Source organism: Pseudomonas sp. IPO3778, from assembly GCF_013386825.1.
In the GTDB taxonomy this organism is placed as follows: Bacteria; Pseudomonadota; Gammaproteobacteria; order Pseudomonadales; family Pseudomonadaceae; genus Aquipseudomonas.
Genome location: NZ_JACARC010000010.1, coordinates 1 through 115,343, shown reverse-complemented (window position 1 = coordinate 115,343; position 115,343 = coordinate 1). Strand labels below are relative to the sequence as shown.

The window sequence follows — 115,343 nt, the reverse complement described above, 5'->3', positions numbered from 1 at the left end:
GTCGAGGCCAGCAGGCCGAAACCAGTGTTGATGCCGTACGCGGTGCGGTTCTCGGCGAGAATCTGCTCCACGCAGGCGACACTGGCGTCGATCTGGCTTGATGCGCTGGCATCCAGGCTGAGGGTTACCGGCTGCTGGTAGATGGCCCGCAGTTGGGCAAGGCTCAGTTGGCCTGGAATCAGATTTAGCGCAGTCACATTCATGCTCCTTTTGAGAGTGTTGTTAACTACCAGTCGCTCCGGATGCTTCCGTTATCCGCCGCTGCGCTCTTTTAGAGGATCAGCCGGCTTGGCACGCTGGTTATTGTTGGAAAAAGGTCAGTGCAAATTCGGTAACGTGTGTTGCAGCAAGTCGGTGTCTTTGAGCAGCGCCGCAGTGGCCGCAATGTCCGGCGCCAGCCAGCGGTCCTGGTCGTAGGCCGGGACATGTTCGCGCAGCAACCGCCAGGCGGTGTCGGTGCCGGCACCGAAGCGCTGTTCCTGCAGGAACTCGAACGCCTGGGCCGCCAGCAGGTACTCGATGGCGAGGATCTGGGTGACGTTTTCCAGCACCGAATGCAGCTTCAGCGCCGCGTTGGTGCCCATGCTCAGGTGATCTTCCTGCAGGCCGGAGGTGACGAAGTTATCCAGCACGGCCGGTTGCGCCAGCTGGCGGTTTTGCCCGCACAACGAGGCGGCGACGTACTGCACGATCATCATCCCGGAATTAACCCCGGGGTTGCTCACCAGGAACGCCGGCAGGCCACTGACGTGGGGGTTGATCAGGCGGTCCAGGCGGCGCTCGGCGATGGAGCCGATTTCAGCCATGGCAATCGCCAGCATGTCTGCCGCCAGCGCCACGGACTGCCCGTGCGGGTTGGCCTGGGAGACCACGCGGTAGTTGTCCGGCGTACCGAGCACCAGCGGGTTATCGGTGGCGCCGTTGAGTTCGGTTTCGATCTGCCGGGTGGCGTGCTCCAGTTGATCGCGAGCGGCGCCGTGCACCTGGGGAATCGAACGGATGCTCAGGGCGTCCTGGGTGCGAATGCCTTTGCTGCTGGCGATCACTTCACTGCCATCGAGCAACGCCCGCAGGTTGATGCCCACTTGCTGCATGCCCGGGTGCGGCTTGAGGGCGATGATCTCTTCGTCGAAGGCATCGATCTGCCCGCGCTGGCCTTCGAAGCTCATGGCGCCAATCACGTCGGCCCATTGCAGCAAACGGTGTGCATCGTCCAGCGCCAGGCAGCTGAGGCCGGTCATGCACGGCGTGCCGTTGACCAGGCACAGGCCATCTTTTGCTCCCAGCACCACCACCTGCAAACCTTCTTCGGCCAGGGCCTGGTGCGCCGGGACGATGCGGCCCCGGTAGCTGACATTGCCGACACCGAGCAAGGCGATGCTGATGTGGGCCATGTGGGTCAAATAGCCCACCGAGCCCTGGGATGGTACTTGCGGGGTGATGCCGTGGTTGAGCAGCGCCAGCAGCGAGTGCACCACCTGCGGGTGCAGCCCGGATTTGCCGTGGCTGTAGTTGATGATCGCTGCGCAAATGATCGCGCGGGTTTGCTCATCGCTCAGCGCCGGGCCGACGCCGCAGGCGTGGCTAAGCAGGGTGTTGCGCGACAGCCGGCTCAGTTGCTCGCCCTTGAGCGACACGTTGCACAGGGCACCCAGGCCGGTGTTGACGCCATAGGCGCGCTCGCCACTGGTGACGATGCGCTGGACGATGGCCTGGGCATTGTCGATACGCGCCCAGGCGTGGCCCGAGAGCTCGAGGACCGCGCCGTGGCGGGCCACGGCGACCACGTCCTGCCAACGCATCGGGGCGTCGGCGATGATGATTTTTTCAGCCTGGGACATCTTTGTACCTTCTCCAATTCTTGTGCAGCTTCACCGGCCGCATCGCAGGCAAGCCAGCTCCCACAGGGGGAATGCATTTCAACTGTGGGAGCTGGCTTGCCTGCGATAGCGCCAGCCAACTCACCACAAATCGCAGGTCAGACCACGGCAGCCCGCCGCTGAACAAACCGGTCCACGTATTCATCCGCCGGCGAATGCAGGATTTCCCGGGGGGTGCCGACCTGGATCAGCTTGCCGTCCTTGAGAATCGCAATGCGGTTGCCGATGCGCACGGCCTCGTCGAGGTCGTGGGTGATGAAGACGATGGTCTTGTGCAGGGTCTTTTGCAGTTCCAGCAACTGGTCTTGCATCTCGGCGCGAATCAGCGGGTCGAGGGCGCTGAACGCTTCGTCCATCAGGATGATGTCGGTGTCGGCCGCCAGGGCGCGGGCCAGGCCCACCCGTTGGCGCATGCCGCCGGACAGCTGGTGCGGGTATTTGTTTTCGTAGCCTTTGAGGCCTACGGTTTCGATCCAGTGCAGCGCACGCTCGGTGCACACTAGCTTGGTCTCGCCACGCACTTTCAGGCCGTAGGCGACGTTGTCCACCACGCTCTTGTGGGGCAGCAGGCCGAAGCTCTGGAACACCATGCTGATCTTGTGCCGACGGAATTGGCGCAGGGCTTCCATGTCCAGTTGCAGGATGTCTTCGCCGTCCACCAGGATCGCGCCGCTGGTGGGGTCGATCAGGCGGTTGAAGTGGCGCACCAGGGTCGACTTGCCGGAACCCGACAGGCCCATGATCACGAAGATCTCGCCGGTGCCGATGCTCAGGGACAGGTCGTTAACACCCACCACGCAACCGGTGTCGGCCAGTACCTGGTCCTTGGTCTTGCCCTGGCCGATCAGCGCCAGTGCTTCCTTGGAACGGTTGCCGAAAATCTTGAATACGTTTTTGACTTCAATCTTGCTGACGGTAGTCATTTGCTCGCCTCATGCCGTGGACGACCATAGGCCTGGGTAATGCGGTCGATGACCACTGCGAGAATCACAATCGCCAGGCCGGCTTCAAGGCCGCGCCCGACGTTAAGCGTCTGGATACCAACCAACACGTCTTCACCCAAGCCACGGGCGCCGATCATCGAGGCGATCACCACCATCGACAGGGCCATCATGGTGGTCTGGTTGATCCCGGCCATGATGCTCGGCAGGGCCAGCGGCAGTTGCACGCCGAACAGTTGCTGCCAGCGGTTGGCACCGAAGGCGTTGATCGCTTCCATGACCTCACCGTCTACCTGGCGAATGCCCAGGTCGGTCAGGCGAATCAGGGGCGGCGCGGCGTAGATCACCGTGGCGAAAATCGCCGGGACCTTGCCCAGGCCAAACAGCATCAACACCGGGATCAGGTACACGAAGCTGGGCATGGTTTGCATGATGTCCAGCAGCGGCATCAATACCGAGCGCAGGCGATTGCTGCGGGCCGACAGAATCCCCAGGGGAATGCCGATCAGCACCGAGATCACCGTGGCCACCATCATCAGCGCCAGGGTTTGCATCAGCTTGTCCCACAGGCCAACGGCGCCCACCAGGAACAGCAAACCGACAATCACCGCCGTGGTGACCACCTTGCGTGTGGCGTGCCAGGCGATGCCGCCGACAATCGCCAGCATCAACCACCAGGGCGCCGCGCGCAGCACGCCTTCCAGGTTGACGATGGCCCACAACAGGGTGTCGGAGATGTGCCGGAACACATCGCCGTAGTTGGTCACCAGTGAATCAACCCAACCATTGACCCAGTCGGCGATGGAAAACGTAAAACTCTCAGGAAACATAATGTGCTCTCGATCCAGTGGGTTGTGGCCGGGCGTCCGGTTGCCGGTGAGGGCAACCGGAAACGCTCAACCTACAAGGCCGCGTCGATTTTCTTGGCTGCGTCGTCGCTCACCCAGGCGTGCCAGACTTCAGGATGTTCCTTGAGGAAAATTTTCGCCAGTTTTGAAGAATCAATTCGCTCTTTCGCCATGCGGCCCAGGTTCTGGTTAAGCAGGTCAATTGGCAAGTTGACCTTCTCCAGCACGGCCACCAGCTCCGGTGCTTGTTCGTCGAATACCTTGGACACGCCGACCTTGATGGTCACGCTTTTATCCACGCCGGGTTTTTCTTCCAGCTTCACCAGGTCGACCTGGCCCATCAACGGCGTTGGCGACCAGTAGTAGAACAGGATCGGCTCGCCGCGCTTGTAGCTCGACAGCACCGCCGCATCCAGCGCCGGGCCGGTGCCTGGGCGGAAGTTGGTGTAGGTGCTTTCCAGGCCATAGCTTTTCAGCATCTCGCTGTTATCCAGCTCGCAGGTCCAGCCGGCCGGGCAGTTATAGAAACGGCCTTTGGAGGGTTCTTCCTGGTCTTTGAACACCGCGGAATACTTGGCCAGGTCGGCGATGGTTTTCAGGTCCGGCGCCTTGGGTTCCAGCTTGCGCTTGGCGTCGCCTTCGATCACATAACGCGGCACGTACCAGCCTTCGACGGCGCCCACCACCGGCGCGCCGACACCGATGACTTTGCCGGCCTTCTCGGCCTTGTTCCAGACTTCGCTGCGGCCTACCCACTCCTCGGCGAACACCTGGATGTCATTGCTGCTCAGGGCGTTTTCCATGGTGATGGAGTTGCCCGGCAGGCTGTCGGTTTTGCAGTCGTAGCCTTTTTCCAGCACGGTTTGCAGGATGTCGGTGAGCAACATGCCGCTTTCCCAGTTCAGGCCGGCGAACTTCACCGGCTTGCCGGATTCGCACCAACCCGCCGCCTGAGCGCCAGCAGAAGCCAGCAAGCCTGCAGAGAACAAAGTGCCCAGCAGGGTCTTATTCATTTTCATTGTTGTGACGCTCCCAATCTTGAAATGGATTACGGCAGTCAGTAGGCATCCTGCCCTGTCCACGTCCCATCAGGCTTGTGCAGCCAGCCCGTTTGTCGTTGGTGCAGCGCCCTGCTCTACCGGCAGGATCAGTCGTTCAGGTATTGCGCTGTGCCATTTTTTGGCGGCCCAGTAGTAAAGCGCAGCCGGCACCACCAGGCCGATGATCCAGGAAATATCGGTGTCGCCGAGGCTGGCAACCAGTGGCCCGGTGTAGAAGTGCGTGGAGATGAACGGCATCTGGATCAACACGCCAAACACGTAGATGCTGATGCCCATCAGGTTCCAGCGGCCGTAACGACCTTCGGGATTGGACAGTGCCGGGATGTCGTAGCGTTCTTTGGTGATGCAGTAGAAGTCCACCAGGTTAATCGCGCTCCAGGGCGTGAAAAACGCCAGCAGGAACAGGATGAACGCGGAGAAATCCTTGAGGAACGAATCCTTGCCCAGCAACGCCAGCCCGGCGGCAATCGACACCATCACGAAGATGTACAGCAGCCGCGTGCCACTGCCGATATGGCGGCTGCCACGGAAGCCACTGATGATCGTCGCGATCGACATGAAGCTGCCGTAGGCATTCAGGGTGGTCACGGTGACCTTGCCGAAGGCGATGCTGAAATACAGCAGCGCCGCGACGATCCCGGTGCCGCCCAGGCCAACGATAAACGACACTTCGTGGTGAGCGAATTGGGAACCGGCCAGGGCCGCAGCAAACACCCCGAACACCATCGAAGCCTGTGCGCCGATCACCGAACCGAGGCCCACGGCCCAGAAGGTTTTCGACGCCGGCGTGCTGCGCGGCAAGTACCGCGAGTAGTCCGCGACATATGGACCGAACGCAATCTGCCAGGACGCCGACAGGGAAATCGCCAGCAGGAAACTGCTGAGGGAAAAATGCTTGTTACCCAGCAACGCACCGACGTCGTTACCCGCCAGCAGCTTGTAGAACAGGTAGATGAAAGCCACCACCCCCAGCACGCTGGCCACCCGGCCAATGCCGTGGATGACGCGGTAGCCGAATATTGTGAAGACCATGATCAGCGCCGCGAACAGCACGATGCCGACCCAGTCTTCAACGTGGAGCAACTGCGCCACCGCCTGCCCTGCCAGCAATGAACCGCTGGCGGAAAACCCGATGTACATCAGGCACACCAGCACCAGCGGGATCACCGCGCCATACACGCCAAACTGCACACGGCTGGAGATCATTTGCGGCAAGCCAAGCTGCGGGCCCTGGGCGGCGTGCAGCGCCATGACGCCGCCGCCCAGCAGTTGACCGATCAACAGACCGATCAACGACCAGAACACATCACCGCCCAGCACCACGGCCAGGGCCCCGGTGACAATCGCAGTGATTTGCAGGTTGGCACCCAGCCACAGGGTGAACTGACTTAATAGACGGCCGTGTCTTTCCGCTTCCGGGATGTAGTCGATCGAACGCCTTTCGATCAACGGGGTGGTGCTTGCACGAGCGTCTTTGACAGCCATTTATGTTCAACCTCTGATGGATTGTTCTGTATGTGGATTGCTCTTCTGTGGGAGCTGGCTTGCCTGCGATGGCATCACCTCGGTCTTACTGACAAACCGAGTCGCCTGCATCGCGGGCAAGCCCGGCTCCCACAACAACCGAGCCGGTCTTTATTTGATCATCGGGAGATTGAGGCCCTGCTCTTTGGCACAGTCGATCGCGATCTGGTAACCCGCATCGGCATGACGCATCACGCCGGTGGCCGGGTCGTTGTGCAGCACGCGAGCGATGCGCTCAGCCGCTTCGTCGGTGCCGTCGCAGACAATCACCATGCCGGAGTGCTGGGAGAACCCCATGCCGACGCCGCCGCCGTGGTGCAACGAGACCCAGGTCGCGCCGCTGGCGGTGTTGAGCAAAGCGTTGAGCAGTGGCCAGTCGGACACGGCATCGGAACCGTCCTGCATCGATTCGGTTTCACGGTTGGGGCTGGCCACCGAGCCGGAGTCCAGGTGGTCGCGGCCGATCACAACCGGTGCCGACAGCTCGCCGCTGCGCACCATTTCGTTGAACGCCAGGCCGAGCTTGGCGCGCTGACCCAGGCCCACCCAGCAGATACGGGCCGGCAGCCCCTGGAAGCTGATGCGCTCGCGGGCCATGTCCAGCCAGTTGTGCAGGTGGGCGTCGTCCGGGATCAGCTCTTTGACTTTGGCGTCGGTCTTGTAGATGTCCTGCGGGTCGCCCGACAGTGCAGCCCAACGGAACGGGCCGATGCCGCGGCAGAACAACGGACGGATATAAGCCGGTACGAAACCCGGGAAGTCGAAGGCGTTTTCCACGCCTTCTTCCTGGGCCATCTGGCGGATGTTGTTGCCGTAGTCGAAGGTCGGGATGCCTTGCTTCTGGAACTCAAGCATGGCTTTGACGTGCACGGCCATGGACTGTTTGGCGGCCTTGATCACGGCGGCCGGTTCGGTCTTGGCGCGGGCGCGGTATTCGTCCCAGGTCCAGCCGGCGGGCAGGTAGCCGTTGAGCGGGTCGTGGGCGCTGGTCTGGTCGGTGACCATGTCCGGGCGCACGCCACGCTTGACCAGTTCCGGCAGGATTTCAGCCGCGTTGCCCAGCAGGGCGATGGAGATCGCGCGGCCTTCCTTGGTGTACTTGTCGATGCGGGCCAGGGCGTCGTCGAGGTCGGTGGCTTGCTCGTCGACGTAGCGGCTGCTCAAGCGGAAGTCGATGCTGACCTGCTGGCATTCGATGTTCAGCGAGCAAGCGCCGGCCAGGGTGGCGGCCAGCGGTTGGGCGCCGCCCATGCCGCCGAGCCCGGCGGTCAGGACCCAACGGCCCTTGAGGTCATCGTTGTAGTGCTGGCGGCCGGCTTCGACGAAGGTTTCGTAGGTGCCCTGGACGATGCCCTGGCTGCCGATGTAGATCCAGCTACCGGCGGTCATCTGGCCGTACATGGCCAGGCCCTTGGCATCCAGTTCGTTGAAGTGTTCCCAGCTCGCCCAGTGCGGCACCAGGTTGGAGTTGGCGATCAACACGCGCGGGGCGTTGCTGTGGGTCTTGAACACGCCCACGGGTTTGCCGGATTGCACCAGCAAGGTTTCGTCGTCATTGAGGTGGGTCAGGCTTTCGACGATCTGGTCGTAGCATTCCCAGTTACGCGCTGCACGGCCGATACCGCCGTACACCACCAACTCTTTCGGGTTTTCGGCAACCTGCGGATCGAGGTTGTTCATCAGCATGCGCAGCGGCGCTTCAGTCAGCCAGCTTTTGGCGGTCAGCGTGTTGCCGCGTGCGGCACGGATTTCAACGTCACGGTACTTGGTAGGCTTGGTCACAAAAAATTCCTCAACGATCAATGCGCGAACATGATTGGTGCGAAGAGGATGTCCATGGACTCTTACGCACACATCTTTACTTGTACATACAAGCATATGCAATCAAGCGGCCAACTTTGTTGAGGAGGGTTGAAGATTTTTTGCGCAGGGGTGTGGAAGCCTTGGAAAATAAGGCTTCACGCTCTGATGAAATTTCTTACAGCGATGTTTTACTTCGAGGGAGGCTCGTTACCAAGGCAGGGTTTTGCGCCATGCTGGGGCGTTCGGTAACAAGTTGGTGCGGGAAGTGGAAACAGTTTCTGTAGGAGCGAGCTTGCTCGCGAAAAACGTACATTCAATGCAGCAATGCGCCTGGAATACCTTCGCGAGCAAGCTCGCTCCTACAGGGATTTAGTGTGCAGTCAGCTCGATGACGCAGCAGCGGCCGGTGATGGATACGTCCAGCAAGCCGGTATTACCGTCCACTTGCAGGCAATCATGACGGTTCAGCCTTTCACCCAACACCTTCACTTCATCGGCCACGCTGAACACCAGTACGGTGTGCGCCGCACTGAAGAAACGCTGCGTACCATCCATCCACTGCAACCGCGCCTGATAGCGCTGCGGCGAATAGATCAGGTTGAAATCGCGAATCGGCCCGCCGATCAACCGACAGGACACCTGGCTGTCACCCTTGAACGGGAATGGCTGCAGCGGTAACAACCCGCGCTGCTCTTCGCCATCCACCGTCAGCACCATGCCCGAGCCTTGCAGCACCGTGATGATGCGCTGGTACCCGGCAAAGCTTGAGAACCCGCCCGACTCGGCGATATCGGCAATCGACAGGCGCCAGCCGAAACCGTCCAGGCCCTCGCCTGCATCACGGGTGATTTCTTCAGTGCTGCCGCCGCCGTTTTTCCACGGCATGCGGATGTAATCGGTGGCACGCCAGACTTTCATCGAACTCATTTACTGAAACGTCCTTCCAGGCTATGACGGGAACCGGGGTGGATCAATCGTGCGGCCGTGACCGGCTGGCGGCCAGACCAGGTGCGGCGGCGAATCAGCAGGCAGGGCTCGCTGGTTTCGATTTGCAGCAGCTTGCATTCATCGGCGTCGGCCAGGATCGCCTCCACCACGTGCTCGCCTTCGGTCAGCGGTGCCACCTGGTTGAGGTAGGCATAAGGGGTTTGCTGGGTGAAATCCTGCTGCAGGTATTCCGGCGCCACCAGGGCGTTGACGAAACGGTCTTCGATTTGCACCGGAATGTCGTTTTCGTAGTGCACGATCAGCGAGTGGAACACCCGCCCGCCTTCGCGCATTTCCAGGGCAACGGCGCGCTCGGAACCGGCGGCTTCTTCACCGAGGGTGATGACCTTGCAGGTGTGGCGATGGCCGCGGGAGGCGATCTCATCGGCAATGTTGTGCACTTCAAACAGGGCCGACTGGCTCTTGGGCTCGGCGACAAACGTGCCCACGCCCTGCATGCGCACCAGCAGGCCTTCGGCGGTCAACTCACGCAGGGCGCGGTTGATGGTCATGCGGCTGAAGCCCAGTTGGTTGACCAGCTCACTTTCCGACGGCACGCGATAATGGGGCGGCCAGTTGCCGTTGAGAATCTGCTGGCTGATCATCTGTTTGACGCGGGCGTACAAGGGCGCCGGACTTTCGTCCATGTGGGCAGCCAGTGAAGACTTGGCGGGCGGAGTCGGCACAGGAAATCCTTGTAGGTGAAAAAGAAGCATAGCTTGCCGGAGTTTACCGAGCAGGCAAACGTCTGTATATGTATATACAAATAAACACACGACCGGGGTGCCTTAATCATGTCCGCTTTCTTTGCCGAACGCGCGCTGCTGCCTAATGGATGGGCCAATGATGTACGTCTTGAAGTCAGCGCCGATGGCCTGCTGACCCAGGTTGAGCCCAACGCCAGTGCAGACGGTGCCGAGCGGCTCAGGGGCCCGGTGTTGGCGGGCATGCCGAACCTGCATTCCCATGCGTTCCAGCGGGCGATGGCCGGGTTGGCGGAAGTGGCCGGCAACCCGAATGACAGCTTCTGGACCTGGCGCGACTTGATGTATCGCATGGTAGGCAAGATCAGCCCCAACCAGCTGCAGGTCATCGCGCGCCAGCTGTATATCGAGATGCTCAAGGCCGGCTACACCTCGGTGGCCGAATTTCACTACGTGCACCACGACGTCAGCGGCCAGCCCTATGCCGACCCGGCGGAGTTGTCGCGACAAATCAGCCAGGCGGCCGCCAGCAGCGGTATCGGCCTGACGTTGTTGCCGGTGCTGTACAGCCATTCCGGTTTCGGCGGCCAGGCTCCCAATGAAGGCCAGCGCCGCTTTATCAACAGCACCGAAAATTACCTGAACCTGCAGTCACGCCTGCAACCGATTCTGGCCGCACAACCGGCGCAACAACTGGGCCTGTGCTTCCACTCGCTGCGCGCCGTCACCCCGCAGCAGATCAGCGAGGTGCTGGCCGCCAGCGACAAGGCGTGCCCGGTGCATATCCACATCGCCGAGCAGCAAAAAGAAGTCGACGACTGCCTGGCCTGGAGCGGCCAGCGTCCGCTGCAATGGCTGTATGACCATGTTGAAGTGGACCGGCGCTGGTGCCTGGTGCACGCCACCCACGCCAACCCGGAAGAAGTGACGCTGATGGCCAAGAGTCGGGCGATTGCCGGGCTGTGCCTGACCACCGAAGCCAACCTGGGCGACGGGATTTTCCCGGCGGTGGATTTCCTGGCCCAGGGCGGGCGCATGGGGATTGGTTCCGACAGCCACGTATCACTGAGCGTGGTGGAAGAATTGCGCTGGCTGGAATATGGGCAGCGGCTGCGGGACCAGCGGCGCAACCGGTTGTATCGCAATGATCAGCCGATGGTCGGTCGTACACTGTTTGATGCCGCGCTGGACGGCGGTGCCGAGGCATTGGGGCAGCCGGTTGGGCGCCTGGAAGTCGGCAAACGGGCTGACTGGCTGGTACTGGACGGCAACGATCCGTACCTGGCGACCGCGAACGAAGACGGGATTCTCAATCGCTGGCTGTTTGCCGGCGGTGATCGCCAGGTGCGGGACGTGCTGGTCAACGGCCAATGGGTGATTCGCGACGGGCATCACGCGGCTGAAGAACAAAGCAGCCGGGCGTTTACCCAGGTCTTGCGGGATTTGCTGGGCTAACAGACGACACATAACAAAATGTGGGAGCTGGCTTGCCTGCGATAGCCGTTGTGAATCCAACACCGCTATCGCAGGCAAGCCAGCTCCCACATTGGAAGGGTAGCGCTCTTCAGTTACTGCGAAGTCTTTGCCATCTGCTTGTCCGATGTCCGCCAGATCAAGCGGGTGGTGTCATACCCCTGTTGCCGCGCCCTGCTCAGCAGGTCTTCGCGGGTATCGGCGCTGACAGTCGGCGTGCGGGACAACAGCCACATGTAGCGGCGGCTCGGGCTGCCGACAATGGCGGTCTTGTAGTCATCGCTGATGTACAACACCCAGTAATCGCCCTTCGCAACGCCCGGCAACAGCGCAGTGAACCAGTTATTGAATTCGACCCAGAGCTTGTCGGTCTTGCCGGCGACCTGCGGCGTGGCCGTGCCCTTGGCTTCTTCCCACTTCCACTCAGGCGTCAGGCAGCGGTTGAACACCGACATGTTGCCATCGGGCAACAGCGTGTAGCGGGCTTCGGACTGCGCGCAATTGCGCTGGAAGTACATCGGCAAACGGGCCAACTCATACCAGGTGCCCTGGTAACGCTTGAGGTTGACGCTGCCAACGGTCTTGGGTTGCAGATCATCGCCAGAATGGCTGGCGCAGCCCGCCAAAAACAGGCTGGCGCAGAGATATAAAACGAAACGCATCATGTTGTTTTTCTCCCGCAGGCTTTCGCCCCGGTTTACTTCAGGCCTTGCCCGGAAAAAATCAGTACTTTGTCACCGGCGTATTGCACGCTGATAAAGCTGTTTTTATCGCCCCAGGTGCAACTGGACATACCCAGCGCGCCCGAACAATCAGTCGGCTTACCCAGCAACGACTCCACCTCGGGCTTGGCCATGCCGGCCGACAGTTTTGCGTAATTTTCTTGAGTGACCTTGCTGCAAGCGGCCAGAAGCACGCAAAACGACAACAGGGCGAGACGGCGTAACGACATGGAAAAACTCCTGGAGAGACGAAGCAGCTTGGGGGTCTGCCAGAAGCTTAGAAGGGAAAAGGGGTGTCTGGTTCCCGATGGGGGGTGGTATTTCTTTTTTCTGCCAGGGCGGTGTTTTTCCAAAGATTCATAGGGTTTCTGGATGGACGTGCCTTTCGTCGCACCCGTTGAATGATCAACTATTCCCTCGATACAAAGGACCGAATAAAGACTAAAATCAGTCCTGCCTTTGAGATAGGACCCCCCAATGAAACTCTCATCCCAGATCAAACCTATCAGCTACTTGAAAAGCCACACCGCCGAGATTGTGAAAAACCTCACTGAAAGCCGCGAACCGTTAGTCATCACCCAAAATGGTGAGGCCAAGCTGGTTGTGATGGATGTGAAGAGTTTTGAAGAGCAAGAAGAGACCATGGCGCTGTTAAAGCTACTCGCTTTGGGAAACCGCCAGATTGAACTGGGTCAGTTTCAAGAAATGGAGGACGTGTTCGCAGAGCTGGACAGGGACGAAGCACAATGAGTTTCAGGGTTGAGATTCTTCATTCTGCTAAATCTGATCTCAAAGAAATCAAGCCCTATCTGACCCGTCAGTTTTCCGCAGCCTCCTGGCAACAAACCTATGATTCATTGAAGCAAGCTCTGCGCCGCATCGAAACCCAGCCTTACGCGGGCTCAATGCCAGAAGAGATTGAGAGGCTCAACCTCAGTCAGTACCGGCAGGTCGTGTGTGGAATGAATCGGATTATTTATGAAGTCAGAGATAAAACCATCTACGTCCATATCATCGCGGAGACACGGAAAAACCTGCAGTCGCTGCTGCTGAAAAGCCTTATTCAATAAACAAAAAAGCCCCGAAACGCTGAAACGTTTCGGGGCTTTTGCTTACCGCAAAGACTTACGCCTTGTGGTAACCGGTCACACGCTCAACTTCTTCCTTCGAACCCAGGAACACCGCCACGCGCTGGTGCAGGCCTTCAGGCTGGATGTCGAGGATGCGCTGGTGGCCGTCGGTGGACGCACCGCCCGCCTGCTCAACCAGGAACGACATCGGGTTGGCTTCGTACATCAGGCGCAGCTTGCCCGGCTTGGACGGCTCGCGGCTGTCACGTGGGTACATGAACAGGCCACCACGGGTCAGGATGCGGTGCACATCGGCAACCATCGCTGCCACCCAGCGCATGTTGAAGTTCTTCTTCAACGGGCCTTCTTCGCCGGCCATCAACTCGCCCACATAGCGGGTGACCGGCTCTTCCCAGTGGCGCTGGTTGGACATGTTGATCGCAAATTCCTGGGTGGACGCAGGAATGGTGATGTCTTCGTGGGTCAGCACGAAGCTGCCCATTTCACGGTCCAGGGTGAAGCCTTTGACGCCGTCGCCCAGGGTCAGTACCAGCATGGTCTGTGGGCCGTAGATCGCATAACCGGCCGCCACCTGCTCGGTACCTGGCTGCAGGAAGGCCTTTTCGTTCAAGGCTTCGTTCTGGCTCAGGTATTCGTTCGGGCAACGCAGTACCGAGAAGATGGTGCCAACCGGCGCGTTGATGTCGATGTTCGACGAACCGTCCAACGGGTCGAATACCAGCAGGTATGCGCCTTTCGGGTATTTGCCCGGGATCTGGTAGGCATTGTCCATTTCTTCGGACGCCATGCCGGCCAGGTGGCCGCCCCATTCGTTGGCTTCGAGCAGGATTTCGTTGGAAATCACGTCGAGCTTCTTCTGCACTTCGCCTTGTACGTTTTCGGTGCCCATGCTGCCCAGGACACCACCCAGCGCGCCTTTGGAGACGGCGTGGCTGATTTCCTTGCAAGCACGCGCCACCACTTCGATAAGGAAGCGCAGATCGGCAGGCGTGTTGTTGCTGCGGGTCTGCTCGATCAAATAGCGACTCAGGGTAACGCGGGACATGGAAGGCTCCGGAAATGGGGGGCTAAAAACCCGCGCAGTTTAACGCGAGTCGGGGCGTATTTCCTCCTATCAGAGGATTTAAACCCAATAGAGTTCATGGACATTATTTAACGTGCCACCGGCGGCTTGCGCAGCAAACTGTAGGCCATGGCGCCCAGCGCCGCCACACCGAGCAGCAGCACGGCCCAAAGGCCGAGTTTTTTCCAGTTCGGCCCGGCCTCAACAGGGGCCGCAGCGGCCGGCGATGTGACCACCACCTGCCCCGCCGTCTTGGCCTGCCCAAGCCCCGCGAGGCGTTCGACGCTGTAGTCCGGAATCAACGTCGACAGCGGCAAGTTCGCGCCTTTCACCGACGGGTTGCCCAAGGCCAGGGTGAACGGTGGCTCGCCCCGCGCCAGGAACACCAACTGCGTGGCCCGCACCGCAAAGCTCAAGGTCGGCGCCTCCACACCCAGGCCACCGCCGCGCTCGTCCACGTCGAGCTTGAGCTGCGCAACGGCCTGGCCCGGCAACTGCAATTCGTTCTGTACAACGTCCTGGCCATTTTGCGTCAGGCGGTAGAGCAAACCGCTGCTCAAGGGCTGCCAGGCCTGATTGCTTTCCCGGCGGCCCGACAGGGTGACCGGCGCCAGGCTATTGGGTTGGTTCAAGTCGATACGCAAACGTTCGACATTCAGCGCGGTGGGCAACTGCCAGCTGTATTCGCCCGCCTTGAGACGGCTGCCCGCCAACGGCTGCGACCACACCAGCGGCAACGGCAAGCTATGGGCGCTGACACTCGCCAACTGCGCCGACGTCAGCGCCGGTGCGGCCTGGCCTTTCCAGAGCAGGCGCAGATAACGCGCCGATTGCCCCGGCAAACTCACTTCATGCTGCTCGACGCGCTCATCGGCAAACGACAGCCGCGCGACCTGCCCTTCGCCCCACGAGCGCCAGTGCTGCAAGTCGTCGCTGGCTTCGATGCTGAAACGCTGGAAGCCCTCGCGTTCGCTGGTCCAGTCGAGGATCAGTTGCTGCAACGGCGCCTTGATCGCGCTGGCATCGAGCAGCCAACCGCGCAGCACTTCTTCGCCCGCTTCCAGCTGGCTCGGCGGCTGCACCTGCACCAGCGTGCCGGTGGACGTGGATTGCACACGCACGCTGGGCACGGTTTCAGTGGCGTCGGCAGCGGCGTACAGCGGGAACCACTTCACGTTGGCCAGGCTGCGGCTTTCGGTGCTTTGCGCCGACTGCCGCGCCAGCGCGTAGGCCTGGGGCTCACCGGCGGCGTTGAACACCCGCACATCACTCAAATCGGCCTGACGGGCGCTCAATTGCACCGCCAACGGCAGCTCCAGGCGGTACCACGGGCCTTCGCCGCTGACCGTCAGCGGCACCCGCGTGGTGAAATCGGCCGGGGTTTCCTGGGCCCAGGCCGAACACGTTGTGCACAACCCCAACAGCACCACACTCAGCTTGCCCATCAAGAGGCCACTCCTTCAGTTTCAACCACCGGCTCGGCGCGTTTGGGCGGCAGCGGGGCGAAATAGCCCACCACCAGCAACAGCCCGCCCACGCCGATAAACGATACGATCCGCGCCAGCCCGCCGCGGTTGCTCAATTCAACGAAGAACAATTTGGCGACCACCACCGCAATCAGCGCCGCACCGATCAGCCATACCTCACGCCGGTGGCGAAGATGGCCGCCGATCATCAGGCCGAGGGCAATCAAGGTCCAGACGATCGACAGCCCGGCTTGCACCAGCATCGACTCCAGTAGCGCATCCAGGTGGAACGGCACGCCGCCCCAATGGTGAGCCGTACGCATCACCAGGGCGGTGAAGAAAGCGAACAGCGAAACACCTGCGACTGCCTGGGCGATCAGCTCGGCGCGAGGCCCCCGTTGCGGTGCGGCGCTGCGAGACCAAAGGTACACACCCAGCAGCGCGAACAACAATCCCAGGTCCAACGGATTAAGCAGCGGCACATACGGCAGCGGCTCGGCGGTGCCGTCGCTGAAAATATTCGCCAGCCAGAACCAGCCAAGCATCAACACCGCCAGCGGTAACGCGGCATACAACCGGTACTCCCGCGGGTACGCCGACACCGGCCATGGCCAACTGCGTGGCGCCGCGGCCAGCACGAGGTACAGGCTTGGCAGAATCGCCCAGCCCAGCCAGCGCCAGGCGTTGTATGCCTCGGACAGCAACAACAGGCCGTAGCGTAACTCCAGCGCCAGCACGCCGATCAGCAGCCAGCAGCCGAGCACATGGGCGACGCTCAAGGATTTTTCCGGGACGACCAGGGCCAGCCGACGCAGGGACACAAAGTGCACCGCAAACACCGCCAACCACGCCAGCCAGGCAAAATTCGCCGCCGGGTGATAACGCGAGCCCCACGCGCCCAGCAACACCACGCCCGCTGCCGGCATCAACAGCGTACACAGCACGCCCAGCGACGCCCATTGCAGGCGCAGGGCCAACGCCGCCCAGATCGCCACACTCACCGCCGCCACCGCCAGCAACCAGGTGCCTTGCAGCATCGGTGGCGCAAAACGCAGCACTTCGCTGACCAACGCCAACGTCCACCAGGCCGCGCCCCACACCAGCAGCACGTCAGACAACCGCTGCAAACTCAACGCCTCGAACACCGGCGCATGGGGCCGACGCTGCAAGCGCCAGGCGCCGACCAGCGCCGCCAGCCCGAGCACCATCGGCGTCCAGAAACCGCTATGCCCCAAAGGACGCAAGCCTTCGCTGGTCAGTGGCCCGAGCAAGTCCGGCACCGCGATCAGGAACGAAGCGCCGCCGATCACTTGCAGCAGCAACCCGAAGACAAAACTGACGCGCTGTTGCAGGTAGAGGCTCAGCCAGATAATCAACAAGCCACTGGCCGCCCACACGCCGCTGGCGGTGGCCCATGGCAGCACAAACAGCACCGCGAGGTTGATCAGCACCAGCCCGGCCAACAACACCACCGACAAGCCCCGCAGCAGTCGCACATCGCTGCGCACCATGCTGTCCCTCGCCGCCAGCAGCATGCCGCCGATCAAGGCCAGGCCAATCAGCGAGGCGGTGAGCAAGCCGCTCCAGCCGGCACTGAACACGGCGCCTGAATCAGCGCCCGCCTGCAGCCGCAGCAGAAACAACGCCCCACCCAACAGTTGCACGGCAAACGCAGTGAAGAGGAACGTGCGCGAGCCGATGCGCAAGCCGACCAGCAAGGTCACAAGGCCCGCAATCGCCCAACTGATGGCGGTGCCTTGGGTCAACAGCAGCAGCGGTGCGAGCAGGTACAGGAAGCCCAGGCCGACACTGGCCAATACCGGCAAACCACGACGCTCCCACTGCGCCGACTGCTCAGCCGGTGCCAGGCGCAGTTGGTGAAAACTGAACAGCAACGCCGCGCCCAGCAACAGAGCGCCCAGCGGCGCGCCGCTCAACAGACTCGTTTCGCCTACCCGCAACTCGCTGAGGAATGCCAAGGCCGAACCGACCTGCAACAGCAAGCCAAACGCACGCGCCAACGGTCGCTGCTGGCGCAAGCCGAGCCAGAAAATCCCCGCGCCTTCTACGGCCCAGGCCGCCGCCGTCCAGCGCGCATCGAGGCCCAGAGGAATCGCCAGGCTGGCGAAGATCACACCCAGCGCCAGGCAGGTTTCCGCCAGCAACAAGGCTCGCCCGCCACTCAACAATCGGGCCAAGCCCATATAGATAATGCCCAGCGCCAGCGCACTGAACGCCGCGGCAAATTCCAGATGCTGCACCAACGCAAACTGCAACCCGAAGCCCACCACCGGCGGACCAAACAGCATGCTGCCGTCGACGTAATCGCCCTTGGCCGCCGACCAGCGCAGCAATGCGCCACGGCTGTCATCGTCCGGCGCGTCGTTCATCTCCAACAGCTTGCGCCGGGCGAACAACAGGCCAATGCCGAGGTACATCAGGAAAAACATAATCAGGAACGGCTCGGTGCTCCACAGCAGTTCCGGCGTATAGGAACGCATGCCCCAGGCGAAGCCGATGCCGAAAGTGCCGACGAAACCGATCAGGTTGAGCAGGCGCCAGGCCTTGAACCAGGCGATGGCGAGGATGCCCGCGTTAAGCAGGGCAAAGTAACTGAACAGCGCCACATGGTTGCCGGCGCCGGTGGACGTGAGGATCGGCGCGGCAAAACCGCCAAGGGCTGCAGCGCAGGCCAGGCCGAGGGCGTCCTGGGTAATCGCCAGGATCGCCGAGAACACCGTGACCGCCACCAGCAAGCCAAGGGCTGCGCCGGGATCAAGCAGCGGATGCAGGCGCATGGCCGCGAACACCGTCAGGTACAACACAGCGATGCCGGTGCCTTGCAGCATCAACCCGTAATTGCTGTTGCGCAGCCGCAGCCACCAACCCAGGCCCAGCAAGGCCAACGCACAGCCGGCAACGCCCGCATAACGCAGTTCGATCGGCACCACCATGCCTTCAGTGGCATAACGCAGCAGGAAGGCCAGGCCGAGGAACAACAGCACCACACCGACCCGCAGCACAGTGTTGCCACCGAACAGCCAGTTGCGGGCGCCGCTGATGGCGCGTTCGATGAAGTTGGGGCCACGAGGTACCGCAGGCGCGGCAGGTTGCTGAGGGATGCTGTCGCTCGGTGCAGCCCGCCAGACGTCAGCCGGCAATGGCTGGCTGGGTTCGGCAGCGACCGTTGCGTAGGCAGGTTCCAGTTCGGCGGGTAATTCCCAGACGAGTTCGGGCGCAACCGGTACCGGCGACGGCTCTTCGACAAAGATGGGTTCGGGGGTTTCAGCGGCGGCCGGCCTTTCCAGCAGGGCCAGGCGTTGCTCGACGACTTTCAGGGCGTTGCGGGCAGATTCCAACTGACGGCCTTGCTCCTCCGTACGCGAGGCGAGCATCGACAGGCGGATCGCCTGGCCAATGCCCAAGCCGAGCAGCGCACCCATGCCCGCATCACTGAACGACTCGTCGAGTGTCCAGCCGAGCACCAGGCCAATCAGCATGAAAATCCATTGCATGGTCGATATCCCTAAGCAAACCGGAGCCTAGTATATCGACACGGGACCAATGTGGGAGAGGACTTGCTATGGCGAGCGGGCTTGCCCCGCGCCCCAACAATCGGTGGTGAACCCGACGGGGGACAAGCCCCCTCACCACAGCAAACCCGCTCCCACATTTTGTATCGCGGTGTCTAATCCAACGCTTTCCAGATTTCCGTCGCGTATTCGCGAATAGTCCGGTCCGACGAGAACCAGCCCATGCGCGCGGTATTGAGCACCGCCGAGCGCCACCATTCCTTGGAATCGTGCCAGTGCGCCTCGACCCGCGCCTGGGCATCCCAGTAGGAATCGAAGTCGGCACAGACCAGGAAGCGGTCGTAGTCGATCAACGAATCCACCAGGCCGGCGTAGCGACCCGGATCATCCGGCGAGAACACCCCGCCGCGAATCGCTTGCAGTACATCATTCAAGCGATGGGACGCGGCAACGTCCGGCCCGGCATTGAACTCACCGGCATGTTTGCGCGCTTCCACCTGTTCGGCACTCAGACCGAAGATGAACATGTGGTCGGCGCCCACGCGCTCGTGCATCTCGACGTTGGCGCCGTCCATGGTGCCGATGGTCAGCGCGCCGTTGAGGCCGAACTTCATGTTGCTGGTACCCGACGCTTCAAACCCAGCGGTGGAAATCTGCTCCGACAGGTCGGCCGCCGGAATGATGCTTTCCGCCAGGCTGACGTTGTAGTTGGGCAGGAACACCACCTTGAGCAAGCCGCGCACGGTAGGGTCGTTGTTGACGGTACGGGCGATGTCATTGGTCAGCTTGATGATCAACTTCGCCTGGTGATAGCTCGCCGCAGCCTTGCCGGCGAAGATCTTCACCCGCGGCACCCAGTCGGTGCCCGGCTCGGCACGGATCGCCTGGTACAGCGCGACGGTGTGCAGCAGGTTCAACAGCTGGCGTTTGTACTCGTGGATCCGCTTGACCTGCACATCGAACATCGCCGCCGGGTTGACCGAAATCCCCAGGCGCTCGTGAATGATGTCAGCCAGTGCCCGCTTACTGTGCAGGCGCTGTTCGGCGAAGGCTTTGCGGAAGGCTTGCTTCTCGGCAAAGGTTTCCAGCTCTACCAAACGGGTTTCGGTGTTGTCGAGAATGTCCGGGCCCAACGCTTCCACCAGCATCGCCGTGAGCTTGGGGTTGGCCTGGAACAGCCAGCGGCGGAAGGTAATGCCGTTGGTTTTGTTATTGATGCGGTCCGGGTAGAGCTTGTGCAGTTCAGAGAACACCGTGCTGCGCATCAGTTGGGTGTGCAGGCCGGACACGCCGTTCACGCTGTGGGAACCAAGGAACGCCAGGTTGCCCATGCGCACGCGGCGGCCGTTGTCTTCTTCGATCAACGACACTGCACGCAGTACGTCGAAATCGTGAATGCCCTTGGCCCGCAGCGAGTCGATGTGTTGAGCGTTGATCAGATAGATGATCTGCATGTGCCGCGGCAGCATGCGTTCCATCAAGCCTACCGGCCACGTTTCCAATGCCTCGGGAAGCAAGGTGTGGTTGGTGTAGGACAGGGTTTCGACGGTCACGTCCCAGGCGGCATCCCACGGGATGTCGTGCAGGTCGACCAACTGACGCATCAACTCGGCCACCGCAATCGAGGGGTGCGTGTCGTTGAGCTGGATGGCCGCGTGTTCGCCCAGGCTCAGCACCGAGCCGTGCATGTTCTTGTGGCGGCGCAGCAAATCCTGCAGCGAGGCGGAAACGAAGAAGTATTCCTGGCGCAGGCGCAGTTCCTGCCCTGCTTCGGTGCTGTCGGCCGGGTAAAGCACTCGGGAGATGCTTTCGGCACGGGCTACCTCGGCCACAGCGCCCAGGTGGTCACCGGCGTTGAAGCGTTCCAGGTGCAGGTCTTCCACGGCCCGGGCGCGCCACAGCCGCAAGGTGTTGACGCTGGCGCCACGCCAGCCGACTACCGGGGTGTCGTAGGCCACTGCGCGGACGGTTTCGTTGGGCGTCCAGACCTGGATCGACTTGCCGGCGGCGTCCAACAGGGTTTCCACGCCGCCGCCAAAGCCGATCGGGTAGATCACCTCAGCGCGCTCGAACTCCCACGGGTTGCCGAAATCCAGCCAGCGTTCGGTTTGCTCCTGCTGCCAGCCATCGACAATTGCCTGGCGGAACAGGCCGTGTTCATAACGGATGCCATAACCGTGGCCGGCAATGCCCAGGGTCGACATGCTTTCCATAAAGCACGCCGCCAGGCGGCCAAGGCCACCGTTGCCCAGTGCCGCGTCGGGCTCCAGCAGGCGAATGCGCTCCATGTCCACGCCCAGCTCGCTCATGGCCTCACGGGCCACGTCCAGCAGGCCGAGGTTGCTCAGGCTGTCGTACAGCAGACGGCCGATCAGGAATTCCAGCGAGAGGTAATAGACCCGCTTCTGACCTTTGCGGTAGATGTGCCGCGTGTGGTTCATCCAGTGGTCGACCATGTGGTCGCGGGCGGCCAGTGCGATGGCTTCAAACCAGTCGTGGTCGAAGGCGTGATCGGGGTCCTTGCCCACCGCATAGGTAAGTTTGGTCAAGACGGCATCGCGAAATGCGGCTACCTCTGCTTCTCGTACAAGCGGTTCCTGAGACATCGATGCGACCTCGGGCGAGATAGAAGGAGTTGCTAGAGCCTAGACGGTCTGACAGACGGTAGACGCTCTGGTTCGGCAGTTTTTTAACTCATTCACCTTTGCGGGAATTTGATGCAGGGGCCGTGCCCGTTTGTGGCTCAACACCGCCTTCGAGCTGAAACCTGGAAGATATTGTTCAAAAAAACACCAATTCCGGTATGATCCCGCGCCGGATAACACCCCTCTTGGAAACCTGATGAAGCCTCAACTGATCGCCGCCGCGGAACTCGACCGTCTCGAGACCTGGCAGAAATACTCAAGCCATATGTGTGGCGGCTGCGTGTCGAGCTGTTGCACCCTGCCGGTTGAGGTGAAGATCAAGGACCTGATCCGCATCGGTATCGTCGATGAGTTCGAGCGCGGCGACCCGCCGAAGAACATCGCCAAGCGCTTGCAGAAAGAAGGCATCGTGGAGCGCTTCAACGCCAAATCCGAGATCTTCACCCTGCAGCGCATGAGCAACAACGATTGCCTGTACCTGGATCGTAAGAGCCGCTTCTGCACTATTTATGACAAGCGCCCGGATACTTGCCGCAACCACCCGAAAATCGGGCCTCGGCCGGGGTATTGCGCCTATAAGCCGAAGGAAGTGGTGCGCGAGACCAAGCTGCGCACGCTCGATAAGTTCTGATCCGGATTTTTTATTGCTTGAACTAGCGCTTTCGCGAGCAAGCCCGCTCCCACATTTAACCGCATTCACCCTGAAGAAACGCAGTTAAATGTGGAAGCGGGCTTGCTCGCAAAGGGGCCCGAACAGTTGCCGCACAAACCCCGAACAAACAAAAACGCCCCCGACCGTAAGGTCGGGGGCGTTTTTTTTGCCGCTAACTAAGAGACTTAGTTACCGGATTTTTTCGCAGCGCGGGTACGCTCGCTTTCGCCCAGGATCTTCTTGCGAAGACGGATGGACTTAGGAGTGACTTCGCACAATTCGTCTTCTTGAACGAATTCCAGAGCCTGCTCCAGGGTGAAGCGGATAGGCGGAACCAGAGCGATGGTTTCGTCTTTACCCGAAGCACGCATGTTGTCGAGCTTCTTGCCTTTGGTTGGGTTGACGCCCAGGTCGTTGTCGCGGCTGTTGATGCCGACGATTTGACCTTCGTACACGTCTTCACCGTGACCCAGGAACAGTTTGCCGCGAGCTTGCAGGGTTTCCAGCGAGTAAGTCAGCGCCTTACCGGTAGCTACCGACACCAGCACGCCGTTCTGACGGCCGGACATGTCGCCGGACTTCATCACGTCGTAACGGTCGAAGATCGAGGTCAGGATGCCTGCACCGGAGGTCAGGGTCAGGAACTCGTTACGGAAACCGATCAAGCCACGAGCCGGGATGTTGTACTCAAGGCGCACACGGCCCTTGCCATCCGGAACCATGTTGGTCAGGTCGCCTTTACGGATACCGATCTGTTCCATGATCGAACCCTGGGATTCTTCCGGCAGGTCGATGGTCACGTTTTCGTACGGTTCGTGCTTGACGCCATCAACCATGCGGATGATCACTTCCGGACGACCAACACCCATTTCGAAGCCTTCGCGACGCATGGTTTCGATCAGTACCGAGAGGTGCAGCTCACCACGGCCGGAGACTTTGAACTTGTCGGCGGTGTCGCCTTCTTCAACGCGCAGGGCAACGTTGTAGAGCAGTTCTTTGTCCAGACGCTCTTTGATGTTCCGGCTGGTCACGAACTTGCCTTCACGGCCGCAGAACGGCGAGTCGTTAACCTGGAAGGTCATCGAAACGGTAGGTTCGTCAACGGTCAGTGGCTTCATCGCTTCAACGTTCTGTGGGTCGCACAGGGTGTCGGAGATGAACAGCTGGTCGAAGCCGCTGATGCAGACGATGTCGCCGGCAGCTGCTTCTTCAACGTCGATACGGTGCAGACCGTGGTGACCCATCAGCTTCAGGATACGGCCGTTACGGCGCTTGCCGTCAGCATCGATCGCCACAACCGGGGTGTTCGGCTTGACGCGACCACGAGCGATACGGCCAACGCCGATGATGCCCAGGAAGCTGTTGTAGTCCAGTGCGGAGATTTGCATCTGGAACGGACCATCGCGGTCGACTTTCGGCGCAGGTACGTTGTCGACGATCGACTGGTACAGCGGGGTCATGTCTTCAGCCATGTCGGTGTGTTCCAGACCGGCAATGCCGTTCAGGGCCGAGGCGTAGACGACTTTGAAGTCCAGCTGTTCTTCGGTGGCACCCAGGTTGTCGAACAGGTCGAAGATCTGGTCCAGAACCCAATCCGGACGCGCGCCTGGACGGTCAACCTTGTTGATGACCACGATTGGACGCAGGCCGGCTTCGAACGCCTTCTTGGTCACAAAACGGGTTTGCGGCATAGGGCCGTCTTGGGCATCAACCAGCAGCAGAACGGAGTCAACCATCGACATTACACGTTCAACTTCGCCGCCGAAGTCGGCGTGGCCCGGGGTGTCCACGATGTTGATGTGGTAGCCGTTCCAGTTGATGGCGGTGTTTTTCGCCAGAATGGTAATACCGCGCTCTTTCTCCTGGTCGTTGGAGTCCATCACGCGCTCGTCGTTGAGCTCGTTGCGCTCCAGGGTGCCGGATTGACGCAAGAGTTTGTCTACCAGGGTGGTCTTACCATGGTCAACGTGAGCAATGATGGCGATGTTGCGTAGATTTTCGATCACTTGTGTATCTCGATCAGAGGATTCGGTGTGCTGACAGGTCGTGGCAGCGATTAACAGTAGAGTCAGGCCTTGCCGTTACAGCTTGACGGCAGAGTCGGGGGGCCGGTGACGCAGGCCACAGGCAAACAGCCCCGGGCTCTTAGCTCGGTCGATAAACGCGCACATTGGCATGCCCCTCACTGAGCAAATGGTGGGCATGCAGGCGACTCATCACGCCTTTGTCGCAATACAACAGGTACTGACGGCTGTCATCCAGTTCCTTGAAACGCGCATTCAATGCATAGAACGGCAGCGTTTGTACGTCGATGCCAGCAATTTCCAGCGGCTCGTCTTCAGCGGCATCCGGGTGACGGATGTCGATGATGATCTGACCAGCCAGAGCCTCGCTGACTTCTTCGATCTGCAAATCCTGGCCCAATTCGTCGATAACCCGATCGATCGGCACCAGTTTGGCGTTCTCCAGCGCACGCTCGAGAACCGCCATGTCGAACTGTTGTTCTTCGTACTCCACGCGGTTGCGCTTGGCGTGGGTCTTGGGGTTCACCGAGATGACCCCGCAATATTCCGGCATGTGCTTGGCGAAATCCGCCGTGCCGATCTGGGTCGCCAGGTCGATGATGTCTTGCTTGTGACTGGCGATCAGCGGGCGCAATACCAGCTTCTCGGTCACAGAGTCGATCAACGACAGGTTCGGCAGGGTCTGGCTGGACACCTGGGAAATCGCTTCACCGGTGACCAGTGCGTCGATTTCCAGCCGATCCGCGATTCGGGACGCAGCGCGCAACATCATACGCTTCAATACTACGCCCATATGACTGTTATCGACTTTCCCGAGAATTTCTCCCAGGACTTCCTCGAACGGAACGCTGACAAACAACACCCGTTGCGAGCTGCCGTATTTCTTCCAGAGGTAATGCGCGACTTCCATCACGCCCAATTCGTGTGCACGCCCGCCCAGGTTAAAGAAGCAGAAGTGGCTCATCAGCCCGCGGCGCATGATCTGGTAGGCCGCCACGGTGGAATCGAAACCGCCGGACATCAAGACCAGGGTCTGTTCCAGGGCACCGAGCGGGTAGCCGCCGATGCTGTCGTGCTGGCTGTGGATCACAAACAACCGTTGGTCGCGAATTTCCATCCGCACTTCAATTTGCGGCTCTTTCAGGGAAATTCCGGCGGCGCCGCACTCGCGACGCAGCTTGCTGCCCACGTATTTCTCGACATCCATGGAGCTGAAGGGGTGCTTGCCGGCGCGCTTGCACCGTACCGAAAACACCTTGCCTGCCAGTACATCGCCGTAGTGCTGTTTGCACTTTTCGGTGATGTCGTCGAAGTCCCCCAACGGGTACTCGTCAACCTGCAGGAAATGCGCGATGCCCGGCACGCAGCTCAGGCGCTCGGTCATGTCCTTCAAGGCTTTGGGGTCTGTGAGGCGGGTTTCCAGCTCGAGATTGTCCCACACACCGTTCACCACCACAGCCGGGTCCAGATCGCGGAGCACGGCACGGATGTTCTTGGCCAATTGACGGATGAAACGCATCCGTACCGGTCGGCTCTTGATGGTGATCTCGGGGAAGACTTTAACGATTAATTTCATGAAAACAGCGCGCGCAGGCCCAGCCGAAAAAGGGGGGCGCGGATTATAGCGGAAATCGCTCAAGGTTTAACCAGTTAATATGCAACGGACCTTTCGCGCACCAAAACGGGTCACATCCGAGAATTAACGCTACATTGCGGTGCGCAATTTCTTCCGCTTTAGCGGATTGCACCTTTATAGGGGCGTTTTTGTGGCAAAAAACCCATGTCGGGGCACTGGCATGCAATTTGCTCTCTTGTGAGGCAGGTTGCCTTGGTCGAGTATTCGCGCCGGCATCACCCACATTCTAAGGGCTAACTCCACTACCCCAGCCCGAAGCCACCCGGAGGACACTATGTCGAAGTCGGTTCAACTCATCAAAGATCATGACGTCAAATGGATTGATCTGCGCTTCACGGACACAAAAGGCACTCAGCACCACGTGACCATGCCGGCTCGCGACGCGCTGGATGACGCCTTCTTCGAAGAAGGCAAAATGTTCGACGGCTCCTCCATTGCCGGTTGGAAAGGCATCGAAGCTTCCGACATGATCCTGATGCCGGACGACAGCACCGCCGTACTCGACCCGTTCACCGAAGACCCAACGCTGATCATCGTCTGCGACGTGATCGAGCCTTCGACCATGCAAGGCTACGACCGTGACCCACGTGCGATCGCCAAGCGTGCCGAGGAATACCTGAAGTCGACCGGTATCGGCGACACCGTATTTGTTGGTCCGGAACCAGAATTCTTCATCTTTGATTCGGTCAAGTTCAAGTCCGACATCTCTGGCTCCATGTTCAAGATCTTCTCCGAACAAGGTTCGTGGATGTCCGACCAGGACGTGGAAGGCGGCAACAAAGGCCACCGTCCAGGCGTCAAAGGTGGTTACTTCCCGGTTCCGCCATTCGACCACGACCACGAAATCCGTACCTCCATGTGCAACGCCATGGAAGAGATGGGCCTGGTCATCGAAGTTCACCACCACGAAGTGGCGACTGCCGGCCAGAACGAAATCGGTGTGAAGTTCAACACCCTGGTGGCCAAGGCTGACGAAGTTCAGACCCTGAAGTACTGCGTACACAACGTGGCTGATGCCTACGGCCGTACCGCTACCTTCATGCCTAAGCCTCTGTACGGCGATAACGGTTCGGGTATGCACGTTCACCTGTCCATCGCCAAAGATGGCAAGAACACCTTCGCTGGCGAAGGTTATGCCGGCCTGTCCGACACTGCCCTGTACTTCATCGGCGGTATCATCAAGCACGGTAAGGCCCTGAACGGCTTCACCAACCCGTCGACCAACTCCTACAAGCGTCTGGTCCCAGGTTTCGAAGCACCCGTCATGCTGGCCTACTCGGCTCGCAACCGTTCCGCTTCGATCCGTATTCCTTACGTGTCCAGCCCTCGCGCTCGCCGTATCGAAGCCCGCTTCCCGGATCCGGCAGCCAACCCGTACCTGGCCTTCGCTGCCCTGGTAATGGCCGGCCTGGACGGTATCCAGAACAAGATTCACCCAGGCGATGCCGCCGACAAAAACTTGTACGACCTGCCGCCTGAAGAGGCCAAAGAGATCCCACAAGTGTGCGGCAGCCTGAAAGAAGCCCTGGAAGAGCTGGACAAGGGCCGTGCGTTCCTGACCAAAGGCGGCGTGTTCAGCGACGACTTTATCGATGCCTACATCGCCCTGAAAAGCGAAGAAGAAATCAAGGTCCGCACCTTCGTACACCCACTGGAATACGAGCTGTACTACAGCTGCTGATCCGGTAGCGCTGCTTAACGTGGCGTGACGAAAAAGGCCTCCTTCGGGAGGTCTTTTTTTTTGCCCGCAAAACCCTGTGGGAGCGGGCTTGCCCGCGAAAAACTCAAGGACGCCGCATTTCTTCAATATTTACGGGTTATCGTTAACGACCATCGCGAGCAAGCTCGCTCCTACAGAAGAGGGATCTGCCTTGAAACTCAAACTTGGGTTCATCTTGCTGGCTATCAGCGCCAATGTATTGGCCGCACCACCCACCCTCGCCCCACTGCTCGACAGCATCGCCGAACGCCTGGCGATTGCCGACCAGGTGGCCCTGAGCAAATGGGACAGCCACAAGCCGGTTGAGGACCGTGCACGGGAACAGGACGTGATCACCAGCGTCGTGTCCCAGGCGCCGAGCTACAAACTGGCCCCGGCGCAGGCGGAGCAGTTTTTCTCGGCACAGATCGAGGCGAACAAACTGGTGCAATACGCCCACCTGTCCGATTGGCAGCTGCAAGGCAAAGCGCCCAATGACCCACGCCCGGACCTGGTCGGCCAGATCCGCCCTAAACTGGACCAACTGCAAAAACGCCTGCTGCAACAGCTGGCGGACTTCACCCCCGAGCGCAGCAACCCGCAATGCCCGCAATGGCTGGCGCGGGCCAATCACGCGCCTGCCAACGACCCGCTGCACCAACTGGCGATGATCCGCGCCACCGCCGAGCTGTGCCTCTACAAAATGTGAAACGGCGAACCCAATCAAAATGTGGGAGCGGGCTTGCTCGCGAAGGCGGCGTGTCAGTTGATATATGCATGACTGACACGCCGCCTTCGCGAGCAAGCCAGCTCCCACAATTCAGATCCGGCCCATTCAGCCAATCAGTCGTTGCCGCCAGCTTCCTGAACAGCTTTTTATATTTGCACTATATTGGTGCGATACGCTGCACCCTTCCCACTTACGCAACCCATTTTGGTTCGAAACTTCCCGCTGAAGCTGGCAGAACGCCACAGTTTCGCACCTTAAGCCCCCATTTCAGGGCTTTAACGCTTCTTTTCGGAGCTTTGGTTTGGTTTTTGCATTTTCCTTGTATCAGCGCATGCCTCAAGGCCGCGCCCTGCTCCAAAAGAGGTCCTAATGACCATCAGCGACGCACTGCACCGCCTGCTACTCGACAACCTGACCACCGCGACCATTCTGCTCAATGACGAACTTCGCCTTGAGTACATGAACCCGGCGGCGGAGATGCTGCTGGCCATCAGCGGACAGCGCAGCCATGGGCAATTCATCAGCGAACTGTTCACCGAGTCGGCGGAGGCCTTGAGCTCGTTGCGCCAGGCGGTGGAGCAGGCGCACCCGTTCACCAAGCGCGAAGCAATGCTCACGGCGCTCACCGGCCAGACCCTGACCGTCGATTACGCGGTCACACCGATCCTGAGCCACGGCGCCACCTTGCTGCTGCTGGAGGTGCATCCCCGGGATCGCCTGCTGCGCATCACCAAGGAAGAGGCTCAACTGTCCAAGCAGGAAACCAGCAAGATGCTGGTGCGTGGCCTGGCCCATGAGATCAAGAACCCGTTGGGCGGGATTCGTGGCGCCGCACAGTTGTTGGCCCGCGAGCTGCCGGACGAGAACCTCAAGGACTACACCAACGTCATCATCGAGGAAGCCGACCGCCTGCGTAATCTGGTGGACCGCATGCTCGGTTCCAACAAGCTGCCGTCGCTGGCGATGACCAACGTGCACGAAGTGTTGGAGCGTGTCTGCCAACTGGTAGAGGCCGAAAGCCAGGGCTGCATCACCTTGGTGCGCGACTACGACCCAAGCATTCCCGACGTCTTGATCGACCGCGAGCAGATGATCCAGGCGGTGCTCAATATTGTGCGCAACGCCATGCAGGCCATCAGCAGCCAGAACGAACTGCGCCTGGGCCGCATCAGCCTGCGCACCCGCGCCCTGCGCCAGTTCACCATCGGCCACGTACGCCATCGCCTGGTGACCAAGGTCGAGATCATCGACAACGGCCCGGGCATTCCTGCCGAGCTGCAGGAAACCATCTTTTTCCCAATGGTCAGCGGCCGCCCGGACGGTACCGGGCTCGGCTTGGCCATTACCCAGAACATCATCAGCCAGCACCAGGGTTTGATCGAGTGTGAGAGCCATCCCGGCCACACCACGTTCTCGATCTTTCTGCCACTGGAACAAGGAGCCCCATCGACATGAGCCGTAGTGAAACTGTCTGGATCGTCGATGACGACCGTTCTATCCGCTGGGTCCTGGAGAAAGCCTTGCAACAGGAAGGCATGACCACCCAGAGCTTCGACAGCGCCGACGGGGTGATGAGTCGCCTGGCTCGCCAGCAGCCCGACGTGATCATCTCCGACATCCGCATGCCCGGCGCCAGTGGCCTGGACTTGCTGGCGCGGATCCGCGAGCAGCACCCGCGCTTGCCGGTGATCATCATGACCGCGCACTCGGACCTGGACAGCGCTGTCGCGTCCTATCAGGGCGGCGCCTTTGAATACCTGCCGAAACCGTTCGACGTAGACGAAGCAGTGGCCCTGGTAAAACGCGCCAACCAGCACGCCCAGGAACAGCAGAACCAGGAAGCCCCGCCGGCCCTGACCCGTACCCCGGAAATCATCGGTGAAGCACCGGCGATGCAGGAAGTGTTTCGCGCCATCGGGCGCTTGAGCCATTCCAACATCACCGTGCTGATCAACGGCGAGTCGGGTACCGGTAAAGAGCTGGTGGCCCACGCCCTGCACCGTCACAGCCCACGGGCGGCGTCGCCATTCATTGCGTTGAACATGGCGGCGATTCCGAAGGACCTGATGGAATCGGAACTGTTCGGCCACGAAAAAGGCGCGTTCACCGGCGCGGCCAACCTTCGCCGGGGCCGTTTTGAACAGGCCGATGGCGGCACGCTGTTCCTCGATGAAATCGGCGACATGCCGGCCGACACCCAGACGCGCTTGTTGCGGGTCCTGGCAGACGGCGAGTTTTATCGGGTCGGCGGGCACACGCCGGTCAAGGTCGACGTACGCATCATCGCGGCGACTCACCAGAACCTCGAAACCCTGGTGCACGCCGGAAAATTCCGTGAAGACTTGTTCCACCGCCTGAACGTGATCCGTATCCACATCCCACGGATGTCGGACCGCCGCGAAGACATCCCGACCCTGGCCCGTCACTTCCTCAGCCGCGCCGCCCAGGAGCTGGCCGTCGAGCCGAAGCTGCTGAAAAGCGAGACCGAGGAATACCTGAAGAACCTGCCATGGCCGGGCAACGTGCGTCAGTTGGAGAACACCTGCCGCTGGATCACGGTGATGGCTTCGGGTCGTGAAGTGCACATCAGTGACCTGCCGCCCGAGCTGCTGAGCCTGCCGCAGGATTCGGCACCGGTGACCAACTGGGAGCAGGCGCTGCGCCAATGGGCCGACCAGGCGCTGGCACGTGGCCAATCGAACCTGCTGGACAGCGCTGTGCCGGCCTTTGAGCGGATCATGATCGAAACCGCCCTCAAGCATACCGCCGGTCGTCGTCGCGACGCCGCCGTGCTGCTGGGCTGGGGCCGCAACACCCTGACGCGCAAGATCAAGGAGTTGGGGATGAAGGTCGATGGTGGGGATGATGATGAGGGGGATGAGGGCTGATTGCCTTCTCACAACCACCGAAAAACCCATGTGGGAGCGGGCTTGCTCGCGAAGGCGGTGTATCAGTCACTGGATAGGTTGACTGGCACACCGCCTTCGCGAGCAAGCCCGCTCCCACATTTGCATCTGCACAAAGCTTGAAACCGTGCACCGCTTCAATGCACCACGAACCGGCATCGCGCACTTATCCAACGCCTGAAACCCCAACCTTGTTAAGAAAATATTAAAAGCCAAAAACACCAAAGCCCCGTATTCCGGGGCTTTGCGCTTTCTGAAGAAATTTTTTGGCACAACTTCACAATTCTGGCACGCGCCCTGCAATAACCCTGTTACTACCCAGTTTCGGGGACCTTGGTACAGGCAGGCCGAGAATCCCCTCTTTACACCCGGGGTGCTTGATGCGGATCGCGTCGCGCCCCACACCCGTTTCGGGAACCTCGGTACAGGCAGGCCGAGAATCCCCTCTTTACACCTAGGGTGCTTGATGCGAATCGCGTCGCGCCCCACACCCGTTTCGGGAACCTCGGTACAGGCAGGCCGGGGATTCCCTCTTTAACACCGAAGCCATTGGCTTCACCCCGTTTTGGGAGCCCTGGTACAGGCAGGCCGGGAACTCCCTTCTTTACACCCGGGGCTTATGAGGCAACTCGCCCATAGCCCCAGCCCGTTTAGGGAACCTTGGTACAGGCAGGCCGGGGATTCCCTCTTTTATTGCTCCTGGAGATGGATCTCCAACCGCCAGCGCCCCTCGACCTTCTCCCCCGACCACTCCCCGCGCAACGGCCGAGCCGCCACCAGGTTCAGCAGCAAGCCGCCATCGGTCTTGCGGATGCGCCAGTTCACAGCCTTGTCATTGACCTTCAGTTGCCCGCCCTGGGCCTTTCCCAACGCATCAAACAGCAGCGCCACGGTGCCGTCGATATGCTCGCCGTGCAGCTTGGGCTCGCTGTTGAACCACACCACCACGCCATCGGCGGCAGGCTCCACCTGCTGCAGCTCAACCGGGTCGGGGGTGGTCAGGCGGCCGATCATCAAGCCCACCATCAGGCCGACAATCGCCAACGAGCCCAAGACCCGTGGCAGAAGCTTCGGTCGCGGGTCGTCTTCAGGGGTAGAATGCAGCGCATCTTTGCCTTCGGAGCCGTGCATGTTTCACGTCATCCTTTTTCAACCAGAAATTCCGCCGAATACCGGCAACGTTATCAGGCTGTGCGCCAACAGTGGCTGCCACCTGCATTTGATCGAGCCGCTGGGCTTCGACATGGACGACAAGCGCCTGCGCCGCGCCGGGCTGGACTACCACGAGTACGCCACCCTGCAACGCCATGCCGACCTCGCCAGTTGCCTGGAAAGCCTCAACCACCCACGGTTGTTCGCGTTTACCACCAAGGGCTCGCGGCCGTTTCATGATGCCAGCTTCGCCGAAGGCGACGCCTTTCTGTTCGGCCCGGAGAGCCGGGGCCTGCCGGCGGACGTCCTCGACGCCCTGCCCGACGGCCACCGCCTGCGTTTGCCGATGCGCGAAGGCTGCCGCAGCCTGAACCTGTCCAACACCGTGGCCGTCGCGGTCTACGAAGGTTGGCGGCAACTCGGTTTCAAGTAGCCCCCTATCCCTCTGTAGGAGCGAGCTTGCTCGCGAAAAACGCTAAGGATGACGCGTGCATCCTGAATGGGCACGGCGCTCTCCGGTTTTTCGCGAGCAAGCTCGCTCCTACAGGAGCTCACCCAATAAAAAAGCGCCTGTTACGGCGCTTTTTTTCGGGCTGCAAACGGCTTATTGAACCGTTGGCGAACCTTCCTGTTGCATGCGCTGCAGCTCTTGCGCATACAGGGCATCGAAGTTCACTGGAGCCAGCATCAGCGCCGGGAACGAGCCACGGGTGACCAGGCTGTCCAGGGTCTCACGGGCATACGGGAACAGGATGTTCGGGCAGAACGCGCCCAGGGTGTGGCTCATGGACGCTTCGTCCAGGCCCTGGATCAGGAAGATACCGGCCTGTTGCACTTCAGCGATGAAAGCCACTTCTTCGCCGTTCTTGACGGTCACCGACAAGGTCAGCACGACTTCGTGGAAGTCGCCTTCCAGCGCCTTTTGACGGGTGTTCAGGTCCAGCGCAACGCTCGGGGTCCATTCCTGACGGAAGATGGCCGGGCTTTTTGGCGCTTCGAACGACAAGTCACGTACGTAAATACGCTGCAGGGAAAATTGTGGGCCTTGAGCCTCTTCTGCTGCCGCTTCGGTGTTCTGTTGGTCAGTCATCGCAGATCCTTCGTGATCTTGGGGTCTTTTAGGGGTTGTGAGTCAGACGTGAAGCAGCGCATCCAGTTTACCGGCGCGCTCGAGTGCGAACAGGTCATCGCATCCACCGACATGCTTGTCACCGATCCAGATCTGCGGCACGGACGTGCGTCCCGCTTTCTTGGTCATTTCGGCGCGCACCTGGGGCTTGCCATCAACCTTGATCTCTTCGAAAGCAATGCCCTTTTTCTCAAGCAGGGCCTTGGCCCGCATGCAATAAGGGCAATAATCGCTGGAGTAAACGACAACCTCGCTCATATCACTTCACCAGCGGCAGGTTATCGCCACGCCAGCTGGAAATACCACCCGACAGTTTGGCGGCGTTGAAACCGGTTTTCAGCATCTCGCGGGCGTGGGTGCCGGAGTGCTGGCCTTGGGCGTCGACCAGGATGATGGTCTTGGCCTTGTGCTTTTCCAGCTCGGCCAGGCGCGAAATCAGCTTGTCCTGGGGAATGTTCAGCGCGCCAACAATGTGACCGGCGGCGAAATCCTTGGCGGGACGAATGTCCACCACCACGGCCTCATCCTTGTTGACCAGGGCGGTCAGCTCCGACGTGCTGAGGCTGCGTCCACCGCGGCTCATCTCGTGAGCGATCAGCAGCGCCAGCAGTACGACGAACGCACCAGCGAGCAAATAGTGGGTAGTGGCAAATGCAATCAGGTGATCAACCATCAAGGAGGTTCCAGGGCGTTAAAATGGCGGTAAGTATACACAGCCGCCATGGTCGGCCAACCCCCGTAAAGCGGTGACGTGGTCGGAACTTCGCTTTAAACTGCCACTCCCTTTTCTATTCCCTTCATTCATTACCGCCGCGAGAGGATCTATGACTACTACGCCTAAACCTTTGGTCCTGATAATTCTCGATGGCTTCGGACACAGTGAAAGCCACCACGACAACGCCGTGTACTCGGCCAGGAAGCCAGTACTGGACCGTCTGAGCGCTACCGTACCGAACGGCCTGATCTCCGGATCGGGCATGGATGTTGGCCTGCCGGACGGCCAAATGGGCAACTCGGAAGTCGGCCACATGAATCTCGGTGCCGGACGAGTGGTCTATCAAGACTTCACCCGCGTGACCAAAGCGATCCGCGATGGCGAGTTTTTCGAGAACCCGACCATCTGCGCGGCAGTGGATAAAGCGGTCAAGGCCGGCAAGGCCGTGCACTTTATGGGTCTGCTGTCGGACGGCGGCGTCCACAGCCACCAGGACCACCTGATCGCCATGGCTGAACTGGCCTTCAAGCGCGGCGCCGAGAAAATCTACCTGCACGCCTTCCTCGACGGCCGCGACACCCCGCCAAAAAGCGCCCAGTCCTCCATCGAACTGCTGGATGAAACCTTCAAGACCCTCGGCAAGGGCCGCATCGCCAGCCTGGTAGGCCGTTACTTCGCCATGGACCGCGACAACCGCTGGGACCGCGTGGCACAGGCCTACAACCTGATCGCCGACGGCCAGTCCGAATTCAACGCCGCCACCGCCCAGGAAGGCCTGGAAGCCGCCTACGCCCGTGGCGAGAGCGACGAATTCGTCAAGGCCACCACCATCGGTGAGCCGGTCAGGATCGAAGACGGCGACGCCATGGTGTTCATGAACTTCCGCGCCGACCGTGCCCGCGAGCTGAGCCATGTGTTTGTCGATGACGGCTTCAAGGACTTCCAGCGCGCCCGCCAGCCGAAAGTCGAATTTGTGATGCTGACCCAATACGCCGCCAACATCCCGGCTCCGTCGGCGTTTGCCCCGGGCAGCCTGGAAAACGTGCTGGGCGACTACCTGGCAAAAAACGGCAAGACCCAGCTGCGCATTGCCGAAACCGAGAAATACGCCCACGTGACCTTCTTCTTCTCCGGCGGCCGTGAAGAACCGTTCCCGGGGGAAGAACGCATCCTGATCCCGTCGCCGAAAGTCGCCACCTACGACCTGCAGCCGGAAATGAGTGCCCCGGAAGTCACGGACAAGATCGTCGACGCCATCGAGCACCAGCGTTATGACGTGATCGTGGTCAACTACGCCAACGGTGACATGGTGGGCCACAGCGGCAACCTGGAAGCGGCGGTAAAAGCCGTGGAATGCCTGGACCTGTGTGTCGGCCGTATCGTCGACGCCCTGGACAAAGTGGGCGGCGAAGCGCTGATCACCGCCGACCACGGCAACTGCGAGCAAATGTCCGACGAGTCCACCGGCCAGGCCCACACCGCCCACACCACCGAGCCGGTGCCGTTCATCTACGTAGGCAAGCGTGACCTGAAAGTGCGTGACGGCGGCGTGCTGGCCGACGTGGCACCGACCATGTTGATGTTGATGGGGCTGGAAAAGCCGAAAGAGATGACTGGCACTTCGATTCTGGTCTGAAACAGTTCAGGGGTTGCTCAAAGCAGGCAGCCCGTCAACAATGGCCTTGAGCGCGAAACCAGTTGCCTCCAGCGGCGATAACTGGCGTAGGAACCTCGCAGATGGCTGGATATCCGCGTAGGGTGAGACCTCCACCCCCCTGCTTGAGGGTGTGTATATGAATATCAAGCAAGCACTATTTAGGGCAGTTCGAAAGAGCTGCCCTTTTCTTTGGGCGTCACAAAAGCTCGTAACGCTTGTAGAGCAACTCACCATGGAGATGCTTATTCAAGGCTTTGGCGTCTGTCTGCATGAAGTTCCACAGCACATTGCCAGCCTGAATATTGACCACCACCAGCATCTGCCTCTTGGATTCATAAGCCCCAATGAATGCTAAACGAGCGGAGCAGTCACTATAAGCAACACGCCATATTTCCAGAGGTCCCATCAATGTGTCCAAGGCGAACCTGACATAACGCTCTCTGGCGTCCTGCCGCTTTTCAACAATGTGCTGCAGACAGCTACGCCTAATCGCTACTTGCCCCAAAGGCGAGTCAATTTCCACTTCCGAACAGCTCGAATGGGCAATGCCAAAATGCATTGCGACTATATCGATGGCCGCTTCGACGTCCTTGCCGGCAGCCACTTCCTCAAGTGGGCGCGCTCGCAAAGCCCGATCCAGACTACGCAGGTCGGGAAGCCCGTAATCGAGCCACGTTTGCTGGCCTTTTGACTCGTGAATACAGGGCATTACTGACTATGCCAACCATCGGATTAACAGGGCCGACGAGTCTATTCCGAGCGCAAATGCACCGTTAGGGTGGAGCATTTCAAGGCATTTCGCGAAGCACACAAAACAACTGCAGAAGCACGACACGACGCTCTATACCGCTCGTCGCCTTCAAAGGACTATTGGACTTGCCCACAATCGCTTGCAGAATGCAGCCACTGGGCACCTAACTTGTCTGCCAATCCGAATTGGGCGTTTTTTTTGCAGCGCTTGGCGGGCATACTAGGCCGTCCCTTTCCCTGGTGTCGCCCGCCTCTATGCTTCGCGCCTTGATTACCCTCGCTCTTGTCTGCCTGCTCCAACCGGCGTTTGCCGATGAGCGCGCACAAACCCAACAACAGTTGGACGCTACGCGTCAGGACATTACCGAGCTGAAGAAACTGCTCGGCAAGCTCCAGGAAGAGAAATCCGGTGTGCAGAAAGACCTGCGCGGCACGGAAACCGAGATGGGCAAGCTGGAGAAGCAGGTCCAGGAGCTGCAAAAAGAACTAAAGAAGAGCGAGTCGGAACTGGAGCGACTCGACGGTGAGAAAAAAAAACTCCAGAGCGCCCGCGTTGAACAGCAACGCCTGATCGCGATCCAGGCCCGCGCCGCCTACCAGAACGGCCGCCAGGAATACCTCAAGCTGCTGCTCAACCAGCAGAACCCCGAGAAATTCGCCCGCACCCTCACCTATTACGACTACCTGAGCAAGGCCCGCATGGAGCAGTTGAAAAGCTTCAACGAGACCCTGCGCCAGTTGGCAAACGTCGAGACAGAAATCAGCAACCAGCAATCGCAGTTGCTCGACCAGAAAAGCAGCCTCGACACCCAGCGCGACGAGCTGGACAAGGTTCGCAAGGAGCGCCAGCAAGCCCTGGCCAAGCTCAACGACGACGTGAAGGCCCGTGACGCCAAGCTCCAGGCCCGCGAGCAAGACCAGGCCGACCTGGGCAAAGTGCTGAAAACCATCGAGGAAACCCTGGCACGCCAGGCCCGCGAGGCAGAGCAAGCGCGGCAAAAAGCGCTGCTGGCCCAGCAGGAAGCCGAAAAAAAGCGCGAGCGTGAGGCCGCCGAGGCAGTGGCCAGCGCCACCACCGACGCCCCGGCCCCGCGTAAACCGGCGCGTGCAGCCCCTGGCCCGCTGGTTTCCAGCGCCGGCGAGTCGTTTGGCGGACCTTTTGCTTCAGCCCGGGGCAAACTTCCATGGCCAGTTGATGGTCGATTACTGGCACGCTTTGGTGAAACCCGTGGCGATGACACCCGCGCCAAGTGGGACGGTGTGATGATCAGTGCCGGTGCCGGCACCCAGGTCCATGCCATCCATGGCGGCCGCGTGGTGTTCGCCGATTGGCTGCGTGGCGCAGGCTTGTTGGTGATTCTTGACCACGGTAATGGCTATTTGAGCCTTTACGGCCACAATCAAACTTTGCTTAAAGCGGCAGGTGATGTTGTAAAAGCCGGTGAATCCATCTCCACTGTCGGTAACAGTGGTGGCCAGGACACGCCGGCGCTGTACTTCGCTATTCGTCAGCAGGGCCGCCCGAGCGACCCCGCACAATGGTGCCGTACCCAAGGATAAGGGTCGCATCTACATTAGGAGTTCGTTCGACATGCTGCATTTGTCCCGCCTCACATCGCTGGCCCTGACGATCGCCCTGGTGATCGGCGCGCCTTTGGCATTCGCCGACCAGACCGCCCAGTCAGCCACGGCCGCGACCACCAAGGCCCCGCTGCCGCTGGACGAGTTGCGCACCTTTGCCGAGGTCATGGACCGGATCAAGGCCGCCTATGTCGAACCTGTAGACGACAAGACCCTGCTGGAAAATGCCATCAAGGGCATGCTCAGCAACCTTGACCCGCACTCCGCCTACCTGGGCCCGGAAGATTTCGCCGAGCTGCAGGAAAGCACCAGCGGTGAATTCGGCGGCCTGGGCATTGAAGTCGGCGCCGACGACGGCAACATCAAGGTTGTCTCGCCGATCGATGACACCCCGGCGTCCAAGGCCGGCATCCAGGCCGGCGACTTTATCGTCAAGATCAACGGCCAGCCGACCCGCGGCCAGACCATGACCGAAGCTGTCGACAAGATGCGCGGCAAGATCGGCCAGAAAATCACCCTGACCCTGGTGCGCGACGGCGGCACGCCGTTCGACGTAACGCTGACCCGCGCGACCATCACGGTCAAGAGCGTGAAGAGCCAGCTGCTGGAGTCGGGTTACGGTTACATCCGTATCACCCAGTTCCAGGTCAAGACCGGCGACGAAGTGGCCAAGGCCCTGGCCAAGCTGCGCAAAGACAACGGCAAGAAGCTCAGCGGCATCGTGCTCGACCTGCGCAACAACCCGGGCGGCGTGTTGCAGGCGGCGGTGGAAGTGGTTGACCACTTCATCACCAAGGGCTTGATCGTGTACACCAAGGGCCGGATCGCCAACTCCGAATTGCGCTTCTCGGCCACCGGCAACGACCTCAGCGAAGGCGTACCGATGGTTGTGTTGATCAACGGTGGCAGCGCCTCGGCGTCGGAGATCGTCGCCGGCGCCCTGCAAGACCAGAAACGCGGCGTGCTGATGGGCACCACCAGCTTCGGCAAAGGCTCGGTGCAAACCGTGCTGCCGCTGAACAACGATCGCGCACTGAAGATCACGACTGCGCTGTACTACACACCGAACGGTCGCTCGATCCAGGCCCAGGGCATCGTGCCGGACATCGAAGTGCGCAAGGCCAAGATCACCAACGAGGCCGACAGCGAGTTCTACAAGGAAGCTGACCTGCAAGGTCACCTGGGCAATGGCAACGGCGGCGCCGACCAGCCAACCGGCAGCGGCACCAAAGCCAAGCCGATGCCCCAGGACGACGATTATCAGTTGGCCCAGGCGCTGAGCCTGCTCAAGGGCCTGAGCATTACGCGCAGCCGTTGATATGCGCTTTGGACTGATCATCGCTTTGCTGTGCTGTCTGGCGGGTGTTGCCCAAGGCAACCCCGCCAGTGCGGCCCCTACTGAACACAAAGCCTACCTGACCCTGATCATCGACGACCTCGGGCAAAACCTGCCCCGGGATCGTCGCGTGCTCGCCCTGCCGGGTCCAGTGACCACGGCAATCATGCCCGACACCCCTCACGCCGCCGAATTTGCCCGCGAAGCCCACAAGGCCGGCAAAATCGTCATCCTGCACATGCCCATGGACCCGGCCACCGGCCCGTTCGCCTGGCACCCCGACCTGCCCATCGAAGAACTGGGCAAACGCCTGGACGCCGCCTTCAAGGCGGTGCCGTACACCGCCGGCATCAACAACCACATGGGCAGCCGCATGACGGCGCAGCCGGAGGCCATGGCCTGGTTGATGGGTGAGTTGCAACGGCGCCACAAGTTCTTCGTCGACAGCCGCACCAGTGCCAAGACCGTTGCCGCTGCCGAGGCGCAGAAGATCGGCCTGGCGAGCGTTTCGCGGGACGTGTTCCTTGACGATGAACGCACTGAAGCAGCCATCACCACCCAGTTGCAAACCGCCATCAAGCTGGCCCACAAACAGGGTTCGGCGGTGATGATCGGCCACCCTTATCCACAGACACTGGCGGTGCTGGAGCGCGAGCTGCCCAAGCTCAAGGCCCAGGGCATCGAGTGGATCGATATCAAGTTGATGATCAGCCTGCGCAGCAACCGCGCGATGGCCGGGCACGGTAAAGACGGCCTGTATCACCCCTCTATATAGCTACCACTTCACGTCTCCCGCTTTATTCAATAGTTGCAGCGCTACCGCACAGGCCACCCCTCGCGTGGCCTGCAACTTTTTATAAAATTGGGACGATAACTCATGCAACCCATACGCTTTAAAGATCTGCTGATCAATTTCACCACAGAGTTTGATCTGCTCTGGAGCGCCAAGGATTCAGGCGCAGATAACGCCGCCACCTTTTGGCGCCCCAATACGACGGCCGATGCGCTGAACAGTTTTTCTTCGTTGGGTGACGTGGTCGTCAGCGACTACCGCTCGATCAATAACCGAAAGTTCGTTGCCGTGGTCAGCGAAGCAGACCCCCTGAATGGCACCGCCCTTCGGGCGCCGGTGGGCTTTAACCTGATCTGGAAAAATTCCGGCAAGAAGACTCGCTCCGAGTTTTCCGTATGGAAACCGGTGCCACCCGAAGGGTATGTGGCCATGGGAATGGTCTGCTGCATCGGTTATGACAAGCCCACACTGAATGCGGTGCGCTGTGTCAGGGCGGATCTGGCAGTGGATGCCTATATCGGCAACCCGATATGGAACGACAAGGGCAGCGGCGCTCGGATGGACTTCAGCGCATGGGACGTTCACACCCCCGACCCCGAGCCCGAGACCGCCTACATCGCTACCGGCACCTTTTATGGGGCTGACGGGTGGACCAGGCCGTCTTTCGGTGCCCGGCCGTATGCCTTGCGCATGGAACTGGCCGCCCAGGAAAGCCCTCTGCCTGCACCACCGGCGCCCCTTGATTCGGTGCAAAACGAGCCCGCTCCCACTGTATGCGAACTGCCATGGTTCACCGTAAAGGACAGCAACCTGACGCCGCTTGAACAACTGCATCGCTCGCCAACCTACCGGCTGGAAAGAGTCGACCGATACCTCTCTGTCGGGCTTGGGCAGAACACGACGCCCCAAGGCAAAACGTTCAACTGGACGGCGCACAAGGGCGAGGCCGGTGACAATTCAATCGACTTTACAGCGGTGACAGGCATTCAACTGGCCTATGAATGGTCATCGACGTCCCGGCCGGTGATGTTTTCTGCGCACCTGGGCAAGACCTTCACCCATACCACCCTATCGGCCAAGGGCTGGGGCACTTCAACGCCGCTGGAAGTGGCGGCTTATGTGCCGGCAAGCCAGACCATCGCCGCCTACGTTATACGCAGCGAGTATACGTTGTATCGACAGGACGGCAGCCAGTTGGCGGGCACCGTGAGTTACACCAACGGCGACACGGTGTACTTCAGCGAGTCATCTGCTTCGATGCCTGACGACAACGAACAAGCGCCCGCCCTGGTCTTGCCCGTTGAGCCAGTACCGGCTCTGCCTTCAGCCGAACCGGGGTTAGAGATAACGCCCCATGATGGTATCGACGACGCCCTCCTGCCGTAACTGATCAAGTGCCGTCTGGAGTTTGGCCACCACGTCATCCGGCACATTTTTGTTCAGTGCCAGGTACAGCTCGGCGCTGTTGAAACGCAGCACGGTCTTGAGCCCCGTCACCCCGACCTGGCGGGCCAGGTAACGGCCCGCCGGGTCACCGGTGGCCCACAGGTCGATCTGGCCCTCCATGAGCTTTTGCGCATTGTCCTGGTCGCGCAGCACGATCACCGGCTTGAGGCCTTGCTTCTCAAGGGTCTCGGCAATGGCATCGCCCTTGTAGGCGCCGATCTTGTAGCGACGGGCCTGCTCAAGGTCGGTCAACTGGATCTTGCTGTCGGCCTTGGCCAGCAGCACCCAATCGTCCGGGCCGATGGGGCCGACCCATTTGAACAGCGCCTCACGGTCCGGCAGGCGCGCCATCACGAACACGCCATAACCGGGTTTTTCCAGGGCGAGTTTGTAGATTCGCTCCCAGGGGAAACGCAGGGTCAGGTTGTAGGAGATGCCGGCACGCTTGAAGGTCTCACGCACGATGTCCACGGCGATGCCTTCGATGTTCTCTTCCTTGGCGAAGTTCTTGCCGTTTTTCGCCATGTTGTACGGCGGGAAGTTTTCCGTCAGCAACACCAGGGAAGCGCTGTCAGACGGTTCGTCGGCGTGGGCCGAACCCGCCAAAAGAATGGAGGTACTGGCGAGGGCGAGCAGCAGGTGTTTGAGCATGAAAGTTACCGGAATCCATGGCAAGCCCAGAGAGTGCCGCGAGCCTGCCATGGTGTCCAGTAGCGTTTAGCGAACGACGATACCGCGCGCCGCCATGTAGGCCTTGGCCTCGGGAACGGTGTATTCGCCAAAGTGGAAAATACTCGCCGCCAGCACGGCACTGGCGTGGCCTTCGATCACACCGTCGGCCAAGTGCTGCAGGTTGCCGACACCGCCGGAAGCGATCACCGGGATGCCCAGGGCATCGCTGATGGCGCGGGTCACGCCCAGGTCGAAGCCGTTTTTCATGCCGTCCTGGTCCATGCTGGTCAGCAGGATTTCACCGGCGCCCAGCGCCTCCATCTTCATCGCCCACTGCACGGCATCCAGCCCGGTCGGCTTGCGCCCGCCGTGGGTGAAGATCTCCCAGCGCGGGGTTTCGCCCGGGCCGGAAACTTTCTTGGCGTCGATGGCCACCACGATGCATTGCGAGCCGAAGTGCTGCGCGGCTTCGCCGACAAATTCCGGGTTGAACACGGCCGCGGTGTTGATCGAGACCTTGTCTGCACCGGCGTTCAGCAGGTTGCGGATGTCTTGAACGGTGCGCACGCCACCGCCCACGGTCAGCGGGATGAACACCTGGCTGGCCATGCGCTCCACGGTGTGCAGCGTGGTGTCGCGGCCGTCGACGCTGGCGGTGATGTCGAGAAAGGTAATCTCGTCGGCACCCTGCTCGTCGTAGCGACGGGCGATTTCCACCGGGTCGCCGGCGTCACGGATGTTCTCGAACTTGACGCCCTTGACCACGCGACCGTTGTCGACGTCCAGGCAAGGGATGATGCGTTTGGCCAGCGCCATGGTCAGTCCTCAGCCTTTGTAGGCGTCGCAGTAAGCCTGGGCTTCAGCGACGTCCAGGGTGCCTTCATAGATCGCCCGGCCGGTGATGGCACCGATGATCCCTGGCGCCTTCGCGTCCAGCAGCGACTTGATGTCGCCCAGGTTGTGGATACCGCCGGAAGCGATCACCGGAATCCGGGTGGCCGCGGCCAGCGCAGCGGTGAACGGTACGTTGCAGCCCTGCATCATGCCGTCTTTGGCGATGTCGGTGTAAACGATGGCGGAGACGCCGTCGGCTTCAAACTGCTTGGCCAGGTCGATCACCTGAATGGTGCTGATCTCGGCCCAGCCGTCGGTGGCGACGAAACCGTCTTTGGCATCCAGGCCCACGATCACTTTACCGGGGAACGCGCGGCAGGCTTCGGCCACGAAAGCCGGGTCTTTCACGGCCTTGGTGCCGATGATCACGTAGCTCACGCCCGCTTTCACGTAGTGCTCGATGGTTTCCAGGGAGCGAATGCCACCGCCGATCTGGATCGGCAGGTTCGGGTAGCGCTTGGCGATCGCCGTCACCACTTCACCGTTGACCGGCTGGCCTTCGAACGCACCGTTCAAGTCCACCAGATGCAGACGACGGCAACCGCCTTCCACCCACTTGGCAGCCATGCTCACCGGGTCGTCGGAGAACACCGTGGAATCTTCCATGCGGCCCTGGCGCAGACGTACGCAGGCGCCGTCCTTGAGATCGATAGCGGGAATAATCAGCATCTGGCAAACCTTATTCGATATTCAGCGTTGCTCGGGAAATCAGGGTTTCTCGAGCGCCCACAAGTCGCTTTCGATGCTTTCGAACCTTTCTTTAAGGTGCGTCTGCACATCGAAAATCGCCCTGTTGTAATAGTGCGGAGCAATTTCAGTGGTGAACAGTTCGAGGATCTCTGCGACCTCGAACGAGCCGAGCTTGAGCTCGAAGCGGTCTTCCATGAAACGCTTGATCTTGTCGGTGGCCTCACTCTCCTGCTGGGGAGTGAGGTTCAGGATCGGCGGCTTGACCTTCTTGGCCATTACCAGCGACCGTCCCACGCGGCGAAGTTCTGCAGCAACTGCAGGCCATGGGTATGGCTCTTCTCCGGGTGGAACTGCACGGCAAAGCGCGAACCGTCGGCCAGGGCCGCGGCGAAGTCGACGCCATAGTGCCCGCCACCCACCACCTGGCGCGGGTTACCGGCGGCGATGTAATAGCTGTGCACGAAGTAGAAACGCGCCAGGTCCGGCACGTTGTGCCACAGCGGGTGATCCACGGTCTGGCGCACTTCGTTCCAGCCCATGTGCGGCACCTTCAGGTGTTCGCCGTCTTCGTGCAGGTCCTTGCCGAAAAACTTTACCTGGCCCGGGAACAGGCCGATGCAGTCGACGCCGGCGTTCTCTTCACTGCTGTCGAGCAAGGCTTGCATGCCCACGCAGATGCCGAGGAACGGCCGGTCCTGGCTGACTTCACGCACCAGGCTGTCAAAGCCCAGGCGGCGAATCTCGGCCATGCAGTCGCGAATCGCGCCAACACCCGGGAAAACCACTCGGTCGGCTTCGCGAATCACGTCGGCATCGCTGGTGATCAGCACCTTGCCGGCACCTACGTGTTCGAGGGCCTTGGCCACCGAGTGCAGGTTACCCATGCCGTAATCGATAACCGCGACCGTCTGCATTACAGGACGCCCTTGGTCGACGGCATTTGCCCGGCCATGCGGTCATCCAGCTCCACGGCCATGCGCAGGGCGCGACCGAAGGCCTTGAACACGGTCTCGATCTGGTGGTGGGTGTTGGTGCCACGCAGGTTGTCGATATGCAGGCTGACCAGGGCGTGGTTGACGAAGCCCTGGAAGAATTCCTGGAACAGGTCGACATCGAAGCCGCCTACGGTGGCGCGGGTATAGGGCACGTGCATCTGCAGGCCTGGGCGGCCCGAGAAGTCGATGACCACACGCGACAGCGCTTCATCCAGCGGGACATAGGCGTGGCCGTAGCGACGGATGCCTTTCTTGTCGCCGATGGCTTTGGCGAAAGCCTGGCCCAACGTGATACCGACGTCTTCCACCGTGTGGTGGTCGTCGATATGCAGGTCGCCCTTGCTGACGATATCCAGGTCGATCAGCCCGTGACGGGCGATCTGGTCCAGCATGTGCTCAAGAAAAGGTACACCGATATCAAATCGGGCCTTTCCGGTGCCATCCAGGTTAATCGAGGCTTTGATCTGGGTTTCCAGAGTGTCGCGCTCGACGGACGCCTTACGTTCGGCCATCACCAGCTCCGCAAAAATCATTGGGCGAAAAAGGCAGCCATTATAGGGGCGCGGGCGCTAAACAGAAACATCGGAGGGGATAAGACTGATGGAGTGTCGAGGATAGACATGTCAGTACAAGCGCAGGGCCAGCTTTATGTGGGAGGGGGCTTGCTCGCGAAGGCGGTGTGTCAGCCAATACATGGGCTGACTGATCCACCGCATTCGCGAGCAAGCCCGCTCCTACACAAGCCCGCCCCCACAAGGGTTACGCGGTGTTAGTGGAACAGTACCGCAGTTTTCTGCAGGGTGACCCACACGCCCCACGCCAGCGGAATACCCACCACCAGCCAGGCGGCTACCGCCAGCGGCACGCTGCCGGAGGAGGCCTTCCATTCCAGCACGGTGCTGGAATCGGCGCCCTTGTCGTGACCCAGTGCCTGTTCGGCAGCCAGTTCGGCGTCGGTCATGAAGTACTTGTCTGCCACCGGCCGTACCAGCAGGTTGCAGATAAAGCCCAGCACCAGCAGGCCGGCGAGGATGTACAAGGTGATGTCGTAAGCGGCGGCGCGTTCAACACCGATGCTCAGCTGATACTCACGCAGGTAGTTCACCAGCACCGGGCCCAATACGCCCGCCGCTGCCCACGCCGTCAGCAGACGACCGTGGATCGCACCCACCATTTGCGTACCGAACAGGTCCGCCAGGTAAGCCGGAACCGTCGCAAAACCACCGCCGTACATCGACAGGATGATGCAGAAGGCTGCAACAAACAGCGCCACGTTGCCCAGGTGACCCAGGTTCGGGATCAGCGCGTACAGGGCAAAGCCCAGGGCGAAGAACACGAAGTAGGTGTTTTTACGGCCCAGGTAGTCGGAGAACGACGCCCAGAAGAAGCGGCCACCGATGTTGAACAGGCTCAACAGACCGGTAAAGCCGGCTGCAATGGCCGCGATGGAAGCCAGTTGGCCGGCATCCAGTTGGCCAAACGTCAGGCCGTTACCCAGCAATTTGCCGCCGAACACTTCCTGCAGCAGCGGCGAAGCCATGCCCAGGATGCCGATACCGGCGGATACGTTCAGGCACAGCACCAGCCACACCAGGCGGAATTGCGGGGTTTTCCAGGCCACGTTCACGTGCACGTGACGGTGGGTGATCATGGCGTTGCTGGCTTTCTTCGCCGGGGCGGTCCAGCCCTCAGGCTTCCAGCCGGTCGGCGGAACGCGGTAGGACAAGGCACCGCCGATCATGAACACGAAGTAGATAACCGCCATCACCGCAAAGCTCTGCCACACACCCACGCTGGTCGGCGAAGCAAAGTGGCCCATCAGCGCCGCTGCCAACGGGGCGCCAACCATCGCGCCGCCGCCGAAGCCCATGATCGCCATACCGGTGGCCATGCCACGCTTGTCCGGGAACCACTTGATCAGGGTCGACACCGGCGAGATGTAGCCCAGGCCCAGGCCGATACCGCCAATGACCCCGGAGCCGATCCACATCAGCCAGATCTGGTGGGTATAGATCCCCAGCGCCGAGATCAGCAGACCGCCACACCAGCACAACGCCGACACAACGCCCGCTTTACGTGGCCCGGCATGTTCCAGCCAGCCACCCCAGATCGCTGCCGAGCAGCCCAGGAAGATGAAGAACAGGGTGTAGATCCAGCCCAGCATGGAGATGGGCCAGTCGCATTGAGACGAGAAGACCTGGCTGATAAAGCTCATGTCCGGCGCGCAGGCGACCGGTGCGGTGATACCCAGCGCCTTGGACAACGGCAGCCAGAACACCGAGAAGCCATAAGCCATGCCGATGCACAGGTGGATGGCCAGGGCGGCCGGTGGTACCAGCCAACGGTTGAACCCGGGCTTGGCGATAATGCGTTCCTTGGACAGGAACGCAGGCTGTGCGGCGGTATGCCCGGCCGCAGTGCTAGTGCTCATTGGTGTTTCCCCCAGTTATTAGTATGTGTCCGTCGGGCGCTCTCTCCTTTGGCCTTACACGCAAGGCGTGGCCATATTTGTTGAGTAAAGCTCCTTTTTAGCGCGACGTTTAGCCGCAGAAGGCGGACGAACAGGGGAAGATTAGCATCTGCGGATGACAGAAAAACCAAACTGATATCACCTTTTTCGCGATAACTGATTTATCTGACGCCAGAAATCCGTTTTCCGGCCTCTAGATACAATGTAACTATCCGCGAACTGACGTAAGCCTTCGGGCGTTATACTCTGCGGCTAAATTTTGAAATCGACATACAAGGACTCGCCCATGAAAGCGTTCGGCAAAATCCTGGGTCTGGTACTTCTCGGGCTGTTGCTGATCATTGTGGCTCTAGGCTTTGCCCTGACCCATCTCTTCGATCCCAACGACTACAAAGACGAGATTCGCCAGATTGCCCGCGACAAGGCCCACATCGAGCTGACGCTCAATGGCGACATCGGGTGGAGCCTGTTCCCCTGGCTCGGTCTTGAATTGCACGAAGCCAGCGTCGCGACCCTGACCAATCCGACCCAACCGTTTGCCGATCTGCAGATGCTCGGCCTGTCGGTGCGCGTGCTGCCGCTGCTGCGCCGTGAAGTGCAGATGAGCGATGTGCGTGTCGAAGGCCTGAACCTGCGCCTGAACAAAGACGTACATGGCCACGGCAACTGGGAAGACATCGGCAAGAATGTGCCCGACGCCGGCACCGTCGCCGCCGCGCCTGCCGCGACGGAAGCGGCCACGCCGCCCAAGGCCGAAAAACCGCCCCAGCCAATCCGCCTGGACATCGACAGCCTGACCATCAACAACGCCCGCGTCGAATACAACGACGAGCAGACCGGCAAGCAGTTCAGCGCCGAAAGCATCCAGTTGAGCGCCGGTGCCGTGCACGAAGGTGCAAGCATCCCGGTGAAACTCACCGCGTTCTTCAGCGCCAACCAGCCGCTGATGCGCGTCAAGACCGAGGTCAACGGCAACCTGCGTATCCAGCGCGCCCTCAAGCGCTACCAGTTCGAAGACATGAAAGTCACCGGCGAAGCCACGGGCGAGCCGCTGCAAGGCAAGACCGTGACCTTCTCGACCCAAGGCCAATTGCTGGTGGACCAGTCGGCCAACATTGCCGAATGGACCAGCATGAAGCTGTCGCTGAACCAGCTGCGCGCCCTGGGCGAGCTGAAGGTCAACGACCTGGACAAGACCCCGCAACTCAGCGGCGCCCTGTCGATTGCCCAGTTCGACCTGGCCAAGTTCCTCGACAGCGTGGGCAACCCACTGCCACCGATGGCCGCGGGCAGCCTGAGCAAGGTCGAACTGGTCAGCCGCCTCAAGGGCACGCCCACCAGCCTGGCGCTTGAAGACCTCAACCTGAAACTCGACGACAGCACCTTTACCGGTCGCGTGGCCGTGGATGATTTCGCCAAGCAGTCCCTGCGGGTGCAGCTCAAGGCCGACACGTTCAATGCCGACAACTACCTGCCGGCCAAGTCCGAGTCCGCCAAAGGTGCCACCGCTGCACGCCAGGCTGAAGTGCAGAACAGCGAAGCCGGCGCCATGGCAGCCGGTGGTACCACGCCGCTGCCGGACGCACCGACCAAGGGCGCGTGGAGCACCGACAAGCTGCTGCCATTGACCCGCCTGCGTACCCTCGACGTGAACGCCGACCTGTCCTTCGGCCAACTGACCCTGAGCAAGCTGCCGATCCAGAATGCCGCCCTGAAAGCCTCTGGCCTCGATGGTCAGCTCAAGCTCGACACCTTGAGCGGCGGCCTCTACAACGGCACCTTCCAGGCCAACGGCAACCTTGACGTGCGCCAGGACATTCCGCTGCTGGCGCTGCAAACCCACATCAAACAAGTACCGGTAGAGCGCATCCTGCAAGCCCAGGGGCAGAACCCGCCAGTGAAGGGCCAACTCACCCTCGACAGCAACCTTAATGGCCGCGGCAACAGCCAGAAGGCCCTGATCGACAGCCTCAACGGCACGGCCAGCTTTGCGATCAACAATGGCGTGCTGCTCAACGCCAACCTCGAGCAACAGTTGTGCACCGGCATTGCCCTGCTCAACCGCAAGACCCTCAGCGGCGACCAGCGCGGCAAGGACACGCCATTCCAGGAACTCAAGGGCAACCTGACCTTCCGCAACGGCGTGGCCAGTAACCCGGACCTGAAAGTGCGCATCCCCGGCTTGACCGTCAACGGCAACGGAGACATCGACCTGCGCGTGCTGGGCATGGACTACCGCGTCGGCATCATCGTCGAAGGCGACCAGCGCGACGTGCCGGACCCGGCTTGCGAAGTGGGCTCCAACCTCCAGAACATCGAAGTCCCGTTGCGCTGCCGCGGCCCGCTGGAACTGGGCGCCAAGGCATGCCGCCTGGACAAGGACGGCTTGAGCCAGGTCGCGATCAAGGCCGCCGGGAACAAGCTCAGCGAGAAGCTTGAACAGAAGCTCGACAAGGTCAATCCACAGTTGAAAGATGCGCTGAAAGGCCTGTTCAAACGATGAGAAACGAGCAATTTTCAACGGCGGTGCTCGACTGGTACGACCGCCACGGTCGCCATGACCTGCCCTGGCAACAGGGCATCACGCCTTACCGGGTGTGGGTTTCGGAGATCATGCTGCAGCAGACCCAGGTCAGCACCGTGCTGAACTACTTCGACCGTTTCATGGCCTCCCTGCCAACGGTCGAAGCCCTGGCGGCCGCACCGGAAGACGAAGTGCTGCACCTGTGGACCGGCCTGGGTTACTACACCCGGGCGCGCAACCTGCAGAAGACCGCGAAGATCGTAGTGGCCAAATACGGCGGCGAGTTTCCCCGTGACGTCGAAAAGCTCACCGAATTGCCGGGCATCGGCCTGTCCACCGCCGGCGCGATTGCCAGCCTGAGCATGGGCCTGCGGGCGCCGATCCTCGATGGCAACGTCAAACGCGTGCTGGCGCGCTTTACCGCCCAAGAGGGCTACCCGGGCGAGCCGAAGGTCGCCAAGCAGCTGTGGGCCACCGCAGAGCGCTTTACGCCCCACGACCGCGTCAACGCCTACACCCAGGCGATGATGGACATGGGCGCCACCCTCTGCACCCGCAGCAAACCCAGTTGCCTGCTGTGCCCCCTGGAAAAGGGCTGCGAAGCCCACATGCTCGGCCTGGAAACCCGCTACCCGATCCCCAAGCCGCGCAAGACCGTGCCCCAGAAGCGCACGCTGATGCCGCTGCTGGCCAATGGCGAAGGCGCGATCCTGCTTTACCGTCGCCCGTCCACGGGCCTGTGGGGCGGCTTGTGGAGCTTGCCGGAGCTGGATGACCTGAGCGACCTGGAACACCTGGCCAACCAGCACTCGCTGGCGCTGGGCAAACACCAGGAACTGCCGAGCCTGATCCACACCTTCAGCCACTTCCAACTGGCTATCGAACCCTGGCTGGTCCAGGTCCAGGAGTCTGCCCACCACGTGGCCGAGGCTGACTGGCTCTGGTATAACCTCGCCACCCCGCCGCGCCTGGGCCTTGCCGCCCCGGTAAAGAAACTGCTGAAGCGCGCGGCTGAAGTATTGAACGCAGGAGTTCCCTCATGACCCGCACCATCATCTGCCGCAAGTACCACGAAGAATTGCCCGCCCTGGAACGCGCCCCGTTCCCCGGCGCCAAGGGCCAGGACATCTTCGATAACGTCTCCGCCAAGGCCTGGGCCGACTGGCAAAAGCACCAGACCCTGCTGATCAACGAAAAACGCCTGAACATGATGAACGCCGAAGACCGCAAATACCTTCAAGGCGAGATGGACAAGTTCTTTTCCGGCGAGGATTACGCCAAGGCCGACGGCTACGTGCCACCTGCTGAATAATTGATCAAATCTGGGGATTGGCCCGTAAGCGACGGTAATAATTAAATATTTTTTGAAAACTTGCTTGACGACCCCCTGAAAAACCCGTTTAATGCGCCCCGTTGCCCAGATAGCTCAGTCGGTAGAGCAGGGGATTGAAAATCCCCGTGTCGGCGGTTCGATTCCGTCTCTGGGCACCACTAATACCGAAAAACCCCAAGCGAAGATGATTCCTTGGGGTTTTTTATTGCCTGCGATTTAGTGCTTCCCCGTGCACCCCGCACACACCAGATCAAGCCGACCTCCAGTGCTGCAAAACAATGGCACTATGATATGATCCAAACGAATGCCATGGCAGGCGAGCGACACCCAAAGGATGCACCCCTCCCGTACGCCCCGCCGACCTCCGGTATTTGCAAACCAGTTTGCGCCTCCCCTGCCAGCTCCCAAAGCCCTCGACGTCAATCGACACGGAAGAGTTATGTCCACCATCAACGATCTAAAAGACAAAATCGACACTAAAACCGTAAACATGGTGTTGCTCACCATCGCAACGGCCGGGCTATACCTGCTGCTGTGGGTGTACAGAAGCAACCTGATCATCAGCGAAACCACAAAAGTTCGCCTTGCCGACAACACCTACATCATCTGGCTGGCGGTGTGCCTTGGCTTGAGCGGTGCCTTCTCCGGGACCGGCTCGTCCCTCGACCTGGTGGGCCTCATTCTTGCCCTGGCAGCCTCCGCGCTGTACATCGTCTGGGCATTCAAGGCCAAGCAGGCACTGTCGGAATACGCCCTGAGCGAATTCAAGATTGATCTGCGAATGAACGGTTTCTACACCTTCTTCCTGAACGTGTACTACATCAACTACTGCATCAACGACCTGCCTGAAGAGCAAAGAAAGCAAAACATTCTGCGCGGCCACACCCAACAGGCTTGATACCTGAACGGGCGCCGGACAGCGCCCGGCACACCCATTAAGGACACCCGGATGATCCGCACACCAGGAAGTCTCAACGCCGCATTGGCACTCTCTGTGTCCCTGCTTTGCGTTGGCACCACTCACGCCGCCAATGAAGAACTGGCCCAAGAGGTCAGGGAGAGCATTCAGGAGGAGTGGGATAAAACGTCGCCGGGAGAGAACAAGATCAAGGAACTGACGCTGATTAAACGCGGAGAAAACAAATACCGCGGGCTTCTTGAAGTCGACGGCCCCGATGGCGAAGAGAGCTTGATCGTCAAAGTGATGGTCGATGACGACAACATCATTTGGGAAGTCGTCGACTGACACCGATAAACACACACCCGATTGCACCACCCGGTAGTGCGCCGGCCCGACGCACTGCTGACCCCTTGGGCACATGGAGAAGTAAATGGCATACACATCGATCATTTTCAAAAACCCGAACACAGGCGCGATGAAGGAAGCACCTGTCGGGTTTTCGTGGACAACGTTCTTTTTCGGCTGCTTCCCGGCACTGTTTCGCGGCGACCTGAAATACGGCCTGATTCAATTCGTGATCGCGATAATCACCATGGGCTTCAGCAACATTGTGTTTGCGTTCATCTACAACAAGCTCTACATCAAGGACCTGATCGGCCAAGGCTACAAAGCCCAATCGATTGCCAGCGGCGACATGAATTTTGCGTCGGCAAAAATCGGCATGCAAATCCCGGTGCTGGAAGCGGCGTAATCGATTGCTTCCTGCCACAGCAGTCAAAGAGTTCGCCTACAAAAAAACCTGCTCCGTGCAGGTTTTTTGTTGGGCGAAAGACATGTCTATGAATCGCCCCGCATCAACGTCAACACCGCAGTCCGCTGTTGATCGGAAATGTCAAAACCACTCTCCTCCACCCGCGCCATCCAATCCTGGGCCGAGAGCGACTCGCCAAAACGCACCAGGCGCCCGTAGCGCTTAAACACCGCCTCCAACACCCCGATCATCGACGGGTAACTGCAGCCGCCGTCAAAACAAATCCTGAGGCCTCCAAACCAGGAACGGCTGATCACGTGGCCGCTTGTGCCCGAACACTCAAACTCCATTTTTACTGCTTCCATGCCACACCCAACATCATCACTACGAAAGTACCGAAGCTTAGCAGAAGCCTGCGTTGCGACAGGCCACACACGGCCCACCTGAATATCGCGACTGACTTACTTCACCCGGAACACCAGTAGCGGGTTGTCATTCAACCGCCCGTTGAACACCGGCGCCATATGCTCCAGCGGCGTGCCCTTCAGCAATTCGGTTTGCTTGCGCGCCACGATCACCCAGGCCGGACGCGGCAGCGTGTCCAGCAGCAGGGGCTCGTTGCGCCCGATGAACAGCGGCTGCTCGTCGTGATCCAGGTTCATGATGTAACGAATCGCCCAGGTGTCCTTGGCCAGATCGACAAACACCAGGGTCCCGGGATCATCGGCACGCAGTTTCTCCACCGCGCCCACGAAGTTTTTGGTGTCGAATTGCAGGTCCTTCGCCGGCTCCACCACTTTCACCAGCACCAGCCATTGGGTGGCCAGCGCAATCAGGCTGAGCACCACCAGGCGCTGCCCGAGATTGCCCTGCAGACGCCGCCAGGCAATCAACGCCGCCAGTTGCAGCACAATCAGCACACCCACCAAACCCGGCACCGAAACGTCCGGCCAGTAACCGTGTTTGTGCCACAGGTGCCGACACACGAATACCACGACGATGCCCAGCACCGGCAGGACGGCCACCAACCACTCATAGCCACGGCGCACGCCAAGCAGCCACCCTTGAGCCTTGAGCAGACCGTAGGCGGCCACAGCGGCAAACATGGGCACCATCGGCACGATGTAATAGGCCCGCTTGAAGTGCGGTATCGACAAGCCAAGCAATATCATCAGACCACAGGCGGCCAGGCGCAGCATCAGTTGCACATCGGCGTCCCGGTCACGCACCGACCAGCTGTGGCGCAGAGCGATCAGGGTCGCCAGCGCCAGCGGCACCACCGGGAAATAACGGTACAGGCTCAACTTGAAGTAGAAGTAAAACGGCTCGCCGGTTTCGTCGAGGCGCCCGGCAAACTGCATCCGCAGTACATCATCGACGAAGGCATCCCCGCCGCTGATCCGCGCCAGCTTCAACAGCAACCACCAACAGCCGGCCAGCAGGATCAAACCCACCACGCCGTGGGCAATCACCTTTTTCAGCAGTGCAATCCGCTCATCCCGCGTACGCGCCGTGCCCAGCGCCCAGTAGACACAGGCCACCCCGCACACCTCGATCAGCCCCAGCGGCCCGCGAATGGCAAACGCCACCACGAACAACGGAAAGATCGCGTATTGCCGCAGCCGCGAGCCCAGGCGCTCGCCGGTGTGCAGCAGGTAGAAACACCCCAGGCACAACAACGAGATCATCTGGTCCAGGCACACCGAGCGCGACTTCTCCAGCAGCTGGGCGGTCAACGCGGTGAGCAGCACCGTCAGCAGTGCCCACGCCCGGCCAGAGGGCACCAGCAAGCGATAGACCAGCGCCATCACCCCGGCCGAAGCCAGGGCGGTGGGCATCACGTTAGCCAGATCATTGGGCGCGCCGAACAAGCGGGCAAAGAGGTAACTGAGGTAGGTCGCGGTACCCGGGTAGTCCGGGTAAGGCTCGCCATAGGTGGTAGGAAAGAGGCTCGCGCCGTGGCGAAACATCTCTTGCATGAACACCGCCCAGCGACCGTCGAAGCCTTGCGGCTGCTGGTCCCATATCCCGAGGGTAAACAGCAGCAAGGCGATGAAGAAGATACCCAGCGATTCCATTCGAAAGCGGTTGTGTCGATCCATTATTCAGCCTTTGAGGTGGGGTAAACCGGTCCATGTTGCCGAACGCCCCCCTGAATAACCCCTGAACGGAATCAAACATTCATCACCCTAACGACGAGCGGGCCCTATCAGCAGCGGAATCAGCCGGATGTAGAGTAGCTCCCCCACCAATTCCACCAGGGTTTGTGTGATCACCGCTGCGGCCGCAAGCCCTCGGATGTCTTCGGGCAGCGCCAGTGCCAGCGGCAACACCACCAGGGAATTGCGCGTGGAGGCACTGAAGGTGACCGCCCGTGCCGTACTCGGCGGCAGCTTGAACAGCCGCGACGCCAGCGCCCCCATCAATGGGGCCAGCAAAAGGAAGCCGATGTACACCGGGATCACCGGCGCCAGCAGGCCGATATCGCGGACCACCGTGGTGATCTGCGAACCGATCACCACCATCAGCACCAGCGCCATGGCCGGCACGGGCAGCCAGGCCCAGGCGTCGTTCCAGGCACTGACGGCGCTTGATCGCCGGGACAGTGACGTCGTCAGCACCGCCAGAATCATGGGTGCCACGATCAGCAGCAGGAAGGCCTCGACAAACGGCCCTACCGACACCACCACCTGCGACTGCGCCCCCAACATCAACCCCAGGTACACCGGCAACAACAGCAGTTGCAGCAGCAACAGGATCGGGGTGGCTGCCAGCATCAACCGTGAATCACCCTTGCCGATGTGGGTGAACACCACCACGTAGTCGATGCACGGCGTCAACAGCACCAGTAACGCCCCCACCAGGATCGCCGGGTGGGCCACCAGGCCGCGGGTCAGCGACCACACCAGCAACGGGATCAGGATGAAGTTGGCCAGCAGCAACGCCGCCATGAAACGCTTGTTGCCCAAGCCCTGGCGCAGGTCCAGAAAGGGGATTTGCAGGAACATCGCGTACATCAACACAGCGATGGCGGGCGTGACCAGGGCGGCCAGGCCATGGGCCATCGACGGCGCCAGCAGCCCGACAACCGCCGCCAGCAACACGGCGGCGAAGTAAATCGGGATCTGGTTTTGTTCGAGGGTGTCGCGGGTCATGAAGACGCTCTAGTGGATCACAAAGACGTAAGCCTATGCGTCTACAGGAGCAAGGTCGAGCGAAGTGCCCGACACACGCCCCAATCTGACTCTTGGCCCGGCAGTTGATTTTTTAGTGAGAGCCGGAGGTTAATGAGCCTGCCGAAGTGAGTACACGTGCCAGCAATCTGGCTAACTGTTACCAAAAACAAGAATTCGACACAGGCTCGACCACAATGAACTTGAATGATGCCTCTTCGCTAATCCCCGTAACGCCTAAGCCTGGTCAGAGCGAGCCCTTCCACGAGCCCGCCGCCGACGGCCATCTCATTGGCGGCTTCACCTGGCGCCACATCAGAACCGACGTTGAGCGCCCGGTAGTCATCATCAACGCCGCCACCTCTGTGCGCTGCCGTCACTATTCACGCTTTGCCGACTACCTGTTTGCCAATGGCTTCGATGTCATCACCTACGACTACCGTGGCATCGGCGAATCCCGCAGCGGCTCGCTGAAAGGGTTCAAGGCCTCGTGGTCGGATTGGGGCGTGCTGGACTTCGAAGCGATCCTGCAGCGGGCGCAGCGGGAGTTTGCGGGGCAGCCGATTGATGTGGTCGCACACAGCTTTGGTGGCTGTGCGGCGGGGCTTGGCGCGTCCGGGGCGGCGATCCGGCGGCTGGTCACCGTGGGCGCGCAGTTTGCCTACTGGCGCGACTACGAGGCGGGCGGGCGCTGGCGGATGTTTGGCAAATGGCATGTGGTGATGCCATTGGTCACGGCAGTTTTTGGTTACTTCCCGGGCAAGCGCATGGGCTGGCTGGAGGACACGCCGGCAGGCGTGGTGCGCGATTGGAGTACGCCGACGCCACGCTATGAAAAACGACCGAGCGGACGGGCCTTGGCCGAGCTGCCGTTTGCGCGGGTCAAGGCGCAGGTCCTGGCGATCAGCATCACCGATGATCCGTTTGGCACCGTGGCGGCGATCGAGCGCCTGCTGGGTTATTTCGAAAACAGCGAACGCACCCATCTGCGAATCGCACCTGAAGATATCGGCGAAAAGGAGGTCGGACATTTCGCGTTCTTTCGCAGCCAGTATCAGGATCGGTTGTGGCCGATTGCCCTCACATGGCTTCAAAACGGCGTACTTCACCCCAGTACACCAGGTCGACAAATAGTGAGCTAAAAAGCTGAGGCGAACGTTCTATTTTTCTGACTCTCAGCCCTTACAGGGCAAGGTGCTGACTACCGTATTTACTGACACGCTCATGTGCCCGCTTCGTCACCTGACATGCACAGAGACACTATGAGCAAACCGACGACTCCCTCCGGAAATGACCCTCAACTCGTTCACCTGCTTGGCCGACTTGGCGAGCTCATCCGCAGGGCTCGCCAAACGGCACTGCGCACAGTAGACACGCTTCAAGTACAGACCTGCTGGCATATTGGCCAACACATTGTCGAATTTGAACAACAAGGAACCGTGAGAGCAACCTACGGGAAAAAGCTGATACCCAACCTCGCCAACGTCCTGACAAGGCAGTACGGCAAAGGCTTCGACGAACGCAACTTGCGTTACATGCGTGGCTTTTTTGAGGCGTTTCCAATTTGGAACGCAGTGCGTTCCGAATTGAGTTGGACCCACTACCGCATCCTACTACGCGTGGAAAAGACTAACTCTCGCGAGTGGTATATGAATGAGTGCGCCATTCAAAACTGGACGACACGCGCTCTGGAGCGTCAAATTGGCACACTCTATTACGAGCGCTTACTCGCCAGCCAAGATCGAAGTGCCGTCAAAGGGGAGGCTGCCGCCAACCTTGCCCATCTGACGACAAGCCCGCGAGAGTTCGTTCGCGACCCGGTGCTACTGGAGTTCCTCGGTTTACCCAATGCGGGCCTACTCCTGGAAAGTGACATCGAACGGGCACTGATTAAAGAACTGCAAGGTTTTCTACTTGAACTCGGTAAGGGCTTTGCATTCGTCGCCCGCCAGCAACGTATCAGTACAGAGAGCAAGGACTATTACCTTGATCTGGTCTTCTACAACTACTTGCTCAAGTGCTTTGTAATCTTCGATATCAAGCGCGGAGAACTGACCCACCAAGACATCGGCCAAATGGACATGTATGTACGGATGTACGATGACCTCAGGTGCGGCCCGGACGACGGCCCTACAGTAGGCATCATTCTATGTTCACAAAAGGATGCCTCGGTGGTGCGTTACTCAGTGCTTGAGGGTAACGAACAGCTATTTGCCAGCAAATACAAACTGGTCCTCCCTACAGAGGAGGAGCTCCGCTGCGAACTGGACCTATTGGCGGAACGTACGATGCAAGGAGACCTTTAACAGAAACCCTTGGGATTTCCCCAGACCTGCGCTTCAATACCCCACCCCCAGATCCTGACACCAAGGACGTGAGCCCATGGCCTCGCCGAACAAGCAGCAAAAACGCGCCCACCGGGCAAAAGCCAAGGCCAAGCAGAACCGCACCCAACGCGCCGTCGCCGCCAAACCCGATGCCTTTGCCGGCGATGACAGCCGCATTGACCTTGAGTCGGTGGATTTGACCGAGCTGTTCCTGGAGATGCGCACTGCTGGCGAAACCAGCCAACAGGCGCTGTGTGCGGTGTTCCTCGCGCACCCGCTGCTGGCGGTAGTGCTGGAGCAGGAAGGCGAAGAGGAAGCGACTGACTTTATCCTTGCAGCGCTGATCGAGTATCGCCAGTGGGCCACGGATACCGAGGATGAAGCCGCGGCCCTGGCGTGGATTGAATCGCCAGAGTTCCAGGCTGATTACGTCGCGGCGTCACAGGCGCTGACCGCAGCCCAAGACTGACACAAAATAAAAAGTGAGAGCCGGGCTTGCCCGCGATGGCGGTGTGTCAGTCGATACATGTATTGACTGACACACCGCCATCGCGGGCAAGCCCGGCTCCCACAGTTTTTTTGCAGTGTTTGATGAATCGTATTTCAATCCATCAATCCATCAATCCATCAATCCATCAATTCAGCACCGCAGCCCCGACCTTCCGGCCCTTGCGCCGGCGCGACACAATCAGCCCCGCCGCAATCACCAGCAAACTCAGGATCCCGGTGGCAATGATCTCCACCTGGTGCGCGTCCTGGAACAGCATGATCGTCAGCACGCCCACGATAAACACGATCACCGCATACGTCAGGCCCGGGAACAGCCACATTTTGAAGGCAATCTTCTCGCCCGCTTCCGTGCGCTTCTGGCGCATGCGCAGTTGCGACACGGCGATCACCAGGTACACCAGCAATGCGATGGCGCCGGAACTGGCCAGCAGGAATTCAAACACCGCCGACGGTGCCACGTAGTTGGCAAACACCGCCAGGAACGCCGCGCCGGTAGACAGCAACACCGCCCAGTAAGGCGTGCCGCTCTTGTTGGTGATCTTGGACACCGCCGGCGCATCACCGCGACGGCCCAGGGAGAACATCATGCGTGACGCGGTGTACAGCGCCGAGTTCAGGCAACTGGTCACGGCCACCAACACCACCAGGTCGACGATCAGCTTGGCATTCGGGATGCCCATGCGTTCCAGCACGGTCTGGTAAGAACCGACCGCCGCCAGTGCAGGATCATTCCACGGCACCAGGGCCACCACGATGAAGATCGACACCAGGTAGAACAAGCCAATCCGCCAGATCACCGAGTTGGTGGCCTTGGAAATTTGCTGGCCCGGGTTCTTCGATTCAGCAGCCGCGATGGTCACGATCTCAGTGCCCATGAACGAGAACATGGTGGTCAGGATCGCCGCCAACACCGCGCCCATGCCGTTGGGCAGGAAGCCTTGGGTGTCGAACAGGTGCGAAACGCCACTGACCTGGCTGCCCGGCAAGAAGCCGAAAATCGCCAGGAGGCCGAGGATCACAAAGCCGATGATCGCCACCACTTTGATCAGCGCAAACCAGAACTCGAACTCGCCGTAGTTCTTCACGCTGAACAGGTTGGTCGCGGTCAGCAACAAGGTGATGATCAGGGTAAAGGCCCAGATCGCCACGCCGGGGAACCAGGCGTGGAGGATGGTTGCGGCGGCATTGGCTTCCAGCGGAATCACCAACACCCAGAACCACCAGTACAACCAGCCGATGGTGAAACCGGCCCAGTGACCAATCGCGCGGTCGGCGTAAGTAGAGAACGAACCGGTGTCCGGCGAGGCCACGGCCATCTCGGCCAGCATGCGCATCACCAACACCACCAGCGTACCGGCGGCGGCATAGGCCAGCAGTACCGCAGGCCCGGCCGCAGCAATCGCATGGCCGGAGCCGACAAACAAGCCGGCGCCGATAACGCCGGCAATCGACAGCATGGTGACGTGGCGCGGTTTGAGCCCCTGTTCGAGGTCATTGGAGCTTTGCGTACTACTCATTGACACACCTTTGCGAGGAATTGCGAATACGGTCCACCCGGCCTGACGTCCTTCTCGTGAAAAGAAACCAACGGGGCGTTCTTTATTTTTTACGCAAGATTTGCGCCAAAATGTTACAGAGCCACAGTTGACGCGGGCTGTGGCGCTGCCGGAAAGCAATCGCAAGTCATTGAGATTAATGGCATTCCGCTATAGCGTTACCGTGCGACTCACTTGAAGGACGAATAAGCGCACCAAAAACACACACAAATTGTGCGTGACGCCCCATTAAAGGGCTGATAAGGACCGTTCGCCGGTTTAACCCTTCCAACACCCGGCCAAAGCTGGCACCATCGCGCCCTTTTTTACGCGAAGCCTGCGGGATTCCGGGTTCAAACGGCTGTTCGGTTGTTGATGGCGCGACACACTGCTGTGCCGATGCGACACCCTGCCGCACACCGTCTGTTAACCCGGCGCAGGGCTGTTGGCTGTCTCCAGACCCTATGCTAGGTTGGCGCCTCGCCAGGAAGGCGGGCCAACAGCAGGAGCGCAATGAACACAATGAGGACCGCACATGGCTGAGGCCACGCCCGCGCTTGAAATCCGCAACTTGCATAAACGCTATGGTGAGCTGGAGGTGCTTAAAGGCATCTCGCTGACCGCCCGCGACGGCGATGTGATCTCGATCCTGGGTTCCTCCGGTTCCGGCAAGTCCACGTTCCTGCGCTGCATCAACCTGCTGGAAAACCCGCACCAGGGGCAAATCCTGGTGGCCGGTGAAGAACTCAAACTCAAGGCGGCGAAAAACGGCGAACTGGTGGCCGCCGACGGCAAACAGATCAATCGCCTGCGCAGCGAGATCGGTTTTGTGTTTCAAAACTTTAACCTGTGGCCGCACATGAGCGTCCTCGACAACATCATCGAGGCCCCGCGCCGCGTGCTCGGCCAGAGCAAAGCCGAAGCCATCGAAGTCGCCGAAGCCTTGCTGGCCAAGGTCGGCATCAGTGACAAGCGCCACGCCTACCCGGCGCAATTGTCCGGCGGCCAGCAGCAACGCGCCGCGATCGCCCGCACCCTGGCCATGCAGCCCAAAGTCATCCTGTTCGACGAGCCGACATCGGCCCTTGACCCGGAAATGGTTCAAGAAGTACTTAATGTGATCCGCGCACTGGCCGAAGAAGGCCGCACCATGCTGCTGGTCACCCATGAAATGGGTTTCGCCCGTCAGGTGTCCAGTGAAGTGGTGTTCCTGCACCAGGGCCTGGTCGAAGAGCAAGGATCGCCACAGCAGGTATTTGAAAACCCGCTTTCGGCGCGCTGCAAACAATTCATGTCCAGCAACCGCTAACGGAGCAACATGCATGCAGAACTATAAAAAATTCCTCCTGGCTGCCGCCGTTTCGATGGCGTTCAGCGCCACGGCGATGGCCGAGACCTTGAAAATGGGGATCGAAGCGGCTTACCCGCCGTTCAACAATAAAGACGCCAGCGGCCAGACCGTAGGCTTCGACAAAGACATCGGCGACGCCCTGTGCGCCAAAATGAAAGCCGAGTGCGAAGTGGTGAACTCCGACTGGGACGGCATTATCCCGGCCCTGAATGCCAGGAAGTTCGACTTCATCGTCTCCTCGATGTCCATCACCGATGAGCGCAAGCAAGCCGTCGACTTCACCGACCCGTACTACTCCAACAAGCTGCAGTTCATCGCACCCAAAAATGTCGACTTCAAAACCGACAAGGCCTACCTCAAAGGCAAGACCATCGGCGCACAACGTTCGACCCTGGCCGGTACCTGGCTGGAAGATCGCAACATGGAAGATGACTACGGCGTCACGCCCAAGCTGTATGACACCCAGGAAAACGCCTACCTCGACCTGACTTCCGGCCGTGTGGACGCGATTCTCGCTGACAAATACGTGCAGTACGACTGGCTCAAGACTGACGCGGGCAAGGCCTACGAATTCAAGGGCGAGCCTGTGGTCGAGAGCGACAAGATCGGTATCGCCGTGCGCAAGGACAACAAAGAGCTGCTCGACAAGCTCAACGTGGCCCTGAAAGCAATCAAAGCCGACGGCACCTACAAGAAGATCAACGACAAGTACTTCCCTTTCAGTATCGAGTGATCCTGAATTGCCTGCCCGGCGCGCTCCCCGGAGTGCGCCGGTCCTTAGCAATGCCTTGCGAAACGACTAAACCATGAATTTCGACCTCTACGGATTCGGCCCGGCGCTCGCCGCTGGTGCGCTGATGACCGTCAAGCTGGCGCTCACCGCCCTGTGCCTGGGGCTGGTGCTCGGCCTGGCCGGCGCCCTGGCCAAGACTTCCCCGTACAAGCCCCTGCAATGGCTTGGCGGCAGTTACTCCACGCTGGTTCGCGGCATTCCGGAACTGCTGTGGGTCCTGCTGATTTACTTCGGCACGGTCAACCTGATGCGTTCCCTCGGGGAGTTTTTCGGTAACCCCGACCTGTCCCTCAGCGCCTTCGCCGCCGGCGTAATCGCCCTGGGCCTGTGCTTTGGCGCCTACGCCACGGAAGTGTTCCGCGGGGCGATCCTGGCCATTCCCAAGGGTCACCGTGAAGCCGGTGTCGCACTGGGCCTGTCGAAGTTTCGGATCTTCACCCGGTTGATCATGCCGCAGATGTGGCGCATCGCCCTGCCGGGCCTGGGCAACCTGTTCATGATTTTGATGAAGGACACCGCGCTGGTCTCGGTGATCGGCCTGGAAGAAATCATGCGCCATGCGCAAATTGGCGTGACGGTCACCAAGCAGCCCTTCACCTTCTTTATGGTCGCGGCCTTCATGTACCTGGGCCTCACCGTCCTGGCGATGACCGGCATGCACTTCCTGGAAAAACGTGCCGCGCGCGGCTTTGCGAGGAGCACGCAATGAGTGGCGACTACAGCTGGCTGGCGCATTTCGACCTGGGCCTGAACTGGGCCGTGATCATCAAATGGTTGCCCCGGTTGGCCCAGGGCGCAACCCTGACCCTGGAACTGGTGGCCATCGCCGTGATCGCCGGTCTGCTGCTGGCGATCCCGCTGGGCATCGCCCGCTCTTCGCGCCTGTGGTACGTGCGCACCCTGCCCTACTGCTACATTTTCTTCTTCCGGGGCACGCCACTGCTGGTGCAGTTGTTCCTGGTGTATTACGGGCTGGCGCAGTTCGACGCCGTGCGTGAAAGCTTCATGTGGCCATACCTGCGGGACCCGTTCTGGTGCGCCACCGCCACCATGACCCTGCACACTGCCGCGTATATCGCCGAGATCCTGCGGGGCGCCATCCAGGCCATCCCGCCGGGTGAAATCGAAGCGGCGCGGGCGCTGGGCATGTCCAAGCCCAAGGCGCTCTTCTACATCATCCTGCCGCGTGCGGCGCGTATCGGCCTGCCGGCCTACAGCAACGAAGTGATCCTGATGCTCAAGGCCAGTGCCCTGGCCAGTACCGTGACCTTGCTGGAACTGACCGGCATGGCCCGCACGATCATTGCCCGCACCTACCTGCCGGTGGAGATTTTCTTCGCTGCCGGGCTGTTCTACCTGCTGATGTCCTACGTGCTGGTGCGCTTCTTCAAGCTGCTGGAACGCTGGTTGCGGGTCGATGCCTGCCAAGGGCGCTGACGCCTTGTTGACGGGTGAGCGTTTGCTCGCCCGCTTCCAGGCGCTGGACGCGTTTCTCACCGAGCATCAAGGGCTGTGGCGACCACGGCCCTTCACTCATCGGCAATTGCCGTGGGAAACCCGGCATCCCGAGCTGGCCCACTGGCTGCGACAGCGCTCGCTGGCAGACGCGGAAAGCAGCCATAACCAACCTCACACCCTGCCGGCACCCGCGCCCTTTCCCGAGCTGGCCATGCAGTCGCTGAATCTCAGCGCTGTGGATAACTTACCGTCCAGCGCGCTGGCGGCCGCCCATCACCGCCTGAACGTCGACGTACCTGGCCGCAAATGGCAGCAGATCGAAGCCTTCGGCGCGGCGCTGCCATTCTCTAAAACACCCCGGCACTGGCTCGACTGGTGCGCCGGCAAGGGCCACCTCGGCCGTCGCCTGCTGCAACCCGGGCAGCAACTGACGTGCCTGGAATACGACCCCGCCCTGATCGCCTCAGGGCGAGCGCTTAGCGAACACCATCAACTGCCTGCCACCCATCGCCTGCAAGACGTGATGGCGGACGTACAGATCAGCGCCGAACAAACCCCGGTCGCCCTGCACGCCTGCGGTGACCTGCATGTGCGCCTGCTCCAACTGGCCAGCGCGGCGGGCTGCCAGCAACTGGCTGTTGCGCCCTGCTGCTACAACCGCATCCGCGCCGAGCAGTATCAGCCACTGTCGATGGCCGCACAGGCTTCTTCACTGCGCTTATCGGTGGAAGACCTCGGCCTGCCGCTGAGCGAAACCGTCACCGCCGGCCTGCGCGTGCGCCAACAACGCGATACGTCGATGGCCAGGCGCCTGGGCTTTGATGGGCTGCAACGGCAACTGCGTGGGCACGACGAGTACCTGCCCACCCCGTCCCTGCCTGCAAGCTGGCTGGCCAAGCCGTTCGCCGACTACTGCCGCGAACTGGCGGCGCTCAAGGAATTATCCACAGGTGAACAAGATTGGCCGGCCCTGGAGGCCCAAGGTTGGCGGCGTTTGGCTGAGGTAAGAAACCTGGAATTGCTGCGCGGGCTGTTTCGGCGCCCGCTGGAAATGTGGCTGGTACTGGACCGCGCATTGTTTCTCGAAGAAAACGGCTACACGGTACAGGTAGGCAGCTTCTGCGAAGCCTCACTGACCCCGCGCAACCTGATGCTGCTCGCCGAGCGCAATTAAAGGGCATTTTTTGCAGCGTGCCCTGTGGATAAGTCTGTTGATGGAATCGTGGCGCAGGCCGTAGCGGCAAGCGCTACAGGTCAAAATGCCAGCTGGTCATTTTTTGTTCACAAAATAAAACGCACGCAAAACAGGCAGTTGCAGCGTGATGAGAACCGCTCCACAAAATTGCGGTTTCATGACAGGTAGAACCAACCGATTGTGCATAAGCATTTGGCGTTAGGGGCATAACCCGGGCTTTTCAGCGGGCAATCAACAGGCGGCAAAGCTCGTTGATATCGTCGCAGGCCAGGCTTGCGGCCTCGTGATCCAGCGGGTCGCTGCCAAACGCCAGGGCCTCGCTGATTGCCGGATCCCGGTGCACCACCTCCAGCAGGTTCTCCCCGAGACGCTTCCTGAACACCTCGACCATGTCCAGGCTGAAGCCGGAGGTCTCGTCGAGCTGGTTGATCACGAAGTGACAACGCAGCGCCGGCTGGCGAGCAAGGTGTGGCGCCAACAGCTGTTCCATCTGCTCCAGGGTGCCAAGAGAGGCGGCATCCGCCTGGGCGATGACCAGCACCACATCCGCCACGTTCAACGCCTGATGCAGGTAGACGTTATTGCCCGCCGGGGTGTCGATGATCACCGTGTCCTGCTCGCTCAAGCCCAGGGCCGACAAATGCTGCGCCAGCCAATCGGGCTCCTGCTTGAGCCAGCGCTGCAGGTCTTCCTGCTGGCGGATATCGGTTTCGCCAAAGGTGATCACCTGGCAACCGGCGAAGCCTGAATGAAGGATCTGGCTCCAGCGCTCGTTATGCAGGCTGGTGCGCCCGATGCCGGGCAAGGTGTGGCTCAGGCCGAAGTGATGATAGAGAGCGTTTTGTGGGTCCAGGTCGAGTGCCACCACCGGCCGCCCCAGGCGCTGCAACCCGCTGCTGAGCGCGGTGGCCAAGGTACTGCGGCCGACGCCGCCATTGACGGACACCAGCGCCACCACGTGTGCACGGATGGCTGCGGCTTCGCGAGGCTGCTCGTTGGCACAGGGGGAATGCAGGGAGAACGACGCGCCGCTGCCCATGTTGAGGCTAGCGCTGTCGTCGACGGGGATGTCTTCGAAGAATTGCAGCATCGAATCCATCCCTTGGACATCACTGGCAGTTGTCTTATCAAACAACTCAAAAAGATCATCGGTTCGGCTCATCGCCAACACTCCGTCACGACGCATCGTAAAGACGTGAAAGGTCAGCTGTACTGATGCTTACCGCAGGTCTTTTTGTGGGCGCCTTTGTGTACGCATTCTGTGACAAAGGAGTGAAAGTGTCATTATTTTGGTGTTTCTGAAGAAATCTTTAAGACGAGCGGTAAATGGTCAATTTACTGACTAATCTTGATCGGATCGTAAGGCGTCTGCAAATCACGCTCCGGGATTTCCCAGATCAGCAACTTGGGCGGCGTCTGCTTGAACGCCGGGCTGTCGAAATAGGCCTTGGCGGCGCCTGAAAATTCGCCACCGTCCTTGCTGAAATTACCTACGGGTGCATTCAAGGCCTTTTGCAGGAAACCCACAAAGTTCGAGTTGCGCGAGAACGAGGTGCCGATCAGCGCCACGTTCGGCAGCCCGGCATCGCCGAACAAATCGTCAGGGTTGCTGGACGCCGCAGGCCCCTTCTCATGGGCCGTACTGGCCGCGACCTGCTCGCCCACCGGCTGCAACGTCGGCGACAACCAGTCGAGACCCGCCAGACGCACCAGGTCACCCGGACGGGTGGCGAGCGGCGCCTGGGTAATGTCGAAGGCTTGTTCCGGCGTGGCCTTGATACCGCGCTGCTGGATGCGCTGGGCCACGGCACGGGCACCGGCGTTCGAGCCGATTTCGCTCCAGTGGGTATCGGTGCGCAAGTAGGCATCCGGACCCAGGGGTTTGAGGGTGTCGGTCAGATCCAGAACTTCAACGCCCGCCGCCTGCAACAGCGTGGTCCATTGCTGGACCCGGCCATCGAGCACCGCCGGGCGATACAAGCCACAGCGTTGTGCGGTGGCGATGCGGGTTTTATCCGGCACCACCACCACTTGCAGGTCAATACCGCGTTGGCCGAGCTGCTTTTGCAGGTCGATCACCGCGCCAGCCTTGGTGCGCGCGTTGTCTTCGGCGTGTCGGTTGAGCTTCAGCTCGTCGCTGATAAACAGCCAGCCCGGGCAGCCCTGGCGTACCCGTGGCCCGGTGTCGCTGAACACCAGCCAACTGGCGCCGCGCTCCAGGTTTGCCGCTTCGATGGCCATCGGCGCCTTGGACAGTTCCTTGGCAAACCGGTGGGTCACCTCGCCATGCAACAGCATGTCGCTGTCGACCTTGGGCGGCAGGAAGCTCACCGGCCCCTTGACCATCAGCCAGGCGCAAGACAACAGCCCCGCCGCCAGGAACGGCACCAGCACCCAGGCCGCCAGTGGGCTGGTGCGAATGGCCAATTCACTCGGTGGGGTCGGCGCGGTAGGGGCGGGCATCGTCAGGCTTCCTTAGAACTGAAAGTACAGAAACGGTACGGCATCGCGACTGGCAATCAGCGCGAACGACAACACAAACCCGGCCACCGGCCACAGGGACGCAGCCACCACAAACCAGGGCTGCGTACCAAAACGCTGCTCGCAGCGGGTCTGCCAGATCGGCGCGATGATGCACACCAGACCGAGCAACGCGGCCATGCCATGGGCCGGGCGCATGGCCACGGCCAACGCATCACCCAGTGCAATGCCGTGCATGCCGAATTGCCCGGCGTACATGGCCAGTGCCGAATGGAAGTCCGGTGCGCGGAACAGTGTCCACGCCAGGCACACAAACAGCAGCGTCAAGATGTGCGACAGCACCGGTGGAATGCTCGGCAGGCTCGAACGCGACCACGCCCGGTCGATGCACAACGCGATACCGTGGGCCGATCCCCACAACAGGTAGTTCCAACTGTCACCACCGTGCCACAACCCGGCAATCGCCATGGTCAGGAACAGGTTGCGGTAGGTGCGCCACACGCCGTCGCGATTACCGCCGAGGGCGATGTACAGGTAGTCCCGCAGCCAGCTGGACAACGACAAATGCCAACGCCGCCAGAAGTCCTGGATGCTGCTGGCCAGGTACGGCCGGTTGAAGTTTTCCGGGAAGTGAAAGCCCAGCATCAAGCCCAGGCCGATGGCCATGGCGCTGTAGCCGGCGAAGTCGAAAAACAGTTGCAGCGAGTACGCCAGGCAACCGATCCAGGCGTCCACCAGGCTCGGGTTTTCCAGGTGGAAGGCAATGTCCACCAGCGGCGACAAGGTGTCGGCTACCAGCACTTTCATGCCCATGCCGATCATGAAGCGTCGGGCGCCCAGGGCGAAATTCGGCCAGTTGAAATAGCGCTGGTTCAGCTCGCGCCGCACCCAGTCATAGCGAATGATCGGGCCGGCAATCGAGTGGCCGAACATCGAGATATAGGTGGCGTAATTGATGAAGCTGCGCTCCACCGGCACGGTATGCCGATGCACATCCACCAGGTACGAGATCGCCTGCAACACGATAAACGACAACCCCGCCGGCAACGCCACGCGCTGCCAGTCCAACGGCATGGCGCCGTACCAGGTGATCACCTCACTCACGGTGCCCGCGACGATGTTGGCGTACTTGTACCAACACAGCACGGCGGTGTTGAACACGATCAACGCGATCAACAACCGCACCCGGCCCTTGCCGTCCTCACGGGAACGGTCCACCAGCAAGCCGCCGGCCCACGCCACTACGGTCAACACCATGTGCAGGAACAGGAACAGCGGGCTCAACCAGCCGTAGAACAGCCAGCTGCCGATCAACAGGATGACGTTGCGCCAGCCCGGACGGGCCAGCGCATAAATCAACAGGAAGGCCGGCAGGAACAGCGTGAGGAATTCCAGTGAGGCAAAGACCATGGTGGTGTGGGGCCCGATCAGTTAGCGAGCGTGTCGGAGGTAAACAGCAACCTCGAACCGGCGGCCGATGGCAGGGCCAGCACGCTGTAGCGCTCGCCGGCCTTGAGGGTAAAGGTCAGCGGTTGGCCCACCGGCGCATTGGCGCACTTGAGCTGCACCGACAGTTCCACCGGGTTGATCATGCGGCGCGAAATCGAACCTTCGGCGACCTTCTTGAACAGCTCGGCTTTTTGCGTCACGGCTTCCAGGCTGGCGTCGGCGCAGGCGGCGTCGGCGTTGATAAAGGCCAGTGAGGCCTTCAATGCGTTGAAGTCGTCCGGTTGTTCGTGGATCACCAACTGGCGCGTACCGCCCTTGGCATCCGGCACGGCAACCACGGTGGCAAACTCGCCCGGTGCGACGGTCACGGCCAGCTCGGAATCCTTGCCGCCCTGGCTCAATACGCCCTTGATCGGGGTCTTGCCGCCCGACACCGGCAGGTAGTCGGAAACCAGCTTGTCACCGCCCAATACCAGGCTGGCCTTGGAGCCTTGAGGCAGCAATTTCAGCTCGCCGTCGGTGCCGTTGGCCAGGCGCAGGAACGCCGAATCCTTCTCCGGGCCGGTGGGGTACAGCGGGATGTCAGCGCTGTAGGCGCTGATGCTGGCGAGCAAGGTCGCCAGGCCCAGGGTGATGCGTTTCATTATTGCGCTCCCTTGGCCACAGCGGCCGGTGGCAACTTCGCCAGGGACTCGCCGATCGCCTTGGCCCACTTCTGGTAGCCGTCGATGGTGAAGTGCTGGCCGTCGGTGGTGATCCACTGGCCAGGCTTGGAGAAGGTCAGCGAGTCGACGTAGGTGCACGGCGCCACGTTGGTGGCGAGGAACTGCGACATCACCTTGGTGCGCGCGTCATCCTTCTTGTACTGCGAACCGACCTTGCCCCACGCCGGCCCGACCCACACGCACTTGGTGCCGGTTTCGGTGATGGCTTTGGTCAGGGAGGTCACGCTTTTCCAGGCCCAGACTTTCGGAAACTGCGGCTCCGGGTACGAGGCCATGGTATCGGCGATGATGATCACCACCAGGTCTGGTTTGTCCTTGGCAATCAGGTCTTTGATCGGCGTAGTGCTCATACCGTTCTTGCCGAAAATCTCGGCCTTGCCGCCGGGCAGGCGCTCGGCGCCGCACTCGACTTTCTTCGGCACGATCCAGTCGGCCGCGCCAGCGCCGCATGCGCCGATGGAGTGAACCTTGGCGCCCTGGGCGGTCAGGTTGTCCTGCAGCGGGTTGAGCAGCGAATCAGGAAAGCTCATGTGACTTTCGCCCAATACCAGCAGGGTCAGGCCGGCAATAGCAGAAGCGGAAACAGGCATGGATGACTCCTATCAATCAATTCGAATAAGGGGAACGGTACGGACTGACCGGCAAGGGCATAGGCCCGCTCAGGTCTTCAAACAGGTAGCGCAGGTAGGCGTTGCCGACGTACTGGCGATAGTCCTGGGCGTTGTCGAGGCCGACTTCGCCACCCAGGTAAAAGCGCGAGCTGAGACGGTATTCGGCGGCGGCGTTGAAGCTGTAGCCGATGCCGGTTTTGCTGTCCTTGGCGTATTTCGGATCGCCCCGATCACTCTGGAGCTGGTCATGCCCCGGGAAATAATCGACGGCATCTTGCTCGATATGCTGTACGCCTACCGAACTTTTTATCTGGTAGCTGAAGCGATCGAAACTCTGGGCCCAACGCACCGGCACACCCAGGGAGAAGAAGCGCTGCGGGCTGAAGTAACCGCCCTGGCCGTAGGTGTAGTAACCCTGGTTTTCCTTGAAGCCCATGGCCGAACCGCTGATACCAAGAGTCAGGGTATCGGTTGGCGTGTTACGCAGGTACCAGTAGATGCCGCTGCCCAGTTCCAGGCGGGTGTTGTCTTCGACGTTGTTACCCAGCATCTCGTGCAACGACGCATAGCCATACACACCGAGCTTCTGGTTGTCGTAGCTCAGGTCGCCACGCCCGCCGTTGGCGGTCACGCCGCCCCACTTCTCCCCGGTGCGCTTGTCTTCGGAACCGGCAAATGAGGTCACGCTGTCGGTGACCGGACGCCGGGAAACGTTGACGCCATAACGGAAGTTGGAGCCTTGGGAGAACGGCCGCGAGACGCTGGCGCCACCGATGATGGTGTCGTACAGGAAGCCCAGAGGGCTGACGCCGATGTCGGCCTTGAGGCCTTCATCCGGGTTCTCCACGGCAACGGCCAGACCCACGCCGCTGTCGCTCTGCGAGCCCGCCGAGTTGGCAGTGCCACCGCCAAACCGGGTGGCGGAGTCGGTTTTCACACTGCCGGAACTCAAGTGCACCGGGGTCACACGCAACGCAACGTTGAGATCACCCACCGGCATCCGCGCTTCGAACGGCGCCTCCACGTCGGTGATTTTGCTCAGCCCGCTCTCACCGTTATTGCTGCGAACGCTCAAACCCTGAACCAGGTAACCGGTGCGATCCCGCAGAATCGTATCCAGCGCACGACGCGCCGGGCTCAGGTTGGCGGTGTCAAGCGAAGCAATACTCGACGGCGCCTCAAACGGCTCGTTCCAGTTGTTCGACGCCGGACGCCCGGAGGCTGCCAAGGCGTTTTCCGGCACGACATTCGTCGGTGCATCAATCGGCGGCGGTACCGCACCGGCGACGGTCAGGTCAGTGACCTGACGACGCTGGCCCGGCAAGCCGACAAAGGGGTTGTATGGCGCGCCCTGGGAGCCGGCCTGGGCCAATTGCGTCTGGCTCTTCTGGCTGTTCTCGATGGCCAGGGCCTTGCGCAGCAACGCCGCAGCTTCGCTGTTTTTTCCCAGCCCTTGATAGATACGCGCCGCCGACGTGAGGATCTCGGGGTTACCCGGTTCCAGCGCCAACGCCTTGTCAGTGGCGCTTTGCGCCAGGCCACGGTCACGGCCTTGCAACGCGATGTCCGCCAGGCCCAATTGCAGGCGGGCGTTGTTCGGGTTCTGCTGGATCAGCGGCGCATACAGCTCCATGGCTTTTTTGCTGTTGCCGCTGGCCGCGTACATCCGCGCCAGGGCGCCTACCGCCATCGCGTCGTTGGGACGCTGGGCAAGGGCCGGCGACAGCATGTCGTAGGCCGCGACCAAGTCGTTTTTCTCACGCAAGGCGTCAGCCTGTTTGACCCGGTACAGGTAGATCAAATCGTCATAGCGCTGGCGGCCGGTTTCACTCAATGGCTGGCCCTGCACTTCACGCAGGATGTCGCCCGCCTCGGTGTAGTGGTTGGCCTTGAGCAGCACATTGGCGTACAGCAGTTTCTGGTCGATGGTCGGGTTCGGGTTGTTATCCACAACCTTCTGCATGATATCCAGGCCCTGCTGCGTCGCACCGACTTCCACATAAGCCGCGGCCAGAATCGCCAGGCGCTCAGGCTTTTGCCGGGTCATGGCTTCACTGCGACCCAGCAGTGCCAGGGCTTCAGGGCGTTGGCCACGGCGGGCGGTTTCGATGGCGATGTCGGTCTGCTTGTGCAGCGCGATATCGATACCCAGCTCGTTCATGTCCGCCGTGCGTTGCCCGGCCGGGATACGGGCCAGGGTCTCTTCGGCTTTCTTCCACTCACCCAACTCGGCCGACAACAACGTACTGGTGTACAGCGCGTCCGGCTGGTTCGGTTGCTTGGCCAGCAAGCCGTCAATCAGTGCACGGGCGTTGCGAATCTGGCCGTCGCGCAGGTAAATGCGTGCCAAAGCGAAGCGCGTCCACGGGTTTTCCGGGTCGGCATCGAGGGCTTGTTTGTAGGCGGCTTGTGCGGCTTTCAAATCGCCCCGTTGTTCGGCCAGCTTGCCGACCTGGGTGGCGCGCAACGCGGTGATTTTCACGCTCGGCGCGAACTTGGCGCGCTCGGCGGGCGACACCGAATCGATCAGTTTCAAGGCTTCTTCCGGCTGCCCGGATTGGGACAGCACGTTGATCAAACCACTCAGCGCGTCCGGGTCGCCCGGATGACGGGCCAGCACTTTGCGGTAGCCGGCTTCGGCGGCGTCGAACTGATTGTCCTGGGCCTGGAAACCCGCCAGTGCCACGGCAGCACCAGGCTGGCCAGGGTTCAGGCGTTCGGCCTGGGCCACCAGGTCACGGGCCTGGCTGGTGCGGCCGCCACGCTGGGCATCGCGGGCCAGGTTGAGCAGGTTCCAGTAGCGCACGTCATTGAGCGCCGACTGCCACGCCGCGCCACCCGGCAGGCGGGTAGCCTGCACCAGGTAGCTTTCGGCCTCGGTGAAGCGCTGCTGCTGTTGGCGCAGCACGCCCATGCCACCGAGGGCATCGACGTCGTTGGATTTTTCGTTGAGGCGGGCCGCCAACAGCGGCTCGGCGGTTTTCAGGTCGCCGTCATCCAGCGCCTTGAATGCCTTGGTCATCTGCGGATCACGCTGCCAACCGGCACCGCTCTTGCCTTGGGCGATGCCCTTGTTCATCAGCGCGCGGATCTCGGTGTCGTCCGGGTGCGCTGCAAGGAACTGCTGGAACAACGGCACCTGGTCACTCTTCGGCGGGCCGAGCCAGATCAGCGCAAAACGCCAGGTTTCATCGGCGTTGCCGCCCACGTCGTTGTTCGGCGCCAGCTTGGCCAGGGCCCGGATGCCGTCAGCACGGGTTGCCGGGTTACGCGCCAGATGCTTGGCCAGAAACAGCGCCACAATCGGGTCATTCGGCCGCTCGCGGGACAGCCGTTGCAAACCGGCGATGGCCTCGTTCGTGCCCTTGGGGGTGAAGCCCAGGGTGTTGTAATACTCGCGGGCGATCAGGCCCTGAGGCTCGCGCCCCTGGAAGATCTGGCGATACAACGCAACGGCTTGTTCGCGCTCTTCTTCAGGCTCGCCCAGTTCGCGGGCCTGCTCCAGCAACTTGGCGTTGGCCGGAATATTCAGGGTGATGTCCTGCTCCAGCAGCAAGGCCTGGCGCGGTACCGGGCTCAACGCCTGCAGGCGGGCCAGGTACTTTTGCGCTTCGGCCGGGTGCTGCTGTTGCACCTGGATCAAGCCGATGCCGTACAGCGCATCCGGTTGTTCGGGGCTCAGGCGCAGCAGTTTCTGCCAGGTCTCGAGGGCGCGTTCCGGGTTCTTTTTCGACTGCCAGTAATAGCCCTGCTCGATCAGCAGGCCTTGCGGGTCAGTGGTTTCGGCAAAGCTGGCGCTAGAAGCCAGGGCGGCCAGAATCGCAATGGCTAGCGTGTGACGGCGCATGCTGACTCCCAGGATAATTTCACCGTGCCGTCTTGTTCGAAACGGTACTTTTGATCAGCGAAGCCCTGGCCGAACAGGCTGAGCATGTAGTCGTAGTAAATCGGCTGGGCACTGTCCGGTGCCGACGGCGCGAGGGCCTTGGCGAGGGCGTCGTCGACCTTCTGCTTTTGCAACTGCGCCAGGGCGGTTTCGCCCCGGGCCTGGAAGAACGCCACGGTGGAGGCCGAGAAACCCATCGGCGTGTAGCCGTTGTTTTTCTCGACTTCGCCGGTCAGCACGTGGACTTTCTCCGGCGGCAAACCGGTGGCCGACGAAGCGGTCGCCCGGGAAATCCCGCCCAACGCCTTGAGCATCGGCGCGGCCAGCGGATCGCTCTTGGCGGTCATACCGGCCCAGAGGTAGGTGCGGATCGCGTCGTAGCTGCCCAGGTCATCGGAAAACGGATCCACGATAAACAGCCCGGTGTTCGCGCTGGTGGCGCGATAACCGACCCAGTTGGCCGCCAGGCCGTGGGGGTTGCTCGGCAGGTCGCCGAGCATCTTCGCATTGCTCTCGGCCACTTCATTCCAGCCGGCGTTCGGGCGTTCTTTGGCAAAGCGACGCAGTTGCGGCAGCACTTGATAGCTGGGGTTGAAGCGCCACAAGCCACCTGCATGGGCGTAACCCACCGGCCCCGGCAACAGCATCTTGCCCAGGCCCGGCACGCGCACGATCAGGTTGCGTTCAACGTTGGCCAGCACCAGTTGCGCGTCGCTGCGGTACTGCGGGGCATTCCACACACGCGCCGCTTCGAGCAAGGCGTAAGCCATCCACAAATCGGCATCGCTGGCGGAGTTGGTATCGATCGCGCCCCACTTGCCGTCGTCGCGCTTGCCCCACAACCAGGCCGGCAGGTTCTGGCCGATGTCGGCACCCGCCATGTTGGCCTTGGTCCAGGTCCAGAGCTTGTCGAAGGTCGCCCGGTCGTTGCCAACCAACGCAAAGAACATCGCGTACGACTGCCCTTCCGAGCTGCTTTCTGTCGGCTTCATGGACGAGTTCAACACCCGGCCATCGTCCTGGATAAAGCGCTTGGCGTAGTTCTGCCACAGCGGCCAATCACAGGTCTGCGCCTGGGCGGCACCGGCAAACATTGCCGTGCCCATCACAGCCAGAATCGCGCTACGCAAAGGGCTCATGCCAACCGCCGTTTTGCACGGGCACGCAGGGCCAGGTAGATCAGGCAGGTCAGCACCAGCAGACCCAGGAACGTGATCACCAACATCCAGCCCAGGTTCTGGGACAGCTGCCACTGCATGAATTTGAAGTAGTTCAGGTTGCCGACGTAGTACTGCTGGTCGGCGACCAGCGAGCTGATCTGCGTGCCCTGCACCACCGCCAGGCTGCCCTGGATCGAGTCTTTGTAGTCGTCACCGCCAATCAGCGCCGAGGTCGCTTCAAGCAGCCCCTGAGGCTGGTTGCTGGCGATCAGCACCACACTGCGCCCGGCCTTGAGCGGCGATTGGAAACCGGCGAACCAGGTGCTGTTGCTCAGGCCGCTGAAGGTGATGCCGGCGTTGGCCGGATGCTGGTTGGCGGCGGCGTCCGGGCTGATCCAGCTGCGCACATAACGGGGCAGGTCAGACAGCAGGAAGTGATGCTGTGGGCCGTCACTGGTGGCCGGCAGGTACTGCTGCCATTGCTGCAACAGCGGCTGGTTGCCGCCGGTGGCGAGCACCAGCAGGTCTTTGTCGGCAACGCTTTGCACGTCCTTGGCCTGCACCACTTTGACAGCGGTGGCCGGGTAGCCGGTGGACTCGCCGAAGCGGCCCATCACGGTCAGGTACGCGCTCAGCTCGTCGGTGCCGACGTTGTCCGGCATCACCACCGCCGACTCCGAAAGGTCAGCCAGGCGGGTGAACGGGAAGCCCGAGTCGTTGAACACGCCGAGGTTCGGCATGGCAATAAAGTGCTGGTAGCTGCTCAGGTCCAGGCTCGAGTCCGGGTCAATCGCGCCACGCATGTTGTCGACAATGATGTCCCGGCATTCACCTTCCTTGATGTAGTCGTACATGAAGCGCAGTTGCAGCTTGGACTTGGGCGAAGCCGAGCTGATCGGCAACAGGGTCGTCACTTCGCGGGGCAGGGTTTCGTCTTTCTTCAGTTGGTCCAACAGGCTCTGCCCGCCGCCCAGGTTGCTCACCGACGGCAACGCGACAGACTTCATGAACTGGTCATTCAGGCCAATCAACAGCGTCGAATTAGTGGACACCTGCTGCGGCGTGTAGCGGTATTTGACGTTGAGCGGCACGCCCTCTTCACGCCAGTTGAACAGGTCGGGCGGCAGGCGCAGGTCGACACTGATCGGGCCCGGGTTGTAGCCGGAGACGTTGAGTTTTTTCAGCTCCACCAGTTCGCCAAGGCGTACCGGGCGGTTGCTGGGTAGCCAGTTCGGCGCGTCGTACGGCGTGCGGGGGGCCAGGGTGTCGAGCTTGGTGATGACCACGCTGTTGCCGGTCAGCACCGGATTGCCCAGCACCACCGCGGTGGCCGCGCGCTTGAGTTCGGCGCCGTCACGGCCCGAGACGATCAGCAGCTTGCCATTCGGGTCGTTGGGGTTGGCGATCAGGGTCAGCGTCGGGCCTTTAGGCTCGGGCACGGCCACACCGTGCACGTCCATGGCCTGAGTGCTCTGCACCAATACAACGGCGTTGCCTTTGGCCGGGATCTCGCCAAGGGTGGTGGGGAACGTGGCACCGCGGTAGCTGGCCATGCCGCCTACCCACGACGACAGCGCGCCGGCGGCTTCCAGCGCGGCGTTGTCCGGCGCGGTGGCAAACACGAATGGCAGGCTGACCTGGCGCGCATCGCGCTTGTCGAAGAACGGCAGCGGCAGCACCGACAGATCGTCTTTCAAAACGATCGGTTGCACCTGCACTTTCAGCTCACTGCTGTTGCTGATCTTGGCCCACAGGCTGCTGTGCAGCGGGTCTTCACAGGACATGGTGTAGTGGCCGATGAACTGCAGGCTCAAGCGGTTGAATTCGGTGATCAGGTGCGCCGGAATCTGCACCAGCTTTTCCTGCTGGACGCCCGCGCCTTCTTTAGGCAGCGGCAAGCTGGCGGCGACTTCGTCGTTGACCAGCACGTTGATCTGCGACAGGTCCGCCAGCAGCGCCGGCGAGTAGCTGTACTTGAGCAGCAGTTGCGCGCCCTTCACCACTTCATCGGCACGGATGTCGAAGTTGACGCTGTCGGACGCTTCCACGCCTTGCAGGTTCATGGTGTCGCGACGGCCCAATTGCTTGAGGGTCAGGCTATAGCCGTCATCAGTGCTCTGCACCGCAACGGCGGGTGCAGCAGCCTGCGCCTGCGAGCCCAGGCCCAGCAGCGAAGCGATCATCAGCGCGAGCACACCGCGCGACGGCGGGCGGGCAAATAGTGTGGAAGTCATGGCTTGTCCATCAGCGTATCGAGCGGTTGTGAGGGTGTGCGGCGCAAGGCCAGACGCAATTCATGCAGCGTGGCGCGGCCCAGGGTAAACAGGCCGCCGATGCCGATGGCACCGACTTCACGCAAGGCAGACAACGGTGTATCGGGCTGGCCAGCGCCCCAACTGGCGGCCCAGGTGTCGGCGCGGGAAAACGTCAGGCGTACCAGTTCGCTTTGTTGGCGCAGGGACAATGCGTCGAATTGGGCGCCAATTTGCGCGCCCTTGCTGAACACCACCCGCGCCTGGAACAGGCTGTCTTGACCGTTGCGCGACAGCACCAGTTGCACCGCCTCGCCCTGGGCAATTTCGTGCCCGTCGGCGAGGATCAGGCCGAAGCCGTTTTGCGAGAAATCCTGGGTGGTGCCCTTGAGCACGCGACCGTCGGCGCAGATCACGCTGACCGGCAGTTTCGCGCTGACCCGGGGCTCGGAACGCACTTGCCGCGCTTCGGAAGCCACCGCCACTGCCGCACTGGTGATGATCAGGTTATAGAGGGTCCAGGTCAGGTTGATCGCCACGGTGACCGCGGTGGACTCATCGCCCCAGATCAACTGGTAGAGACCGAAGCCCAACCCGACCAGGTTCACCGCCAGCAACACCAGGTACGGCCGGGCGAGTTTCCAGTCGAAGAATTGCTTGTCGATGATCCCGCCCTTGTCGGTGACGTTGAAGCCACCGGCCTTCGGGTTGACCAGCGCTACCAGCACCGGCGGCAGGATGTACCAGGCCAGCACGGTCTCGTAGACCTCGTTCCAGAACGAGTGACGGAAGCGCCCCTGGATCCGGGAGTTGGTCAGGCTCGAATGCACGAGGTGGGGCAACACGTAGGCGACGATCATCAGCGCCGAAGCGTGGAAAATCTGCGCACCGAAAATCAGGTAGGCCAGCGGCGCGGTCAGGAACACCAGCCGCGGCAAGCCATAGAAGAAGTGCAGCATGGCGTTGGCATAGCAGATGCGCTGGCCCCACTTCAGGCCCTTGCCCAGCAGCGGGTTGTCGGTGCGGAAAATCTGCGCCATGCCCCGCGCCCAGCGGATGCGCTGGTTGATGTGCCGCGACAGGCTTTCAGTGGCCAGGCCCGCGGCTTGCGGGATCGCCAGGTAAGCAGTGTTGTAGCCCAGCCGGTTGAGCTTGAGCGCGGTGTGGGCGTCTTCGGTCACGGTCTCAACGGCCACGCCGCCAATTTCCAGCAACGGCTTACGGCGGATCACGGCGCACGAGCCGCAGAAGAAGGTCGCATTCCACAGGTCGTTGCCGTCCTGCACCAGGCCGTAGAACAGCTCGCCCTCGTTGGGCACGGCGCGGAAGGTGTCGAGGTTCTTTTCAAACGGGTCGGGCGAAAAGAAGAAGTGCGGCGTTTGCAGCATCGCCAGCTTCGGGTCCTTGAGGAACCAGCCCAGGCTGACTTGCAGGAAGGAACGGGTCGGCACGTGGTCGGCGTCGAACAGCGCGATGTATTCGCCGTCGGTGACCTTCAACGCTTCATTGAGGTTGCCGGCCTTGGCGTGGAAGTTGTTGTCGCGACGGATGTAGTTCACACCGATCTTGCGGCAGAAATCGCGGAAGTCGTCGCGACGGCCATCGTCGAGCACGTGGACCCGCAGCTTGTCCTTGGGCCAGTCCATCGCCTGGGCAGCGAAGATGGTCAGTTTGACGATGCTCAACGCCTCGTTATACGTCGGGATGAACACGTCGACGGTGGGCCACTCCGACGGTTCGGTCTTGAGCCACACCGGCTCGCGGCGCAGCGGCCAGGCGGTTTGCACGTAGCCGAAGATCAGCACCACCAGCGCGTACAGCTCGGCGAGCACCAGGCCGTAGCCGAAGAGCATGTCCAGCCAGGTCTCAAACCCCAGGGTGGAGGTCAGCCGCCAGTACATGTAACGCAGCGACGCCACCAGCGACAACACCACCAGCGCGAGGATCGCCATGCGCCCCGGGATCTTGCGCAACACCAGCACCGCGAGGAAGCACACGGCGGCAAACAGGCATTGGCTGTAGAGGTCCAGCGGCGCGCTGACGATGCTCACCAACAGCAAAGTCCCGACCACGCAACTGACCACCACCAGCACTTTACGCAGCGCGTCGGGCCAGCGATTGAAGCGCGAAATCGCGGCGTCCAGGCGCTGTTCAGTGCGCCCCGGGGTGTGGGGCGTAGAGGACGTAGTGTCGGTCATGGAAGGTCCGAATCGATTCGTTCGAGCAGCGTGCGGCACAGGGCATGAATGTCCTGGCAGCCGAGACTGTTAACGGTAGGGTCGAGGGGGTCGCGGCCGTCGGCCTGGGCTTCGCTGAACGCCGGGTCACGGTGGACCGTGCCGAGCAATGCATCGCCCAGGCGAGCCTTGAACACTTCGGCCATGTCCAGGCTGAAGCGGTGGGCGCCGTCGAGTTGGTTGATCACGTAGTAACGCTGCGGCGGCTTTTCGCGCTCAAGGTACGGCGCCAGCACACTGTCCATCTGGGCGAGGGTACTGAACGAGGAGACATCCGCCTGCACCGCCACCAACACCACATCCGCCATGGCCATGGCCTGATGCAGGTAGACCGTGTTGCCGGCCGGCACGTCGATTACCAGCGTGTCCTGGCCGTTCAGGTGCAGGCCGGCCAGGTGCTTGGGCAGCCACTGGGCTTCCTCGCCCAGCCAGCGATTGAGGTTTTGCTGCTGCTCGTTGTTGGTCTCGCCGAACGCCACCAACCGGCAACCGGCAAAGCCGCGCTCCGCCAGGCCTTCCCAGGACTCATTGTTCAGGCTCGTCGCCCCGATGCCGGGCAAGTTCAGGCCCAGGCACAAGTGATGACGCAGGGCGTTTTGCGGGTCCAGGTCCAGCGCCAGCGCCGGGCGACCTTGGCGCTGCATGCCGCTGGCGATGGCGGCGGTCAAGGTGCTGCGACCAACACCGCCCTTGAGCGAGACCACCACAACCACCTTGGGCGATGACTGCTCCGAGTACACCTCACCGGTCGGCCCTTCCACCACTTCGGGCGGTTGCACGGGGTCGGCCTGGGTCAGCTCTTCGAGCAGGCGCAGCAAAGGCGCCGATGGCGGTTCATCCAGGATAACCGGAGAAGCGGCCTTGACTGGGGTGGGCACGGCGTCGAAACGCTCGAGGACAACGTCATCCTCGAGATAATCGTGGACGGCCTGTAACTCCCGGTAGCCATTTGGATTGGCGCCCAGTTTATTGAATAGTTTCGAAATATCGTCTGCGCGACTCACCCACGGCCCTCCCCATTTATTACGCTTTAAAGGCGATAAAAAGGTCAGCGAGTTGGGCTGACCTTGGTTTCTTCTAGTTATGTGTTGGCTGGCGGCATTCTGTGATATCAAACTGATGGTGTCAGTATTTTGATGCTTTTGGATTAATTCTTTCCGACGAGCGGCATGGCGTCGTTTTTTTGACTTATTTTGTGTTTTTTTACCATTTGTTTGTAGATCAGAAGCTTAAAGCTATTTTTTAACGATTTTCCTGTCCAGACCGACAAGAAAAGCACCTGACTGACGAGGCAAATTACAACTAAGTAATTAACCCTTGACGCCTCTAAAAAGTGATTAAACGATTCCGCTATTAATCTGACGCTTAATATTTCGAAACAGAATACGGAAAGACTCGCCGTATTCAAGGGAAAAGCGATAGTCGTTATGCCGATAAGGTCTAAGTGAGACACCAGGGCTAACTAATGCCTCTAATCGAAGTATCTGTGTATCAAGTTGTACGCAATGCCGCGCTCAACACATGGCGAGGCAAAACGCCGGGGTACATGACACAGGCCGGATACCTCCCGGGTGCTCAATAGGCTCCAACGAAACACACTCCCTATTGAACCTCAGAGGACACCTCCATGAACCGGAACACCTTCATCGCCAGCAGCCTGTTTGCCCTGCTCAACGTTGCCGCCTTTTCCGCCCATGCCGAGGCCAGCCCCAAGCTGGATATTCAGCAAGTGCTGTCGACGGTTGACGATGGTGGCGCGGCGTGCGGCGTGGTGAATGCGCGGATGACCTACCTGGATTCCCATGGCCAGAAGCGGGTATTTGAGTACATGAAGTTTGCGGATTCGTGTAATGAAGGCAGCTAAACGCGTGAGTAACAAACCCGTGGCGAGGGAGCTTGCTCCCGCTGGAGTGCGCAGCGCTCCCCATGTTTTTGGGGCAGCTACGCAGCCCAGCGGGAGCAAGCTCCCTCGCCACAACATCTCATCTGAAGCTGAATGGCTTTAACCGCGAATGCGATGCTCGGTGAACGCATAATCTTCCTGGCAATCGCCCGCCGGGTCCTCCGCCACACTCACGTAATGCACTGTGTCGGGGTCGACCACCTTGTAGGTGTAGATATCCGGCGTACGCACGCCATCCGTTCGCAACTCATTCTTGCCGTTGGCCGCAGACCAGGTGCCGTTCTCGGTTTGAATCGGCTGGGTCTGCTGCGCATCACGGAAAAAGGTGATGGTGAAGCGGCCGTCGGGCTTGAGGTTGTTGTTCCAGGACAAGAACTGGCACTTGCCGCTTTCTGCACGCAGGCCTTTCCATTGGCCGACGAGGGCCGGGTCGTTGGTGGGCTTGTGGGCGGCGCAGCCACCGAGGGTGGCGGCCAGGACGATGAGAGCCAGGGAGAGATTCCGTTTCACGTGGTGCTTCCTTCTATAAGTACATTCGTCGCGCGGACGCGCTCAGGATTGATCCTGATAGATGCCGATGGTTCGTTTGGTTGTGTACGCGTGGGGGTCGGAAATTGGTGGCATGTTGCCACTACCCGACAGCCTTTTCCAGTGATCCAGCGCACGGGATTTGCAGGGTTGGGGTGGTTGAAACGAGGTGGCAGAGAGAAAACCCGGGCGGTTGCAAAAATAGTCAGAATTCAGGGGTTTACAGAAGCTTGCCAATCGCTATAATCGTCGCCCTAACACGCCGGTATAGCTCAGTTGGTAGAGCAACTGACTTGTAATCAGTAGGTCCCGGGTTCGACTCCTGGTGCCGGCACCATTTAAAAACAAAGGCTTGCAGCGATGCAGGCCTTTGTTTTTTGCGTCGTACGTAACAAGCGACGTAACAAGCACTAAATCTAAGGTGCAAAGCCCATGGATTGGCTGCAATTTCTCTCCTCAGTCATCGGATCCATCGCCTGGCCGGCTGCTGTAATCACGTTGACCTGCTTAATGCGCGAACCGCTAGCCAAGCTGATCCCCCTGATTCGAACGCTTAAATATAAAGATGTGCAAATCGACCTAGGCGAGAAGATCGAAGCGGCGAAAGAGCTGGTTGGCGCCGAGGCTGAAGCCCCTTCACAGGCAGACAAAGATCTGCTTTCTAGCTTTAGATCTATAGCTGAAGTGGACCCACGCGCTGCCGTTCTCAGCGCTTGGTTACCAGTTGAGGCGGAGCTCAGCCAAGTTGCGGATAAACGTAACGTGCCTTCACGTATGCCGCCGATGGCAAAGCTTAGAGAGCTGCACCAAGAGCGGTTCATAGATCTAGCGACGTATCAAAAACTTGTCAGGCTCCGCGATATCAGAAACACGGCAGCCCATCTGCCAGAAAAGGCCGTATCGTTTGATGACGCCATGAACATGGCAGAAATGTGCCAATGGGCGGTCGGGCTGTTGAAGCAGCTCAATGCAAGCCTGGACACAAAACTCACGTGACTCGCGCAAAGCTACGTGACGCTGCAAACGTAGGCAGGCAACGGCGTCCAATAGCCCGGAACTTGAGCGCCATCGCAGTGTGTCCATGCGTCGAGCGTCCCCCCTACGACACACGGGAATTTTTTTCCGGTGCACCCATCAAAAGTGCGTAAGAAGTGTAAGTGAGATTTTTAATCTATCTCTATCCCTTATATTTCAATAGCTTAGACCCATTTCTAAACGGTAAGTAGACTGTCAGATCAGTGTCGGCGCCGAACAGTTCGTGACTGTAAGTGAGCACTCCCACAACCTACTGTTTTTAAAGGGTTTTTTTCATTATCTTTCCTGACTTACACTTTTTGACGACATGACTGTAAGTGACTCCCCCCAATGAATCCGGGGCTTTTCAGACGTTTTTCGACCCGCTGACGCCACTTACGTGTCAGGAGGGGGTGTACCTGGAAAAAGTTTTCAGCAGCCGTTCAGGCACGCCACACCAGACTGCTATCGCCTCGTGACTTTGATCCGGAGAACACCATGACAAAGCCCAACTCCGTCGCTCCCATTCCAAAAATTGAAGTCATCAAGAAAGGCGACCTATGGGAGGTCCATTGGGACTACCAGGAAGGACCGGCCAGCTTGATTCTGTTCAACCGCGCTGACTACCTGCGAGGCTATATAGATGGTGCGCTGGATATGCTTGGGATTGATCCCGATTGCGTGTGCTGCGCAAGCGGCGTGACCGGCACGGTAAAACGACTGACTCAACATCAGGCCGACACACTTTATGGCGCATTGAACCAGTTGCTGGTCCCGTTGGTAGAAGCGGAATTCGCCCGCCTGGAACGCCTCGGTGCCCTTCCTCATGTACGCGGCGCCGCTGCAAAAGTTTGAAACCCCTCTCCCCCATGTAATCAGCCTGCCAGGCCCAGCCGGCGGGCAACTCCCTGCATAGCCTGAGACACGCCCTGTACCTGCAATGACGTGCACTTTCGACGGGGTGCGATTCTGAAAACCGCTTGGTTCGAATGTTTTAAAATTTTCGACCCAATGAAACCGGGGCTTCCAGCCCTGCCCCGTTCGTGGTCGTCTGCTGCACCGTTGTGCAACCGCACTGCACTTCTCTTCAAAACTTTGCAATCTGTGAAACTGCCGGTCGCCCGCAGAGCGCCCCGGCCCGCCTGGGCTGCCGGTTCGTTTGCACTACATCCGGGTTTGCACAAAAAAAGGACGCAAACCCCGTCGGCGGGAGGGGGATAAGTGCTTTTTCGGAGGTTTTTTCTTCATCCACCCTGCTTCCTACACTGCGTGCTAATACGCGCCGACCGACAGCTCATCGGCCAGGTGCAGCAGGAAGGTGCACTGCAAATATACTGTTTATTCATACAGTGCAAAATAAAGGCAAGGCGATGAACGAAAAACTCTCTGGAAAGACGGGTGACCAATCTGCCGCGCTTGCGCGTTGGTACGCGCTTCTACGTGATGAGACGGCGTTGTTAGAACACCCTGGAGTTCACCACAAAGCTTTGCTGACACAGGCCTACACGCTGCACAGAACTCAGATGATCAACAGTAGCGATTTAAGCGATCTTCTTGAGCAAGCCGATGGGGCTCTGGCCTACGCAGTCGAAGCCCTTTTTGATAGCCAGTTCGGCGGATAGGTGGCGGCAGCTTATGCATATGTTGATTACCCCTATGAGGTGCAGAGGCATTCCACTGACGCCCCAAGAGCGGCGTCGCTATCCAGCGATAAAAGGTAATGTGATGGTGAACTCAGAGAACAACGTCGAGCTGGGCCGGAGCGCCAACGTGGCCCGCGTTGAGGTGGGCATGCCTCTGGAAGCGGATCCTTTACCGCGATTGCTGGACGCAACATTGTCAGGAATGGCTGTTACCGGGTTTGTGTTGAGTGGGATTGAGTACATCGATGGGTGTGCTTACGCGCAATCCTGGTGGTGCCGACAGGCATAGCTGTGTAGATATTTACTCCAACGCAAGTAGTGCTATCGTCGATACGGCACCTACGTTCTTACCACCGTTGAGGATAGAGTGAAGGCCGAGAAAGGAAGGCTCAAAATGTCAAAAGCATAAAATCCCGAGCTACAACAAGGAACATAAAATGGACGCATGTAAAAACAGCATAGATCCCAGCACATCACTACTTTGCCACTTGACTAATGCACCAGATTTTAGCGCTGACGACATTGAGAAAATAGTAGAACTAATCCATACCAATCCAGAAGAAGCAAATAAATACCTCTCTCTGCACTTATTTAATATACTCGACACAGAAAAAGACGAACTCTTATCTGAAATTTATGAATCACGCAGCAAGTTCAGGGACCGTCTATTTGAAACTTGGAACACACCATTAAAAAGACTAGACACACTCCTATATATGTGCACAAAAATCGTGGAGGAGTTGAGGGAAGGAGTCACCCACAACTCTGATGCCTATACCAATAAATTTAATATCGCAACACGCCTGCAAGCGCGCTGCGTACAAGTCGGAAATGAAATATCTCATCTTTTGCATGGTGGGTATGCTGATGGCGCATTCGCTAGATGGCGAACACTGCACGAAACGTCCGTAACCGCGATCTTCATTTGCGAAGGTGATGAAGACCTGGCATCAAGATTTCTTAACTTTCAACATGCAGCTCGAATCTCGGCAGCAAAAAAATTCAACAATAACAACGAGCTTGGGTTTGAAGCTTTTTCAGATGAGCATTTAGCTCTGATGACGTTAGAGCAAGAGCAAATCGTTGAAAAATATGAGCCTAGCTTTAAGAATAAATTTGGATGGGCTCTTAAAGCGTTAGGCAAGCCAATGCACCCTAACTCGGCAGCAAATTTCGTCGACATAGAAAATTTTGTTGAAATGAGTTTTCTCAGAAACCACTTTAGCTTTGCCAATCAGTACGTGCATGCCGGCATTGATAGTATCGGATTCAAACTAGGCACTTCAATGTCAAAGGAAGACCTCTTATTAGTCGGACCATCTAACGAAGGACTGATAGAACCAATACAATGTACCAGCCTGTCATTAGTTTGCGCGACCATAGCCTTTATAACCGCGTTCCCTAATGATGAATCGCCTATGAGAATTTCAGCTCTGCGACTGTGGCACGAAATCTTGAAGCGAGAGCTAGTAGTTGCGGATGCAGCTCTCCAGGCCAAGGGTGATGCTTTGCGTAAATAAAGCAGCGAAACGCCAAACCCTTTTAAAGATCAATAATTAAATCACAAATCAAGGAACGACAATGACAGATCAATACTTCCTGAAGGTCGCTGCACTCGGGCGCTATCCTAAACTGAAAATTACCCAGCTAGAATTTCAAAACATAGCAGAGGCACGGGAAGTATTAACTGGCGCCTTAAGCATTGAAGAAAAGTACGACCTAACACTCTCCAACTATATCGACCTAGAAAAGCAACTACTATCCCTAACTGCCGAGTTGATGGTTAAATTTAATTTCGACTATGACAACCTGTACAACATAAGAGCATTACTAAATCAAAAAATTGCAAACTTTATACTTTCTGGAAAAATCTACACAGAGCAGATTGTTTCTACTGCAGCGTTCTGTGCAAGCGATTGCTCAGAAGCAAAAGCTGAACTGAAAAAGTTTCGTAGCAAAAAGTATGACGACAACCTTGACTACAAAATCATGGAAGCTCTTCGCAACTATATTGCACATCACGGAATGGTACTACACACCGTCAGCCTGCCATCCCACTGGACACAAGACGACAACGGCAATGCAAAAGAGCTTGAGTTCAACATCGACTTATTTGCAGAAAAAAGATTCTTGATCGCGGATCGCGAGTTTAAAAAAGAAATAATTCACGAGCTACCAGAAAGATTTGATCTAAAGAAGGGAGCAAGATCCTACATCGGCTGCATAAGTGAAATCCAAAAAACCGTCAGGAGAATCACTGAGGCCCGAATAAATTCCGCAAGGCTCACGATAGAGGAATATCTCAATCAGTACAGTTTAATCAACGACGGTGATTCTTTCGCTGTTGGCGCATATTCACCAAACGATAAAAAACCAATAATGCTTACGCTTGAGTGGGACAACGTAAGGATCAATCTCGCCAAGACAAACATTCCAATATCGAACATGTATAAACGGTACGCCACTAATTCACTGAGTACGAAGAAACAATGAGGGTCTGAATATTAGCAAACCATCATGTCCTCACTGAAACGTTACAATTTTAAGCGCATGCCTAAGATTAGTTACCCTAAGCGCTTTCTCAGTGAATTCAGAAGCGTCCGCCGCTGCGGGCGTCGGCCCCTGGCAGATGTGTATGGTACGCCAATTGTGCATCCATCCTGCACCAGGTCGAGCAAATCGCACAGCACCTGCAGGCGGTATTTTGCTAAAGTTCGTAGGCAATAGAGATTGTCTTTGAGGTTTGCCAGCAACGCAGATGAAAAATAGTACTAATTAATACTGGAGAAAAGTCATGGAATTCGAAACGTTCGCGCAGTGCTTGAACTACTTAAGCCTAGTACAAGCAAAAAAGCAACCATTAGAACTAATCACTCCAGTTGTCAGTTCATTAGCAGGAGTACTTGTAGGTGCATCACTAACAATGCTTCGCGAAGGAAAAAAAGAAAGCAAGGCAATCAAAAACAAAAAAATGTGCATTACCGAGGAACTAGAAAGAACAAAATTATATTTGGAGCATATTTTCGAGGAGGCTATCAAAACCCACGACTCTTCTGTAGCTAGACATATAATACCTGGACACCAACTACAGAGTGAGATATCCCTACCCTTTCTCTCTGAGCACTTCACAAGTATCGCGCACAAGTATTCACAAAATCAAAGAACCCATATAACCCGACTCTCAGAAACAATAAAAGATTTAAACAACCAACTTGAAGAATTCCATTCCTTAAGAGAGCTCTCGAACTTTCAAAAGATTGCATTAATTTCATTAAATATTATTAGTGCAACGATCCACTGCCATCAAATCGTAGAGCTAATTGACAACATTGAAATCAAACAGAAAAAACTCGCCTTAGTGGAGTTGTCAGACAAACTGAAAATAACATCACCTTACATTGAAACTTTGCGCACTTCGCTTGTCACGCCTAAGGAAACCCAGTGAAGTAGCCAGCGAACCTACAGTTTTATGTTTTTCAAAGAAACTGCAAGGTTTTCAGCAATACTAGCATTCGACATAAACCTACTTGCATCACTTAGGCTTGCAGCGGGTCCGGGCACATGGGTGTGTGTAGCCATTTGAGTGTTCATCTGCTGCACCAGGTCGAGCAAATCACACAACACCTGCAGCACGTTCACCCCCTCGGATCCCAACCAGGTCTTGGGCGCGACCAGTCGCTGGCTGACCGCCGCCACGCTCTGGCGCAACCCCTGAATCCTTTCCTCCATGTCGCCACCCACCGTGGCGTTGTGCTTCTGCCCCACCACCAGGTTCAAGTCCCGCCCGGTCGCCTGGTGCAGATCATCCACTGCGGCCAGGCTTGCAGATCCGCCCGACAGCAGCTTGAGCGCGCCCAGGGCTTCAAGCGTCTTGATGCCCCCTACCGACTCCGTTGAATGATCGTCCACCGTCCTGGTGTGGCTCTGGAACCGCTCGGTGTTGCCCATCGCCTCCACTTCCCGCTCGATCGCCTTGTCCAGGATCTTGCCGTCAGTCTGGCGCAGCCAGTTGCCGTCCGCGTCGACACGCTGCTGACACGCCTCGCTGTGCTGCCACACCTGGTCACCCTTCGGGACGCTGGGCATGCTCAGGCCGTGGGGCAGAATGGTTTGGATATAGGGCTTGTGCGGCAGGCCGTAGGCAAAGCACACCACAACCTGGGTGCCTTCCTCGGGGAACGCATAGATGCCCATTTCCTCGCCACCGGTGGGCAGCGGCAAAGGCACGCCGGCAAGGATTGGCAGCTTGGTGTCTGGCTCGCCGTCCGGCCCCATGACCTCGATGTCGACCGCATAGCGCGGGCGGAAGTCGTCGCAGATCCCGGCGCCGGCGGGCGCGTCGGCCACGGCGACAACCCGGGCAAAGCGTGGCAGGTGGTAACCGCCGGTGAGTTCGGGGAATTGGCGTTCTACGCTGCGGCGGATTGCGTCGTCCATCGGATGGCCATCTGGTTGTCGATGAGCGCCACACTGGTGATGCGCTCGCCGTGGTTGATCGTTGCACCTGGTCGCAACCCGGGAAGGGCTGCAATCATCGCGCTTTGGTTGCCCTGGTAGTCGTCGAACAGCTCCACCGGCAGCTGCAGCGGCGAGCGAACGCCAAAGAAGCTGTCAGCCCAACTGCCCACGAACACTTCCCCGTCACCCTGTTGCTGCCAGATGAAGTCGGGGATGTTGAAAACCCGGGCCAGGCTGTCCATGGCTTGATAGCCGGCGGCCAGGCTGTAGAAAAACGGCGCCTTGACGCTGGCATACGGCTGTTCCGGGACGCGGAAGCGCAAGCCGGTGTGCTGGCCGATCTCGACCAAGGCCGCGCGCAGGTGGATGTAGCTAACGTTCCAAATCTTCGGCTTTCTGGTGTCTTCCTCTAAACCTTGAAAAGGTCCATTTCCCATACCGAAAATTCACCTTCCGACTTTTATGCCAAATTATGAGTGGCCAATAATTATGACGTATCCATAAAACGGCATAACTGCACGAGCGGCATGATTTTGCGTCCTGAACTGGCTGCAGGAATGGCAAACCTGCCCTTCAAGCTCAGCGTTCTGAGAAGACGCGACAGACTCATATTCAGGCCGCCAGAACCAAGCACGGCAGCGGCACAACGAAACAACTATTTCCCCAGTTGCACCCACCCCACCACCACGCTACCCTCCCCCGTCGCTGCCAATTCAGCGACCGGGCCTGAGAACCCGACATGATGCAGGCGCAACAGCGCCACCAATCACGATTTGCAGGCGTTTTTTTATGCCCGTAGTTTTGTGCAATGGCGGCTGTGCGTGGGAGACCTTCGGGTCTGCCGGGTTCCTGTATCTCCGGTTCTCAGCCTGCGCACAGCTGCCACCCATTCGCCTGAGAACGAACGTGGTAGCTCTCACTTGATACGGGAGTTTACCGATGAGCGCTTCAAATCCGTCTGGCCTCACTACCCTCGGCGTTACCCCTTTTTCCTTTCACTCTGACCAGCCTTTGTTTCGCGTCAACAGCGGGGTTTCCCTGCCTGAAGCGCTGTCTCACGTCTCCAATTTGCTGCATGTCGCCAAGCTGCTGGCAGAGGACGCAGCAATGATTCGGGATACGGACCGCTACGCTTGGGCTTCGCACTATCTGCAAGAGATGAGCAAGGCAGTCATTGATGATGTGGTGAAGGTGTTGGAGTCGCCGGGCAATAATCTGTAGGTGTGTCAGGTTGTGGATGTGTTGGCTGGGCCATCGCCATCGCGGGCAAGCCCGGCTCCCACATTTGATCTTTGTTGTTTGTTCTAGAGTGCTTGGCTTTAAGCCGTCACACACAAAAACGCCCCGGGCCATCAGGGCTCGGGGCGTTTTTCGTTCAACCGCGTCCCTTAGTGCCCAGCACTCTGCCCACCATCCACGTGCAGAATTTCCCCCGTCACAAACCCGGCCGACTCCAGGTACACAATCGCCTGTGCAATATCCCGCGCTTCACCCATATGCCCCACCGGATGCAGGCTGCCCAACGCCGCATGCGTCTCTTCACCATGCATCGGCGTCTTGATAATCCCCGGGCTCACCGCATTCACGCGAATCCCGCGCTTGGCGTATTCAATCGCCAGCGACTTGGTCGCTGAGTTCAGCCCGCCTTTGGTCAGCGAAGCCAGCACCGACGGCACGCCGTCAATCGCGTGGTCCACCAGGCTGGTGGTGATGTTGACGATGTGCCCGGCGCCCTGTTTGAGCATTTCGGTAATCGCCAGTTGGGTGATGTAGAAGAACCCGTTCAGGTTCACCGCCAACACGTTCACGTAGTCTTCGTGGGTGTAGCTGGTGAAGGGTTTGGCGACGAAGATCCCGGCGTTGTTGATCAGGCTGTCGATGCGGCCAAACCGCGCCACACCTTCGCGAATGACGCGCTCGGCGGTGGCCGGGTCGGCGATGTCGCCGGCCACGGTGAGGATGTCCGGATCCGTCGACGGTTTGATCGACCGGGAGGTGGCAACCACACGGTAATCCAGCTCGCGGTAAGCCTTCACTGCAGCAGCGCCCAGGCCCTGGGATGCACCGGTAATCACAACGACTTTTTTCGAATTGCTCATGATGAAACCTCTATATAGAAAAGGAGATGGTTCAAGCAGCCGCGGCGGACATTTCCCGCAGCATCTGTTCGTAGTCACTGACGGATTGCGACCCGGAGACCAACTGGCGGCCATTGAGGACCATGGCCGGCACGGAGTTGATGCCGTGCTCGCGGTAGAACGCTTCCAGCTCGCGCACTTCATTGGCGTAGGCGGCAGAGCCCAGCACCAGCCGTGCGCCTTCAATGTCCAGCCCGGCCTCGGCGGCTAAACCGGCCAGGGTTTGGTGGTCGCTGACGTTCTGGCCATCGCTGAAATACCCACGCAACAGCGCCTTTTTCAGCTCGATCTGGCGCCCTTGCTGCAACGCCCAAAACAGCAACCGATGCGCGTCGAAGGTGTTGTAGAAGTGGCTGCGTTTTTCAAGGTCGAAGCTGAAGCCGATGGCCTCGCCCCGCTCCATCAGCATCCTTTTGCCGCTGGCGACTTCCTCGGCGCTGCGCCCGTATTTGCGCATCATGTGGGCGACGGCGTTTTCGCCTGCGGCCGGCATGTCGGGGTTGAGTTCGAAGGGTTTGAAGGTGAGCTCAACCTTCACTTCGCCCGCCAGGTTGTTGATGGCTTGTTCCAGGGCGGTGGCGCCCAGGGCGCACCACGGGCACACCACGTCGGAGATGAAGTCGACGGTGACGGGCGTGCTCATGACGGGTTTTCCGCGAGCTGTTTGCGGTATTGGGTGGTGGTGATGCCGGCGTAGCCCCAGTTATCGGTGTCGACTTCTTCGATGACGATGTGGGTCAGGTCGGGGCGTTTGTTGAGGACGCGCTCGAGGGTTTCGGTGATTTCGGCAATGACCTGGGCTTTCTGCTCCGAGGTAACGCCGTCGCGGGTGATACGTACGCTGACAAATGGCATGGCAAGGCTCCAGTGACTTGCTCATCGGCATGATGGGCAAGCAGTGAGGCCAATTTATGGGGTTGCTTGAGGTGGATAAAGGTGGGGCGGAGTACTTCATTAGTGATGCGGTGTAATCAATAAAGTCCCTGCCATGGGGTTGAGACGTCACCGAGGGTTACTCGAGGCCGCCCTGCCCTCAGAGGCTCGGCAGCGTCCCGGTATTGCCGGGAAAACCCACCGACCGCTGTGCGCCGTCTATCACCACGCGCCCTGCGCTATCCCGTTTCGCTGGTTTTTTCGGTATAACCTTCCTCCCCCCTGCATTGTGAACGGACTCCAATGAACGCTCTGAAACTGATTTTTCTGCTGATTATTTTCCCTTTGTTGCTGGCCATCGGCGGCGCCTGGGAGCTGCAGCGCGCCGCCGAGGGTGCGCTTGAGGTCGCTAGCTTCGACGTCGACCTGGCCTCAGCCAAACCACAATTGCAAGCCATTGCCGCAAAGAACCCGAGGGCCACCGTCGATCTGGGTGGTGAGAAAGTCGGCGTGCAGTTGGCACTGTCGCGAGTGGCTACGGTTGAAGCCGAGATAGGCACCGCCCGCGCCGTGAATAGCGCGTTGAACCTGTTGGCCAAGTGGGTGATCGGCTTCGGCTCGCTGGCGGCGCTGATTGGTATCGTCGCGCTGGCCGGCACGCAATGGGCCGGCGCCCGCGCGCAGCAGTCGCGGGAAAAGTTGTTGCAGGTATTTTCCCTGGGCAGTCGCTTGTTGCCGTATGTGCTGGTGAGCCATGTGGTGGCGATGGCGGCGACGGTGGCGCTGGTGTTGTCCTATGAAGGTTTGGCGATGTGGCATATCGGCAGGCTGTCCAAAGGCGAGTTCAAGATGATGATGGTTGCGGCGATCATTGCCGCGGTTTGCATGTATTCGATCTGGCTGTTGCTCAAGCAACTGGGCTCTATGTTGGCGATGTTCGAGCCGACGCCGATGCCGATGTTCGGTCGGGTCGTCACGCCGCAGCAGGCCCCGCAGTTATGGCGCTACGTGGGCGAACTGGCCGACCGACTCGGTGCGCTGCCACCGGACCATATCGTGGTCAGCCTGGCAGAAGGGTTTTACGTGACCTCCAGCGACGCCGTCGTGCTCCCCGCCGATACCGCGCTTCATGGGCGCACGCTGCATGTTCCACTGCTTTATCTGGGCCTGTTGAGCCGAGAGGAAATGGGTGCAGTGATCGGCCATGAGCTGGCGCACTTTGTCGGTGAAGACACGGAATACAGCATGCGCTTCGTGCCGATCTACGATGGCGTGAGCCGTAGCCTCGGGGCCCTGGCCACGAGCATGCTGGACAGTGACGCATTCCAGGCGCGCCTGATGCAGCCCTCATTCCTGTTCGGAGTTTTCTTCCTGGAGCGCTTCGATCACGCCGTTAACCACTGGAGCCGCGAGCGCGAGTTGCTCGCCGACGCTGCCGGTGCGCGACTGGTCGGTAACGTTGCGGCAGCGTCGGCATTGATGCGGGTGTCTGCGATTGATCCACAGGTGGACAACCTCTTGCGGGCGCATCTGGATCTGGCCGTGGCCCCGGCGCAGGACCGGCCGTTGGTTGACGATCTGCCAGGGGCAATTATTCACGAACTGCAAACATGCGAGCTGCAACTGCCGCCCGAAGCACTGGACGTTCACCTGCCCCACCCGACCGATTCCCACCCCTCCAACGGTGAGCGGATGGCAGCCTTGCAGGTAGCACCCGACACGGCGATCAACAGCGGCACTCGGACGGTTGATGCGCAAGCGGCCTGCACGAGCCTCGACAGCTACTTTGCCGAGCCGATGTTGCTGCGCGAACAACTGACGCGCGACCTTGTGGCGCAAATGGTCTCACACGACACCGCCTATGCGGAGGCGCTGAAATCCCAGGTCGAGGCGGTCAAGGGTGAGCAGCGCCTGCATGAAGGTGGGCGTGTACGCGGGACAATTGCCAGCGTGCTGTCCGTGGTGTTTTTAGCGATAGGGCTGGTTCTGGCGTGCCTGCCATGGATAGTCCCGGCAAAGGCTGAAAAGAGCACCCTGCTTCTCACCACAGGCTTCGGGCTCGCCGGCCTTGCGTTGGGGCTGTTGTGGTTTGGCGTGCGCCTCGTCAAGCGCGCGCCGCAGACTGCGCTGGGGCTTACGCCGGAGCATTTTGTATTCGCCAATTTGGCGCAGCCGCTGCCCATCGAACATATCGCCGATGTCGCCCTGCAAATAGGCCACGGTACGCTGGTGACGGTGACGCTCACACCCGACGCACCATTGCCCGAGCTGCGCAAAACCGCCTTCGGCGTACCGGATGTGAAGCTTAATCAGAAGAAGCGCCTGTTGATGCTGCAAGTGGTGCAACTGTGCATTGAGAATAAGCAGCTCAAGCCCCAGGCGTTGCTGGAATTGATGACCGATTACGTGAATGCGGCACACGCCCGGCAGGTTTTGCAGGAGCGCCAGGGATAAATTACCTGCCATGAAAAACGCCCCGGAGCCGATGGCTGCGGGGCGTTTTTTTTCAACCTGTGATCAGGTCGACGTGCGACGCCGAATCAATTAGAAAACGTTGATCGGGTAGTCGGCGAACAGGCGGATTTCGTTACCGCCGACGTTGTAGTTGCTGGCGTTGTTGGAAACGCGCAACCACGACGCACGGGCACGCAGGCTCAGGTCTTTGGCCGGGCCGCTCTGTACCACGTATTTGAACTGGTTGAAGATTTCACGCTCGGTGCCACTGCCGCGGTTGGAACCGTCGTCAATGTTGGTGCCGCGCACGTAGGCGATGTTGTAGGTCAGGCCAGGCACGCCGAAGGCGCTGAAGTCCAGGCCGTAGCCTGCTTGCCAGGAGCGCTCGTCCTTGCCGTTGAAGTCAGACCAGTAGGAGTTGGCCAGCAGGATGGTGTTGCCACCGTCGCCGATGCCGCTGTCCTTGGTGTTGTTGCGGTAGCCGCCGTACAGGTAACCGGTGTCACCGGTGCTGCGCTGGTGGGCCAGGGTGAAGCTGTGCGGGCCAACGGCCCACGTGGCGCCCAGGCTCCAGATTTTGTTGTCGCGGGCGTCGGCATCACCTTGGGTCAGCTGGGCGAAGCTCTTGTCCAGCTTGGTTTTGTAGCCGTTGAAGTCAAAGGTCAACGATTGTTTCTCTGGCAGGGCCAGCACGTAGTTGACGTTGACGTATTGCTTCTTCAGCACGTCTTCCATATCGGAGGCGTACAGCGCGGCCGACAGGCTTTCGGTGAATTTGTAGCTACCACCCAGGTAGTTGATGCTTTTCAGGTTGCCGCTGTCGGTGCCTTCGGCGCCTTTTTGGGCTTCCTTGGTGAAGTGACCGGCGTCGAGTTGCAGGCCTTCGATCTCTTTGGAAACGATCGAGGTACCGGTGTAGGTTTCGGACAACAGACGGGAGTTGTCATATTCCAGGACCGGCACGGCTGGCATTTGGTCACCGTACTTCAGCACGGTGTTGGAGATGCGCGCCTTGACGGCTGCGCCGCCCTTGGCCAGGTCGCTTGCCGCTTCGCCGCTGTCGCCTTGCTTGAAGAAGTTGATGCCGCCGGCGCCGCTGCGACCTTTACCACCATCCAGGCGAATGGCGTATTGGCCGATCACGTCCACACCCACACCGACGGTGCCTTGGGTGAAGCCGGACTCGAACTTGCCGATGAAGCCCTGGCCCCATTCGGCTTTGTCTTGCTTGCCGTTTTTGTAGTCGCGGCTGATGTACGCGTTGCGTGCCGCAATGTTCAGGTGGCTGTCTTCAACAAAACCCTTTGATTGGGCCTGGTCGTCAGCCATTGCTTGCGTAGCGCTCAAAATCCCCAGAGCGATCAGCCCCATCCGTTGTTTCAACATTTTCTTATATTCCTTATTACTGGTTGAGTACGCGCTGTGACACCAGGCTCCGTGTTGCTTTTCTGGTGTCGACTTTTCCAGATAAAAAAAGGCCCGCGGACGACTGAATATGCCGCGGGCCTTTTTTTATTGGGGAAGTCATGGCGGTTAGCCACAGGCGTTGGGGCGAATCCTATCCGCGCCCTTAACTGTGTGTCAATTTCGTGAATCGTCTGTATTTAGGCTAAAAAAGTCTAAGAACTATTAAATAGCCATCACTGTGCAAGGCTCTATCCAGCACTTCTCGGATCGTCACACCCTTGCAAGCCACAGATTGGTGCACTCGATTGGGTGGTTTGAATCGAAATTGCGACTGTTTGTCTCAGCCAAACCGTGAAGGCTTCTGGCCTGCCCAGCCAGGGGCTGATGTCGAGTAACTGAAGCTGGCCGCCCTGCTCCAGGGCCAACGTGGGAAAGCCCTGGCCGCCGATTTTTGCCAGCCAGTGGCGGCTGTTTTTGATGTGAGCGAGCGTTTCTGCACCCAGGACCTCATCGAAAGCGGCCTTAAACGCCTGGGGATCCAAACCGATAGATTCGGCCAGATTCAACAGCACGTCGTTATCGGCGATTCGGCGACCTTCCACGTAGTGCGCCGTCTGCAAACGCGCCAGCAGTTCCAAACCGCGGCCGGCGATTTTTTCGGCGGCCAGCACGGCGCTGATCGGTGGGGCCGAGTCGAACACCGCGCCGGTGTCGCGCAATAAGCCTTCGAAGTACGCCTCGCCAAACGGTTGCCCGGTGTACTCGGCGATGCGCCGGTCATGGGGCATTACGTAGTCACGCAGCTGCGGCGAGACGGATTGGCGATTGGCGCCGGTCATCATGCCCCCACCGTGCAACTGGACCGGCAATACCACCTGGGCCGCGTGCAGCAGCGGCTCGGCGCCGTAACACCAGCCGCACAGCGGGTCGTAAATGTAGTGAAGCGTGGCTGCCGACATGACGGGCTCCAAGAGGCGTTGATGCCCGGCAGATTAGTCTTACGCACAGTTGGGAAAAACCCCGGATTGGCTTTCAGACTGTTTCGAGAATCGGTCGAATACCCCTGAAAAACATATGCCGTAACAGTTTTCAGAAAGGTACGTTTAGGAATAGATAACCTGCGCAAATAGTAAGCATTACCATTAACGCGCTTTTATCCTCCCACCCTTTTTGGATGCACACCCCGATGCCTGCCCTGCGCCTGACGCCCATAACCCTTGGGCTTTCTGTACTGCTGTCTGCCGGATTTGCCTGCGCTGCCACCGTCCTGCCGGAAACTTCCGTGAGCGCCGAAGCCGACGAAGACGACCCGCGCGTCAAGGAAACCAGCACCGCGACCCGCACGGCCACGCCCGTGCGCTACGTGCCCCAGGCCATCGACTCGGTCAAAACCGAGAGCCTGCGCTCCTACGGCACCAATGACCTGGGCCAGGCCTTGAGCGGTGTGCCCAACGTCAGCAGCGGCGCCGACACACGGTTCGACGGCTTGCGCATCCGCGGCTTCGACGCCAGCAACGATTTCTACCTGGACGGCATTCGCGACGACAGCCAATACGTGCGCGACCTGCACAACATCGAGCGCATCGAGGTGCTCAAAGGCCCGGCGGCCGTGTTGTACGGGCGCGGCGGCCAGGGCGGGATCGTCAACCGCGTCAGCAAGCTGCCCCAGGCCGGTCGCGCCTCCAGCATCGAAGCCCAGGGCGGCAGCAATGATTTGCGCAGCCTGTATGCCGACCTCAGCACCGACCCCACCGATACCATCAGCCTGCGCCTGAACATGGGCAATGAGGACAACAACAGTTTCCGCGATGGCGTCAGCGGCAATCGCCAACTGTTTGCACCGTCCATGAGCTGGCAACTGACCCCGGACCTGAACTGGCTGGTGCAGTACGAATACAGCCGCTACAACCGCACGCCGGACCGTGGCATTCCAGGGGTCAATGGGCGGCCGGCGGATGTCAGCCGGGGCACCACTTATGGTGACAAGCGCGATTACATCGACGACAAGTCCCAGTCCCTGCGTTCCCGGCTTGCCTATGAGTTGAATGACAGTTGGCAACTGCGCCATACGCTGGGCGTGTTCACCCTCGACAGCGACTTCGACAACACCTACGCCGTCAGCTACGACCCCAAAACCAACAAGGTCGGGCGCCAGCGCTGGCAGCAGGACTTGACCACCCGCAACATCCTCAACAACGTCGAGCTGGAAGGCGGCTTCAGCACCTTTGGCCTGGAGCATCGCTTGCTGACCGGAGTGGAGTTGGGCAACCAGCGCCGTGACCCAAAACTCTATCGGGCTCCGCTCGCCGCTGTGCCGAGCGTGGATGTGTACAACCCCAACCCGGGCTTGCGCCACTACGGTCGCCTGCCGGCCTTCAGCAGCAGCCACACCGAAGTGCAAAGCCAGGGCGTGTATGTGCAGGACCAATTGCGCCTGAACGATCAATGGCAACTGCTCGCCGGTTTGCGCTATGACCGCTTTGATGTCGAGTCCACCAACCAATTGACCAACGCCTCGGAACAGGTCGTGAGCCACAGCACCAGCCCGCGCGTGGGCCTGGTCTGGACGCCGCTGGAACACCACTCGTTCTATGCCTCGTGGAGCAAGACCTTCTCGCCCACCGGTGGCGGCCTGATCGGCATCACGCCCAACGCGGCGGGCAACGCCAACGACCTGAGCCCGGAACTGACCAGGCAGAAGGAAATCGGGGTCAAGAGCGACTGGCTCGATGACCGCTTGAGCACCACCCTGGCGGTGTATGAACTGGAACTCTACAACCGCCGCACCCGCGACCCGCTGGACCCGACCATCACCCTGCTCAGCGGCGAGCAACGCTCCCGGGGCGTGGAGTTGACCGCTGCCGGCAAGATCGTCGGCAACTGGTACGTGCGCGGTGGCGTCGGCCTGCAGGACGCCACGGTGGTGAAGGACAACAACGGTTTTGAAGGCAAGCGCATCAGCGACGTGGCCAAGCGCAATGCCAGCCTGTTCGTCACCTGGAAGCCGGAGATGGGTTGGTACGCGGAAACCGGGTTGACCCTGGTGGGTGAGCGCTATGCCGACAACCTCAACACCGTGGCCCTGCCGGGTTACGGACGCTGGGATGCACTGGCCGGGTTCCGGCAGAAAGAATGGGATGTACGGGCGGCGCTGAACAATATCAGCGACAAGACCTACTACGCCTCAGCGACCAGCGCGGCGCAGATTCAGTTTGGGGACCCGCGGAGCCTGGTGGTTACCGGAACATACAGTTTCTAAACAGCAACGCACTTTTCTGTGGCGAGGGAGCTTGCTCCCGTTGGGGTGCGAAGCGCCCCCAAAATGAGGCGACTGTGTTTTTTCAGATAGAACCCGGTGATCTGTTTTGGGGCTGCTGCGCAACCCAACGGGAGCAAGCTCCCTCGCCACAAGGTCCAGTGCAACATTGAAAAACAACCGTCAGTCTTTCATCAACTCACACAACGCCTGCACCTCATCCTCGCTGAACAGCCCCACTGGGTACCGTTCGCTCATCACCCGGCGCGGGTCGGGCGTCCTGATCTGCCTGGAACCGTTTGCCTTCAACCAGAGCGCCAGCGCATGGATCGCGTCACCGTTCACCCGCAGGGGGTGGAACGTACGCTTGTACATCAGGTTGATATCGGCATTCATTTCAGCGCTCTCTCCGACGGCTTGAGCGGCTAACTTACTCAAGGTTTATGACAGAACCGCTTAGTCATACACCGTGCTCTGTGTGGCAACAACGATACAAGAGCTATGCCAATGTGCCCGGTTTGTCGGCACATCGACACAAAAAAGCCCACGAACCTGACGGGCCGTGGGCTTGCTGTGAGCGCGCGCACAGCGGCGCGCTCGATGGCCGTTCAAACCGGCATTGGGCTGTTACAAGTGCACTCAGTTTTTGTGCGGGGCCGGCTGTTGCTGGGTCAGGCAGTGGATGTTTCCGCCCCCCAGTAACAGTTCGCGGCCAGGCACCATCACCACTTCGTGCTGCGGGAACAGGTTCTGCAGGATTTCCTTGGCACGGCTGTCCAGCGGGTCGTCGAAGCTCGGCGCGATGATGCCGCCGTTGACGATCAGGAAGTTCACGTAGGAACCCGCCAACCGCACGGTGGGATTGCGCTCTTGGGTGCCGTCTACCGGATCCACGCCTGCACATTCCTCCTCGGTGGCGTACAGCGGCCCCGGGATCGGCATTTTATGCACTGTGAACGAGCGGCCCTGGGCGTCCGTGCTGCTTTGCAGTACGTCCATGGCGGCGTGGCAGCGCGCGTAGTTCGGGTCTTGCGGGTCGTCGGTCCAGGCCAGCAACACTTCGCCCGGGCGCACATAGCAGCAGAAGTTATCCACATGCCCGTCGGTTTCGTCGTTGAACAGGCCATCCGGCAGCCAGATGATCTTATCCACCGCCAGGTTGGCGCTGAGCACCGCTTCGATTTCCTCACGGCCAAGGTGCGGGTTGCGATTGCGGTTGAGCAGGCATTCTTCGGTGGTGATCAGGGTGCCTTCGCCGTCGACGTGAATCGAGCCACCTTCCAGCACAAACCCTTCGGTGCGATAACGCGGGCTGCGTTCGATCTCGAGGATCTTGCCGCCCACCTGGGCATCACGGTTCCACGGCGAGTAAAGGCCGCCATCAAAGCCGCCCCAAGCGTTGAAGTCCCAGTTCACCCCACGCACTTCGCCGCTGTTGTTGATCACGAAGGTCGGCCCGGTGTCGCGCACCCAGGCGTCGTCGCTGGACATTTCCACCAGGCGAATATTCGGCACGTCGAGGCGCGCGCGGGCGTTTTCGTACTGGCCGGCCGAGACCGCCACGGTCACCGGCTCAAAGCGTGCGATAGCCTTGGCCACCGCCACGTGGGCAGCCTGCGCCGGCTTGCCGCCCAGGCGCCAGTTGTCCGGGCGCTCGGGCCAGATCATCCAGGTTTGGGTTTGTGGCGCCCATTCGGCAGGCATATGGAAGCCGTCGGCGCGGGGGGTGCTGTGCAAAGTGGTCATGGCGATTCAGGACTCCAGGGAACCGTCGAGGGTTTTAAGCGCACCATACAGGTTCGGACGGCGGTCGCGGAACGAACCCCAGGCGCTGCGGATGTGTTCAAGTTCATCGAGATCGAAGCGGTGCACCAGGATGCCCTCTTCGGTTTCGTTGAGTTCTGCGACTTTCTCGCCGTATTGGTTGGCAATGAAGGACGAGCCGTAGAAGGTGATGTCGTAACCGTCCTGCGCTTCATTACCGATGCGGTTACTGGCCACCAACGGCATCAGGTTGGCGCCGGCATGGCCTTGTTGCACGCGCTGCCAATGGTCGCGGGACGAGATGCGCTTGTCGTGGGGCTCGCTGCCGATGGCGGTCGGGTAGAACAGGATTTCCGCGCCTTGCAGCGCCATGCTGCGGGCAGCTTCAGGAAACCACTGGTCCCAACAGATGCCCACGCCGATCTTCGCATAGCGGGTGTTCCACACCTTGAAGCCGGTGTCGCCGGGGTTGAAGTAATACTTTTCATGGTAGCCCGGGCCGTCCGGGATGTGGCTTTTCCGATAAATCCCGAGGTTGGAGCCGTCTGCATCAATGATCGCGATGCTGTTGAAACGCGCGCGCCCGGCCAACTCGTAGAAGCTGATGGGCAGCACCACTTGCAGCTCCCGGGCGACGTTCTGGAAGTGCTTGATTGCAACGTTGTCTTCGACCGTGGTCGCCAGTTGCAGGTAGTCCGGGTTGGGTTTCTGGCAGAAGTACGGGGCCTCGAACAGCTCCTGGATCAAAATGATCTGTGCCCCCTTGGCGGCCGCCTCGCGCACACGCTTTTCAGCGGTCTCGAGATTGGCTTCAAGGTCCCAGGAACAGGCCATCTGGGTCGCGGCAACGGTAACGATACGGCTCATGAATCATCTCCTCGGCGGCGGGCACGTGGACGCCTTTATAACGGATAAAAATCGGCTTTTGAAGCTAATAGTTATCCGACCATCGAAAAATGATCATATTTTACCGATAACAATCGACTTTTTTATTACAGGCCTTCCTCTAATACCTTCGCCAGCATGTCGACGAAGAAATCCACGCTTTGCCGGGAGGTGACCATGGGCGGCTTGATCTTGAGGATGTTCAGATAGTCACCGGTGGGCTGCATGAAAATCCCCAGCTCCCGCAGCCGATCGCACAGCAGCGCAGTCTCTTCGGTGGCCGGTTCCAGGGTGTGCCGGTCGCGGACCAATTCCAACCCCAGGTAAAATCCGGAGCCATGCACCGCGCCCACCAATGGATGCTGTTCCACCAACGCCTCCAACCGTGCCTTGAAGTGCCCGCCTACCACCTGGGCGTTTTCCCACAGTTTTTCTTCCTCCATCACGTCCAGCACCGCCATGCCGATGCGGCAACTTACCGGGCTGCCGCCTGACGACGAGAAGAAGTAACCCTCGGCCTCCAGCGCCTCGGCGATTTCCCGGCGGGTGATCACCGCGCCCAACGGCTGGCCGTTGCCCATACCCTTGGCCATGGTGATGATGTCCGGCACTACGCCCTGCTCTTCAAAGCCCCAGAAAAAATGGCCCATGCGGCCGTAACCCACCTGCACTTCATCGGCGATGCACACGCCACCCTGTTCCCGAACCAGGGCGTACACCTGCTGCAAATAGCCCGGCGGCAAGGAAATCCCGCCGGCATTGCCGTACACCGGCTCACAAATGAAGCCCGCCAGTTGGCGGTTCTGCGCGGCGATTTTCGCCAGGTTGTGTTCCACGCTGCGTACATAGTCGGGCGCACTGCCCTGCCCGCGGAACTCGCCGCGATAGGTATTCGGCGCGGTCACCGGGTGCACCCAGTCCGGGCGGCTGCTCAGGGCCTGGGGGTTGTCGGCAATCGAGGTCGACACCGCGTCCGCCGCCACCGACCAGCCGTGATAGGCCTCCAGCACGCTGAGCATGTCGCGCCCGCCGCTGTAGGCCCACGCCAGGCGGATCGCCAGGTCATTGGCTTCGGTGCCGCTGTTGACCAGGAACACCCGGTCCATGGAACCCGGCGCCAGCGCCAGCAACCGCTCGGAGAATTCGGCAATTGCCGCGTAGTGGAAGCGCGAGTTGGTATTGAGCAGCGACCATTGCCGCGCCGCCACCTGGGCCATGCGCGGGTGGCCATGGCCAAGCACCGCAACGTTGTTGAGCATGTCGAGGTAGGAGCGGCCCTGCATGTCGATCAGGTGATTGCGCCAGCCGCGCTCGATGCGCGGCGGGTCGACGTAATAATGTTTTTGCGAGCGGGCGAAACTGGCGTCGCGACGGGCCAACAGGGCTTCGGGGTCCAGCTCCGGCTCGGCGTCACACGCCAGCCCCAGCAAAGTGGCCGGGGATGGGCACAGCGCTTGCCAGGCGGCGGCCCGTGAGGGCGTGCAGAACAACGGCGGCTCAAGTTCGGCGCGGCACAGTTGCACCATCAGCGGCGCCATGACCTCGCCGAGCACTTGGCCTTTAACCACCGCAGCGTCGTGCTGCAGCAAAGTCTTCACACCCCACAAACGCACACTCAACTGCGCGCTGTGCAGGCACAGCACGCCGACGGCGGCGTAGCGCAAGGTGCCGGCGAACGGCGCTTCCACCGCAGCGCCCAAGGGCATGTGCAGTTCTACGTGCAGCGGGAAAGTCTCCGGCTCGCCGGCGCTGTCGGGCTGGGTGCGGGACAGCCGGTATTGACCATAACGGCTGGCGGCCAGCCCATGAACCAGGGCCGCCTCCTCTAACAGCCGACGATCAATACCTGCCTGCTGCCAATTCCCCGCCTCGAAATGCGGGCTCAATACCCCCAGGTCGATCAGGGCGAACTCGTGCCCGACCAACCCCGGCAACAAAGGCGCGAAACCTTCGCCAGCGATGGGCGGCAACGCGACACCCACGCTGCTCAGGATCGCCGCCTCCATCACCTCAAAGGGTACCGAGGTGGCCACGTTGAAAATTTCCCACTCATGCTCGGCGTTCTTCAACAGGTAAGCGTTATCCGGGTCCAGGCCCTGCTGCTGTTCGCTGCTCAGCACCAACACCGCAGCCCGCGCGACGATCAGCGGCCACAGCGCCTGCAGCTCTTCGTGCTGCAACGGGGTAATCCCGTGGCACGCCTGGATCGCCGGCAGGATGGCGAACGGATCGCCCTCGGCATGGTGCAGCAGTGCCGCACAGGTCACCGACAGGTCGGCAATGCGCCAGGTGCGCACCAGGTCGCCGAAATCGATCACACCCTGCACCTGCCAATGCCGCTGGGCGTCGCGCTGCCACACCACGTTGTCATCGGTGATGTCCATGTGCACGGCTTGCCACGGCAGGTGATCGGCTAAAGGCCGCACGCGGCGTTCCACCTGCTCGACCACCTGCTCCAGCGCAGCCCGCTGGGGAAGGTTTTCGAGGGTCGAGAGCAAATGGGTGATCAGCTCAAGGGCATGACGCGGGTCCCATTGCAGGGTGCGTTCCAGGCCCGGATGCTCGAAACCGGCCAATGCCAGGCTCATGCGCCCGCACAGTTCGCCGAAGCCTGCGATCACTTCGCGGCCCAAATGGGGCAGATGGGTCAGCGGCTGGCCGTCGATATAATCCAGCAACCGCAGGTGCACGGTTTGCCCGGCGACGGTTTCGGTCAGCAGTTCTGCGCCGTTAAGGGACGTGATGACCTTGGGCACCCGCACATTCGAATGTTCCTGCAGATGTTTGAGGGCAGCATGCTGGGCCTGCAACTCGACGGCCGCGTAATCGCCCCGGCAGATTTTCAGCACAAAACGGCCCCGGTCACTGTCGACTCGGTAGTTGAGGTCTTGCTGGCTGCCAAGGGACTGTAACGCCCCGCCAAGGCCGTAATGCTGCTCCAGTAGCTGCGCCGCAGGCTCCGGCCCTATTTGCGGGCATGGCAGACTGGCGCGGTGAATCAACGTGGCGAGCAACATATGACGATCCCTGGTGTCTTTATCAGGCGCTTATATCGCCATTGTTGCCAGGGGTTACGCAACCCCCGTGAATGCGAGGTTTGAACATGCAAATTGGCCTCGCCCCTTGCACCACCTCGCTCCACAACTCAAGCTATGCTCCATTCGCTTAATGTCCGTCTAAGGAAAAGGGCTTCCGACATGCGCATTCTCATCACCGGCGGCGCCGGATTCATCGGTTCTGCTCTGATCCGGCACCTGATTCAACACACCGAGCACGACGTGCTCAACCTGGACAAACTGACCTATGCAGGCAACCTTGAGTCGCTGACCAGCATCGCAGCCAACAGCCGCTACGAGTTCGTCCAGGCCGACATCATCGACCAGGCCACCGTCAGCGCCGTACTGACGCGCTTTGAACCCCACGCGATCATGCATCTGGCGGCCGAGTCCCACGTGGACCGCTCCATCGACGGTCCGTCGGATTTTATCCAGACCAATATTGTCGGCACCTACAGCCTGCTGGAGGCCGCACGCGCCTATTGGCAGACGCTGGAAGAACCGGCCAAAAGTGCCTTCCGCTTCCACCACATCTCCACGGATGAAGTGTATGGCGACCTGCATGGCGTCGATGACCTGTTCACCGAAACCACGCCTTACGCCCCAAGCTCGCCGTACTCCGCCAGCAAGGCCGCGTCCGATCACCTGGTGCGCGCCTGGCAGCGCACTTACGGCCTGCCGGTGCTGCTGACCAACTGCTCGAACAACTACGGGCCGTTCCACTTCCCCGAGAAGCTGATCCCGCTGGTGATCCTCAACGCACTGGCCGGTAAACCGTTGCCGGTGTATGGCGATGGCCTGCAAGTGCGCGACTGGCTGTTCGTCGAAGACCACGCCCGTGCACTGTTCAAAGTGGTGACTGAAGGCGTGGTGGGCGAGACCTACAACATCGGCGGCCATAACGAGCAGAAGAACATCGACGTGGTGCGCAGCATCTGCGGCCTGCTGGAAGAGCTGGCACCCCAGCGCCCGGCCGGCGTCGAGAAATTCACCGACCTGATCACCTTCGTCAAGGATCGCCCGGGTCACGACCAGCGCTACGCGATTGACGCCAGCAAGATCGAACGCGAGCTGGGCTGGGTGCCCGAAGAAACCTTTGAAACCGGCCTGCGCAAAACCGTGCAGTGGTACCTCGATAACCTGGAATGGTGCCGCAGGGTCCAGGACGGCAGTTATCAGGGCGAACGACTGGGCAACACCGACATGAAGGATCTGATTGCATGATGAAGGGAATCGTATTGGCCGGTGGCTCCGGCACCCGCTTGCACCCCATTACCCTGGGCGTTTCCAAGCAGCTGCTACCGGTGTACGACAAGCCGATGATCTACTACCCGATTTCGGTGCTGATGCTGGCCGGGATCAAGGACATCCTGGTGATCTCCACCCCATTGGACCTGCCGCAGTACCGTAACCTGTTGGGCGACGGTAGCCAGTTTGGCGTGCGCTTCACCTATGCCGAACAGCCGTCCCCGGACGGACTGGCCCAGGCGTTTTTGATTGGCGAAGAATTTATCGGTGATGATCCGGTGTGCCTGATCCTGGGCGACAACATCTTCCACGGCCAGCACTTCGGCGACCAGTTGCGCACAGCGGCCGAACGCCCGTCTGGTGCCACCGTGTTCGGTTACTGGGTCAAGGACCCGGAGCGTTTCGGCGTGATCGATTTCGACAGCGAGGGCCGCGCGCTTTCCATCGAGGAAAAACCGGCCAAGCCAAAGTCGAGCTATGCGGTGACCGGCCTGTATTTCTACGACAACGACGTGATCAAGATTGCCAAGGCAGTCAAACCATCGCCGCGTGGCGAGTTGGAAATCACCGACATCAACAACGCCTACCTCCAGCGCGGCGACCTGCATGTCGAGCGCTTTGGCCGTGGCTTTGCCTGGCTCGACACCGGTACCCACGACAGCCTGCTGGAAGCGTCGACTTACGTGCAGACCATCGAGCACCGCCAGGGTCTGAAAGTGGCGTGCCTGGAAGAAATCGCTTATGAGAACCACTGGATCGACCGTGATCACTTGCTGGAGCGGGCCCAATATTTTGGCAAAACCGGCTATGGTCAATACTTGTTCACTCTCGCTGGGGAAACTAAATGAATGTAACCGCCACTGAGTTGCCCGGTGTATTGATCATAGAGCCGAAGGTTTTTGGCGATGAGCGTGGTTTTTTTTATGAGAGCTTCAACGCCCGTGCGTTCGCCCAGGCAACCGGCTTGCAACAAGCGTTTGTGCAGGACAACCACTCTCGCTCGCAAAAAGGTGTCCTGCGCGGCCTGCACTATCAGGTAGAACACGCTCAAGGCAAATTGGTACGTGTCACTGCCGGTGAAGTGCTCGACGTGGCGGTGGATATCCGTCGCAGCTCGCCGCACTTCGGCAAATGGGCGAGCGTGCGCTTGTCCGCCGAGAATAATCGCCAACTGTGGATCCCGGCGGGGTTTGCCCATGGTTTTGTGGTGCTCAGCGACTACGCCGAATTCCTCTACAAAACCACGGATTACTACACACCCTCAGCCGAACGGTGCATTCGCTGGGACGATTCAGAGCTCAACATCGACTGGCAACTGACCGGTACGCCGACCTTGTCCGCCAAGGACCAGAACGGCAAGAGCCTGAAAGAAGCCGATGTATTCCCATGAGCACTCCATTGAAAATCCTCATCAGCGGCCAACACGGCCAGGTCTCCCGGGAGCTGCAACAACGCCTCCAGGGCCTGGGCGAGTTGATCGTGCTGGGCCGCGACCAGCTTGACCTGACGCATCCCGAGCAAATCCGACAGCAAGTACGCCTCCATCGCCCGGGCCTGATCATCAATGCCGCCGCCCACACCGCCGTCGATCAAGCCGAGAGCGAACCGGACGTGGCATTCGCCATCAACGCTACCGCCCCCGGCATCTTCGCCGAGGAAGCCAAGGCGCTAGGCATCCCGCTGATCCACTACTCCACCGACTACGTGTTCGACGGCAGCAAGCCCGCGCCCTACAACGAGGACGACGTCACCCACCCGTTGGGCGTCTACGGCGCGAGCAAGCTGGCAGGTGAACAGGCGATCGCCGCCGTCGGTGGCGAACACCTGATTCTGCGCACCAGTTGGGTCTACTCGACCCACGGCAAGAACTTCCTGCTGACCATGCAACGCCTGCTGCAGGAAAAACCGCAGATGCGCATCGTTGCCGACCAGATCGGCGCACCGACCTGGGCCGGAACCATTGCCAACAGCACCCGCGCGCTGATCGAACGCTGGCAAGCGGGCCAGGCCGGAGAGTGGGGTGTCTATCACCTGACTGCCCAGGGCGAGACCTCCTGGTTCGGCTTTGCCCAGGCCATCGGCGAGCAACTGCGGGCCAGCGGCCACGCCTGCGCCGAACTGGAAGCGATTCCCTCCAGCGCCTATCCGACGCCCGCCAAGCGCCCGCTGAACTCGCGCCTGGATTGCAGCCGCCTGCAACAACAGTGGCACGTCTCGCAGCCGCAATGGCACGACGCATTGCGCGAGTGTCTTGCCGGGCAGGCGTAGGCATAATGCGCCTGTACCCACAGGCGCACGACTCCCATGACTCCACCCCTTCCGCGAAGACCCCGCTGGCGCAGCCTGGCCTTGCTGGCGCTGTGCCTGGCACCGCTGTTGTGGCCGCTGGAGCACTTGGCCGAGCGCTATTACCGCAGTGAACTGGCCGGGCAGAACCGCCAGACGCTGGACCTGTACGTCGCCAACCTGCTGGGCACCCTGCACCGCTACGAAGTGTTGCCGCAAATCCTCGGCGACCTGCCCGCCCTGCGCACCGCGATCGACGCCCCTCACGTCAGCACCAACCTGGTCAACGCCAACCTCCTGCTCAAGAACGTCGCCGCCCAGGCCGGGGTGGAAGTGATGTACCTGATGGACACCACCGGCAAGACCCTCGCCGCGTCCAACTGGGACAAACAGGACAGCTTTGTCGGGCGTAACTTTTCCTTCCGCCCGTACTTCAGCGAAGCCATGGCCGGGCGCCTGGGGCGCTTCTTCGGCCTGGGCACCACCTCGGCCAAGCGCGGCTATTTCTTCGCCGCCGCCGTGCGCGACGGCGACACGATCATCGGCGTGCTGGTGGTCAAGGTCGACCTGGACCACACCGAGAGCCTGTGGGGCAACACCCCCGAACAATTGCTGGTGACCGACCACAACGGCGTGGTCATCCTCACCTCGCGCCCGCAATGGCGATTCCGCGCGACCCGGCCGCTGACGGATGAAGAACGCCGGGCCATCATCGCCATCCAGCCCTACCCGACCCGCGACCCGCAGCCACTGAACCTCAGCGCCACGGCCTGGGTGCGCCAGGCCACCGACATTGCCGAAACGGGCTGGAAGGTCGAGATTCTTGCCCCGCGCACCCTGATCAGCCGCCCGGTGCGCACGGTGGTTGCCGTGGGTGGCGCCACCTTGCTGGTACTGATGTTATTGCTCGGCCTGATGATGCAGCGCCGTCGTCATTACCTGGAGCGCATCGCCTTCGAAGCCAAGGCCCGCCGCGAGCTGGAAATGCGCGTGATCGAGCGGACCAGCGACCTGGAAGGCCTCAACCGCCGGCTGAAACAGGAAGTGCTGGAGCGTGAACAGGCCCAGCAGGAACTGGTGCGCGCCCAGGATGATTTGGTACAGGCCGGCAAACTGTCGGCGTTGGGCACCATGTCGGCGAGTATCAGCCACGAACTCAACCAGCCGCTGGCGGCGATTCGCAGCTACGCGGAAAACGCCGAGATTTTGCTCGACCATGAGCGCACCGACGACGCCCGTGGCAACCTCAAGCTGATCAGTGAATTGACCGGGCGCATGGCCTCGATCATCGCCCACTTGCGCGCCTTCGCCCGGCGCGACCGGCATGCCCCGGAAAGCGTGGCCCTGCAACCAGCCCTGGATGATGCGCTGGCGTTGCTGGCCAAGCGCAGGCGGTCCATGGAAGTCGAATTAATCCGCGACCTGCCCGAGGCCACCTTGTGGGTGGCGGCCGGGGAAACCCGCCTGCGCCAGGTGCTGGGCAACCTGTTGGCCAACGCCCTCGACGCCCTCACCGAAAAAGGCCCGCCGCGCAAACTCTGGCTGAGTGCCCAAACCACCGAACAGGGCGTCAACCTGTACATTCGCGACAACGGCCCGGGTTTCTGCATGGAAGCCCTGGGCCGCGCCAGCGAGCCCTTCTACACCACCAAGACCCGCACCCAGGGCCTGGGGTTGGGCCTGGCGATCTGCGACACCCTGATGCGCGCCTTCGGCGGTGAACTGTTGTTCGCCAACCACAAGGAAGGTGGCGCGCTGTTAACCTTGAAACTGCGCGCCGGAGCACCGGGTGTCAGTCTGCAACCGTCCGAGGACCGCAGTGTATGAGTATCGATAACCAGATTCAGGTGGTGTTGATCGACGATGATCCACACCTGCGTCAGGCCCTGTGCCAGACCCTGGACCTGGCCGGGCTGAAAGTCCTGACCCTCGGCGAAGCCCAGGGCCTGACTGCGCGCCTGTCCCGGGATTGGCCGGGCGTGGTGGTAAGCGACATCCGCATGCCCGGCATGGACGGCCTTGAGCTGCTGCGGGAGCTTCACGCCCAGGACCCGGAGCTGCCGGTGTTGCTGATCACCGGCCACGGCGACGTACCGCTGGCGGTGCAGGCCATGCGGACCGGCGCCTATGACTTCCTGGAAAAACCCTTCGCCAGCGACGCCTTGCTCGACAGCGTGCGCCGCGCCCTGGCCCTGCGCCGCCTGGTACTGGACAACCGCAGCCTGCGCCTGGCCCTCAGCGACCGCCAGCAATTGAGCACGCGCCTGGTGGGGCACTCACCGCAGATGCTGCGCCTGCGCGAGCAAATTGGTGCGCTGGCGGCGACCAAGGCTGACGTACTGATCCTCGGCGAGACCGGCGCCGGCAAGGAAGTGGTGGCGCGTGCGCTGCACGACCTGTCGAACCGCCGCACAGGGCCGTTTGTGGCAATCAACGCCGGCGCCCTGGCTGAGTCAGTGGTGGAGAGCGAGTTGTTCGGGCATGAGCCGGGGGCCTTCACCGGGGCCCAGAAGCGGCGCATCGGCAAGTTCGAATTCGCCAACGGCGGCACGCTGTTTCTCGACGAAATCGAAAGCATGAGCCTGGATGTGCAGGTCAAGCTGCTGCGGCTGCTGCAGGAGCGCGTGGTGGAGCGCCTGGGCGGTAATCAGTTGATCCCGCTGGATATCCGCATCATCGCCGCCACCAAGGAAGACCTGCGCCAGTCTGCCGACCAGGGGCGCTTCCGGGCCGACTTGTATTACCGCCTCAACGTCGCGCCGCTGCGCATTCCACCGCTGCGGGAGCGGGGTGAGGATGCGCTGATGCTGTTCCAGCACTTTGCCGACGAAGCCAGCACCCGCCACGGGCTGCCGATGAAAGAGCTGCAACCGGGGCAACGTGCGCTGTTATTGCGTCACAGCTGGCCGGGCAATGTGCGGGAACTGCAAAACGCCGCCGAGCGCTTTGCCCTGGGCCTGGAACTGGCGCTGGACAGCACGCAAGACAATCCATCGGCTGGCGTCCTGACCAGCACACCCGGTGGATTGAGCGAACAGGTCGAACAGTTCGAAAAAAGCCTGATCGCCGCCGAACTCGCGCGCACCCACAACTCCATGCGCAGCCTCGCCGAGGCCCTGGGTGTGCCGCGTAAAACCCTGCACGACAAACTGCGCAAGCACGGGCTGAACTTCGCCGACAGCGGCAACAGCCACGCTGACGACGAATGACCCTTTTCCACCTGCCACGAGGCCACCATGAGTCGCGATAGCCGTTACCTGGAATCGATCCTTCACCATGACATTCCCCTGACCCGGGAAATGGGCCTCAAAGTGCTCGACTGGCAGGACCGGCAACTGCAACTGCGCTTGCCGCTGGACGCCAACATCAACCACAAGAGCACCATGTTTGGTGGCAGCCTGTATTGCGGCGCCGTACTGGCGGGTTGGGGTTGGCTGCATTTGCAGTTGCGCGAAGAAGGGATCGAAGACGGGCATATCGTGATTCAGGAAGGGCAGATCAGTTACCCGCTACCGGTGACCACTGATGCCACGGCGGTGTGCCAGGCACCGGATGAAAAGGTGTGGAAGCGGTTTGTGGCGACCTATAAGCGCTATGGCCGGGCGCGGTTGGCGCTGGAGACGTGGATCGTCAATGAAGGCAGTGAAGAGCGGGCTGTGGCGTTTACCGGGCAGTACGTCCTGCACCGCTAGAAGCCATTACCCATAACCACTGTGGGAGCTGGCTTGCCTGCGATAGCGTACTGTCAGTCGATATTTTTGTTGGCTGGCCCACCGCTATCGCAGGCAAGCCAGCTCCCACAATTGATCGGTGTTTGGTTTAAGACCGGGCCAGAGTCAGCAGCCGCTCACGCCACTCCGCTTTAGCCGGCAGTGCCAAAAAGAACGGGTTCAACAACGACTCCCGCGCCGGATAGCTGAACGGCTGTCCATCCAGTTCCAGCACTTCACCACCCGCCCCTTCCAGCACGCCTTGTGCCGCGGCGGTGTCCCACTGCGAGGTCGGCGCCAGACGCGGGTAGCAATCGGCACTGCCCTCAGCCAACAGGCAGAACTTCAACGAGCTGCCGATATTTGCCAGCTTCAACTCACCCAATCCCACACTCAAACCCGCCAGCAAACGCTCCTGCTCGGGGCTGGTATGCCGACGGCTGGCAACCACGGTAAACGCTTCACCCGCCGCAGGCGTCTGGCGCACCTGAATCTGCCTGGGCGGCTCGCTCACATCCGAACGCCAGGCGCCCAGCCCCGCACCGCCGAAGTAGCAACGGCCGCTGGTGGGCATCGATACCACGCCAAACACCACCCGACCCTGTTCGATCAACGCGATGTTGACGGTGAACTCCTCGCTGCCGGAGATGAACTCCTTGGTACCGTCCAGCGGGTCCACCAGCCACCAGCGCTGCCACCCGGCGCGCACGCTCTGGTCGATATCGGCGTCTTCTTCCGACAGCACCGGAATGCTCGGGTCCAGGGCAGTCAGCCCGGCCAGAATCAGGTGGTGGGCAGCGAGGTCGGCGGCGGTGACCGGTGAATCATCGGTCTTGGTAGTCACCGCGACATCGGCGCGCCAATACGGCAGGATGACCTCACCGGCCTGGCGGGCCAGTTCAATCACAGGGGCAATAAACGGGTGACCCAGGAACAGTTCGCTCATGGCTGGAACGCCCCACGTTGAGTCAATAAGTCGCGTACCAGGTACAGCGCCGCCAAGGCGCGGCCCTCGCTGAACTGCTCGTTTTGTGCCAACTGCGAGAGCTCCCGCAGGTTGACCCGGTCGACGCGCATCGGCTCCGGCTCGTCGCCCTCAAGGCGTTCTTCATACAGCTCGGTGGCCAGTACCACCTGGATTTTCTGGCTCATGTAGCCGGGGGACAGCGACAGCTCGGTAATGTGCTCCAACTGGCGGGCGCCATAGCCGGCTTCTTCCTTGAGCTCACGGTCGGCGGCCGCCAACACGTCTTCACCCGGCTCGATCAGGCCCTTGGGCAATGACAACTCATACTCATCAGTGCCGCCGCAATACTCTTCGATCAGCAGCGCATGGTCCGCGTCAATCATTGCCACGATCATCACCGCACCATAACCGGCCCCTCGGCCCACCAGACGCTCGTAGGTCCGCTCCACGCCATTGGAAAAGCGCAATTGCACTTCCTCCACGCGGAACAAACGGCTACTGGCGACTATTTCGCGGGCGAGGACGGTGGGTTTCTGGCGCATGAGCGGCTCCTTGGCGTGATCGGGTTACTATACCGTGGCTTTTCCGATTGTCTGTGTCGGATATCTTTTCTTACATGAGTGTTCTTTATGCCTCCATTGCCCTGGCACGCCATCGACACCGTCTTGCTGGACATGGACGGCACCTTGCTCGACCTGCACTTCGACAACCATTTCTGGATGGAGCACCTGCCCCAGCGCTATGCCGAGCTGCATGGTGTGAGCCGGGCCATGGCCGAGATGGAGCTGCAGCCACTGTTTGAGCGTAACGCCGGACAGTTGCAATGGTATTGCCTGGACTTCTGGAGTGCGGAGCTGAAAATTCCGGTGCGCGAACTCAAGCTGGAAACCGCGCACCTGATCGCCTTGCGCCCAGACGCCGATACCTTCCTGGCCGCCATCAAACAGGCGGGCAAACGGGTGATCCTGATTACCAACGCCCATCGGGATTCGCTGTCGTTGAAGCTGGAACGCATCGAGCTGGCGCCTTATTTCGAGCGGCTGATCAGTTCCCATGACTATGGGTTTGCCAAGGAAAACCCGCAGTTCTGGGACGCGCTGCAAGCCGACATCGCCTTCGACCCGGCCCGCAGCCTGTTTATCGACGACACCTTGCCGATCCTGCGCAGCGCTCGGGATTTTGGCGTGGGGCACTTGCTGGCGGTGAAAGAACCAGACAGCCGGAAGGGGCCCAAGGACACGGCGGAGTTTGCGGCGGTTGGGGATTACCGGGAACTGATTGTAGGTTTGTGACAACGCTGAAGATCCAAGGTGGGAGCGGGCTTGCTCGCGAATGCGCAGTACCAGTCGGCCTATTCGGTACTGATACACCGCTTTCGCGAGCAAGCCCGCTTGTATGCTAGGACTTGAAGGGAGGAGGAGGGACAAAGCCCG

General features: G+C 60.2%; 103 protein-coding genes, 2 tRNA genes and 1 pseudogene (1 of these 106 running past the window's edge). 49 read left to right on the top strand and 57 right to left on the bottom strand.

The features are described 5' to 3' along the window. From hutH (HX855_RS03040) to hutC, 9 genes are all read right to left on the bottom strand, one after another. Positions 1-203 carry the start of a histidine ammonia-lyase gene (gene hutH / locus HX855_RS03040; RefSeq protein ID WP_177088709.1) on the bottom strand. 1,336 nt of this gene lie to the left of the window's left edge, so only the first 203 of its 1,539 coding nucleotides appear in the window; the start codon lies at positions 201-203; the stop codon falls past the left edge of the window. A gap of 114 nt (positions 204-317) precedes the next feature. Continuing rightward, positions 318-1,841, bottom strand: a complete 1,524-nt coding sequence (hutH, locus tag HX855_RS03035) for a histidine ammonia-lyase (RefSeq protein WP_177088710.1) — start codon at positions 1,839-1,841, stop codon at positions 318-320. Between the two features lie 137 nt (positions 1,842-1,978). Next, a complete protein-coding gene (locus HX855_RS03030) occupies positions 1,979-2,803 on the bottom strand; it encodes a glycine betaine/L-proline ABC transporter ATP-binding protein (protein ID WP_177088711.1) in 825 nt (274 codons plus the stop codon). Further along, the gene (locus HX855_RS03025; RefSeq protein WP_177088712.1) at positions 2,800-3,651 is read right to left on the bottom strand and encodes a proline/glycine betaine ABC transporter permease; all 852 of its coding nucleotides are present in this window, start codon (positions 3,649-3,651) and stop codon (positions 2,800-2,802) included. The genes HX855_RS03030 and HX855_RS03025 overlap by 4 nt, the downstream gene beginning before the upstream one ends. Positions 3,652-3,722: 71 nt before the next feature. Next, on the bottom strand, positions 3,723-4,688 hold the full coding sequence (locus HX855_RS03020) for an ABC transporter substrate-binding protein (protein WP_177088713.1): 966 nt from the start codon (positions 4,686-4,688) through the stop codon (positions 3,723-3,725). Positions 4,689-4,757: 69 nt separating this feature from the next. Continuing rightward, the gene (locus HX855_RS03015) at positions 4,758-6,215 is read right to left on the bottom strand and encodes a cytosine permease (RefSeq protein WP_177088714.1); all 1,458 of its coding nucleotides are present in this window, start codon (positions 6,213-6,215) and stop codon (positions 4,758-4,760) included. 150 nt (positions 6,216-6,365) lie between these two features. Continuing rightward, entirely contained in the window at positions 6,366-8,036 is a 1,671-nt protein-coding gene (hutU, locus tag HX855_RS03010) for a urocanate hydratase (protein ID WP_177088715.1), read from the bottom strand. A gap of 390 nt (positions 8,037-8,426) precedes the next feature. After that, entirely contained in the window at positions 8,427-8,984 is a 558-nt protein-coding gene (locus tag HX855_RS03005) for a HutD family protein (protein ID WP_177088716.1), read from the bottom strand. Next, positions 8,981-9,691, bottom strand: a complete 711-nt coding sequence (hutC, locus tag HX855_RS03000) for a histidine utilization repressor (protein ID WP_003217980.1) — start codon at positions 9,689-9,691, stop codon at positions 8,981-8,983. Before hutC ends, HX855_RS03005 begins: the two co-directional genes overlap by 4 nt. Positions 9,692-9,838: 147 nt before the next feature. Between hutC and HX855_RS02995 the strand changes: the two genes are divergently transcribed. Beyond that, positions 9,839-11,203, top strand: a complete 1,365-nt coding sequence (locus HX855_RS02995; RefSeq protein ID WP_177088717.1) for a formimidoylglutamate deiminase — start codon at positions 9,839-9,841, stop codon at positions 11,201-11,203. Positions 11,204-11,316: 113 nt separating this feature from the next. Here the strand turns inward: HX855_RS02995 and HX855_RS02990 are convergent, their stop codons facing one another. Together HX855_RS02990 and HX855_RS02985 are read right to left on the bottom strand one after the other, a co-directional pair. Further along, positions 11,317-11,886: a lipocalin family protein gene (locus tag HX855_RS02990; protein WP_177088718.1), complete on the bottom strand. Its 570-nt coding sequence runs from the start codon at positions 11,884-11,886 to the stop codon at positions 11,317-11,319. A 32-nt stretch (positions 11,887-11,918) separates the two neighbouring features. Next, on the bottom strand, positions 11,919-12,173 hold the full coding sequence (locus HX855_RS02985) for a hypothetical protein (protein WP_177088719.1): 255 nt from the start codon (positions 12,171-12,173) through the stop codon (positions 11,919-11,921). Positions 12,174-12,420: 247 nt separating this feature from the next. Here HX855_RS02985 and HX855_RS02980 point away from each other — a divergent pair, with 247 nt between their 5' ends. Together HX855_RS02980 and HX855_RS02975 are read left to right on the top strand one after the other, a co-directional pair. Then, complete coding sequence (locus HX855_RS02980; RefSeq protein WP_010169118.1) at positions 12,421-12,693, top strand: type II toxin-antitoxin system Phd/YefM family antitoxin; 273 nt, start codon at positions 12,421-12,423, stop codon at positions 12,691-12,693. After that, positions 12,690-13,013: a type II toxin-antitoxin system RelE/ParE family toxin gene (locus HX855_RS02975; RefSeq protein WP_177088720.1), complete on the top strand. Its 324-nt coding sequence runs from the start codon at positions 12,690-12,692 to the stop codon at positions 13,011-13,013. Before HX855_RS02980 ends, HX855_RS02975 begins: the two co-directional genes overlap by 4 nt. A 55-nt stretch (positions 13,014-13,068) precedes the next feature. Here HX855_RS02975 and HX855_RS02970 read toward each other — a convergent pair whose 3' ends face one another. The 4 genes from HX855_RS02970 to HX855_RS02955 all read right to left on the bottom strand — a co-directional run bounded on the left by HX855_RS02970 (position 13,069) and on the right by HX855_RS02955 (position 21,702). Continuing rightward, positions 13,069-14,079, bottom strand: a complete 1,011-nt coding sequence (locus HX855_RS02970; protein ID WP_003217989.1) for a class 1 fructose-bisphosphatase — start codon at positions 14,077-14,079, stop codon at positions 13,069-13,071. 107 nt (positions 14,080-14,186) lie between these two features. Then, positions 14,187-15,542 (bottom strand): DUF3999 domain-containing protein, encoded by a 1,356-nt coding sequence (locus HX855_RS02965; RefSeq protein ID WP_177088721.1) that lies wholly within the window; start codon positions 15,540-15,542, stop codon positions 14,187-14,189. Continuing rightward, positions 15,542-19,078 carry a DUF2339 domain-containing protein gene (locus HX855_RS02960; protein WP_177088722.1) on the bottom strand — a complete coding sequence of 1,179 codons (3,537 nt, stop codon included), beginning with the start codon at positions 19,076-19,078 and terminating at the stop codon, positions 15,542-15,544. The genes HX855_RS02965 and HX855_RS02960 overlap by 1 nt, the downstream gene beginning before the upstream one ends. A 173-nt stretch (positions 19,079-19,251) precedes the next feature. Next, positions 19,252-21,702: a glycogen/starch/alpha-glucan phosphorylase gene (locus HX855_RS02955; protein WP_177088723.1), complete on the bottom strand. Its 2,451-nt coding sequence runs from the start codon at positions 21,700-21,702 to the stop codon at positions 19,252-19,254. A gap of 235 nt (positions 21,703-21,937) precedes the next feature. Here HX855_RS02955 and HX855_RS02950 point away from each other — a divergent pair, with 235 nt between their 5' ends. Further along, on the top strand, positions 21,938-22,372 hold the full coding sequence (locus tag HX855_RS02950; protein ID WP_076018122.1) for a YkgJ family cysteine cluster protein: 435 nt from the start codon (positions 21,938-21,940) through the stop codon (positions 22,370-22,372). Between the two features lie 206 nt (positions 22,373-22,578). Here HX855_RS02950 and typA read toward each other — a convergent pair whose 3' ends face one another. Beyond that, positions 22,579-24,399 carry a translational GTPase TypA gene (gene typA, locus HX855_RS02945; protein ID WP_177088724.1) on the bottom strand — a complete coding sequence of 607 codons (1,821 nt, stop codon included), beginning with the start codon at positions 24,397-24,399 and terminating at the stop codon, positions 22,579-22,581. A gap of 139 nt (positions 24,400-24,538) precedes the next feature. Beyond that, on the bottom strand, positions 24,539-25,993 hold the full coding sequence (gene thiI / locus HX855_RS02940) for a tRNA uracil 4-sulfurtransferase ThiI (protein WP_177088725.1): 1,455 nt from the start codon (positions 25,991-25,993) through the stop codon (positions 24,539-24,541). 334 nt (positions 25,994-26,327) lie between these two features. On the opposite strand from thiI, the gene glnA reads away from it, so the two are divergent. From glnA to ntrC, 4 genes are all read left to right on the top strand, one after another. Continuing rightward, positions 26,328-27,734 (top strand): glutamate--ammonia ligase, encoded by a 1,407-nt coding sequence (gene glnA, locus HX855_RS02935; protein WP_177088726.1) that lies wholly within the window; start codon positions 26,328-26,330, stop codon positions 27,732-27,734. A 190-nt stretch (positions 27,735-27,924) separates the two neighbouring features. Further along, a complete protein-coding gene (locus HX855_RS02930) occupies positions 27,925-28,461 on the top strand; it encodes a chorismate mutase (protein ID WP_177088727.1) in 537 nt (178 codons plus the stop codon). A gap of 390 nt (positions 28,462-28,851) precedes the next feature. Beyond that, entirely contained in the window at positions 28,852-29,937 is a 1,086-nt protein-coding gene (gene glnL / locus HX855_RS02925; RefSeq protein ID WP_003218001.1) for a nitrogen regulation protein NR(II), read from the top strand. Then, positions 29,934-31,370, top strand: coding sequence for a nitrogen regulation protein NR(I) (gene ntrC / locus HX855_RS02920; protein WP_003218003.1), 1,437 nt, complete (start codon positions 29,934-29,936; stop codon positions 31,368-31,370). Before glnL ends, ntrC begins: the two co-directional genes overlap by 4 nt. A gap of 708 nt (positions 31,371-32,078) precedes the next feature. On the opposite strand, the gene HX855_RS02915 is transcribed toward ntrC, so the two are convergent. Continuing rightward, on the bottom strand, positions 32,079-32,519 hold the full coding sequence (locus tag HX855_RS02915; RefSeq protein ID WP_177088728.1) for a hypothetical protein: 441 nt from the start codon (positions 32,517-32,519) through the stop codon (positions 32,079-32,081). Between HX855_RS02915 and HX855_RS02910 the strand changes: the two genes are divergently transcribed. Next, positions 32,518-32,973, top strand: coding sequence for a tRNA (cytidine(34)-2'-O)-methyltransferase (locus HX855_RS02910; RefSeq protein ID WP_003218007.1), 456 nt, complete (start codon positions 32,518-32,520; stop codon positions 32,971-32,973). The genes HX855_RS02915 and HX855_RS02910 overlap by 2 nt on opposite strands. Positions 32,974-33,144: 171 nt before the next feature. On the opposite strand, the gene secB is transcribed toward HX855_RS02910, so the two are convergent. Genes secB through HX855_RS02895 form a run of 3 tightly spaced genes read right to left on the bottom strand, consistent with a single transcriptional unit; the run spans position 33,145 to position 34,342 of the window. Next, a complete protein-coding gene (gene secB, locus HX855_RS02905) occupies positions 33,145-33,630 on the bottom strand; it encodes a protein-export chaperone SecB (RefSeq protein WP_003218009.1) in 486 nt (161 codons plus the stop codon). Positions 33,631-33,672: 42 nt separating this feature from the next. Beyond that, positions 33,673-33,927: a glutaredoxin 3 gene (gene grxC, locus HX855_RS02900; protein ID WP_177088729.1), complete on the bottom strand. Its 255-nt coding sequence runs from the start codon at positions 33,925-33,927 to the stop codon at positions 33,673-33,675. A gap of 1 nt (position 33,928) precedes the next feature. After that, the gene (locus HX855_RS02895) at positions 33,929-34,342 is read right to left on the bottom strand and encodes a rhodanese-like domain-containing protein (protein WP_063033506.1); all 414 of its coding nucleotides are present in this window, start codon (positions 34,340-34,342) and stop codon (positions 33,929-33,931) included. Positions 34,343-34,493: 151 nt separating this feature from the next. On the opposite strand from HX855_RS02895, the gene gpmI reads away from it, so the two are divergent. Beyond that, complete coding sequence (gene gpmI / locus HX855_RS02890; RefSeq protein WP_177088730.1) at positions 34,494-36,020, top strand: 2,3-bisphosphoglycerate-independent phosphoglycerate mutase; 1,527 nt, start codon at positions 34,494-34,496, stop codon at positions 36,018-36,020. 217 nt (positions 36,021-36,237) lie between these two features. Here gpmI and HX855_RS02885 read toward each other — a convergent pair whose 3' ends face one another. Beyond that, positions 36,238-36,750 (bottom strand): PBECR2 nuclease fold domain-containing protein, encoded by a 513-nt coding sequence (locus tag HX855_RS02885; RefSeq protein ID WP_177088731.1) that lies wholly within the window; start codon positions 36,748-36,750, stop codon positions 36,238-36,240. A 296-nt stretch (positions 36,751-37,046) separates the two neighbouring features. Between HX855_RS02885 and HX855_RS02880 the strand changes: the two genes are divergently transcribed. The 4 genes from HX855_RS02880 to HX855_RS02865 all read left to right on the top strand — a co-directional run bounded on the left by HX855_RS02880 (position 37,047) and on the right by HX855_RS02865 (position 41,887). Beyond that, on the top strand, positions 37,047-38,351 hold the full coding sequence (locus HX855_RS02880; RefSeq protein ID WP_177088732.1) for a murein hydrolase activator EnvC: 1,305 nt from the start codon (positions 37,047-37,049) through the stop codon (positions 38,349-38,351). Between the two features lie 31 nt (positions 38,352-38,382). Then, positions 38,383-39,690: a S41 family peptidase gene (locus tag HX855_RS02875; protein ID WP_177088733.1), complete on the top strand. Its 1,308-nt coding sequence runs from the start codon at positions 38,383-38,385 to the stop codon at positions 39,688-39,690. Between the two features lies 1 nt (position 39,691). Beyond that, positions 39,692-40,483, top strand: a complete 792-nt coding sequence (locus HX855_RS02870; RefSeq protein ID WP_177088734.1) for a divergent polysaccharide deacetylase family protein — start codon at positions 39,692-39,694, stop codon at positions 40,481-40,483. A 102-nt stretch (positions 40,484-40,585) separates the two neighbouring features. Beyond that, positions 40,586-41,887, top strand: coding sequence for a Vps62-related protein (locus tag HX855_RS02865; protein ID WP_177088735.1), 1,302 nt, complete (start codon positions 40,586-40,588; stop codon positions 41,885-41,887). On the opposite strand, the gene HX855_RS02860 is transcribed toward HX855_RS02865, so the two are convergent. From HX855_RS02860 to HX855_RS02830, 7 genes are all read right to left on the bottom strand, one after another. Further along, a complete protein-coding gene (locus HX855_RS02860; RefSeq protein ID WP_177088736.1) occupies positions 41,840-42,598 on the bottom strand; it encodes an ABC transporter substrate-binding protein in 759 nt (252 codons plus the stop codon). The genes HX855_RS02865 and HX855_RS02860 overlap by 48 nt on opposite strands. 66 nt (positions 42,599-42,664) lie before the next feature. Further along, a complete protein-coding gene (hisF, locus tag HX855_RS02855) occupies positions 42,665-43,435 on the bottom strand; it encodes an imidazole glycerol phosphate synthase subunit HisF (protein ID WP_003218030.1) in 771 nt (256 codons plus the stop codon). Between the two features lie 9 nt (positions 43,436-43,444). Continuing rightward, entirely contained in the window at positions 43,445-44,182 is a 738-nt protein-coding gene (gene hisA / locus HX855_RS02850) for a 1-(5-phosphoribosyl)-5-[(5-phosphoribosylamino)methylideneamino]imidazole-4-carboxamide isomerase (RefSeq protein WP_177088737.1), read from the bottom strand. Positions 44,183-44,221: 39 nt separating this feature from the next. Further along, positions 44,222-44,479: a DUF2164 domain-containing protein gene (locus tag HX855_RS02845; RefSeq protein ID WP_003218033.1), complete on the bottom strand. Its 258-nt coding sequence runs from the start codon at positions 44,477-44,479 to the stop codon at positions 44,222-44,224. Then, on the bottom strand, positions 44,479-45,117 hold the full coding sequence (gene hisH, locus HX855_RS02840; protein WP_017478168.1) for an imidazole glycerol phosphate synthase subunit HisH: 639 nt from the start codon (positions 45,115-45,117) through the stop codon (positions 44,479-44,481). The genes HX855_RS02845 and hisH overlap by 1 nt, the downstream gene beginning before the upstream one ends. Beyond that, positions 45,117-45,710, bottom strand: a complete 594-nt coding sequence (gene hisB, locus HX855_RS02835; RefSeq protein WP_003218037.1) for an imidazoleglycerol-phosphate dehydratase HisB — start codon at positions 45,708-45,710, stop codon at positions 45,117-45,119. The genes hisH and hisB overlap by 1 nt, the downstream gene beginning before the upstream one ends. Before the next feature lie 257 nt (positions 45,711-45,967). Beyond that, positions 45,968-47,629 (bottom strand): OFA family MFS transporter, encoded by a 1,662-nt coding sequence (locus HX855_RS02830; RefSeq protein WP_177088738.1) that lies wholly within the window; start codon positions 47,627-47,629, stop codon positions 45,968-45,970. Positions 47,630-47,954: 325 nt separating this feature from the next. Between HX855_RS02830 and HX855_RS02825 the strand changes: the two genes are divergently transcribed. The 7 genes from HX855_RS02825 (at position 47,955) to HX855_RS02795 (ending at position 53,177) form a co-directional block, all read left to right on the top strand. After that, positions 47,955-50,171, top strand: coding sequence for an AsmA family protein (locus tag HX855_RS02825; RefSeq protein WP_177088739.1), 2,217 nt, complete (start codon positions 47,955-47,957; stop codon positions 50,169-50,171). Then, entirely contained in the window at positions 50,168-51,235 is a 1,068-nt protein-coding gene (mutY, locus tag HX855_RS02820) for an A/G-specific adenine glycosylase (RefSeq protein ID WP_177088740.1), read from the top strand. The genes HX855_RS02825 and mutY overlap by 4 nt, the downstream gene beginning before the upstream one ends. Then, complete coding sequence (locus tag HX855_RS02815; RefSeq protein WP_010169058.1) at positions 51,232-51,504, top strand: oxidative damage protection protein; 273 nt, start codon at positions 51,232-51,234, stop codon at positions 51,502-51,504. Before mutY ends, HX855_RS02815 begins: the two co-directional genes overlap by 4 nt. 103 nt (positions 51,505-51,607) lie before the next feature. Next, positions 51,608-51,683 (top strand) — tRNA-Phe (locus tag HX855_RS02810). Positions 51,684-51,964: 281 nt separating this feature from the next. Further along, entirely contained in the window at positions 51,965-52,423 is a 459-nt protein-coding gene (locus HX855_RS02805; RefSeq protein WP_177088741.1) for a hypothetical protein, read from the top strand. Positions 52,424-52,474: 51 nt separating this feature from the next. Next, positions 52,475-52,771: a hypothetical protein gene (locus tag HX855_RS02800; protein ID WP_177088742.1), complete on the top strand. Its 297-nt coding sequence runs from the start codon at positions 52,475-52,477 to the stop codon at positions 52,769-52,771. A gap of 85 nt (positions 52,772-52,856) precedes the next feature. Beyond that, positions 52,857-53,177, top strand: coding sequence for a hypothetical protein (locus HX855_RS02795; protein ID WP_177088743.1), 321 nt, complete (start codon positions 52,857-52,859; stop codon positions 53,175-53,177). Positions 53,178-53,263: 86 nt separating this feature from the next. Here the strand turns inward: HX855_RS02795 and HX855_RS02790 are convergent, their stop codons facing one another. The 3 genes from HX855_RS02790 to HX855_RS02780 form a co-directional block, all read right to left on the bottom strand. Continuing rightward, the gene (locus HX855_RS02790) at positions 53,264-53,527 is read right to left on the bottom strand and encodes a hypothetical protein (protein ID WP_177088744.1); all 264 of its coding nucleotides are present in this window, start codon (positions 53,525-53,527) and stop codon (positions 53,264-53,266) included. Between the two features lie 111 nt (positions 53,528-53,638). After that, positions 53,639-55,279, bottom strand: coding sequence for a glycosyltransferase family 39 protein (locus HX855_RS02785; protein ID WP_177088745.1), 1,641 nt, complete (start codon positions 55,277-55,279; stop codon positions 53,639-53,641). Between the two features lie 87 nt (positions 55,280-55,366). Then, the gene (locus HX855_RS02780) at positions 55,367-56,332 is read right to left on the bottom strand and encodes an arsenic resistance protein (protein ID WP_177088746.1); all 966 of its coding nucleotides are present in this window, start codon (positions 56,330-56,332) and stop codon (positions 55,367-55,369) included. Positions 56,333-56,547: 215 nt separating this feature from the next. Here HX855_RS02780 and HX855_RS02775 point away from each other — a divergent pair, with 215 nt between their 5' ends. From HX855_RS02775 to HX855_RS02765, 3 genes are all read left to right on the top strand, one after another. Beyond that, complete coding sequence (locus HX855_RS02775) at positions 56,548-57,492, top strand: alpha/beta fold hydrolase (RefSeq protein ID WP_177088793.1); 945 nt, start codon at positions 56,548-56,550, stop codon at positions 57,490-57,492. A 120-nt stretch (positions 57,493-57,612) separates the two neighbouring features. Next, positions 57,613-58,656, top strand: a complete 1,044-nt coding sequence (locus tag HX855_RS02770; protein WP_177088747.1) for a YhcG family protein — start codon at positions 57,613-57,615, stop codon at positions 58,654-58,656. Between the two features lie 76 nt (positions 58,657-58,732). Continuing rightward, positions 58,733-59,146: a hypothetical protein gene (locus HX855_RS02765; protein ID WP_177088748.1), complete on the top strand. Its 414-nt coding sequence runs from the start codon at positions 58,733-58,735 to the stop codon at positions 59,144-59,146. Positions 59,147-59,312: 166 nt separating this feature from the next. Here HX855_RS02765 and gabP read toward each other — a convergent pair whose 3' ends face one another. Further along, a complete protein-coding gene (gene gabP, locus HX855_RS02760) occupies positions 59,313-60,704 on the bottom strand; it encodes a GABA permease (RefSeq protein ID WP_177088749.1) in 1,392 nt (463 codons plus the stop codon). Positions 60,705-61,257: 553 nt separating this feature from the next. On the opposite strand from gabP, the gene HX855_RS02755 reads away from it, so the two are divergent. From HX855_RS02755 to HX855_RS02735, 5 genes are all read left to right on the top strand, one after another. After that, a complete protein-coding gene (locus HX855_RS02755; protein ID WP_177088750.1) occupies positions 61,258-62,031 on the top strand; it encodes an ABC transporter ATP-binding protein in 774 nt (257 codons plus the stop codon). Positions 62,032-62,044: 13 nt separating this feature from the next. Further along, a complete protein-coding gene (locus HX855_RS02750; RefSeq protein ID WP_088424316.1) occupies positions 62,045-62,806 on the top strand; it encodes an ABC transporter substrate-binding protein in 762 nt (253 codons plus the stop codon). Positions 62,807-62,879: 73 nt separating this feature from the next. Beyond that, the gene (locus HX855_RS02745; protein ID WP_177088751.1) at positions 62,880-63,575 is read left to right on the top strand and encodes an ABC transporter permease; all 696 of its coding nucleotides are present in this window, start codon (positions 62,880-62,882) and stop codon (positions 63,573-63,575) included. Between the two features lie 38 nt (positions 63,576-63,613). Beyond that, positions 63,614-64,303, top strand: coding sequence for an ABC transporter permease (locus tag HX855_RS02740; protein WP_026078053.1), 690 nt, complete (start codon positions 63,614-63,616; stop codon positions 64,301-64,303). Further along, positions 64,284-65,498, top strand: coding sequence for a methyltransferase (locus tag HX855_RS02735; protein WP_177088752.1), 1,215 nt, complete (start codon positions 64,284-64,286; stop codon positions 65,496-65,498). The genes HX855_RS02740 and HX855_RS02735 overlap by 20 nt, the downstream gene beginning before the upstream one ends. Positions 65,499-65,739: 241 nt before the next feature. Here the strand turns inward: HX855_RS02735 and bcsQ (HX855_RS02730) are convergent, their stop codons facing one another. The 10 genes from bcsQ (HX855_RS02730) to bcsQ (HX855_RS02685) form a co-directional block, all read right to left on the bottom strand. Then, positions 65,740-66,681: a cellulose biosynthesis protein BcsQ gene (gene bcsQ, locus HX855_RS02730; RefSeq protein ID WP_177088753.1), complete on the bottom strand. Its 942-nt coding sequence runs from the start codon at positions 66,679-66,681 to the stop codon at positions 65,740-65,742. 173 nt (positions 66,682-66,854) lie between these two features. Continuing rightward, a complete protein-coding gene (locus HX855_RS02725) occupies positions 66,855-67,982 on the bottom strand; it encodes a cell division protein FtsQ (RefSeq protein ID WP_177088754.1) in 1,128 nt (375 codons plus the stop codon). A 12-nt stretch (positions 67,983-67,994) separates the two neighbouring features. Beyond that, positions 67,995-69,410, bottom strand: a complete 1,416-nt coding sequence (locus HX855_RS02720) for an MBOAT family protein (RefSeq protein ID WP_177088755.1) — start codon at positions 69,408-69,410, stop codon at positions 67,995-67,997. Between the two features lie 17 nt (positions 69,411-69,427). Beyond that, complete coding sequence (locus HX855_RS02715; protein ID WP_177088756.1) at positions 69,428-70,093, bottom strand: alginate O-acetyltransferase AlgF; 666 nt, start codon at positions 70,091-70,093, stop codon at positions 69,428-69,430. Next, positions 70,093-70,764: an SGNH/GDSL hydrolase family protein gene (locus HX855_RS02710; RefSeq protein WP_177088757.1), complete on the bottom strand. Its 672-nt coding sequence runs from the start codon at positions 70,762-70,764 to the stop codon at positions 70,093-70,095. The genes HX855_RS02715 and HX855_RS02710 overlap by 1 nt, the downstream gene beginning before the upstream one ends. A gap of 16 nt (positions 70,765-70,780) precedes the next feature. Further along, positions 70,781-74,632, bottom strand: coding sequence for a cellulose biosynthesis protein BcsC (locus tag HX855_RS02705; protein WP_177088758.1), 3,852 nt, complete (start codon positions 74,630-74,632; stop codon positions 70,781-70,783). After that, complete coding sequence (bcsZ, locus tag HX855_RS02700; RefSeq protein ID WP_177088759.1) at positions 74,614-75,810, bottom strand: cellulose synthase complex periplasmic endoglucanase BcsZ; 1,197 nt, start codon at positions 75,808-75,810, stop codon at positions 74,614-74,616. Before bcsZ ends, HX855_RS02705 begins: the two co-directional genes overlap by 19 nt. Beyond that, a complete protein-coding gene (gene bcsB / locus HX855_RS02695) occupies positions 75,807-78,065 on the bottom strand; it encodes a cellulose biosynthesis cyclic di-GMP-binding regulatory protein BcsB (protein ID WP_177088760.1) in 2,259 nt (752 codons plus the stop codon). The genes bcsZ and bcsB overlap by 4 nt, the downstream gene beginning before the upstream one ends. After that, positions 78,062-80,281, bottom strand: coding sequence for a UDP-forming cellulose synthase catalytic subunit (bcsA, locus tag HX855_RS02690; RefSeq protein ID WP_177088761.1), 2,220 nt, complete (start codon positions 80,279-80,281; stop codon positions 78,062-78,064). The genes bcsB and bcsA overlap by 4 nt, the downstream gene beginning before the upstream one ends. Further along, positions 80,278-81,198: a cellulose biosynthesis protein BcsQ gene (bcsQ, locus tag HX855_RS02685; RefSeq protein ID WP_177088794.1), complete on the bottom strand. Its 921-nt coding sequence runs from the start codon at positions 81,196-81,198 to the stop codon at positions 80,278-80,280. The genes bcsA and bcsQ (HX855_RS02685) overlap by 4 nt, the downstream gene beginning before the upstream one ends. A 749-nt stretch (positions 81,199-81,947) precedes the next feature. Here bcsQ (HX855_RS02685) and HX855_RS02680 point away from each other — a divergent pair. Continuing rightward, on the top strand, positions 81,948-82,184 hold the full coding sequence (locus HX855_RS02680) for a DUF2790 domain-containing protein (protein WP_177088762.1): 237 nt from the start codon (positions 81,948-81,950) through the stop codon (positions 82,182-82,184). 138 nt (positions 82,185-82,322) lie between these two features. Here the strand turns inward: HX855_RS02680 and HX855_RS02675 are convergent, their stop codons facing one another. Further along, positions 82,323-82,733, bottom strand: coding sequence for a hypothetical protein (locus HX855_RS02675; RefSeq protein WP_177088763.1), 411 nt, complete (start codon positions 82,731-82,733; stop codon positions 82,323-82,325). Positions 82,734-83,012: 279 nt separating this feature from the next. On the opposite strand from HX855_RS02675, the gene HX855_RS02670 reads away from it, so the two are divergent. The 8 genes from HX855_RS02670 (at position 83,013) to HX855_RS02640 (ending at position 88,853) form a co-directional block, all read left to right on the top strand. Then, positions 83,013-83,088, top strand: a tRNA-Thr gene (locus HX855_RS02670). Positions 83,089-83,183: 95 nt separating this feature from the next. Continuing rightward, positions 83,184-83,747, top strand: a complete 564-nt coding sequence (locus HX855_RS02665; protein WP_177088764.1) for a DUF4145 domain-containing protein — start codon at positions 83,184-83,186, stop codon at positions 83,745-83,747. A 516-nt stretch (positions 83,748-84,263) separates the two neighbouring features. After that, positions 84,264-84,620: a hypothetical protein gene (locus tag HX855_RS02660; protein WP_177088765.1), complete on the top strand. Its 357-nt coding sequence runs from the start codon at positions 84,264-84,266 to the stop codon at positions 84,618-84,620. 515 nt (positions 84,621-85,135) lie between these two features. Continuing rightward, positions 85,136-85,387 carry a hypothetical protein gene (locus tag HX855_RS02655; RefSeq protein WP_177088766.1) on the top strand — a complete coding sequence of 84 codons (252 nt, stop codon included), beginning with the start codon at positions 85,136-85,138 and terminating at the stop codon, positions 85,385-85,387. Positions 85,388-85,400: 13 nt separating this feature from the next. Beyond that, positions 85,401-85,697: a hypothetical protein gene (locus HX855_RS33135; RefSeq protein WP_256353059.1), complete on the top strand. Its 297-nt coding sequence runs from the start codon at positions 85,401-85,403 to the stop codon at positions 85,695-85,697. 148 nt (positions 85,698-85,845) lie between these two features. After that, positions 85,846-86,928, top strand: a complete 1,083-nt coding sequence (locus HX855_RS02650) for a DUF5677 domain-containing protein (RefSeq protein ID WP_177088767.1) — start codon at positions 85,846-85,848, stop codon at positions 86,926-86,928. A 61-nt stretch (positions 86,929-86,989) separates the two neighbouring features. Then, positions 86,990-87,901 carry a hypothetical protein gene (locus HX855_RS02645; protein ID WP_177088768.1) on the top strand — a complete coding sequence of 304 codons (912 nt, stop codon included), beginning with the start codon at positions 86,990-86,992 and terminating at the stop codon, positions 87,899-87,901. 301 nt (positions 87,902-88,202) lie between these two features. Beyond that, entirely contained in the window at positions 88,203-88,853 is a 651-nt protein-coding gene (locus HX855_RS02640) for a hypothetical protein (protein WP_177088769.1), read from the top strand. 14 nt (positions 88,854-88,867) lie between these two features. Here the strand turns inward: HX855_RS02640 and HX855_RS02635 are convergent, their stop codons facing one another. Together HX855_RS02635 and HX855_RS02630 are read right to left on the bottom strand one after the other, a co-directional pair. Beyond that, positions 88,868-89,845, bottom strand: a complete 978-nt coding sequence (locus HX855_RS02635; RefSeq protein WP_177088770.1) for a hypothetical protein — start codon at positions 89,843-89,845, stop codon at positions 88,868-88,870. After that, a pseudogene (locus HX855_RS02630) lies at positions 89,818-90,231 on the bottom strand (hypothetical protein); the annotation flags it as partial. The pseudogene HX855_RS02630 and the gene HX855_RS02635, both read right to left, overlap by 28 nt. Before the next feature lie 574 nt (positions 90,232-90,805). Between HX855_RS02630 and HX855_RS02625 the strand changes: the two are divergent. After that, on the top strand, positions 90,806-91,087 hold the full coding sequence (locus HX855_RS02625; RefSeq protein ID WP_177088771.1) for a DUF3077 domain-containing protein: 282 nt from the start codon (positions 90,806-90,808) through the stop codon (positions 91,085-91,087). A gap of 167 nt (positions 91,088-91,254) precedes the next feature. On the opposite strand, the gene HX855_RS02620 is transcribed toward HX855_RS02625, so the two are convergent. Genes HX855_RS02620 through HX855_RS02610 form a run of 3 tightly spaced genes read right to left on the bottom strand, consistent with a single transcriptional unit; the run spans position 91,255 to position 92,859 of the window. After that, a complete protein-coding gene (locus HX855_RS02620; protein ID WP_003218108.1) occupies positions 91,255-91,965 on the bottom strand; it encodes an SDR family NAD(P)-dependent oxidoreductase in 711 nt (236 codons plus the stop codon). Between the two features lie 31 nt (positions 91,966-91,996). Then, a complete protein-coding gene (locus HX855_RS02615; protein WP_177088772.1) occupies positions 91,997-92,647 on the bottom strand; it encodes a DsbA family oxidoreductase in 651 nt (216 codons plus the stop codon). Further along, complete coding sequence (locus HX855_RS02610) at positions 92,644-92,859, bottom strand: 4-oxalocrotonate tautomerase family protein (protein ID WP_003218111.1); 216 nt, start codon at positions 92,857-92,859, stop codon at positions 92,644-92,646. The genes HX855_RS02615 and HX855_RS02610 overlap by 4 nt, the downstream gene beginning before the upstream one ends. A 321-nt stretch (positions 92,860-93,180) precedes the next feature. Here HX855_RS02610 and HX855_RS02605 point away from each other — a divergent pair, with 321 nt between their 5' ends. Next, positions 93,181-95,331: a M48 family metallopeptidase gene (locus HX855_RS02605; protein ID WP_177088773.1), complete on the top strand. Its 2,151-nt coding sequence runs from the start codon at positions 93,181-93,183 to the stop codon at positions 95,329-95,331. A gap of 90 nt (positions 95,332-95,421) precedes the next feature. Here the strand turns inward: HX855_RS02605 and HX855_RS02600 are convergent, their stop codons facing one another. Together HX855_RS02600 and HX855_RS02595 are read right to left on the bottom strand one after the other, a co-directional pair. Continuing rightward, on the bottom strand, positions 95,422-96,717 hold the full coding sequence (locus HX855_RS02600) for an OprD family porin (RefSeq protein WP_177088774.1): 1,296 nt from the start codon (positions 96,715-96,717) through the stop codon (positions 95,422-95,424). A gap of 269 nt (positions 96,718-96,986) precedes the next feature. Next, on the bottom strand, positions 96,987-97,697 hold the full coding sequence (locus tag HX855_RS02595; RefSeq protein WP_177088775.1) for a DsbA family protein: 711 nt from the start codon (positions 97,695-97,697) through the stop codon (positions 96,987-96,989). Positions 97,698-97,924: 227 nt separating this feature from the next. Between HX855_RS02595 and HX855_RS02590 the strand changes: the two genes are divergently transcribed. Further along, entirely contained in the window at positions 97,925-99,997 is a 2,073-nt protein-coding gene (locus tag HX855_RS02590; protein ID WP_177088776.1) for a TonB-dependent siderophore receptor, read from the top strand. Between the two features lie 180 nt (positions 99,998-100,177). Here the strand turns inward: HX855_RS02590 and HX855_RS02585 are convergent, their stop codons facing one another. The 4 genes from HX855_RS02585 to HX855_RS02570 all read right to left on the bottom strand — a co-directional run bounded on the left by HX855_RS02585 (position 100,178) and on the right by HX855_RS02570 (position 105,660). Then, entirely contained in the window at positions 100,178-100,390 is a 213-nt protein-coding gene (locus HX855_RS02585) for a hypothetical protein (RefSeq protein WP_177088777.1), read from the bottom strand. Between the two features lie 243 nt (positions 100,391-100,633). Further along, on the bottom strand, positions 100,634-101,740 hold the full coding sequence (gene aguA, locus HX855_RS02580; protein ID WP_177088778.1) for an agmatine deiminase: 1,107 nt from the start codon (positions 101,738-101,740) through the stop codon (positions 100,634-100,636). A 6-nt stretch (positions 101,741-101,746) separates the two neighbouring features. Beyond that, positions 101,747-102,625: an N-carbamoylputrescine amidase gene (gene aguB, locus HX855_RS02575; RefSeq protein WP_177088779.1), complete on the bottom strand. Its 879-nt coding sequence runs from the start codon at positions 102,623-102,625 to the stop codon at positions 101,747-101,749. A 125-nt stretch (positions 102,626-102,750) separates the two neighbouring features. Continuing rightward, entirely contained in the window at positions 102,751-105,660 is a 2,910-nt protein-coding gene (locus tag HX855_RS02570) for an aminotransferase (protein ID WP_177088780.1), read from the bottom strand. Positions 105,661-105,840: 180 nt separating this feature from the next. Here HX855_RS02570 and rfbB point away from each other — a divergent pair, with 180 nt between their 5' ends. Genes rfbB through HX855_RS02535 form a run of 7 tightly spaced genes read left to right on the top strand, consistent with a single transcriptional unit; the run spans position 105,841 to position 112,925 of the window. Continuing rightward, positions 105,841-106,923, top strand: a complete 1,083-nt coding sequence (gene rfbB, locus HX855_RS02565; protein WP_177088781.1) for a dTDP-glucose 4,6-dehydratase — start codon at positions 105,841-105,843, stop codon at positions 106,921-106,923. Further along, positions 106,920-107,795, top strand: coding sequence for a glucose-1-phosphate thymidylyltransferase RfbA (rfbA, locus tag HX855_RS02560; RefSeq protein ID WP_177088782.1), 876 nt, complete (start codon positions 106,920-106,922; stop codon positions 107,793-107,795). The genes rfbB and rfbA overlap by 4 nt, the downstream gene beginning before the upstream one ends. Continuing rightward, on the top strand, positions 107,792-108,337 hold the full coding sequence (gene rfbC / locus HX855_RS02555; protein ID WP_177088783.1) for a dTDP-4-dehydrorhamnose 3,5-epimerase: 546 nt from the start codon (positions 107,792-107,794) through the stop codon (positions 108,335-108,337). The genes rfbA and rfbC overlap by 4 nt, the downstream gene beginning before the upstream one ends. Further along, positions 108,334-109,215 (top strand): dTDP-4-dehydrorhamnose reductase, encoded by an 882-nt coding sequence (gene rfbD / locus HX855_RS02550; RefSeq protein ID WP_177088784.1) that lies wholly within the window; start codon positions 108,334-108,336, stop codon positions 109,213-109,215. The genes rfbC and rfbD overlap by 4 nt, the downstream gene beginning before the upstream one ends. Before the next feature lie 36 nt (positions 109,216-109,251). Further along, positions 109,252-111,060, top strand: coding sequence for an ATP-binding protein (locus HX855_RS02545; protein ID WP_177088785.1), 1,809 nt, complete (start codon positions 109,252-109,254; stop codon positions 111,058-111,060). Further along, positions 111,057-112,442, top strand: coding sequence for a sigma-54 dependent transcriptional regulator (locus HX855_RS02540; protein WP_177088786.1), 1,386 nt, complete (start codon positions 111,057-111,059; stop codon positions 112,440-112,442). Before HX855_RS02545 ends, HX855_RS02540 begins: the two co-directional genes overlap by 4 nt. A gap of 27 nt (positions 112,443-112,469) precedes the next feature. Further along, positions 112,470-112,925 carry a YiiD C-terminal domain-containing protein gene (locus HX855_RS02535; protein ID WP_177088787.1) on the top strand — a complete coding sequence of 152 codons (456 nt, stop codon included), beginning with the start codon at positions 112,470-112,472 and terminating at the stop codon, positions 112,923-112,925. A 127-nt stretch (positions 112,926-113,052) separates the two neighbouring features. On the opposite strand, the gene cysQ is transcribed toward HX855_RS02535, so the two are convergent. Both cysQ and nudE read right to left on the bottom strand, forming a co-directional pair. Continuing rightward, positions 113,053-113,889 (bottom strand): 3'(2'),5'-bisphosphate nucleotidase CysQ, encoded by an 837-nt coding sequence (gene cysQ / locus HX855_RS02530; RefSeq protein ID WP_177088788.1) that lies wholly within the window; start codon positions 113,887-113,889, stop codon positions 113,053-113,055. Further along, entirely contained in the window at positions 113,886-114,452 is a 567-nt protein-coding gene (nudE, locus tag HX855_RS02525; RefSeq protein ID WP_177088789.1) for an ADP compounds hydrolase NudE, read from the bottom strand. The genes cysQ and nudE overlap by 4 nt, the downstream gene beginning before the upstream one ends. 87 nt (positions 114,453-114,539) lie before the next feature. Between nudE and yrfG the strand changes: the two genes are divergently transcribed. Further along, positions 114,540-115,202 carry a GMP/IMP nucleotidase gene (gene yrfG / locus HX855_RS02520; RefSeq protein ID WP_177088790.1) on the top strand — a complete coding sequence of 221 codons (663 nt, stop codon included), beginning with the start codon at positions 114,540-114,542 and terminating at the stop codon, positions 115,200-115,202. Positions 115,203-115,343 lie beyond the last annotated feature (141 nt).

Bases quoted from the DNA above. Each gene is read 5' to 3' on its own strand.
- hutH (WP_177088710.1), bottom strand. From the start codon at position 1,841: ATGTCCCAGGCTGAAAAAATCATCATCGCCGACGCCCCGATGCGTTGG.
- HX855_RS03030 (WP_177088711.1), bottom strand. From the start codon at position 2,803: ATGACTACCGTCAGCAAGATTGAAGTCAAAAACGTATTCAAGATTTTC.
- HX855_RS03025 (WP_177088712.1), bottom strand. From the start codon at position 3,651: ATGTTTCCTGAGAGTTTTACGTTTTCCATCGCCGACTGGGTCAATGGT.
- HX855_RS03020 (WP_177088713.1), bottom strand. From the start codon at position 4,688: ATGAAAATGAATAAGACCCTGCTGGGCACTTTGTTCTCTGCAGGCTTG.
- HX855_RS03015 (WP_177088714.1), bottom strand. From the start codon at position 6,215: ATGGCTGTCAAAGACGCTCGTGCAAGCACCACCCCGTTGATCGAAAGG.
- HX855_RS03005 (WP_177088716.1), bottom strand. From the start codon at position 8,984: ATGAGTTCGATGAAAGTCTGGCGTGCCACCGATTACATCCGCATGCCG.
- hutC (WP_003217980.1), bottom strand. From the start codon at position 9,691: ATGGACGAAAGTCCGGCGCCCTTGTACGCCCGCGTCAAACAGATGATC.
- HX855_RS02995 (WP_177088717.1), top strand. From the start codon at position 9,839: ATGTCCGCTTTCTTTGCCGAACGCGCGCTGCTGCCTAATGGATGGGCC.
- HX855_RS02990 (WP_177088718.1), bottom strand. From the start codon at position 11,886: ATGATGCGTTTCGTTTTATATCTCTGCGCCAGCCTGTTTTTGGCGGGC.
- HX855_RS02985 (WP_177088719.1), bottom strand. From the start codon at position 12,173: ATGTCGTTACGCCGTCTCGCCCTGTTGTCGTTTTGCGTGCTTCTGGCC.
- HX855_RS02980 (WP_010169118.1), top strand. From the start codon at position 12,421: ATGAAACTCTCATCCCAGATCAAACCTATCAGCTACTTGAAAAGCCAC.
- HX855_RS02975 (WP_177088720.1), top strand. From the start codon at position 12,690: ATGAGTTTCAGGGTTGAGATTCTTCATTCTGCTAAATCTGATCTCAAA.
- HX855_RS02970 (WP_003217989.1), bottom strand. From the start codon at position 14,079: ATGTCCCGCGTTACCCTGAGTCGCTATTTGATCGAGCAGACCCGCAGC.
- HX855_RS02965 (WP_177088721.1), bottom strand. From the start codon at position 15,542: ATGGGCAAGCTGAGTGTGGTGCTGTTGGGGTTGTGCACAACGTGTTCG.
- HX855_RS02960 (WP_177088722.1), bottom strand. From the start codon at position 19,078: ATGCAATGGATTTTCATGCTGATTGGCCTGGTGCTCGGCTGGACACTC.
- HX855_RS02955 (WP_177088723.1), bottom strand. From the start codon at position 21,702: ATGTCTCAGGAACCGCTTGTACGAGAAGCAGAGGTAGCCGCATTTCGC.
- HX855_RS02950 (WP_076018122.1), top strand. From the start codon at position 21,938: ATGAAGCCTCAACTGATCGCCGCCGCGGAACTCGACCGTCTCGAGACC.
- thiI (WP_177088725.1), bottom strand. From the start codon at position 25,993: ATGAAATTAATCGTTAAAGTCTTCCCCGAGATCACCATCAAGAGCCGA.
- glnA (WP_177088726.1), top strand. From the start codon at position 26,328: ATGTCGAAGTCGGTTCAACTCATCAAAGATCATGACGTCAAATGGATT.
- glnL (WP_003218001.1), top strand. From the start codon at position 28,852: ATGACCATCAGCGACGCACTGCACCGCCTGCTACTCGACAACCTGACC.
- ntrC (WP_003218003.1), top strand. From the start codon at position 29,934: ATGAGCCGTAGTGAAACTGTCTGGATCGTCGATGACGACCGTTCTATC.
- HX855_RS02910 (WP_003218007.1), top strand. From the start codon at position 32,518: ATGTTTCACGTCATCCTTTTTCAACCAGAAATTCCGCCGAATACCGGC.
- HX855_RS02915 (WP_177088728.1), bottom strand. From the start codon at position 32,519: ATGCACGGCTCCGAAGGCAAAGATGCGCTGCATTCTACCCCTGAAGAC.
- secB (WP_003218009.1), bottom strand. From the start codon at position 33,630: ATGACTGACCAACAGAACACCGAAGCGGCAGCAGAAGAGGCTCAAGGC.
- grxC (WP_177088729.1), bottom strand. From the start codon at position 33,927: ATGAGCGAGGTTGTCGTTTACTCCAGCGATTATTGCCCTTATTGCATG.
- HX855_RS02895 (WP_063033506.1), bottom strand. From the start codon at position 34,342: ATGGTTGATCACCTGATTGCATTTGCCACTACCCACTATTTGCTCGCT.
- gpmI (WP_177088730.1), top strand. From the start codon at position 34,494: ATGACTACTACGCCTAAACCTTTGGTCCTGATAATTCTCGATGGCTTC.
- HX855_RS02885 (WP_177088731.1), bottom strand. From the start codon at position 36,750: ATGCCCTGTATTCACGAGTCAAAAGGCCAGCAAACGTGGCTCGATTAC.
- HX855_RS02880 (WP_177088732.1), top strand. From the start codon at position 37,047: ATGCTTCGCGCCTTGATTACCCTCGCTCTTGTCTGCCTGCTCCAACCG.
- HX855_RS02875 (WP_177088733.1), top strand. From the start codon at position 38,383: ATGCTGCATTTGTCCCGCCTCACATCGCTGGCCCTGACGATCGCCCTG.
- HX855_RS02870 (WP_177088734.1), top strand. From the start codon at position 39,692: ATGCGCTTTGGACTGATCATCGCTTTGCTGTGCTGTCTGGCGGGTGTT.
- HX855_RS02865 (WP_177088735.1), top strand. From the start codon at position 40,586: ATGCAACCCATACGCTTTAAAGATCTGCTGATCAATTTCACCACAGAG.
- HX855_RS02860 (WP_177088736.1), bottom strand. From the start codon at position 42,598: ATGCTCAAACACCTGCTGCTCGCCCTCGCCAGTACCTCCATTCTTTTG.
- hisF (WP_003218030.1), bottom strand. From the start codon at position 43,435: ATGGCGCTGGCCAAACGCATCATCCCTTGCCTGGACGTCGACAACGGT.
- hisA (WP_177088737.1), bottom strand. From the start codon at position 44,182: ATGCTGATTATTCCCGCTATCGATCTCAAGGACGGCGCCTGCGTACGT.
- HX855_RS02845 (WP_003218033.1), bottom strand. From the start codon at position 44,479: ATGGCCAAGAAGGTCAAGCCGCCGATCCTGAACCTCACTCCCCAGCAG.
- hisH (WP_017478168.1), bottom strand. From the start codon at position 45,117: ATGCAGACGGTCGCGGTTATCGATTACGGCATGGGTAACCTGCACTCG.
- hisB (WP_003218037.1), bottom strand. From the start codon at position 45,710: ATGGCCGAACGTAAGGCGTCCGTCGAGCGCGACACTCTGGAAACCCAG.
- HX855_RS02830 (WP_177088738.1), bottom strand. From the start codon at position 47,629: ATGAGCACTAGCACTGCGGCCGGGCATACCGCCGCACAGCCTGCGTTC.
- HX855_RS02825 (WP_177088739.1), top strand. From the start codon at position 47,955: ATGAAAGCGTTCGGCAAAATCCTGGGTCTGGTACTTCTCGGGCTGTTG.
- mutY (WP_177088740.1), top strand. From the start codon at position 50,168: ATGAGAAACGAGCAATTTTCAACGGCGGTGCTCGACTGGTACGACCGC.
- HX855_RS02815 (WP_010169058.1), top strand. From the start codon at position 51,232: ATGACCCGCACCATCATCTGCCGCAAGTACCACGAAGAATTGCCCGCC.
- HX855_RS02805 (WP_177088741.1), top strand. From the start codon at position 51,965: ATGTCCACCATCAACGATCTAAAAGACAAAATCGACACTAAAACCGTA.
- HX855_RS02800 (WP_177088742.1), top strand. From the start codon at position 52,475: ATGATCCGCACACCAGGAAGTCTCAACGCCGCATTGGCACTCTCTGTG.
- HX855_RS02795 (WP_177088743.1), top strand. From the start codon at position 52,857: ATGGCATACACATCGATCATTTTCAAAAACCCGAACACAGGCGCGATG.
- HX855_RS02790 (WP_177088744.1), bottom strand. From the start codon at position 53,527: ATGGAGTTTGAGTGTTCGGGCACAAGCGGCCACGTGATCAGCCGTTCC.
- HX855_RS02785 (WP_177088745.1), bottom strand. From the start codon at position 55,279: ATGGATCGACACAACCGCTTTCGAATGGAATCGCTGGGTATCTTCTTC.
- HX855_RS02780 (WP_177088746.1), bottom strand. From the start codon at position 56,332: ATGACCCGCGACACCCTCGAACAAAACCAGATCCCGATTTACTTCGCC.
- HX855_RS02775 (WP_177088793.1), top strand. From the start codon at position 56,548: ATGAACTTGAATGATGCCTCTTCGCTAATCCCCGTAACGCCTAAGCCT.
- HX855_RS02770 (WP_177088747.1), top strand. From the start codon at position 57,613: ATGAGCAAACCGACGACTCCCTCCGGAAATGACCCTCAACTCGTTCAC.
- HX855_RS02765 (WP_177088748.1), top strand. From the start codon at position 58,733: ATGGCCTCGCCGAACAAGCAGCAAAAACGCGCCCACCGGGCAAAAGCC.
- gabP (WP_177088749.1), bottom strand. From the start codon at position 60,704: ATGAGTAGTACGCAAAGCTCCAATGACCTCGAACAGGGGCTCAAACCG.
- HX855_RS02755 (WP_177088750.1), top strand. From the start codon at position 61,258: ATGGCTGAGGCCACGCCCGCGCTTGAAATCCGCAACTTGCATAAACGC.
- HX855_RS02750 (WP_088424316.1), top strand. From the start codon at position 62,045: ATGCAGAACTATAAAAAATTCCTCCTGGCTGCCGCCGTTTCGATGGCG.
- HX855_RS02745 (WP_177088751.1), top strand. From the start codon at position 62,880: ATGAATTTCGACCTCTACGGATTCGGCCCGGCGCTCGCCGCTGGTGCG.
- HX855_RS02735 (WP_177088752.1), top strand. From the start codon at position 64,284: ATGCCTGCCAAGGGCGCTGACGCCTTGTTGACGGGTGAGCGTTTGCTC.
- bcsQ (WP_177088753.1), bottom strand. From the start codon at position 66,681: ATGAGCCGAACCGATGATCTTTTTGAGTTGTTTGATAAGACAACTGCC.
- HX855_RS02725 (WP_177088754.1), bottom strand. From the start codon at position 67,982: ATGCCCGCCCCTACCGCGCCGACCCCACCGAGTGAATTGGCCATTCGC.
- HX855_RS02720 (WP_177088755.1), bottom strand. From the start codon at position 69,410: ATGGTCTTTGCCTCACTGGAATTCCTCACGCTGTTCCTGCCGGCCTTC.
- HX855_RS02715 (WP_177088756.1), bottom strand. From the start codon at position 70,093: ATGAAACGCATCACCCTGGGCCTGGCGACCTTGCTCGCCAGCATCAGC.
- HX855_RS02710 (WP_177088757.1), bottom strand. From the start codon at position 70,764: ATGCCTGTTTCCGCTTCTGCTATTGCCGGCCTGACCCTGCTGGTATTG.
- HX855_RS02705 (WP_177088758.1), bottom strand. From the start codon at position 74,632: ATGCGCCGTCACACGCTAGCCATTGCGATTCTGGCCGCCCTGGCTTCT.
- bcsZ (WP_177088759.1), bottom strand. From the start codon at position 75,810: ATGAGCCCTTTGCGTAGCGCGATTCTGGCTGTGATGGGCACGGCAATG.
- bcsB (WP_177088760.1), bottom strand. From the start codon at position 78,065: ATGACTTCCACACTATTTGCCCGCCCGCCGTCGCGCGGTGTGCTCGCG.
- bcsA (WP_177088761.1), bottom strand. From the start codon at position 80,281: ATGACCGACACTACGTCCTCTACGCCCCACACCCCGGGGCGCACTGAA.
- HX855_RS02680 (WP_177088762.1), top strand. From the start codon at position 81,948: ATGAACCGGAACACCTTCATCGCCAGCAGCCTGTTTGCCCTGCTCAAC.
- HX855_RS02665 (WP_177088764.1), top strand. From the start codon at position 83,184: ATGGATTGGCTGCAATTTCTCTCCTCAGTCATCGGATCCATCGCCTGG.
- HX855_RS02660 (WP_177088765.1), top strand. From the start codon at position 84,264: ATGACAAAGCCCAACTCCGTCGCTCCCATTCCAAAAATTGAAGTCATC.
- HX855_RS02655 (WP_177088766.1), top strand. From the start codon at position 85,136: ATGAACGAAAAACTCTCTGGAAAGACGGGTGACCAATCTGCCGCGCTT.
- HX855_RS33135 (WP_256353059.1), top strand. From the start codon at position 85,401: ATGCATATGTTGATTACCCCTATGAGGTGCAGAGGCATTCCACTGACG.
- HX855_RS02650 (WP_177088767.1), top strand. From the start codon at position 85,846: ATGGACGCATGTAAAAACAGCATAGATCCCAGCACATCACTACTTTGC.
- HX855_RS02645 (WP_177088768.1), top strand. From the start codon at position 86,990: ATGACAGATCAATACTTCCTGAAGGTCGCTGCACTCGGGCGCTATCCT.
- HX855_RS02640 (WP_177088769.1), top strand. From the start codon at position 88,203: ATGGAATTCGAAACGTTCGCGCAGTGCTTGAACTACTTAAGCCTAGTA.
- HX855_RS02635 (WP_177088770.1), bottom strand. From the start codon at position 89,845: ATGGACGACGCAATCCGCCGCAGCGTAGAACGCCAATTCCCCGAACTC.
- HX855_RS02625 (WP_177088771.1), top strand. From the start codon at position 90,806: ATGAGCGCTTCAAATCCGTCTGGCCTCACTACCCTCGGCGTTACCCCT.
- HX855_RS02620 (WP_003218108.1), bottom strand. From the start codon at position 91,965: ATGAGCAATTCGAAAAAAGTCGTTGTGATTACCGGTGCATCCCAGGGC.
- HX855_RS02615 (WP_177088772.1), bottom strand. From the start codon at position 92,647: ATGAGCACGCCCGTCACCGTCGACTTCATCTCCGACGTGGTGTGCCCG.
- HX855_RS02610 (WP_003218111.1), bottom strand. From the start codon at position 92,859: ATGCCATTTGTCAGCGTACGTATCACCCGCGACGGCGTTACCTCGGAG.
- HX855_RS02605 (WP_177088773.1), top strand. From the start codon at position 93,181: ATGAACGCTCTGAAACTGATTTTTCTGCTGATTATTTTCCCTTTGTTG.
- HX855_RS02600 (WP_177088774.1), bottom strand. From the start codon at position 96,717: ATGTTGAAACAACGGATGGGGCTGATCGCTCTGGGGATTTTGAGCGCT.
- HX855_RS02595 (WP_177088775.1), bottom strand. From the start codon at position 97,697: ATGTCGGCAGCCACGCTTCACTACATTTACGACCCGCTGTGCGGCTGG.
- HX855_RS02590 (WP_177088776.1), top strand. From the start codon at position 97,925: ATGCCTGCCCTGCGCCTGACGCCCATAACCCTTGGGCTTTCTGTACTG.
- HX855_RS02585 (WP_177088777.1), bottom strand. From the start codon at position 100,390: ATGAATGCCGATATCAACCTGATGTACAAGCGTACGTTCCACCCCCTG.
- aguA (WP_177088778.1), bottom strand. From the start codon at position 101,740: ATGACCACTTTGCACAGCACCCCCCGCGCCGACGGCTTCCATATGCCT.
- aguB (WP_177088779.1), bottom strand. From the start codon at position 102,625: ATGAGCCGTATCGTTACCGTTGCCGCGACCCAGATGGCCTGTTCCTGG.
- HX855_RS02570 (WP_177088780.1), bottom strand. From the start codon at position 105,660: ATGTTGCTCGCCACGTTGATTCACCGCGCCAGTCTGCCATGCCCGCAA.
- rfbB (WP_177088781.1), top strand. From the start codon at position 105,841: ATGCGCATTCTCATCACCGGCGGCGCCGGATTCATCGGTTCTGCTCTG.
- rfbA (WP_177088782.1), top strand. From the start codon at position 106,920: ATGATGAAGGGAATCGTATTGGCCGGTGGCTCCGGCACCCGCTTGCAC.
- rfbC (WP_177088783.1), top strand. From the start codon at position 107,792: ATGAATGTAACCGCCACTGAGTTGCCCGGTGTATTGATCATAGAGCCG.
- rfbD (WP_177088784.1), top strand. From the start codon at position 108,334: ATGAGCACTCCATTGAAAATCCTCATCAGCGGCCAACACGGCCAGGTC.
- HX855_RS02545 (WP_177088785.1), top strand. From the start codon at position 109,252: ATGACTCCACCCCTTCCGCGAAGACCCCGCTGGCGCAGCCTGGCCTTG.
- HX855_RS02540 (WP_177088786.1), top strand. From the start codon at position 111,057: ATGAGTATCGATAACCAGATTCAGGTGGTGTTGATCGACGATGATCCA.
- HX855_RS02535 (WP_177088787.1), top strand. From the start codon at position 112,470: ATGAGTCGCGATAGCCGTTACCTGGAATCGATCCTTCACCATGACATT.
- cysQ (WP_177088788.1), bottom strand. From the start codon at position 113,889: ATGAGCGAACTGTTCCTGGGTCACCCGTTTATTGCCCCTGTGATTGAA.
- nudE (WP_177088789.1), bottom strand. From the start codon at position 114,452: ATGCGCCAGAAACCCACCGTCCTCGCCCGCGAAATAGTCGCCAGTAGC.
- yrfG (WP_177088790.1), top strand. From the start codon at position 114,540: ATGCCTCCATTGCCCTGGCACGCCATCGACACCGTCTTGCTGGACATG.